The organism is Novosphingobium sp. NPDC080210, from assembly GCF_050281025.1.
Taxonomy (GTDB): Bacteria; Pseudomonadota; Alphaproteobacteria; order Sphingomonadales; family Sphingomonadaceae; genus Novosphingobium.
In genome coordinates, this window is sequence record NZ_JBNNWL010000001.1 from 562,347 (window position 1) to 674,837 (window position 112,491).

111 protein-coding genes, 1 tRNA gene and 1 pseudogene (2 of these 113 running past the window's edge) are annotated in these 112,491 nt (G+C 63.9%); 72 read left to right on the plus strand and 41 right to left on the minus strand.

What is annotated here, in order from left to right; all coding sequences use genetic code 11:
- Positions 1–954, minus strand: the 5' portion of a protein-coding gene (gene dnaK, locus ACQKOE_RS02690) for a molecular chaperone DnaK (protein ID WP_374590751.1). Its footprint begins 966 nt before the window's first position; the window shows 954 of its 1,920 coding nt (coding positions 1–954); the start codon lies at positions 952–954; its stop codon lies beyond the left edge, outside the window.
- A gap of 158 nt (positions 955–1,112) precedes the next feature.
- Here dnaK and ACQKOE_RS02695 point away from each other — a divergent pair, with 158 nt between their 5' ends.
- The 3 genes from ACQKOE_RS02695 to ACQKOE_RS02705 are packed head-to-tail and all read left to right on the plus strand — an operon-like array spanning position 1,113 to position 2,628.
- Positions 1,113–1,667: a copper chaperone PCu(A)C gene (locus ACQKOE_RS02695; protein ID WP_427511442.1), complete on the plus strand. Its 555-nt coding sequence runs from the start codon at positions 1,113–1,115 to the stop codon at positions 1,665–1,667.
- Between the two features lie 56 nt (positions 1,668–1,723).
- A complete protein-coding gene (locus tag ACQKOE_RS02700) occupies positions 1,724–2,158 on the plus strand; it encodes a vgr related protein (RefSeq protein ID WP_427511443.1) in 435 nt (144 codons plus the stop codon).
- A gap of 32 nt (positions 2,159–2,190) precedes the next feature.
- Positions 2,191–2,628 carry a hypothetical protein gene (locus ACQKOE_RS02705; protein ID WP_427511444.1) on the plus strand — a complete coding sequence of 146 codons (438 nt, stop codon included), beginning with the start codon at positions 2,191–2,193 and terminating at the stop codon, positions 2,626–2,628.
- A 3-nt stretch (positions 2,629–2,631) separates the two neighbouring features.
- On the opposite strand, the gene grpE is transcribed toward ACQKOE_RS02705, so the two are convergent.
- Positions 2,632–3,198: a nucleotide exchange factor GrpE gene (gene grpE / locus ACQKOE_RS02710; RefSeq protein WP_427511445.1), complete on the minus strand. Its 567-nt coding sequence runs from the start codon at positions 3,196–3,198 to the stop codon at positions 2,632–2,634.
- A gap of 17 nt (positions 3,199–3,215) precedes the next feature.
- On the minus strand, positions 3,216–4,259 hold the full coding sequence (hrcA, locus tag ACQKOE_RS02715) for a heat-inducible transcriptional repressor HrcA (RefSeq protein ID WP_374590743.1): 1,044 nt from the start codon (positions 4,257–4,259) through the stop codon (positions 3,216–3,218).
- 132 nt (positions 4,260–4,391) lie between these two features.
- Between hrcA and rph the strand changes: the two genes are divergently transcribed.
- The 4 genes from rph to ACQKOE_RS02735 are packed head-to-tail and all read left to right on the plus strand — an operon-like array spanning position 4,392 to position 7,801.
- Positions 4,392–5,105: a ribonuclease PH gene (rph, locus tag ACQKOE_RS02720; protein ID WP_427511446.1), complete on the plus strand. Its 714-nt coding sequence runs from the start codon at positions 4,392–4,394 to the stop codon at positions 5,103–5,105.
- Between the two features lie 2 nt (positions 5,106–5,107).
- On the plus strand, positions 5,108–5,737 hold the full coding sequence (gene rdgB, locus ACQKOE_RS02725; protein ID WP_427511447.1) for an RdgB/HAM1 family non-canonical purine NTP pyrophosphatase: 630 nt from the start codon (positions 5,108–5,110) through the stop codon (positions 5,735–5,737).
- An 8-nt stretch (positions 5,738–5,745) separates the two neighbouring features.
- Positions 5,746–6,897 (plus strand): radical SAM family heme chaperone HemW, encoded by a 1,152-nt coding sequence (gene hemW, locus ACQKOE_RS02730; RefSeq protein WP_427511448.1) that lies wholly within the window; start codon positions 5,746–5,748, stop codon positions 6,895–6,897.
- A gap of 1 nt (position 6,898) precedes the next feature.
- Complete coding sequence (locus ACQKOE_RS02735; RefSeq protein WP_427511449.1) at positions 6,899–7,801, plus strand: tyrosine recombinase XerC; 903 nt, start codon at positions 6,899–6,901, stop codon at positions 7,799–7,801.
- Here the strand turns inward: ACQKOE_RS02735 and ACQKOE_RS02740 are convergent.
- The 4 genes from ACQKOE_RS02740 to rsmI are packed head-to-tail and all read right to left on the minus strand — an operon-like array spanning position 7,798 to position 10,572.
- Entirely contained in the window at positions 7,798–8,397 is a 600-nt protein-coding gene (locus tag ACQKOE_RS02740; protein WP_427511450.1) for a DedA family protein, read from the minus strand. The two genes, ACQKOE_RS02735 and ACQKOE_RS02740, sit on opposite strands and share 4 nt — an antisense overlap.
- Before the next feature lie 18 nt (positions 8,398–8,415).
- The gene (gene gshB, locus ACQKOE_RS02745; RefSeq protein ID WP_427511451.1) at positions 8,416–9,378 is read right to left on the minus strand and encodes a glutathione synthase; all 963 of its coding nucleotides are present in this window, start codon (positions 9,376–9,378) and stop codon (positions 8,416–8,418) included.
- Positions 9,379–9,394: 16 nt separating this feature from the next.
- A complete protein-coding gene (locus ACQKOE_RS02750; protein WP_427511452.1) occupies positions 9,395–9,748 on the minus strand; it encodes a YraN family protein in 354 nt (117 codons plus the stop codon).
- A complete protein-coding gene (gene rsmI / locus ACQKOE_RS02755) occupies positions 9,745–10,572 on the minus strand; it encodes a 16S rRNA (cytidine(1402)-2'-O)-methyltransferase (RefSeq protein WP_427511453.1) in 828 nt (275 codons plus the stop codon). The genes ACQKOE_RS02750 and rsmI overlap by 4 nt, the downstream gene beginning before the upstream one ends.
- A gap of 53 nt (positions 10,573–10,625) precedes the next feature.
- On the opposite strand from rsmI, the gene ACQKOE_RS02760 reads away from it, so the two are divergent.
- A complete protein-coding gene (locus ACQKOE_RS02760) occupies positions 10,626–11,756 on the plus strand; it encodes a penicillin-binding protein activator (RefSeq protein ID WP_427511454.1) in 1,131 nt (376 codons plus the stop codon).
- Between the two features lie 56 nt (positions 11,757–11,812).
- A complete protein-coding gene (parE, locus tag ACQKOE_RS02765) occupies positions 11,813–13,798 on the plus strand; it encodes a DNA topoisomerase IV subunit B (protein ID WP_427511455.1) in 1,986 nt (661 codons plus the stop codon).
- Between the two features lie 9 nt (positions 13,799–13,807).
- On the opposite strand, the gene ACQKOE_RS02770 is transcribed toward parE, so the two are convergent.
- Positions 13,808–14,449, minus strand: a complete 642-nt coding sequence (locus ACQKOE_RS02770) for a Crp/Fnr family transcriptional regulator (protein WP_427511456.1) — start codon at positions 14,447–14,449, stop codon at positions 13,808–13,810.
- Positions 14,450–14,724: 275 nt separating this feature from the next.
- On the opposite strand from ACQKOE_RS02770, the gene ACQKOE_RS02775 reads away from it, so the two are divergent.
- From ACQKOE_RS02775 to ACQKOE_RS02790, 4 genes are all read left to right on the plus strand, one after another.
- Positions 14,725–15,567: an AAA family ATPase gene (locus tag ACQKOE_RS02775; protein ID WP_374590719.1), complete on the plus strand. Its 843-nt coding sequence runs from the start codon at positions 14,725–14,727 to the stop codon at positions 15,565–15,567.
- Between the two features lie 25 nt (positions 15,568–15,592).
- Positions 15,593–16,774: a vWA domain-containing protein gene (locus ACQKOE_RS02780; RefSeq protein WP_427511457.1), complete on the plus strand. Its 1,182-nt coding sequence runs from the start codon at positions 15,593–15,595 to the stop codon at positions 16,772–16,774.
- 169 nt (positions 16,775–16,943) lie between these two features.
- Complete coding sequence (gene ygiD, locus ACQKOE_RS02785; RefSeq protein WP_427511458.1) at positions 16,944–17,744, plus strand: 4,5-DOPA dioxygenase extradiol; 801 nt, start codon at positions 16,944–16,946, stop codon at positions 17,742–17,744.
- 37 nt (positions 17,745–17,781) lie between these two features.
- On the plus strand, positions 17,782–18,585 hold the full coding sequence (locus tag ACQKOE_RS02790) for a lipid II flippase Amj family protein (RefSeq protein WP_427511459.1): 804 nt from the start codon (positions 17,782–17,784) through the stop codon (positions 18,583–18,585).
- Here ACQKOE_RS02790 and ACQKOE_RS02795 read toward each other — a convergent pair.
- Genes ACQKOE_RS02795 through ACQKOE_RS02805 form a run of 3 tightly spaced genes read right to left on the minus strand, consistent with a single transcriptional unit; the run spans position 18,576 to position 21,625 of the window.
- The gene (locus ACQKOE_RS02795) at positions 18,576–19,859 is read right to left on the minus strand and encodes a spinster family MFS transporter (protein WP_427511460.1); all 1,284 of its coding nucleotides are present in this window, start codon (positions 19,857–19,859) and stop codon (positions 18,576–18,578) included. The two genes, ACQKOE_RS02790 and ACQKOE_RS02795, sit on opposite strands and share 10 nt — an antisense overlap.
- 45 nt (positions 19,860–19,904) lie before the next feature.
- Positions 19,905–21,101, minus strand: a complete 1,197-nt coding sequence (locus tag ACQKOE_RS02800; protein ID WP_427511461.1) for an exo-beta-N-acetylmuramidase NamZ family protein — start codon at positions 21,099–21,101, stop codon at positions 19,905–19,907.
- Positions 21,098–21,625 carry a DOMON-like domain-containing protein gene (locus tag ACQKOE_RS02805; RefSeq protein ID WP_427511462.1) on the minus strand — a complete coding sequence of 176 codons (528 nt, stop codon included), beginning with the start codon at positions 21,623–21,625 and terminating at the stop codon, positions 21,098–21,100. The genes ACQKOE_RS02800 and ACQKOE_RS02805 overlap by 4 nt, the downstream gene beginning before the upstream one ends.
- 48 nt (positions 21,626–21,673) lie before the next feature.
- Here ACQKOE_RS02805 and tyrS point away from each other — a divergent pair, with 48 nt between their 5' ends.
- From tyrS to ACQKOE_RS02830, 5 genes are all read left to right on the plus strand, one after another.
- Positions 21,674–22,897, plus strand: coding sequence for a tyrosine--tRNA ligase (tyrS, locus tag ACQKOE_RS02810; protein ID WP_427511463.1), 1,224 nt, complete (start codon positions 21,674–21,676; stop codon positions 22,895–22,897).
- Positions 22,898–22,988: 91 nt separating this feature from the next.
- On the plus strand, positions 22,989–23,327 hold the full coding sequence (locus ACQKOE_RS02815) for a PilZ domain-containing protein (protein WP_374590565.1): 339 nt from the start codon (positions 22,989–22,991) through the stop codon (positions 23,325–23,327).
- A 70-nt stretch (positions 23,328–23,397) separates the two neighbouring features.
- The gene (locus ACQKOE_RS02820) at positions 23,398–24,663 is read left to right on the plus strand and encodes an MFS transporter (protein WP_427511464.1); all 1,266 of its coding nucleotides are present in this window, start codon (positions 23,398–23,400) and stop codon (positions 24,661–24,663) included.
- On the plus strand, positions 24,660–25,577 hold the full coding sequence (cysK, locus tag ACQKOE_RS02825; RefSeq protein ID WP_427511465.1) for a cysteine synthase A: 918 nt from the start codon (positions 24,660–24,662) through the stop codon (positions 25,575–25,577). Before ACQKOE_RS02820 ends, cysK begins: the two co-directional genes overlap by 4 nt.
- A gap of 106 nt (positions 25,578–25,683) precedes the next feature.
- Positions 25,684–26,388 (plus strand): dienelactone hydrolase family protein, encoded by a 705-nt coding sequence (locus tag ACQKOE_RS02830; RefSeq protein WP_427511466.1) that lies wholly within the window; start codon positions 25,684–25,686, stop codon positions 26,386–26,388.
- Here ACQKOE_RS02830 and ACQKOE_RS02835 read toward each other — a convergent pair whose 3' ends face one another.
- The 5 genes and pseudogenes from ACQKOE_RS02835 to ACQKOE_RS02855 all read right to left on the minus strand — a co-directional run.
- Complete coding sequence (locus ACQKOE_RS02835) at positions 26,389–28,191, minus strand: acyl-CoA dehydrogenase C-terminal domain-containing protein (protein ID WP_427511467.1); 1,803 nt, start codon at positions 28,189–28,191, stop codon at positions 26,389–26,391.
- Between the two features lie 24 nt (positions 28,192–28,215).
- Positions 28,216–28,665 carry a MerR family transcriptional regulator gene (locus tag ACQKOE_RS02840; RefSeq protein WP_374590575.1) on the minus strand — a complete coding sequence of 150 codons (450 nt, stop codon included), beginning with the start codon at positions 28,663–28,665 and terminating at the stop codon, positions 28,216–28,218.
- A 32-nt stretch (positions 28,666–28,697) separates the two neighbouring features.
- Entirely contained in the window at positions 28,698–29,075 is a 378-nt protein-coding gene (hisI, locus tag ACQKOE_RS02845) for a phosphoribosyl-AMP cyclohydrolase (protein WP_374590577.1), read from the minus strand.
- Between the two features lie 234 nt (positions 29,076–29,309).
- Positions 29,310–29,828, minus strand: coding sequence for a ComF family protein (locus ACQKOE_RS02850; RefSeq protein WP_427511947.1), 519 nt, complete (start codon positions 29,826–29,828; stop codon positions 29,310–29,312).
- 51 nt (positions 29,829–29,879) lie between these two features.
- Positions 29,880–30,074, minus strand: a pseudogene (locus ACQKOE_RS02855) (double zinc ribbon domain-containing protein); the annotation flags it as partial.
- 53 nt (positions 30,075–30,127) lie between these two features.
- On the opposite strand from ACQKOE_RS02855, the gene ACQKOE_RS02860 reads away from it, so the two are divergent.
- Positions 30,128–30,871 (plus strand): methyltransferase domain-containing protein, encoded by a 744-nt coding sequence (locus ACQKOE_RS02860; RefSeq protein ID WP_427511468.1) that lies wholly within the window; start codon positions 30,128–30,130, stop codon positions 30,869–30,871.
- On the opposite strand, the gene ppdK is transcribed toward ACQKOE_RS02860, so the two are convergent.
- From ppdK to ACQKOE_RS02875, 3 genes are read right to left on the minus strand one after another with little or no spacing between them, the layout of a single operon-like run.
- The gene (gene ppdK, locus ACQKOE_RS02865) at positions 30,868–33,531 is read right to left on the minus strand and encodes a pyruvate, phosphate dikinase (protein ID WP_427511469.1); all 2,664 of its coding nucleotides are present in this window, start codon (positions 33,529–33,531) and stop codon (positions 30,868–30,870) included. The genes ACQKOE_RS02860 and ppdK overlap by 4 nt on opposite strands.
- Before the next feature lie 53 nt (positions 33,532–33,584).
- The gene (gene glyS, locus ACQKOE_RS02870) at positions 33,585–35,675 is read right to left on the minus strand and encodes a glycine--tRNA ligase subunit beta (RefSeq protein WP_427511470.1); all 2,091 of its coding nucleotides are present in this window, start codon (positions 35,673–35,675) and stop codon (positions 33,585–33,587) included.
- Complete coding sequence (locus ACQKOE_RS02875) at positions 35,672–36,589, minus strand: glycine--tRNA ligase subunit alpha (protein WP_427511471.1); 918 nt, start codon at positions 36,587–36,589, stop codon at positions 35,672–35,674. The genes glyS and ACQKOE_RS02875 overlap by 4 nt, the downstream gene beginning before the upstream one ends.
- Positions 36,590–36,885: 296 nt before the next feature.
- Between ACQKOE_RS02875 and ACQKOE_RS02880 the strand changes: the two genes are divergently transcribed.
- The 9 genes from ACQKOE_RS02880 (at position 36,886) to ACQKOE_RS02920 (ending at position 43,857) form a co-directional block, all read left to right on the plus strand.
- Positions 36,886–37,470, plus strand: a complete 585-nt coding sequence (locus ACQKOE_RS02880; RefSeq protein ID WP_427511472.1) for a hypothetical protein — start codon at positions 36,886–36,888, stop codon at positions 37,468–37,470.
- Positions 37,471–37,478: 8 nt separating this feature from the next.
- Positions 37,479–37,664 (plus strand): helix-turn-helix transcriptional regulator, encoded by a 186-nt coding sequence (locus ACQKOE_RS02885; protein WP_427511473.1) that lies wholly within the window; start codon positions 37,479–37,481, stop codon positions 37,662–37,664.
- A 69-nt stretch (positions 37,665–37,733) separates the two neighbouring features.
- A complete protein-coding gene (locus ACQKOE_RS02890; protein WP_427511474.1) occupies positions 37,734–38,660 on the plus strand; it encodes a TraB/GumN family protein in 927 nt (308 codons plus the stop codon).
- Positions 38,650–39,516 carry a TraB/GumN family protein gene (locus ACQKOE_RS02895; protein WP_427511475.1) on the plus strand — a complete coding sequence of 289 codons (867 nt, stop codon included), beginning with the start codon at positions 38,650–38,652 and terminating at the stop codon, positions 39,514–39,516. Before ACQKOE_RS02890 ends, ACQKOE_RS02895 begins: the two co-directional genes overlap by 11 nt.
- A 112-nt stretch (positions 39,517–39,628) precedes the next feature.
- Positions 39,629–40,243 carry a 50S ribosomal protein L25/general stress protein Ctc gene (locus ACQKOE_RS02900; protein ID WP_427511476.1) on the plus strand — a complete coding sequence of 205 codons (615 nt, stop codon included), beginning with the start codon at positions 39,629–39,631 and terminating at the stop codon, positions 40,241–40,243.
- 123 nt (positions 40,244–40,366) lie between these two features.
- Positions 40,367–40,936 carry an aminoacyl-tRNA hydrolase gene (gene pth / locus ACQKOE_RS02905; protein ID WP_427511477.1) on the plus strand — a complete coding sequence of 190 codons (570 nt, stop codon included), beginning with the start codon at positions 40,367–40,369 and terminating at the stop codon, positions 40,934–40,936.
- 73 nt (positions 40,937–41,009) lie between these two features.
- Positions 41,010–42,110 carry a redox-regulated ATPase YchF gene (gene ychF / locus ACQKOE_RS02910; protein WP_427511478.1) on the plus strand — a complete coding sequence of 367 codons (1,101 nt, stop codon included), beginning with the start codon at positions 41,010–41,012 and terminating at the stop codon, positions 42,108–42,110.
- Positions 42,111–42,157: 47 nt separating this feature from the next.
- Complete coding sequence (locus tag ACQKOE_RS02915) at positions 42,158–43,393, plus strand: ectonucleotide pyrophosphatase/phosphodiesterase (protein ID WP_427511479.1); 1,236 nt, start codon at positions 42,158–42,160, stop codon at positions 43,391–43,393.
- Positions 43,394–43,407: 14 nt separating this feature from the next.
- Complete coding sequence (locus ACQKOE_RS02920) at positions 43,408–43,857, plus strand: MaoC family dehydratase (RefSeq protein ID WP_427511948.1); 450 nt, start codon at positions 43,408–43,410, stop codon at positions 43,855–43,857.
- Between the two features lie 3 nt (positions 43,858–43,860).
- Here ACQKOE_RS02920 and ACQKOE_RS02925 read toward each other — a convergent pair whose 3' ends face one another.
- A complete protein-coding gene (locus ACQKOE_RS02925) occupies positions 43,861–44,349 on the minus strand; it encodes a hypothetical protein (RefSeq protein ID WP_427511480.1) in 489 nt (162 codons plus the stop codon).
- A gap of 8 nt (positions 44,350–44,357) precedes the next feature.
- Entirely contained in the window at positions 44,358–46,151 is a 1,794-nt protein-coding gene (mutL, locus tag ACQKOE_RS02930; RefSeq protein ID WP_427511481.1) for a DNA mismatch repair endonuclease MutL, read from the minus strand.
- Positions 46,152–46,337: 186 nt separating this feature from the next.
- Between mutL and ACQKOE_RS02935 the strand changes: the two genes are divergently transcribed.
- The 15 genes from ACQKOE_RS02935 to ACQKOE_RS03005 all read left to right on the plus strand — a co-directional run bounded on the left by ACQKOE_RS02935 (position 46,338) and on the right by ACQKOE_RS03005 (position 66,780).
- Complete coding sequence (locus ACQKOE_RS02935) at positions 46,338–47,387, plus strand: rod shape-determining protein (RefSeq protein ID WP_427511482.1); 1,050 nt, start codon at positions 46,338–46,340, stop codon at positions 47,385–47,387.
- Positions 47,388–47,436: 49 nt separating this feature from the next.
- On the plus strand, positions 47,437–48,327 hold the full coding sequence (mreC, locus tag ACQKOE_RS02940) for a rod shape-determining protein MreC (protein WP_427511483.1): 891 nt from the start codon (positions 47,437–47,439) through the stop codon (positions 48,325–48,327).
- The gene (locus ACQKOE_RS02945; RefSeq protein WP_374590613.1) at positions 48,327–48,890 is read left to right on the plus strand and encodes a rod shape-determining protein MreD; all 564 of its coding nucleotides are present in this window, start codon (positions 48,327–48,329) and stop codon (positions 48,888–48,890) included. Before mreC ends, ACQKOE_RS02945 begins: the two co-directional genes overlap by 1 nt.
- Positions 48,891–48,893: 3 nt before the next feature.
- A complete protein-coding gene (gene mrdA, locus ACQKOE_RS02950) occupies positions 48,894–50,972 on the plus strand; it encodes a penicillin-binding protein 2 (protein ID WP_427511484.1) in 2,079 nt (692 codons plus the stop codon).
- Positions 50,969–52,084, plus strand: a complete 1,116-nt coding sequence (gene rodA / locus ACQKOE_RS02955; protein WP_427511485.1) for a rod shape-determining protein RodA — start codon at positions 50,969–50,971, stop codon at positions 52,082–52,084. The genes mrdA and rodA overlap by 4 nt, the downstream gene beginning before the upstream one ends.
- A gap of 88 nt (positions 52,085–52,172) precedes the next feature.
- A tRNA-Lys gene (locus ACQKOE_RS02960) sits at positions 52,173–52,248 on the plus strand.
- 141 nt (positions 52,249–52,389) lie between these two features.
- Positions 52,390–54,474, plus strand: a complete 2,085-nt coding sequence (locus ACQKOE_RS02965; protein WP_427511486.1) for a DNA methyltransferase — start codon at positions 52,390–52,392, stop codon at positions 54,472–54,474.
- The gene (locus ACQKOE_RS02970) at positions 54,405–55,835 is read left to right on the plus strand and encodes a hypothetical protein (RefSeq protein ID WP_427511487.1); all 1,431 of its coding nucleotides are present in this window, start codon (positions 54,405–54,407) and stop codon (positions 55,833–55,835) included. Before ACQKOE_RS02965 ends, ACQKOE_RS02970 begins: the two co-directional genes overlap by 70 nt.
- A gap of 47 nt (positions 55,836–55,882) precedes the next feature.
- Positions 55,883–56,716: an S-formylglutathione hydrolase gene (gene fghA / locus ACQKOE_RS02975; RefSeq protein ID WP_427511488.1), complete on the plus strand. Its 834-nt coding sequence runs from the start codon at positions 55,883–55,885 to the stop codon at positions 56,714–56,716.
- 407 nt (positions 56,717–57,123) lie between these two features.
- Positions 57,124–57,546, plus strand: coding sequence for an NAD(P)H-dependent oxidoreductase subunit E (locus ACQKOE_RS02980; RefSeq protein ID WP_427511489.1), 423 nt, complete (start codon positions 57,124–57,126; stop codon positions 57,544–57,546).
- Positions 57,543–59,057, plus strand: coding sequence for an NADH-ubiquinone oxidoreductase-F iron-sulfur binding region domain-containing protein (locus ACQKOE_RS02985; RefSeq protein ID WP_427511490.1), 1,515 nt, complete (start codon positions 57,543–57,545; stop codon positions 59,055–59,057). The genes ACQKOE_RS02980 and ACQKOE_RS02985 overlap by 4 nt, the downstream gene beginning before the upstream one ends.
- 115 nt (positions 59,058–59,172) lie before the next feature.
- Positions 59,173–59,703 carry a molybdenum cofactor guanylyltransferase gene (gene mobA, locus ACQKOE_RS02990; RefSeq protein ID WP_427511491.1) on the plus strand — a complete coding sequence of 177 codons (531 nt, stop codon included), beginning with the start codon at positions 59,173–59,175 and terminating at the stop codon, positions 59,701–59,703.
- Entirely contained in the window at positions 59,693–62,533 is a 2,841-nt protein-coding gene (gene fdhF, locus ACQKOE_RS02995; protein WP_427511492.1) for a formate dehydrogenase subunit alpha, read from the plus strand. Before mobA ends, fdhF begins: the two co-directional genes overlap by 11 nt.
- Before the next feature lie 4 nt (positions 62,534–62,537).
- On the plus strand, positions 62,538–62,735 hold the full coding sequence (locus ACQKOE_RS03000) for a formate dehydrogenase subunit delta (RefSeq protein ID WP_427511493.1): 198 nt from the start codon (positions 62,538–62,540) through the stop codon (positions 62,733–62,735).
- Between the two features lie 175 nt (positions 62,736–62,910).
- The gene (locus ACQKOE_RS03005; RefSeq protein ID WP_427511494.1) at positions 62,911–66,780 is read left to right on the plus strand and encodes a beta strand repeat-containing protein; all 3,870 of its coding nucleotides are present in this window, start codon (positions 62,911–62,913) and stop codon (positions 66,778–66,780) included.
- A 43-nt stretch (positions 66,781–66,823) separates the two neighbouring features.
- On the opposite strand, the gene ACQKOE_RS03010 is transcribed toward ACQKOE_RS03005, so the two are convergent.
- Positions 66,824–67,981, minus strand: a complete 1,158-nt coding sequence (locus tag ACQKOE_RS03010) for an acyl-CoA dehydrogenase family protein (protein WP_427511495.1) — start codon at positions 67,979–67,981, stop codon at positions 66,824–66,826.
- 112 nt (positions 67,982–68,093) lie between these two features.
- Between ACQKOE_RS03010 and ACQKOE_RS03015 the strand changes: the two genes are divergently transcribed.
- The 5 genes from ACQKOE_RS03015 (at position 68,094) to ACQKOE_RS03035 (ending at position 73,615) form a co-directional block, all read left to right on the plus strand.
- Complete coding sequence (locus tag ACQKOE_RS03015) at positions 68,094–69,989, plus strand: DUF3604 domain-containing protein (RefSeq protein ID WP_427511496.1); 1,896 nt, start codon at positions 68,094–68,096, stop codon at positions 69,987–69,989.
- A gap of 1 nt (position 69,990) precedes the next feature.
- The gene (locus tag ACQKOE_RS03020; RefSeq protein ID WP_427511497.1) at positions 69,991–70,818 is read left to right on the plus strand and encodes a peptidyl-prolyl cis-trans isomerase; all 828 of its coding nucleotides are present in this window, start codon (positions 69,991–69,993) and stop codon (positions 70,816–70,818) included.
- Entirely contained in the window at positions 70,815–71,798 is a 984-nt protein-coding gene (locus tag ACQKOE_RS03025; RefSeq protein ID WP_427511498.1) for a HupE/UreJ family protein, read from the plus strand. The genes ACQKOE_RS03020 and ACQKOE_RS03025 overlap by 4 nt, the downstream gene beginning before the upstream one ends.
- Positions 71,799–71,868: 70 nt before the next feature.
- Positions 71,869–72,675: a crotonase/enoyl-CoA hydratase family protein gene (locus ACQKOE_RS03030; protein WP_427511949.1), complete on the plus strand. Its 807-nt coding sequence runs from the start codon at positions 71,869–71,871 to the stop codon at positions 72,673–72,675.
- 16 nt (positions 72,676–72,691) lie between these two features.
- Positions 72,692–73,615, plus strand: coding sequence for an aldo/keto reductase (locus ACQKOE_RS03035; protein WP_427511499.1), 924 nt, complete (start codon positions 72,692–72,694; stop codon positions 73,613–73,615).
- A 175-nt stretch (positions 73,616–73,790) separates the two neighbouring features.
- Here the strand turns inward: ACQKOE_RS03035 and ACQKOE_RS03040 are convergent, their stop codons facing one another.
- The 5 genes from ACQKOE_RS03040 to eno form a co-directional block, all read right to left on the minus strand.
- A complete protein-coding gene (locus ACQKOE_RS03040; protein WP_427511500.1) occupies positions 73,791–74,315 on the minus strand; it encodes a DUF1254 domain-containing protein in 525 nt (174 codons plus the stop codon).
- Positions 74,312–74,911, minus strand: a complete 600-nt coding sequence (locus ACQKOE_RS03045; RefSeq protein WP_427511501.1) for a DUF1214 domain-containing protein — start codon at positions 74,909–74,911, stop codon at positions 74,312–74,314. The genes ACQKOE_RS03040 and ACQKOE_RS03045 overlap by 4 nt, the downstream gene beginning before the upstream one ends.
- Positions 74,904–75,989 carry a hypothetical protein gene (locus ACQKOE_RS03050; RefSeq protein WP_427511502.1) on the minus strand — a complete coding sequence of 362 codons (1,086 nt, stop codon included), beginning with the start codon at positions 75,987–75,989 and terminating at the stop codon, positions 74,904–74,906. Before ACQKOE_RS03050 ends, ACQKOE_RS03045 begins: the two co-directional genes overlap by 8 nt.
- Before the next feature lie 5 nt (positions 75,990–75,994).
- Positions 75,995–77,068 (minus strand): phosphotransferase, encoded by a 1,074-nt coding sequence (locus tag ACQKOE_RS03055; protein WP_427511503.1) that lies wholly within the window; start codon positions 77,066–77,068, stop codon positions 75,995–75,997.
- A 64-nt stretch (positions 77,069–77,132) separates the two neighbouring features.
- Positions 77,133–78,416, minus strand: a complete 1,284-nt coding sequence (gene eno / locus ACQKOE_RS03060) for a phosphopyruvate hydratase (protein WP_427511504.1) — start codon at positions 78,414–78,416, stop codon at positions 77,133–77,135.
- Positions 78,417–78,591: 175 nt separating this feature from the next.
- Here eno and ACQKOE_RS03065 point away from each other — a divergent pair, with 175 nt between their 5' ends.
- The 5 genes from ACQKOE_RS03065 (at position 78,592) to ACQKOE_RS03085 (ending at position 80,717) form a co-directional block, all read left to right on the plus strand.
- The gene (locus ACQKOE_RS03065) at positions 78,592–79,203 is read left to right on the plus strand and encodes a hypothetical protein (protein ID WP_427511505.1); all 612 of its coding nucleotides are present in this window, start codon (positions 78,592–78,594) and stop codon (positions 79,201–79,203) included.
- Between the two features lie 19 nt (positions 79,204–79,222).
- Entirely contained in the window at positions 79,223–79,603 is a 381-nt protein-coding gene (locus tag ACQKOE_RS03070) for a phage holin family protein (RefSeq protein WP_427511506.1), read from the plus strand.
- A complete protein-coding gene (locus ACQKOE_RS03075) occupies positions 79,600–79,929 on the plus strand; it encodes a hypothetical protein (protein ID WP_427511507.1) in 330 nt (109 codons plus the stop codon). Before ACQKOE_RS03070 ends, ACQKOE_RS03075 begins: the two co-directional genes overlap by 4 nt.
- Positions 79,926–80,405, plus strand: a complete 480-nt coding sequence (locus ACQKOE_RS03080) for a hypothetical protein (protein WP_427511508.1) — start codon at positions 79,926–79,928, stop codon at positions 80,403–80,405. The genes ACQKOE_RS03075 and ACQKOE_RS03080 overlap by 4 nt, the downstream gene beginning before the upstream one ends.
- A gap of 84 nt (positions 80,406–80,489) precedes the next feature.
- Positions 80,490–80,717 (plus strand): DUF4170 domain-containing protein, encoded by a 228-nt coding sequence (locus tag ACQKOE_RS03085; RefSeq protein ID WP_374587866.1) that lies wholly within the window; start codon positions 80,490–80,492, stop codon positions 80,715–80,717.
- A 172-nt stretch (positions 80,718–80,889) separates the two neighbouring features.
- Here the strand turns inward: ACQKOE_RS03085 and greA are convergent, their stop codons facing one another.
- From greA to carA, 3 genes are all read right to left on the minus strand, one after another.
- Positions 80,890–81,366 carry a transcription elongation factor GreA gene (gene greA / locus ACQKOE_RS03090; RefSeq protein ID WP_374587868.1) on the minus strand — a complete coding sequence of 159 codons (477 nt, stop codon included), beginning with the start codon at positions 81,364–81,366 and terminating at the stop codon, positions 80,890–80,892.
- Positions 81,367–81,471: 105 nt separating this feature from the next.
- On the minus strand, positions 81,472–84,801 hold the full coding sequence (gene carB, locus ACQKOE_RS03095; RefSeq protein WP_427511509.1) for a carbamoyl-phosphate synthase large subunit: 3,330 nt from the start codon (positions 84,799–84,801) through the stop codon (positions 81,472–81,474).
- The gene (carA, locus tag ACQKOE_RS03100) at positions 84,801–85,967 is read right to left on the minus strand and encodes a glutamine-hydrolyzing carbamoyl-phosphate synthase small subunit (RefSeq protein ID WP_427511510.1); all 1,167 of its coding nucleotides are present in this window, start codon (positions 85,965–85,967) and stop codon (positions 84,801–84,803) included. The genes carB and carA overlap by 1 nt, the downstream gene beginning before the upstream one ends.
- A gap of 161 nt (positions 85,968–86,128) precedes the next feature.
- Here carA and ACQKOE_RS03105 point away from each other — a divergent pair, with 161 nt between their 5' ends.
- The 12 genes from ACQKOE_RS03105 (at position 86,129) to ACQKOE_RS03160 (ending at position 96,630) form a co-directional block, all read left to right on the plus strand.
- Positions 86,129–86,581, plus strand: a complete 453-nt coding sequence (locus ACQKOE_RS03105; protein WP_427511511.1) for a GatB/YqeY domain-containing protein — start codon at positions 86,129–86,131, stop codon at positions 86,579–86,581.
- A 65-nt stretch (positions 86,582–86,646) separates the two neighbouring features.
- Positions 86,647–87,033 carry a GIY-YIG nuclease family protein gene (locus tag ACQKOE_RS03110; protein ID WP_427511512.1) on the plus strand — a complete coding sequence of 129 codons (387 nt, stop codon included), beginning with the start codon at positions 86,647–86,649 and terminating at the stop codon, positions 87,031–87,033.
- Between the two features lie 20 nt (positions 87,034–87,053).
- Positions 87,054–88,910: a DNA primase gene (dnaG, locus tag ACQKOE_RS03115; protein WP_427511513.1), complete on the plus strand. Its 1,857-nt coding sequence runs from the start codon at positions 87,054–87,056 to the stop codon at positions 88,908–88,910.
- Positions 88,910–90,931, plus strand: coding sequence for an RNA polymerase sigma factor RpoD (gene rpoD / locus ACQKOE_RS03120; RefSeq protein WP_427511514.1), 2,022 nt, complete (start codon positions 88,910–88,912; stop codon positions 90,929–90,931). The genes dnaG and rpoD overlap by 1 nt, the downstream gene beginning before the upstream one ends.
- A gap of 244 nt (positions 90,932–91,175) precedes the next feature.
- Positions 91,176–91,613 (plus strand): ribose 5-phosphate isomerase B, encoded by a 438-nt coding sequence (gene rpiB, locus ACQKOE_RS03125; protein WP_427511515.1) that lies wholly within the window; start codon positions 91,176–91,178, stop codon positions 91,611–91,613.
- A gap of 11 nt (positions 91,614–91,624) precedes the next feature.
- A complete protein-coding gene (gene glyA / locus ACQKOE_RS03130; RefSeq protein ID WP_427511516.1) occupies positions 91,625–92,938 on the plus strand; it encodes a serine hydroxymethyltransferase in 1,314 nt (437 codons plus the stop codon).
- Between the two features lie 3 nt (positions 92,939–92,941).
- Positions 92,942–93,142, plus strand: a complete 201-nt coding sequence (locus ACQKOE_RS03135; protein ID WP_427511517.1) for a hypothetical protein — start codon at positions 92,942–92,944, stop codon at positions 93,140–93,142.
- Positions 93,143–93,604 (plus strand): transcriptional regulator NrdR, encoded by a 462-nt coding sequence (gene nrdR / locus ACQKOE_RS03140; RefSeq protein ID WP_427511518.1) that lies wholly within the window; start codon positions 93,143–93,145, stop codon positions 93,602–93,604.
- A 6-nt stretch (positions 93,605–93,610) separates the two neighbouring features.
- Positions 93,611–94,765 (plus strand): TrmJ/YjtD family RNA methyltransferase, encoded by a 1,155-nt coding sequence (locus tag ACQKOE_RS03145; RefSeq protein WP_427511519.1) that lies wholly within the window; start codon positions 93,611–93,613, stop codon positions 94,763–94,765.
- A gap of 153 nt (positions 94,766–94,918) precedes the next feature.
- Complete coding sequence (gene rpsD / locus ACQKOE_RS03150; RefSeq protein WP_374587892.1) at positions 94,919–95,533, plus strand: 30S ribosomal protein S4; 615 nt, start codon at positions 94,919–94,921, stop codon at positions 95,531–95,533.
- A gap of 115 nt (positions 95,534–95,648) precedes the next feature.
- A complete protein-coding gene (locus ACQKOE_RS03155) occupies positions 95,649–96,323 on the plus strand; it encodes a nitroreductase (RefSeq protein ID WP_427511520.1) in 675 nt (224 codons plus the stop codon).
- A 139-nt stretch (positions 96,324–96,462) separates the two neighbouring features.
- Positions 96,463–96,630, plus strand: a complete 168-nt coding sequence (locus ACQKOE_RS03160) for a hypothetical protein (protein WP_374587896.1) — start codon at positions 96,463–96,465, stop codon at positions 96,628–96,630.
- On the opposite strand, the gene tgt is transcribed toward ACQKOE_RS03160, so the two are convergent.
- The 3 genes from tgt to ACQKOE_RS03175 are packed head-to-tail and all read right to left on the minus strand — an operon-like array spanning position 96,627 to position 99,673.
- Entirely contained in the window at positions 96,627–97,754 is a 1,128-nt protein-coding gene (gene tgt, locus ACQKOE_RS03165) for a tRNA guanosine(34) transglycosylase Tgt (protein ID WP_427511521.1), read from the minus strand. The two genes, ACQKOE_RS03160 and tgt, sit on opposite strands and share 4 nt — an antisense overlap.
- Before the next feature lie 9 nt (positions 97,755–97,763).
- Positions 97,764–98,183, minus strand: coding sequence for a hypothetical protein (locus ACQKOE_RS03170; protein ID WP_427511522.1), 420 nt, complete (start codon positions 98,181–98,183; stop codon positions 97,764–97,766).
- Positions 98,184–98,239: 56 nt separating this feature from the next.
- On the minus strand, positions 98,240–99,673 hold the full coding sequence (locus tag ACQKOE_RS03175; RefSeq protein WP_427511523.1) for a carotenoid oxygenase family protein: 1,434 nt from the start codon (positions 99,671–99,673) through the stop codon (positions 98,240–98,242).
- 53 nt (positions 99,674–99,726) lie between these two features.
- Between ACQKOE_RS03175 and ACQKOE_RS03180 the strand changes: the two genes are divergently transcribed.
- The gene (locus tag ACQKOE_RS03180; RefSeq protein ID WP_427511524.1) at positions 99,727–100,302 is read left to right on the plus strand and encodes a TetR/AcrR family transcriptional regulator; all 576 of its coding nucleotides are present in this window, start codon (positions 99,727–99,729) and stop codon (positions 100,300–100,302) included.
- Positions 100,303–100,305: 3 nt separating this feature from the next.
- Here the strand turns inward: ACQKOE_RS03180 and ACQKOE_RS03185 are convergent, their stop codons facing one another.
- The 6 genes from ACQKOE_RS03185 to ACQKOE_RS03210 all read right to left on the minus strand — a co-directional run bounded on the left by ACQKOE_RS03185 (position 100,306) and on the right by ACQKOE_RS03210 (position 104,393).
- Positions 100,306–100,815 (minus strand): hypothetical protein, encoded by a 510-nt coding sequence (locus ACQKOE_RS03185; RefSeq protein ID WP_427511525.1) that lies wholly within the window; start codon positions 100,813–100,815, stop codon positions 100,306–100,308.
- A 90-nt stretch (positions 100,816–100,905) separates the two neighbouring features.
- Complete coding sequence (gene queA / locus ACQKOE_RS03190) at positions 100,906–101,940, minus strand: tRNA preQ1(34) S-adenosylmethionine ribosyltransferase-isomerase QueA (protein WP_427511526.1); 1,035 nt, start codon at positions 101,938–101,940, stop codon at positions 100,906–100,908.
- Between the two features lie 37 nt (positions 101,941–101,977).
- The gene (locus ACQKOE_RS03195) at positions 101,978–102,664 is read right to left on the minus strand and encodes a peptidylprolyl isomerase (protein ID WP_427511527.1); all 687 of its coding nucleotides are present in this window, start codon (positions 102,662–102,664) and stop codon (positions 101,978–101,980) included.
- A gap of 97 nt (positions 102,665–102,761) precedes the next feature.
- On the minus strand, positions 102,762–103,256 hold the full coding sequence (coaD, locus tag ACQKOE_RS03200) for a pantetheine-phosphate adenylyltransferase (protein ID WP_427511528.1): 495 nt from the start codon (positions 103,254–103,256) through the stop codon (positions 102,762–102,764).
- A 2-nt stretch (positions 103,257–103,258) separates the two neighbouring features.
- Complete coding sequence (locus ACQKOE_RS03205) at positions 103,259–104,185, minus strand: polyprenyl synthetase family protein (protein ID WP_427511529.1); 927 nt, start codon at positions 104,183–104,185, stop codon at positions 103,259–103,261.
- A complete protein-coding gene (locus ACQKOE_RS03210) occupies positions 104,145–104,393 on the minus strand; it encodes an exodeoxyribonuclease VII small subunit (protein WP_374587918.1) in 249 nt (82 codons plus the stop codon). The genes ACQKOE_RS03205 and ACQKOE_RS03210 overlap by 41 nt, the downstream gene beginning before the upstream one ends.
- Before the next feature lie 81 nt (positions 104,394–104,474).
- Here ACQKOE_RS03210 and ACQKOE_RS03215 point away from each other — a divergent pair, with 81 nt between their 5' ends.
- The 3 genes from ACQKOE_RS03215 to purL are packed head-to-tail and all read left to right on the plus strand — an operon-like array spanning position 104,475 to position 107,764.
- Positions 104,475–104,891, plus strand: coding sequence for a DUF2177 family protein (locus tag ACQKOE_RS03215; protein ID WP_374587920.1), 417 nt, complete (start codon positions 104,475–104,477; stop codon positions 104,889–104,891).
- A 6-nt stretch (positions 104,892–104,897) separates the two neighbouring features.
- Positions 104,898–105,551 (plus strand): hypothetical protein, encoded by a 654-nt coding sequence (locus ACQKOE_RS03220; RefSeq protein ID WP_427511530.1) that lies wholly within the window; start codon positions 104,898–104,900, stop codon positions 105,549–105,551.
- 32 nt (positions 105,552–105,583) lie between these two features.
- A complete protein-coding gene (purL, locus tag ACQKOE_RS03225; protein ID WP_427511531.1) occupies positions 105,584–107,764 on the plus strand; it encodes a phosphoribosylformylglycinamidine synthase subunit PurL in 2,181 nt (726 codons plus the stop codon).
- Positions 107,765–108,014: 250 nt separating this feature from the next.
- Here the strand turns inward: purL and ACQKOE_RS03230 are convergent, their stop codons facing one another.
- Complete coding sequence (locus ACQKOE_RS03230) at positions 108,015–108,842, minus strand: Coq4 family protein (RefSeq protein ID WP_427511532.1); 828 nt, start codon at positions 108,840–108,842, stop codon at positions 108,015–108,017.
- A gap of 108 nt (positions 108,843–108,950) precedes the next feature.
- Here ACQKOE_RS03230 and ACQKOE_RS03235 point away from each other — a divergent pair, with 108 nt between their 5' ends.
- Positions 108,951–109,526 carry a hypothetical protein gene (locus ACQKOE_RS03235; RefSeq protein WP_427511533.1) on the plus strand — a complete coding sequence of 192 codons (576 nt, stop codon included), beginning with the start codon at positions 108,951–108,953 and terminating at the stop codon, positions 109,524–109,526.
- Here ACQKOE_RS03235 and serB read toward each other — a convergent pair.
- Positions 109,523–110,362: a phosphoserine phosphatase SerB gene (serB, locus tag ACQKOE_RS03240; protein WP_427511534.1), complete on the minus strand. Its 840-nt coding sequence runs from the start codon at positions 110,360–110,362 to the stop codon at positions 109,523–109,525. The two genes, ACQKOE_RS03235 and serB, sit on opposite strands and share 4 nt — an antisense overlap.
- A 28-nt stretch (positions 110,363–110,390) precedes the next feature.
- On the opposite strand from serB, the gene miaA reads away from it, so the two are divergent.
- Positions 110,391–111,347 carry a tRNA (adenosine(37)-N6)-dimethylallyltransferase MiaA gene (gene miaA / locus ACQKOE_RS03245; protein ID WP_427511535.1) on the plus strand — a complete coding sequence of 319 codons (957 nt, stop codon included), beginning with the start codon at positions 110,391–110,393 and terminating at the stop codon, positions 111,345–111,347.
- Between the two features lie 161 nt (positions 111,348–111,508).
- A protein-coding gene (gene ilvB, locus ACQKOE_RS03250; RefSeq protein WP_427511536.1) for a biosynthetic-type acetolactate synthase large subunit crosses the window boundary here: on the plus strand, positions 111,509–112,491 show its 5' portion. 760 nt of this gene lie beyond the right edge of the window; only the first 983 of its 1,743 coding nucleotides appear in the window; its start codon is at positions 111,509–111,511; the stop codon falls past the right edge of the window.

The following is a 112,491-nucleotide window of genomic DNA, read 5'->3' on the forward strand; positions in this document are numbered from 1 at the left end:
CGGTTCCTTGGTGCGTTCGATCAGGCCAGCGACCATCTTTTCCAGATCGGCGCGGGTGATCGTTTCGACCAGGTGCAGAGGCGTCGTGGCGCCGCCTTCCATGCGGGCCGTGATGAACGGCAGGTTGATTTCGGTGGTCTGCGCGCTCGACAGTTCGATCTTGGCCTTTTCGGCCGCTTCCTTGAGCCGCTGGAGGGCCAGCTTGTCGGTGCGGAGGTCCATGCCCTCCTTCTTCTTGAACTGTTCGGCCAGCCATTCGACGACCTGGGTGTCAAAGTCTTCACCGCCCAGGAAGGTGTCGCCGTTGGTCGACTTCACTTCGAACACGCCGTCGCCGATTTCGAGGATCGAGACGTCGAAGGTGCCGCCGCCAAGGTCGTACACGGCAATGGTCTTGCCGTCGTTCTTGTCGAGGCCATAGGCCAGCGCGGCCGCAGTCGGCTCGTTGATGATACGCAGCACTTCAAGGCCCGCGATCTGGCCGGCGTCCTTGGTCGCCTGGCGCTGCGCGTCGTTGAAGTAGGCCGGAACGGTGATGACCGCCTGGGTGACGGTTTCACCCAGATAGGCCTCTGCCGTTTCCTTCATCTTCTGCAGGGTGAAGGCGCTGATCTGGCTGGGCGAATACTCTTCACCGCCCGCCTTGACCCAGGCGTCGCCATTCTTGCCCTTGGCAATGGCATAGGGAACCAGCTCCATGTCCTTCTTGGTCATGGGATCGTCAAAGCGGCGGCCGATCAGGCGCTTCACCGCGAAAATCGTGTTGTCGGGGTTGGTCACCGCCTGGCGCTTGGCCGGCTGCCCGATCAGGCGCTCACCATCCTTGGTGAAAGCGACGATCGAGGGCGTGGTGCGCGCACCTTCCGAATTTTCGATAACCTTGGGCTTGCCGCCGTCCATCACGGCAACGCAGCTGTTGGTGGTGCCAAGGTCGATACCGATTACTTTACCCATTTGAACCCCATCCTTGTACGTTCAACGACACCGCGTCTGTTCGCCTCCCGCAAGATCGGCAAGGCGGGCTCGGCGGCTCTTCAAGGCGCGATATAGGTGTGGTTTTGCTTGGCACAAGGGCACCATGTGTTTAGCGAAAGCGCACAAATGCAATCCGCATGGAAAGGACCTTTATCGTGACCCTCGCCCGCCGCTTTGCCCTGCCCGTCGCCGCCTCGTTTGCCTTGCTGGGACTGTCGGCCTGCGGCGGCGCCAAGGACGAGGAAAAGGCCGCGCCCACCGCTGCTCCCGAAGCAAAGCCGGGCCTTGCCATCAGCGAAGGGACGATGACCCTGCCCGCCGTCAGCGGCAATCCCGCAGGCGCCTTTTTCACGGTCGAGAACAACGGCGACGCCAGCGTTTCCATCGCCGCAATTGCAATCGACGGCGTGGGCAAGACCGAAATCCACGAAACCAAGGGCGGCCAGATGAAACCGGTCGACCGCGTGGACGTTGCGGCCAAGTCGGTGGTGAAGTTTGAACGCGGCGGGCTGCACGTCATGGGCTTTGACCTCGACAGCAAGCTGAAGGCAGGCGGAACGACTGAAATGACCGTGACATTCAGCGATGGCGACAAGGTTTCCGCCCCGCTCAAGCTGGAAGCCATGGGCGCTGGCATGGGCGGCATGTCCGGGGATGAAATGGCCGGGATGGACCACGGGAGCGGCCACTGATCGAGAAGGTCCACCTTTGCCCGGCAGGCGGAGAGCGCCCGCTCACGCCGGGCGAAGTGGCCCTGGTCAGGTCCGTTTTCGGCCATGCGATTGATTGTGCGCGGGTGACGATCCGGCGGCGACGCTGGTTTCCCTTGCAGCCCCGCCGCGTAACCATGGCCCCGCGCGGGCATCTGCACTTTCACCCGGCCTCGCACAATTACCGTGACGATTTCAGCCAGGCGGACTTATCGCTCCAGGGGCATTTCATCCACGAGATGACCCACGTCTGGCAGGTCCAGCAGCGCGGCCCCTGGTTCCTGATCCTAAGCCGCCCTTTCTCGCGCCGCTATGACTACAGCCTGAAACCGGGCTGGCCGCTGGAGCGATACGGGATCGAGCAGCAGGCGGAGATCGTGCGCCATGCGTTTCTGCTGCGGCATGGGGTAAAACTGGCGGGAGTAGGCGATGCCGCCGCTTATGATTCGCTGGTGAATTTCGCGGTTTACTGAGAAGTCACACTTCTCCCATTATTCAACTGCGAATGAACGCACCAACAAACCCGCGCCCTGGTATTGACGCATTCCATCGCACCCGCAGCAGATGCATTGATGCCTTCTCGGAAGTCGAGCAGGCGCTGATCTGGATCATAGAACGCTCGGAAGGGAAGGTAGGTTCGGATTCGTTCGGTCAGAAACTGGAAAAGCTGCGCAAGGCGAAACCTTCTCCGACGCTCTCCAAAAGCCAAATCGAAAAGCTTAAGAAACTGATCGACGGCTGCTCCGCAATCAACGAGTTGCGGAACGACATCGTCCATTCGACACTGCAACTCGCTGTGATCGGAAATGATCAACGCGCCTGCTTCATCAACTCGCGGCAGTGCACCAGCGGCAGTCAGACCGCGCGACTCTTCTCCCTGGAAGGATTACGAGGCCTAACTGCCGAGATGACCGAACTGGCTAAAGAACTGCGCGCTCTTTGAAGGTCACTCCGGCTTCTTGGCCACGGCCACCATCGCGGGTCGCAGCAGGCGGTCCTTGATCATGTAACCGGCCTGGAGTTCCTGCAGCACGGTGCCGGGTTCGGCCTCGGCATGGGGGACTTCTAGCATGGCCTGGTGCTGGTTCGGATCGAGCGGCAAGCCGACCGCGGCGATGCGGCTGATGCCGTGGAGGCCGAAAACCTTGTCCAGTTCGCGGGCGGTTGCCTCGATCCCGGCGACGAGGTTCTTCAGCTTGTCATCCTCGCGCAGTTCGGCAGGGATCGAATCCAGCGCGCGCGAAAGATTGTCCGACACGGACAGGATATCGCGGGCAAAGGCGGTAGCGGCATAGGCGCGCGTGTCCGCAATGTCCTTTTCCAGGCGGCGGCGCACGTTCTGGGTTTCCGCCTTGGCATAGAGCACTTCCTGCTTGGCCGCTTCCAGATCGTCGCGCAGGCGGTCCAGCGCGTCGCCCAGCTTGTCGGTTTCCTTCTCCAGCATTTCTTCCGGAACGCCTGCCAATTCGGCTTCAACCGCGGGATCGCTCTGCGGCTTGGTATCTTCGCTCATGTCAGTCAAAAACCTGTCTATCCGATCAATTTGCCCAGCGACTGGGCCGTGAAATCCACCATGGGGACTAGCCGCGCATAATTCAACCGCGTCGGGCCGATAACCCCCACCACGCCGACCACGCGGCCATCGCGGTCACGATAGGGCGAGGCGATCACGGAAGAGCCGGAAAGCGCGAACAGCCGGTTCTCCGTCCCAATGAAAATCCGCGTTGCCTCCGCCTCTCGCGCAGAATCGAGCAGGTCGGCGATGGACTGCTTGCTTTCCAGGTCATCGAGCAGCAGCCGCACCCGCTCCAGATCGGTCAGCGCGGTTTCATCCAGCAGGTTGGCCTGGCCGCGCACGATCAGGACCGGACGGCTGAGCGCATCCTCGCTCCACACCGCCAGCCCGCGCTCCACCAGGTCGCGGCTTGCGGCGTCCAGCGCGGTCTGGCCAGAGGCAATCTCCGCCCGGATCGCACGCACCGCCTCGGGAAGTGTCCGGCCCGCAAGGTGTGCCGAAATATAGTTCGATGCCTGCTCCAGCACCGTGGGCGGCACTCCCGCAGGCAGGTTGACGACCCGGTTCTCGACCGCGCCGTCCACGCCGACCATCACGGCAAGCACACGGTCCGGCGCCAGCGGGACCAGTTGCAATTGCGCCAGTCGCGGCTCGCGCCGTGGTACCATGACCACTCCCGCAGCAGAGGACAGGTTGGAGAGCAGCGCGGATGTCGCCTCAAGCGCCGCTTCGATCGGGCCGGGCCGGGTAACGCTGCGCTCGATCGCGGCGCGCTCTTCCTCGCTCGGCTCGGCAACCTGCATGATCCCGTCCACGAACAAGCGCAGGCCTTGTTCGGTCGGCAGGCGCCCGGCAGAGGTGTGCGGCGCGGCGAGCAGGCCCAGCCCTTCCAGTTCATGCAGGACCGAGCGGATCGAAGCCGGCGAGAGGTTCAGGGCGCCCGCCCCGGCCAGGGTTTTCGATCCCACCGCCTGCCCGGTAGACAGATAGCCTTCCACCACCAGGCGAAAGATTTCGCGGGCGCGGGTGGTCAGTTCGGTGATCGGCGGCGTGGTCATGGTGATTCCCCCGCCTTTTAGCTGCCTGTCCCGGGCTTGTCGAAGGAGTGCCCTTCCCTTCTTGCGACTATTCAGTAAGGACGGCCTCGATATGCGCTGGGGGATCGGCCTTCCGTGCATCTGGAGATTGATATGCGACCTTCCGGCCGCGCGCCCGACGAGATGCGCGCCATCAGCTTTGAACCGCACTTTACCCGCCATGCGGAAGGTTCGGTTCTGGTCAGCTTTGGCCACACCAAGGTGATCTGCACCGCATCGGTGGAAGAGCGCCTGCCGCCATGGCTGCGCGGCAAGGGCGAAGGCTGGGTCACTGCCGAATATTCGATGCTGCCCCGCGCCACCCACACCCGCGGCGCGCGCGAAGCGGCAAAGGGCAAGCAGAGCGGGCGCACCCAGGAAATCCAGCGCTTGATCGGCCGCTCCTTGCGCGCGGTCTGCGATCTCAAGAAGCTGGGCGAGCGTCAGATCACCCTGGACTGCGACGTGATCCAGGCCGACGGCGGCACCCGCACGGCGGCCATTTCGGGCGCCTGGGTGGCGCTGCGCATTGCAGTGGACAAGCTGATGGCGCAGGGCCTCATCAACGACGATCCGCTGACCCGCAAGGTCGCCGCCGTCAGCTGCGGCATCTTCAACGGCAACCCGGTGCTGGATCTCGATTACGACGAAGACTCGTCGGCCGATGCGGACGCTAACTTCGTCTTGATCGAAGGCGGCCAGATTGCCGAGGTTCAGGCTACGGCGGAAGGCGCGACCTATGACGAAGAAGCGCTGCTGCGCCTGCTGCGCCTGGCCCGGATCGGCTGCGACCGGATCTTCGCGGCCCAGGGCGAGGCGGTAAAGTAAGCGTGATGCGCAGGCTCGGCTCGGAAACGCTGGTCATTGCCACGCACAATGCGGGCAAGCTGAAGGAAATCTCCGCACTGCTCGCGCCGTTCGGGATGAACTGCATTTCCGCCGGATCGCTGGGCCTGCCTGAACCTGCCGAGACCGGAACCACCTTCGTCGAGAACGCCCTGATCAAGGCGCGGGCGGCGGCGGAAGGTTCCGGCCTGCCCGCACTCGCCGACGATTCGGGCCTGTGCGTCGATGCCCTGGGTGGTCGTCCCGGCGTCTACACGGCGGACTGGGCCGAGCGGCAGTGGTTCGAGGGTCCGGCCGGGCGGGACTGGTACATGGCCATGGGCAAGGTCGAAGGGCTGCTGTGCGAACAGGGGCCAGAAGTCGACCGTTCCGGGCGCTTCGTCTGCGTCCTGGCCATTGCCTGGCCGGATGGCGAAAGCGCCGTCTATGAAGGCGAAGTGCGCGGCAGCCTGACCTGGCCCCCGCGCGGTACTCTCGGCTTTGGCTATGACCCGGTGTTCGTGCCGCAGGGGGGCAGCCAGACCTTTGCCGAGATCGATCCGGAGCAGAAGCACCGGATCAGTCACCGCGCCGATGCCTTCGCCAAGCTGGTCGCGGAGCAATTTGGCGGCTAGGAAGCGGCATGGCCCGCGCGCTTTACATTCACTGGCCGTTCTGCCTCGCAAAGTGTCCCTATTGCGACTTCAACAGCCACGTCCGCGATAGCGTCGACCATGATGCGTGGCAGGCCGCCCTGCTGGCTGACATGCGCCACGAAAATGAAGTTGCGGGCGGTGAGGCGCTGGATTCGATCTTTTTCGGCGGCGGCACCCCCAGCCTGATGCCGCCCGCCCTGGTCGAGACCCTGCTGCGCGAAGCGGAGCGCCTGTGGGGTTTTGCTCCGGGAATAGAGATCACGCTGGAGGGCAATCCTTCCTCGGTCGAAGCGGCAAACTATGCGGCCCTGGCCAGCGCGGGGATCAACCGCGTTTCGCTGGGCCTGCAATCGCTGGACGATTCCGCGCTGCGCTTTCTGGGACGCCTGCACAATGCCGACGAAGGGCTGCGCGCGCTGGATGTGGCGCAGCAGCGCTTTGCCCGCGTATCGTTCGATCTGATCTATGCCCTGCCCGGTCAGACGGCGGAGGATTGGGAGCGGGAACTGGCCCGCGCACTCTCCTTCGGCACCGGGCACTTGTCGCTTTATCAGCTGACCATCGAACCCGGCACGCGTTTCGCTACAATGGTCCGCCAGAACGATTTCCGGCCACTGGACGATGACGCGGCAGCGGACCTGTTCGACCTGACCCGCCGGATGACTGCCGCAGCGGGACTGCCGGCGTACGAAATCAGCAACCACGCCCGCCCCGGCGAGGAGAGCCGCCATAACCTGACCTATTGGCGCTATCACGATTATTGCGGGATTGGCCCGGGCGCGCATGGACGGCGCGGCGGGATGGCAACGGTGCGCCACAAAAAGCCGGAAAACTGGCTGGGCGCGGTCAGCGACAAGGGCAATGGTCTGGCCGAAGAACGTCCGCTATCTCAGGGCGACCAGGCATCCGAAGCCTTGCTGATGGGCCTGCGCCTGCGCGAAGGGATTGACCCGGTGGCTCTGGCCCGGCGGTTCGGATTTGATGCCGCAGAGCTGATCGACCAGGACAAGGCGGAATTTTACCTGCGCCAGAAACTGCTGTGGCAGGAGGCGGGGCGTCTTGGGGTGACCGAGGCCGGAATGGCATTGCTGGATGGCCTGCTTAGCGAACTGGTCTGTGCCGACCTGGTGGCGACGTAAGATGCGCTTGAGCACCCGTGCCGATCTGCTGTCCGCCTGGCACGGCCACCTGGCGCAGGGGCGCAGGCGGAGCGAGCATACGGTGCGGGCCTATGTCGCAACGGCGGCGCGGTTGCTCGATGCGTCCAGCCTGGACAGTTGGGACGCGATTGCCCGCCTGGACGCCGCCGCCCTGCGCCAGCAGCTCGCCCGCAGGCGCGCGGACGGGCTAACCAATGCCAGCGCCGCGCGCGAGCTTTCGGCGCTCAAGGGCTTCATCGCCTTTGCCCGCGAACAGGCCGGGATGCTTGATCCTGCACCGCCCCGGATGCGCGGGCCACGGGTAAAGAAGGGCATTCCCCGTCCCGTCACTCCAGACGAGGCGGTAAACCTTGCTGTGACGGTCGATGAAGACGCCAGCGAGGAGTGGATCGGCGCGCGCGACCGGGCGGTCCTGCTGCTGCTCTACGGCGCGGGGATGCGTATTGCCGAGGCGCTGTCGCTTACCGGAAGCGCCCTCCCGCTGGGCGAAACGTTGACGGTCACCGGCAAGGGGAACAAGCAGCGCGTGGTGCCCGTCCTGCCAATCCTGCGCGAGGCCGTGGCCGACTATGCGGCCAAATGTCCTTGGCCCTTGTCCAAGGATGGGCCGCTTTTTCGCGGGGCCAAGGGCGGCCCGCTATCCCAGGGTGTTGTGCAAAAGGCCATGGCCCGCGCGCGGGTCAGCCTGGGTCTGCCGCCCAGCGCCACGCCACACGCGCTGCGCCATTCTTTCGCCACGCATCTGCTAGGCGCCGGGGCAGACCTTCGCAGCCTTCAGGAATTGCTCGGCCATGCCAGCCTGGGCTCCACCCAGATCTACACCAAGGTCGATGCCGCAACGCTGCTCGACGTTTACCGCAATGCCCACCCGCGCGGGGATTAGCTGCGCGGTTTCCAGGTCAGGATGCGATAAACGTATCCCACCACGGCCAGGCCCAATCCACCAAAGATGATGATGTCCATGACCAGAGTGGAGCCTTTCAGGAACTCCGCCAGGAACTTGCCGCCCAGGATCAGCGCCACGTTCCAGATCGCCGCGCCGACAAAGGTGAACAGCAGGAACAGCCCTCGGTTCATGTGGGTGAGACCGGCCGGCAGCGAAATGATCGTGCGCAGGAATGGCGAGAAGCGCAGCGCAAAGACGATCCATTGGCCGTGGCGGCGGAAAAAGGCCGTGGCCTTCTCCACGTCCTCCCACTCCAGCGTCAGCCACCGGCCCCACCGGTCCACCAGCGGCTGCAAGCGGCGATAGCCCAGCTTGTCACCGATCATGAACCAGACGTAATTGCCCAGCGTCGAGCCGACCGTCCCGACCAGCAGCAGCGGCCAGAAGCTCATCGTACCGCGCGCCACGGCAACGCCGCCCAGCCCCATGATCACTTCGCTGGGGATCGGCGGAAAGACGTTTTCAATGACCATCAGGAAGAAGATTCCCCAATAGCCACCCTGCTCGATCAGGCGGAGGATGATTTCGTTCATGGAGTGGCGGGCGTTGGCTCAGCGCCCCATGACCGCATGACGGCGCTCGATCGCTTCCCAGATCAGGCCAGGCGTATCCGTGCCGTTGAAGCGATCGATCGCCATGATGCCGGTCGGCGAGGTCACGTTGATCTCGGTCAGCCACTTGCCGCCGATTACGTCGATGCCCACGAAAACCAACCCGCGTTCCTTCAATGCCGGGCCGAGCGCAGCGCAGATTTCCTCTTCGCGCGCGTTCAGCGAGGTTGGTTCGGCATAGCCGCCAGCTGCCAGGTTGGAGCGGAACTCCCCTTCCCCCGGACGGCGGTTGATCGCACCCGCCACTTCGCCATCGACCAGCACGATGCGCTTGTCGCCTTCGCTGATTTCGGGAAGGAAGGGCTGGAACATGTGGGGTTCAACCCAGGCATTGTCGAACAGTTCCAGCAAAGCACCCAGGTTCGATCCATCCGCCGGAATGCGCACCACGGCCTTGCCGCCATTGCCGTGCAGCGGCTTCATCACCAGGTCGCCGGGATAGCGCGCATGGAATTCGCGCACGTCCTCGATCCGCCGCGCGATCAGGGTAGGCGGCATGAAATGCGCAAAGTCCAGGACAAAGACCTTCTCCGGCGCATTGCGCACGCTGGCCGGATCGTTGACCACCAGGGTCTGCCCCTCAAGCCGTTCCAGCAGGTGGGTCGCCGTGATGTAGGACAGGTCGAACGGTGGGTCCTGCCGCATCAGCACGACGTCCACATCGGCAACCAGATCAATCTTGCGATATTCCCCGCGCGTGAAGTGCGCGCCCTCCACCCGCTGCACCGTTACCGGCGCGGCCCAGGCGGTGAGGCGCCCGCAATCATAGGCGAGCGTCTGGACCTGATATTCATAGACCGTGTGGCCGCGCTTCTGCGCTGCTTCGATCAGGGCAAAGCTGGAATCCCCGGCAATCTTGATGCTTTCCAGCGGGTCCATCTGGACCGCGACGCGTAGGGTCATGGCAACTTTGCTCCACTCACAAAATCAGGGCGTTCGCCATGTGGCGCGGGAAACGCCCCGGCGCAAGGAGGAGCACGTCGATCCGCTGCACATCGCCCGCCCTGACATAGCGCGGCGCAATCGCTTCAGCCGCTGCGGCAACGCGGCGCAGGCGATAGTGATCGACCGCCTGGTCCAGGTCCGCGGCGCTGGCCCGCCACTTCACTTCCACGAAGGCGACGACCCGCCCGCGCCGCGCCACCAGGTCCACTTCACCGCGCGGACTGCGCACCCGCTGTCCGACGATCCGCCAGCCTTTCAGGCGCAGGAACCAGGCAGCGAGCCATTCGCCGCGCCGTCCCCGTGCCTCGCGCTCGGCCCGGCTGCTCACTTCAATTCCATCGCCCGCGCGTAAAGCATCTTGCGGTCCAGTCCCGTGGCGCGCGCAACTTCAGCTGCGGCCTGGCTGGGCTTGCGATCCCGCAGCGCTTCCCTGAGCAGCTCGTCGGCATCCGCTGCGCTCACTTCACGCTCACCCGGCGGCCCGACGACCAGCACGATCTCGCCCTTGGGCGGATGCTGCGTGTAGTGACCGATCAGCTCGCTGGCCGAGCCGCTTCGGCATTCCTCGAACAATTTGGTCAGTTCGCGGGCGACGGCCACTTCGCGTCCGGGCAGGACTTCATCCACTGCCCCCAGCGTATCGAGCAGGCGCGGGCCGGTTTCATAAAACACAAGCGTTGCTTTCACCGCGCTCAGTTCAGCAAGAGTATCCCGCCGCGCCTTGTCCTTTGCAGGCAGGAAACCGGCAAAAAGGAAGCGGTCGCTGGGCAATCCGGCAAGAGTAAGGGCCGTGATCGCAGCGCTGGCCCCCGGTATCGAGGTAACCGCAATCCCCGCTTCCCGCGCTGCACGGACCAGCTTGTAACCCGGGTCCGAAATCAAGGGAGTGCCCGCATCGCTGACCAGGGCGATGGCCTGCTCTGCGGCCAGCGCCAGCAAGTGATCCCGCGTCGCATCGCTGGCGTGATCGTCATAGCGGATCAGCTTGGCCTTCTTGCCGATGTGCTGCATCAGCTTGCCGGTTACGCGGGTATCCTCACAGGCCACCGCAGCTACGGCACCGAGTACCGCCGCCGCGCGCGTCGAAAGGTCGCCCAGATTGCCAATCGGAGTGGCGACGATGTACAGCCCGGGTTTTAGCGCTTGATCCATTGGCGCACCATGGACTGCCGACGAGGGAGCGACAAGGGATGTTCAAACCGCGAATGACACGCAGGGCCATGACCCTGCTGATTGGCGTGGCTGTCGTTTCCGGTTGCAGTGTCATTCCCAAGGGACCGCGCGGCGCACCGACCAGCGAAGAGGGCCCGAACGATGGCCTGCCGCCAGACAAGGCACGCCACCGCGTCGCCCTGCTGGTGCCGCTGACCGGACCGGGCGGCGAACTGGGCCAGTCGATTGCGAATGCCACGACCATGGCCATCCTTGACACCAATGCCCAGACGGTGCGGATCACCACCTATGACACCAGCGGCGGTGCCAGCGAGGCTGCCAAGCGCGCCTTGCAGGAAGGCAATCGCCTGATCCTGGGGCCGATGCTGACTGAGGACATCTCGTCCGTGGCGGGTGTTGCGCGCTCTGCCAAGGTGCCGCTGATAACCTTCTCCAGCGATCCCCGCGCCGCGGCGCGCGACGTGTTCATCATGGGCAACACGCAGGAAAGCTCGATCCTGCGGGTCGTGCAATTCGCTCGGGCAAAGGGCGTGAACCGGTTTGCCCTGCTTGCCCCCAAGGGCGAATTCGGGAGCCGCGCCACCTCTGCCTACAACAATGCGGTGCGGATCGCGGGAGGCACCGTGGTTGCCAGCGACAGCTATGACCGGGGCAACAACTCGATCCTCAGCGCCGCCTCGCGCCTGAAAGCCAAGGGCGGTTTCCAGGCGGTGCTGATCGCCGATACGCCCAAGGCCGCCGCCCAGGCCGCGATCCGCCTGCGCGGCACAAAGGGCCTGCGCATCCTGGGTACTGACCTGTGGAGCGGCGATCCCATCGTTAGCAATTCCGCTGCCCTGCGCGGCGCATGGTTCGCGGCCCTGCCCGACACCCGCTACCGTCAATTCGCGACCAGTTATCAGACGCGCTTCAGTTCTGCCCCCTACCGCCAGGCGACCATGGGTTACGATGCGGTGCTGCTGACCGTGCGCATTGCCCGCGAATGGCGCGGCGGAACCCCCTTCCCTGCGGCGCGGCTGGCCGATAGCGGCGGCTTCCTGGGGCTGGACGGCCCGTTCCGGTTCGGCCTGGACGGCACCGTGGAACGCGCGCTGGAAGTGCGCGAAACCCGCGCTGGCGGCGTCACCATCGTCAGCCCCGCGCCCGAGAAATTCGTGGACTGACGAAAACCTTGGCGCTGCGCTTGCGCGCTTGAATCCAAGCGTTCTATAGCCGCGGCATGTCTGATGACCTGTTCGACAAACTTCCCGTCAGCACGGGCGAAAGCTACGATGGCAGCGCGATCGAAGTGCTGGAGGGGCTTGAGCCGGTTCGCCGCCGCCCGGGCATGTATATCGGCGGGACAGACGAACGCGCCTTTCACCACCTCGCTGCCGAAGTGCTCGACAATGCGATGGACGAGGCCGTGGCAGGCCATGCGAACCGGATCGAGGTGACGCTGGAAGAAGGCAACCGGCTCACCATCACCGACAATGGTCGCGGCATTCCGGTGGATGAGCATCCGAAGTATCCTGGCAAGTCCGCGCTGGAAGTGATCCTGACCACGCTCCATTCGGGCGGCAAGTTTTCGGGCAAGGCCTATGCCACGTCGGGCGGCCTGCACGGGGTCGGCGTTTCGGTGGTCAACGCGCTTTCCACGCTCACCCGGATCGAGGTGGCGCGGAACAAGGAGCTGTTCGCGCAGGAATTCTCGCGCGGGGTGCCGCTGGGTCCGCTCCAGCGCCTGGGCGGCACGCCCAATCGGCGCGGAACCTCAGTGACCTTCGTGCCCGATCCGGAAATCTTTGGCGAGGATGCCAAGTTCAAGCCGGGCCGGTTGTTCAAGCTCGTCCGGTCCAAGGCCTATCTCTTTGCCGGGGTCGAGATCCGCTGGAAATGCGCTACCTCGCTGGCCAGCGAGGACGTGCCGGCAGAGGCCGTGTTCCAGTTCCCTGGCGGTCTGGCCGATCACCTGAAGGAGCAGATCGGCGCGCGCGAATGCGTGACGACGCAGTTCTTTTCCGGCACCCAGGACTTCCCCGGCGACCAGCAGGGCCGCGTCGAATGGGCTGTCGCCTGGCCGCTGTGGTCGGATGGGTCCTACAGCTATTACTGCAACACCATCCCCACGCCCGATGGCGGTACGCACGAACAGGGCCTCCGCGCCGCGTTGACCAAGGGCATCCGCGCCTTTGGCGAACTGGTCGGGCAGAAGAAGTCCAAGGACATCTCGCCCGAAGACGTCATCACCGGCAGCGAAGTGATGCTGTCCGTATTCATCCGCGATCCCCAGTTCCAGAGCCAGACCAAAGACCGCCTGACCAGTCCGGAAGCCGCGCGCATGGTCGAGAACGCGATCCGCGATCACTTCGACCATTTCCTGGCTGACAACATGGAGCGCGGCAAGGCGCTGCTCGGCGCGATCATGGAGCGCATGGACGAACGCCTGCGCCGCAAGGCCGAGCGTGAAGTCAAGCGCAAGACCGCGACCAATGCCCGCAAGCTGCGCCTGCCCGGCAAGCTGACCGACTGCACCGGCGAAGGTGATGCCGAAACCGAGCTGTTCATCGTCGAAGGGGACTCGGCAGGCGGCTCGGCCAAGCAGGCGCGCGACCGCAAGACCCAGGCCATCCTGCCGATCCGCGGCAAGATCCTGAACGTCGCCAGCGCCACAGCTGACAAGATCCGCGCCAACAGCGAAATCGCCGATCTGGGCCTGGCCCTTGGCTGCGGCTTCCGCAAGGACTGCAATCCGGACAACCTGCGCTATGACCGCATCGTCATCATGACCGACGCGGACGTGGACGGCGCCCACATCGCCACCTTGCTGATGACCTTCTTCTTCCAGGAAATGCCGGAAGTGGTCCGGCGCGGGCACCTCTACCTCGCGCAGCCGCCGCTCTACCGCCTGACTTGCGGCAAGGAGAGCGCCTACGCCCGCGACGACGCGCACCGCGCCGAACTGGAAGCCACGCGCTTCAAGGGCAAGAAGGTGGAAGTCGGCCGGTTCAAGGGTCTGGGCGAAATGAACCCGCAGCAATTGCGCGAAACCACGATGGACCCCGCCAAGCGCAGCCTGCTGCGCATTACCCTGCCGCCCGAGTATGAAGGCCGCGCGGCGGTGAAGGATCTGGTCGACCGGCTGATGGGCCGCGATCCAGCGCAGCGCTTCATGTTCATCCAGAACCGCGCTGCAGAGATCGATCCGGAAATGATCGACGCCTAGTACGCCGTTCTATCGGTTCAATTGGCCGTTCAGCCATCCGCGCAGCCCGTGTGGATCAATCACGCGTACCCGCCGATAACCTGTCTCTACAAAACCCAGTTGCTTCAGGTTGGCGAGGCACTTCGAGACGGTCATCGTCGTTACCCCCAGCACGCCGGCCAGGTCTTCCTGCAAGCAGAACAGCGACGATGGGTCCTTCGCCCGCCTGTGCATCGCCATCAGCGTCTTGGCCAGATGGACTTCGCGCGGCAGGCTCCGCAGATCGTCGTTCATCTCCATGGTGCCCATCAATCGCAGCGCCACCGTGCGATAGAGAGCGATCATGACCTCGGGAATTTCCAGAACCCGTTGAAACGCCCTCTCGTCATATATGTCGAGGACCGTATCGCCGACCGCGAAAGCATCGTGCGTCTTGACCTTGCGCCGGCTGAACAGCTGAAGGTCGCCGATGTTCTGCCCCTTGAGCACCATGGTGACCATGGTTTGGGTGCCGTTGGCGCGGAGCCGGCAGAGCCGCACCGCGCCCTCGATGACGATGGCCATATAGGCGGGATCGCCCGCGCTGTGGATCAGTTCCTGATCCCGGAACTGCCGCCTTTGCCCGATCTCAGCCAGCCGCGCGCGCACAGCCGGGGAGAGGTCGTCCAGCAAATTCGGGCCCGCCAGTGAAATCATTGAATCCCACGTTAAGATATTAAACTATTTTATATTCTAGTGTCTGCACCGCGCCTAGACCGCCAGTCAAGTTTCGCCCCTTTGGGTCGCACAACCCGCACAGGGTTGCCGGGGGCAACGGGCGTCGCGCCAGCGGGTGCGGCGCCCGTCTTTGCGTTCGCCCCAGAGGATTGCCGCTGCCCTCTTGCCAGCGTTGCGGAAGCGACCTATCCCACCACTTAACCGCACGATTAAAAGGACAGGGAGTTCCCATGCGCTTCGAAGGTACCAGCAACTATGTTGCGACGGACGATCTCAAGGTTGCTGTAAACGCCGCAGTGCTGCTTCGCCGCCCCCTTCTCGTCAAGGGTGAGCCTGGCACCGGCAAGACCGTTCTGGCCCATGAAATCGCCAAGGCCGTCAATGCCCCGCTGATCGAATGGAACGTGAAGTCGACCACCAAGGCGCAGCAGGGCCTCTACGAGTATGACGCCGTGGCCCGCCTGCGCGATGGCCAGCTGGGCGATGAGCGCGTCCACGACATTCGCAACTACATCAAGAAGGGCAAGCTGTGGGAAGCCTTCACTTCCGAAAAGCTGCCGGTCCTGCTGATCGACGAAATCGACAAGGCGGACATCGAATTCCCGAACGACCTGCTTCAGGAACTCGATCGCATGTCGTTCGACGTCTACGAAACCCACGAGACGATTGCGGCCAAGGAGCGCCCGATCGTGGTGATCACGTCGAACAACGAAAAGGAACTGCCTGACGCTTTCCTGCGCCGCTGCTTCTTCCACTACATCAAGTTCCCTGACCGTGAGACGATGCAGTCGATCATCGACGTGCACTTCCCCGGCATCCAGAAGACCCTCGTTTCGAAGGCGATGGACATCTTCTACGAAGTTCGTGAAGTCCCCGGCCTGAAGAAGAAGCCTTCGACCAGCGAACTGCTCGACTGGCTCAAGCTGCTGCTCAACGAAGACATGCCGCTCGACGTGCTGCAGCAGAAGGACCCGACCAAGGCGATCCCGCCGCTCCATGGCGCCCTGCTGAAGAACGAGCAGGACGTGATGCTGTTCGAACGCCTGGCCTTCATGGCCCGCCGCCAGAACTGATCCGAGCCGGAAAGGGACTGCTCCCGTGTTTTTCAATTTCGTCGACGAACTGCGCGCCGCAGGCATCAAGGCCAGCTTCAAGGAGCACCTGATGCTGCTGGAGGCGCTCGACAAGGACGTGATCGAGCAGACGCCGGAGCAGTTCTATTACCTCTCCCGCGCGGTTTTCGTGAAGGACGAGGGCCTGCTCGACAAGTTCGACCAGGTCTTCAACAAGGTGTTCAAGGGTATCCTGACCAATTACGGCCAGAACCCCGTAGACATTCCCGAGGACTGGCTGAAGGCCGTCGCCGAGAAATTCCTCACGCCCGAGGAAATGGCCGCGATCGAAAAGCTCGGTTCCTGGGAGGAGATCATGGAGACGCTGAAAAAGCGTCTTGAGGAACAGCAGAAGCGCCACGAAGGCGGCAACAAGTGGGTTGGCACCGGTGGGACCAGTCCGTTCGGCAACAGCGGCTACAACCCTGAAGGCGTGCGCGTCGGCGGAGAAAGTAGGCACAAGCGCGCGCTGAAGGTGTGGGAAAAGCGCGAGTTCCAGAACCTCGACAACACGCGCGAGCTGGGTACCCGCAACATCAAGGTGGCGCTGCGCCGCCTGCGCCGTTTTGCGCGTGAAGGTGCAGCGGATGAGCTGGACCTGGAAGGCACGATCGAAGGCACGGCGCGGCAGGGCTGGCTCGACATCCGCATGCGTCCCGAAAAACGCAATGCGGTGAAGGTCCTGCTGTTCCTGGACGTTGGCGGATCGATGGACCCGTTCATCAAGCTGGTCGAGGAACTGTTCAGCGCGGCCACGGCGGAATTCAAGAATCTGGAGTTCTTCTACTTCCACAACTGCCTCTACGAAGGGGTATGGAAGGACAACAAGCGCCGCTGGAGCGAGCGGACCAATACCTGGGACATCCTCCACAAGTACGGTCACGACTACAAGATCATCTTCGTCGGCGATGCGGCGATGAGCCCCTACGAAATCACCCATCCGGGCGGTTCGGTGGAGCATTTTAACGAGGAATCCGGCGCGGAATGGCTGAAGCGCGTCGCGCACGTCTATCCCGCCACGGTGTGGATCAACCCGGTCCCGGAAAAGCAGTGGTCCTATTCGCAGTCGACCAAGATGATCCGGGAACTCATCGGCGGGGCGATGTATCCGCTGACGCTGGAAGGGCTGGACAACGCCATGCGGGAACTGACGCGGAAGAAGCATTAAGGGTCTAGCCAAGGGTTCCCCATCCCCGCTCAGGCTGAGCTTGTCGAAGCCGGGTTGCGCCCAACAGGGGCAGCCCTCCGACACCCTCAGGACGCGCGGGAATTCCGGACTTGCATCGACTAAATAAACCTTTGCTTGATCCGGCCATGCCGCTCCCCACATTGGGGCCATGACCGACCGCCTCCCCGCCCTGTTCCTTGGCCATGGCTCGCCCATGACCGTGATTTCCGATGTTCCCGAACGCGCTGCCTGGCAGGCGCTGGGCAAGGCCCTGCCCCGGCCCAAGGCAATCCTGTGCGTCTCGGCCCACTGGGAAACGCAGGGAAAAAGCCACGTAACCACCGGCGATACCCCGCGCACCATTCATGACTTTCGTGGCTTCCCGAACGAACTCTACGCCATGCAGTACCCGGCTCCTGGCTCGGCGGCCCTGGTCGAACGCGTGGTCGAACTGCTCGGCGAAGAGCGCGTCCATCGCGATGACAGCTGGGGTTTCGACCACGGCTCCTGGGGCGTGGTGCAGCCGATGTTCCCGGCAGCCGACATTCCGATGATCCAGTTCAGCCTGGACCGGATGGCATCTCCGCAAGAGCATCTGGCGCGTGCGGCGGCGCTCGCTCCCCTGCGCGATGAAGGCGTGCTGATCGTGGCCAGCGGCAACGTGGTCCATAACCTTGCGCTGTGGCGGCAGTACGCGGGAAGTCGGCCAGACTGGGCCGTATCGTTCCAGTCGCGCATTACCGAAGCTGTGCGGTCCGCAGACACCTCTGCATTGACGCAATTCGCTTCGGACGATCAGGCCGCAGCCGCCGCGATCAACAGCGCCGAACACTACCTGCCCCTGCTCTACGCGGTCGGCTCGCGCCTTCCGGGAGACGAGGTTGGCGTGTTCAACGATACCATTGACGGGGCGCTATCCATGACCAGCTACCTGATCGGCGACCCTGTGCTGTTGAAGACAGTGCACTGACACTGGCGCGCCGCGCGGCGCGGGATTAGGTCGCGGTATGGACGGCCAATTGCTTATCATCTGCCTGCTGACTGCCGCGATCAACCTGATCGGCACGCTGGCCTATTCCGCGCGCATTGCCGGGGTTCGCACCCGGCGGATAGCGCTTAGCTTTGCGCTGTTTAACATGCTGGTCCTCGTCAGCAGGACGTCCAATTCATTCCTCGGGCCGTTCCTGGCCAAACGGATCGAAACGCGCATTGCCGAAGGGGGCGGAGATTCCCTGTTTGCCGATTTCCAGTTGGTGCTCGGTTCGGCCAGCCTGGCGGTCGCCGTGGGCATCTTCCTGGTTCCGACCGGCCAGCGCCTGTTTTCCCGCGCCATCGGCTATTTCCAGGAGCACCGCTCGACCGCCCGTCTTTTGCTCAAAACCGCAACGCCGACCGGGTTAAAGGCCGTGCGTGATGCGCTGCACCCGCCCTCGCTCGGCCAATTGCGCAGCCTGGTCAAGGAACGGGGCGTCAGCTGGAACGTGCTGCTGGCCAATTGCCTGGCCCAGGCGCTGCTGACCGTCGGGGTGATTGCCTCGCTCTATGCGGGCTATCTCAATCCCGATTTCCGCGTCACGGCGAGCCAGCTTTCCGCTGTGATCAACGGCTTTGCCACGATCCTGCTGTTCGCCCTGATCGACCCGCAGCTTTCGGTCATGACCGACGACGCGGTGGAAGGCCGGGTCAGCGAGGCGCTGTTTCGCCGAACCATCGTGTGGATCAGCTTCAGCCGCCTCGCCGGGACATTGCTGGCGCAGTTGCTATTCCTGCCCTCGGCAATGCTGATTGCCTGGATCGCCAATTACGTGTGACGATCCAGCTCCGCATGGAGACGCGGACGCAGCATCCAGAACAGGATCGCCGGGATCAGCCCCAGCACAGCCGCGCCGTATAGCACGTAGCGGACCGAGTTCTCGCCAAATTCAGGCCGCAGCCAGTCGGACAGGATGCCGAAGAACAGCGGGCCAAGGCCCAGGCCGATCAGGTTCTGTCCGAACAATAGCAGGGCGCTGGCCGTAGCGCGGTGGCGCAGCGGCACCAGCCCCTGAGCCGAGGAATAGACCGGGCCATAGTAAAGCGAATTCAGCACGGTCGGGATCATCAGCAGCAACAGCGACATGCGCCAGTCGGTGGCGAAATAGGCCGAAATCGCGACGGGGATGGCCAACGCCATGCCGATGGCAGGCGCGGTGACGACGTGGCGGCGGTCGATCTTGCCGAAGCGGTCGGCCAGCCAGCCGCCTAGCCAGGTCCCGAAGATACCGGCAACGCCGCCCCACAGGCCGAACCAGAAGCCGACTTCGCCCGGCGAAAGTCCATGGCTGCGCTGGAAGAAGATCGTGGTCCAGGTGCTCTTGCCATAGGACAGGAACGCGCTGGCCGATGCTGCCATCAGCAGCATGACATAGGCGGGGGAGCGCAGCAGTTCAGCAACGGCGGCGAAGATGCTTTCGCCCTGGGTTACGGCATGATCGGCGCGGGTAATGCGGCCCTTGTCCTTCACCACCGCCAAGACGACCAGCGCGAGGAAAACCCCCGGCAGGCCGACGATCATGAACGCCTTGCGCCAACCGAGCGTGTCAGCCAGGACGCCGCCAATCATCATGCCCAGCAGCGAACCGATGGGAATGCCCAGCGCATAGAATGCCATGGCGCCAGGACGACGCTCAGCCGGAACGCGGTCCGCAATCAGCGAGTGCGCCGCCGGGGTGCAGCCCGCCTCGCCCACGCCGACCCCGATCCGGGCCAGCAGCAACTGGAAGAAATTCTGCGCCAGCCCGCACAGCGCGGTCATGGCCGACCAGATGGCCAGCGCCACGGCGATCAGGCGCCCGCGATCCGTGCTCGGCTTGTCCGCATAGCGCGCGATGGGCAGCCCCAGCACCGTGTAGAATAGCGCAAAGGCCAGACCCGTCATCAATCCGACCTGGGTATCCGTCAGGCCCAGATCCTTGCGGATCGGTTCGGCAAGGATGTTGACGATCTGGCGGTCCAGGAAATTGAAAATGTAAACGACCAGCAGGGTCCACAGCATCAGCCGGGTTGGTCCATCCAGTTTGGCGATTGCGCCTGCTTTTCCAGTCATTACCTCTCCATGTTCTGTTTCATCGTTCAATATCGGGCCGCAGCCTTAATAGAGCAGGAACGGTTTTACCGCCTCGCGCCATGTCGCTTCATTGGCCGCTGTCAAATCGTCCAGATCGGCCGGCCGGGCGTCAGGATTGTCGACCCATTCGCGCAGGGCCGGACCGCCATTGATCACGTCAATCGCCAGGCGCTCAAACTCGTACTCATAGGGAAAGTCGCGCCAGAGTGGGTAGTCCGGGTGCAGGTTGCGGATCGCCTTGAACGCCAGCGCCTGCAAGCGCCACGGACGGAACGCGTGATGGTCATAGAACTTGCCCTCGGCATGGATCATCAAGCCGCTGCACAGCTCTCCGGCATGCTTGTGGAACGTCGGCGTGAACCAGCATTCGCGCAAGGCGCATCCCGTCAGCCACTCCGGCGCAATGCGCTCCATTTCGGCCAGGACCTCCCTGGCATTGAGGTCCGGCGCGCCGAACAGCACTTCCAGCGGCCGCGTGGTGCCGCGCCCTTCGGACAGGGTCGCCCCTTCCAGCATGACGGTTCCGGCATAGGCCCGCGCCATGTTCAGGCTAGCCGCGTTTGGGCTTGGGTTGATCCAGATCCGGCTTTCCGGCCAGCCAAAGCCGGGGCCTTCCGGCTGCCAGCCGTCCATCGCGATCACGCGGTAGGGCACGTCCAAGCCAAAGTGAGCGATGAACCAGTGACCCATTTCGCCCATGGTCAGCCCGTGGCGCATCGGCATGGGCCCTGCCCCGACGAAGCTTTCCTGGCCCGGAACCAGCAGGGTTCCCTCAACCGGGCGTCCGGCGGGATTGGGCCGGTCCAGCACCCAGACCTCCTTGCCCGAACCGGCTGCGGCCTCCAGCAGATAGAGCAGCGTCGTGACGAAGGTGTAGATCCGGCAACCGAGGTCTTGCAGGTCGAACAGGAACACGTCCGCCGTGTCCATCATGGCCGCAGTCGGGCGGCGCACTTCGCCATAGAGGCTGAAAACCGGGATGTTGTAGGTGGGATCGATCTCGTCCGCCGTTTCGACCATGTTGTCCTGCTTGTCGCCCTTCAGCCCGTGCTGCGGGCCAAAGGCCGAAGTCACGTTGACCCCGGCAGCGATCATCGCGTCGAGCGAATGGACCAGGTCTTCGGTGACGCTGGCCGGATGGGCCACCAGGGCAACCCGCTTGCCTTCAAGCGGTTGGCGGAGAGACGGGTCTGCCAGCAGGCGATCAATGCCGAACTTCATGCTTCTCCCGGTGCCGGAAGCATAGCGGCAAAGCAAGCGGCGTGATGAAAATCCGGCTGCCCATTTGCATGGGCAAGCGCCCAATAGCTTTTGGCGCCGTCCGCTTCTTCCACGACTGCCGTAAGGGAAAGCTTGCCAGACAAACCGGTGACATCAATTGTTGCGGCAACTTCGAAAAAATCTTCGCCTTTATCGCACAAGATTAGCGGAGGCGAAGTATCCCGGTCCCGCATTCCAGCGCGATAACTGTCGAAAGCATATGCCGCCCAGGCACCGGATGGGGAGAAGTTGAACTCGCAATAGGAACCATCCGCGCGGGCAATGAAGGCTTCCATGCAGGTGTGTTGCCACAGCCCGTCCATCCGCACCGGATCGGCGCTTTTCGGCAAACGCAGTTGATCCGGCGGACAGGCGATCCGGTAGCGTAGCGACAGCGCATCGCCTTTGCGCGCCACCGCTACCGCGATGCCCCGGACATGGACTGCCGGGGTGTCCGGATGGCAAAGCAGGTCGAACGTTTCCAAACCGGTTTCCCCGTGCTAGGCGCGCGCCCGGAATCCCGGAAGGCTGCCATGACTTACAACTCGTCCCTGCTCCGCCTGCTCGAAGAGCGCGGCTACATCCACCAGATGACCGATGCGGAAGGGCTTGATGCCCTCGCCTCGAAGCAGATCGTGCCGGGCTATATCGGCTTCGATGCCACCGCGCCATCGCTCCATATCGGCTCGCTGGTCCAGATCATGCTGCTGCGCCGCCTGCAACAGACCGGGCACAAGCCAGTCGTGCTGATGGGCGGCGGGACCACGCGCATCGGCGACCCCACCGGGCGTGACGAGAGCCGCAAGATGCTGTCGAACGAGACGATCGACGCCAACATTGCCTCGATCAAGACGATCTTCGATCGCCTGCTGACCTTTGGCGACGGGCCGACCGATGCAGTCATGGTCAACAACCACGACTGGCTGGGCAAGCTGGGTTACATCGAACTGCTGCAGGAAGTGGGCACGCACTTCACCGTCAATCGGATGCTGACCTTCGATTCGGTCAAGCTGCGGCTTGAGCGCGAACAGCCGATGACCTTCCTGGAATTCAACTACATGATCCTCCAGGGCTATGATTTCCGCCACATGGAAAAGCACATGGGCGTCCGCTTGCAGATGGGCGGCAGCGACCAGTGGGGCAATATCGTCAACGGGATCGAACTGGCCCGCCGGATGGACGGCGTGGAAGTTTTCGGCGTAACCACTCCGCTGCTCACCACGGCTGACGGCGCCAAGATGGGCAAGACGGCGGCCGGCGCGGTCTGGCTGAACGAGGATGCCCTGCCCGCCTGGGATTTCTGGCAATACTGGCGCAATGTCGATGACCGCGACGTCGGCAAGTTCCTGCGTCTCTTCACCGACCTGCCGCTTGACGAGATTGCGCGGCTGGAAGCTCTGCAAGGCAGCGAGATCAATGCCGCCAAGGTGGTGCTGGCCAACGAAGTGACCCGGCTGTGCCGCGGCGACGATGCAGCCAAGGCGGCCGAAGCAACGGCATCGGCAACCTTTGCCGGCGGCGGCCTTGGCGCGGACTTGCCGGTGCTGGACGTTCCGGCAGGAGGAATCGGCATTATCGACGCCTTGGTCGGCATTGGCTTTGCCGCAAGCCGCGGCGAAGCCAAGCGCCTGGTTGCAGGCGGCGGTGCCCGCGTCGATGGCGAGGCGGTGAGCGACGAAGCCCTTCATATTACAGTGGAAGGCGAGGTTCGCATTTCCTCCGGAAAGAAAAAGCACGGCATCCTGCGACAGGTCTGAACCGGCAAAATCTTGCCGGAGTTTACCCAATCTTTGCCATTTCCCGGCAAAAGTGCCTCCACTGAAAACAATCCCGGAGGCGTGCGCCATCATGAGCGCGGGAGCACAACTGACTGTCACCGACCTGCGCCGTGCGGCGCGGCACCCGGTTGACCACAAGGTTATTGGTGAGCATCGCCGCCTGGGCGACGTGCCGCTGCATATCGTGAACCTGTCCGCCCATGGCTTCATGGTCGAAGGCAGCACTGAATTGCAGCGGGGCGAGCGCGTCAATATCCGCCTCCCCGAAATCGGCCGGATCGAAGCGCACCTGATCTGGTCGGCCGAAGGACGGTCCGGATTCCAGTTCGAGCGGATCATCCGCCTCGACGACTTCATGCGCATGATCGACATGTTGCAACCCAATCCGCGCCTGCGCCGCCGCCGCTGAAAGCACGGGTATCAACACCCAAAGCATCTGATTGCTTGGCAATTGCCCGGGGCGCTGCCATTGCAAACCGGTGACTGCCAAGACCCACCCGCTGCAATTCCGCGACTATCGCCTGATCTGGCTGGCGCGGTTCATTTCGACCAGCGCAACCACCGCGATGGTCGTCGTGATGGGAGCGCAAGTCTACCAGCTCGCGCGCCGGTCCTATGGCATGAGCGAGAGCGAAGCCGCTCTGATGCTCGGCCTGCTTGGGCTGGTTCAATTCCTTCCTTTCCTGCTGCTTACCCCACTCGCAGGCGTCCTGGCCGACCGCATGGACCGTCGCCACCTGGGGGCCATGGCAACCGCCGTCGACCTGTGCATCGGCCTGGTCCTCGCAGCGGCGAACACCTGGAATTTCATCAGCCTGCCGCTGCTGTTCATCCTCGCCACCTGCTACGGCTGCGCCCGCGTCTTCATCGGGCCGGCGATCAGCGCGATCACGCCCAATGTGGTCCCGGCAGAGCTGCTGCCCAAGGCCGTGGCAACCAGCTCGCTGGCATGGCAATCGGCCGCCGTGTTCGGTCCGGCAGCGGGCGGGTTCCTCCTCGCCGCCGCCCCGTCCTATCCTTACTGGTGCGCGTCGGGCTTGCTGGCCTTTGGCATCGTCTCGCTGCTGGCCATCCGCCACCGCGCCCCGCCCGCTGCCGCGCCCGACCATCCGGTCAAGCTGATGGCGGAAGGGGCGAAGTTCGTCTGGCATGAGCGGTTTCTGCTCGGCTGCGTGACGCTTGACCTCTTTGCCGTCCTGCTGGGCGGAGCGACGGCCATGCTGCCCGCCTTTGCCTATGACGTCCTGCACGTCGGCGACGAAGGCCTGGGCATGCTGCGCGCGGCCCCGGCGGCGGGTTCGATGCTGGTCGGAATCTGGCTGGGCATGCGCCCGCTGGCGCGCAATGTCGGCTCAAAGATGCTCTGGGCCGTGGCGGTTTACGGCCTTGCGACGCTGATTTTCGGCTTGTCGAAAAGCTTTCCCTTGTCGCTGGCCATGCTGGGGCTGCTTGGCGCGGCAGACGCGATCTCGGTGTTCATCCGCAACACGCTGGTGCAACTCAATACGCCTGATGACAAGCGTGGCCGCGTCTCCTCGATCTCTGGCCTCGCGATTTCCGCCTCGAACGAGCTGGGTGAAATGCAGTCCGGTCTGGCCGCCGCTTTCCTCGGCCCGGTCGGCGCGGTTGCGCTTGGCGGCGCGGGAGCTATCCTTATCACCGCAATCTGGGCAGTGATTTTCCCGGAACTCAAACGGGCGAAAACCTTCGCCCCGCAATATCGACAGAAGGAGCCGGTTCCATGAAGGCAGACAGCATCCTTGCCACTATCGGCAACACCCCGCACATCCGCCTCTCGCGCCTGTTTCCCGACCATGAGGTGTGGGTAAAGGCAGAGCGCGCCAATCCCGGCGGCTCGATCAAGGACCGCATCGGCCTGGCCATGATCGAGGCGGCAGAGCGGGACGGTTCGCTGAAGCCGGGCGGCACGATTGTCGAACCGACCAGCGGCAACACCGGCATCGGCCTGGCCATGGCCGCTGCGGTCAAGGGTTACAAGCTGGTCCTGGTCATGCCCGAATCGATGTCGGTGGAGCGCCGCCGCCTGATGCTGGCCTATGGCGCCACCTTTGACCTCACCCCGCGTGAAAAGGGGATGAAGGGCGCGATTGAGCGGGCGCATGAACTGGTTGCCTCCACCCCCGGCGCGTGGATGCCCCAGCAGTTCGAGAACCCGGCCAATATCGAAGTCCACGTCCGCACCACGGCGCAGGAAATCTATGCCGACTTTGCCGACACCCCGATTGACGCGCTGATCACCGGCGTCGGCACCGGCGGCCACCTGACTGGCTGCGCGGAAATGCTGAAGACCAAGTGGCCCGCGATGAAGGCCTATGCGGTTGAGCCGACCCTGTCTCCGGTCATTTCCGGCGGGCAGCCCTCGCCCCACCCCATCCAGGGAATTGGCGCAGGTTTCATCCCGGCCAACCTGCACACCCAGGCCATCGACGGCGCAATCCAGGTCGATCCGGCAGATGCGAAGGAAATGGCACGCCTCTGCGCGACCAAGGAAGGGATGCTGGTCGGTATCAGTTCGGGCGCGACGCTGGCCGCGATCAAGCAGAAGCTGGCCGACCTGCCCGCTGGCAGCCGCGTGCTGGGCTTCAACTACGATACGGGCGAGCGGTACCTTTCGGTTCCGGACTTCCTGCCGGAGTAACGGCACCTGTCACCCTTCGACAGGCTCAGGGTGAGCGGTCATGGACTCGCCGGTCCAAAACCCCGCTCAGGCTGAGCTTGTCGAAGCCGGTCTGAAAGGGTCAACAATGAACCGCCTGGAACAATTCGACTTCACTGATCGCGGCACCGCCCTGACCGGTTGGCTGGCCAAGCCGGAGGGCGCTCCCCGCGCGGCGGTGTTGGTGTTTCCGACAATTGCCAATGTCACCCCCGCCATCGAACGGCGCGCGCAGATGCTTGCGGATCGGGGATACCTTGCCCTCATTGCCGACTTCTACGGCGAGCCCGTTGCGGATTTTGCCGCATCGCTTCCTCTGGCAGAGGCCCTGCGCGCTGATGTTGACCATTACCGTGCGCGGCTGAAGGCAAACCTGGAGGCACTGCGCCAGCATCCCGCTGCTGCCGGTCTGCCAATCGCCGCCATCGGTTTTTGCATGGGCGGACAGGCGGTGCTGGAGCTCGCCCGCGCTGGCGAAGATCTGGCTGCCGTTGTTTCGTTCCACGGCCTGCTCGACACAAAGCGACCTGCCACTGCGCCGGTTCACTCGCGCATCCTCGTCTGCCATGGCGACCGGGATCCCATGGTCGCGCGCGAGCAGGTGCTGGCCTTCTGGCAGGAAATGGACGCGGCGGAGGCGCACTGGCACTTTCACGCCTACAGCGGCGTCAAGCATGGCTTCACCGACCCCGCCAGCGATACGCGCGGCCTGCCTGCGGTCGGCTATGATGCCAGTGCCGACCGCCAGAGCTGGGCCGCGATGCTCAGCCTGTTTGACGAGGTCTTTGGCTGATCAGGCGCGCAGGAACGCCTCGACCGGCAGTTCCATCATCGCTTCGCTGCCCGCTTCGATCTTGCGGCGCAGCGCCCCTGCATCGGGAGTATAGCGCTGACCGAAGTAGCGCGCTGTGACCAGCTTCGCCTCATAAAAAGCCTTGTCCGCGCTTCCGCCGGCAATCGCCTCAACTGCCACGGCACCCATCTTCAGCCACATCAGGCCCAGGGCCACGATCCCCATGATGTGCATGTAGTGATGCGCCCCGGCGCCGACGTTGTTCGGCTGGGTCATGCCATTCTGCATGAACCACATGGTCGCGGCCTTGAGCTCGCCATTGGCGCGCTCCACCTGGGCGGCAAGCTGCTCCAGTTCCGGCTGGGACTTGGCCGCCGCGCAGGCCGCATCGACTTCGGCAAAGAAGGCCTGGACCGCGCGCCCGCCGTTCTGGGCCAGCTTGCGGCCAACCAGGTCCATCGCCTGGATGCCGTTGGTGCCTTCATAGATCTGGGCAATGCGGGCATCGCGGACGAACTGGCTCATGCCCCATTCCTCGATGTAGCCATGCCCGCCAAAGACCTGCTGCATCTGGACGCAGGTGTCGAAGCCCTTGTCCGTCCCATAGCCCTTCAGCACCGGGGTGAGCAGGCTGATCATGTCGTCCGCCGTCTGGCGCTCTTCCTCGCTCGCCGCCTTGTGGCTCAGATCGACCAGCAGGCCGCCCCACAGGTAGAACGCACGCATCCCTTCGGTGAAGGCCTTGGCGTCCATCAGCATCCGGCGAACGTCGGGGTGGACGAACAGTGGATCGGCCTTTTCCTGCGGCTCGGCCGGACCGGTCAGGGCGCGTCCCTGGCGGCGATCCTGCGCATATTGCACGGCGTTCTGATAGGCGGCTTCGGCCTGGGCCAAGCCCTGGATGCCAACGCCCAGACGCGCGGCGTTCATCATGATGAACATGGCGGCCAGGCCCTTGTTTTCCTCACCGACCATCCATCCGGTTGCGCCGTCATAGTTCATCACGCAGGTCGCGTTGCCGTGAATGCCCATCTTGTGTTCGATGCTGCCGCACGACACCGCATTGCGCTCACCCAGCGAGCCATCGTCGTTGACCAGCACCTTGGGAACGATGAACAGCGAAATGCCCTTGCTGCTCTCTGGCGCGCCCGGCGTCTTGGCCAGGACCAGGTGAATGATGTTCTCGGACATGTCATGCTCACCGGCCGAGATGAAGATCTTGGTCCCGGTGATCGCATAGCTGCCATCGGCATTGGGCACCGCGCGGGTGCGGATCAGACCCAGGTCCGTGCCGCAATGCGGCTCGGTCAGGTTCATGGTGCCGGTCCATTCGCCCGCGATCATCCTGGGCAGGTACTTTGCCTGCTGCTCGGGGCTGCCCTTGGCGAGGATGGCGCTGATCGCCCCTGCGGTCAGGCCCGGATACATGCCCCAGGCCTGGTTCGCGGTGGCAACGAATTCCTCAACCACAAAGCCCAGCACGTGCGGCATGCCCTGCCCGCCGAATTCCTGCGGCGCGGCCAGAGTGCCCCAACCAGCCTCACGGTAGAGCTGGAAAGCTTCCTTGAAGCCCGCAGGCGTGGTGACGGAACCATCGGGATGGCGCGTACAGCCTTCCTGATCGCCCGAGAGGTTGATCGGCGCGAGCACTTCCGCGGCGAACTTGCCGCACTCCTCAACCACCGTGTCCACCATGTCGGCACCGGTGTTTTCGAAGCCAGGCAGATTGCCGTACTGTTCAAGCCTGAGCACTTCGTTGAGAACGAAACGGGTGTCGCGCGTCGGCGCCTTGTAGATCGGCATGGGCCTGTCCTTGGCTAAAAGAGTTCAACCCTTGCGGGAAGACGTGTCGATATTCTCGACCAGCGAGATAAACGTGTTGAGCTCGGTGATGGCGGCATCCAGATCGGCGCGCTGCTGGCTGAGCCGTTCGACCTTTTCCTTGCAGCGCTGCACCGTGACGCGGCGCTGCTCGATCCGGCCATCGCCGAGATCGTAGAGGTCGATCATTTCCTTGATCTCGGTCAGGCTGAACCCGACGTTCTTGGCCCGGATGATCCAGGCAAGCCGCGCGCGGTCCCGCTTGGAATAGACGCGGCTCAAGCCGACTCGGGCCGGAGCGATCAGCCCTTCGTCCTCATAGAACCGCAGCGCCCGCGCCGTAACGCCGAATTCCTCGGTCAGGTCTGAGATGGTGAACTGTTCGCGCTGCAACGCATCGGGCGTATCAAGGTGCGCGCCGTCGTGCGCGGTGGGCCGGTCAACGAGCTGTTCCATGCCCCCGACATTAGCTTACCTTTACGTAAGCGTCAATCTGCGATGCGGCGCAGACCCTCTCCGTCCAGGCGCCGGTAGAAGCAGCTGACGGCGTTGGTGTGACAAGCCGGACCATGCGGCTCGCAGATCAGGACTAGCGCGTCCTGATCGCAATCGACCCGAATCTCCAGAACCTTGAGCACGTGGCCGGACGTTTCACCCTTCATCCACAGCCGCCCGCGCGAACGCGAATGAAAGTGGGCAAGGCCGGTCTCGCGCGTCTTGTCCAGCGCCTCTGCATCCATATGCGCCAGCATCAGCACCTCACGGCTGTCTGCTGCAACCACCACGGCCGTCAGCAACCCCTGCCCATCGAACTTGGGCATGAAAGTGGTTCCGGCTTCGCGCTCGATCTGATCCTGTCCGCTCATGGTTTTCCCTTGTTGCAAGAACACCACATGTGTCGAGCAAAAACATGCCGCCGCGCGGTTGCCGCTTTTCATCGCAGACCAGATCGTCGATCAGAGGCCTTGCGGAAAGGCCGTCGGCCCAGGTTCAGGGACCACCCGCCGCATGAGGGATTGGGCGAGGCAGATCGAAGGGGGGTCTGCCGAACCGCAAAAGCGGAAGCCCTAAAAAGTTTCGTCACGAGGGCGCCCGGAGCTTCATGTTCCGGGCGTTTTCGTTTGCGCGGCCTCCAGCACCTCGTCCAGCACGCGGGCGAAGCAAGTGACAACGACCTTCTCCGCACCGGCCCGCTTGAGTGCCGCAACGCAGGCGCCCGTCGTCGCGCCACTGGTCAGGACGTCATCGACCAGCAGAACTTTCGCGCCTTTCCAGCGGCTCGCATGTTTGGTGTTCACCGCGATCGCGCCCGACAGGGTCTTGGCACGCGCCTTCTTACCCAGCCCGCCCAGCGTCCGCGTCGCTTTCAAGCGATGCAGGCCGTCAACCACCAGCCCTGCGCCGCGAGCCCATGCAATCTCTCCGGCCAGCAGCGCCGCCTGGTTGAACCCGCGCCGCCACAGCCGCCAGCGATGCAAGGGGACGGGAACGACCAGCCAGCCCTCGCCCACCTCTTCCGGAACCTGATTGAGCATCAGCCGCGCCAGCAGCGGAGCCAGGGCGATTCGCCTGCCATGCTTGAATGCGAGGATCAGCTTGCGCGAGGCATCGTTGTACAAGGTGCCTGCTGCGATACCGTCATGCCGGGGCGGCCCGGCCAGGCAAGGCGCACAGATCGCGCCCTGTTCGGCAGAATCGCCAAGCGGTCTCTGGCAAGCGGAGCAGCACGGCGGACCGGGAATCGCCAGGTCGCCCCAGCACGAGGCGCACAGACCCGTTTGCGCAGCAAGCCCTTCGCCGCAAAGCGGGCAGCGGGGCGGAAAAAGCAAGTCAGCGACCGGGACGAGGAGCGGGTGAAGCTGCATCGTTGCCCCTTCTATCGCTTGCGCCGCCGCGCCGCGCAAGGCAGTGCGGGCGGGTGAACCAGCCTGCTCCGCATATAATCTTCGCCCGCAACCGCCGCCTTGCTGCCCGCCGCCGCGCGCTGGGCCTGCAACAGCGCACCGATTCGGCCCGCTACCTGATCGACGACATGGTCGAGGACGTGCTGGAACGGCTGGATTTCCTGCGCCATGAACCGGCCCGCGGCCTGGTTATCGGCGATTGGACCGGGGATTTAGCGAAGGCCCTGCGCGCGCGCGACGTCGATGTCGCCGAAGCCGATCCGGCCAGCGGCTTTGACGATGAAGCGCCGTTCCCCGACACCGGATTTGACCTGATCGTCAGCCTCTCCGCGCTGGATACGGTCAACGACCTGCCCGGCGCGCTGATCCATATGCGCAATGCGCTGAACCCGGGCGGGTTGGCCTTGTCCAGCTTCGTTGCGGCAGGAAGCCTCCCTGCCTTGCGCGCCGCCATGCTGGAAGCGGATGGAGAGCGCCCCGCCCCGCGCCTTCACCCTGCGGTGGACGTGCGCGCTGGGGGGCAATTGTTGCAGCGGGCCGGATGGGCACGCCCGGTGGTCGACAGCCGTCATCTCGACGTGCGATTTTCCAGCTTGCACAGCTTGATTGCCGACCTTCGCGCGCAGGGCCTGTCCAATTGCCTCGCCAATCCCGGCCCCGCGCTGGGCAAGGAAGCCCTTGCCCGCGCGGTCCGTTCATTCGGGTCGGCAACCGTCGAGCGCTTTGAAATCCTGACGCTCAGCGGCTGGAAGGCCTAGCGCAGCGCGGATTGCGCGGCGGCAAGCCGGGCAATCGGCACGCGGTAGGGGCTGGCCGATACGTAATCGAGCCCGACCTGTTCGCAGAACGCGATGCTGGCCGGATCGCCGCCATGCTCACCGCAGATGCCCAGCTTGATGTTCGGACGGGTGGCGCGGCCACGCTCTGCCGCGAGCGAGACCAGCTGGCCTACGCCGTCGATATCCAGGCTGACGAACGGATCGCGGGCGAAGATACCTTGCTCGACATAGGCGCCCAGGAACTTGCCCGCATCGTCGCGCGAAACGCCCAGGGTGGTCTGCGTCAGGTCGTTGGTGCCGAACGAGAAGAATTCGCCCTCCTCGGCAATCTCCCCGGCCATCAGGGCCGCGCGCGGCAGTTCGATCATGGTGCCGACGTGATAGGCAATGGTCCGGCCCTTTTCGGCAAAGACCGCGGTCGCCGTGCGGTCGACCAGAGCGCGCAGGATGGCCAGTTCCTTCTTGGTCGCGACCAGCGGGATCATGACTTCCGGAAAGACTTCAGCGCCGTGTGCAGCAGCTACATCGCAGGCAGCTTCAAAGATTGCGCGGGCCTGCATCTCGTAGATTTCCGGGAAAGTGATGCCCAGACGGCAACCGCGATGGCCCAGCATCGGGTTGAATTCGTGCAGCTCGTCCGCACGGCGCTTCAGCGTATCGACGCCAATGCCGATCACTTCGGACAGTTCGGCGAATTCCGCATCGGCGTGCGGCAGGAATTCGTGCAGCGGCGGATCGAGCAGGCGGATCGTCACCGGCAGGCCGGCCATGACTTCGAAAATCGCATGGAAGTCCGCGCGCTGTTCCGGCAGCAGCTTGGCCAAGGCGGCGCGGCGGCCGCTTTCGTCCTCGGCCAGGATCATCTGGCGGACAGCGGCAATGCGGCTGTTGTCAAAGAACATGTGCTCGGTCCGGCACAGGCCCACGCCTTCCGCACCGAACTGACGCGCGGTGCGGCAATCGTCCGGCGTTTCGGCATTGGTGCGCACCTTCATGCGGCGGTGCTGGTCGGCCCAGCCCATCAGCACGCCGAAGTCACCCACCAGTTCCGGCTCGATGGTCGGAACATGGCCCGCCATGACTTCGCCGGTGGTGCCATCCAGAGTGATCTGGTCGCCTTCCTTCAGCTCGCGGTTGCCGATGCGCAGGGTCCGGCTAGCCATATCGATAGACACGCCCGAGGCACCCGAGACGCAGGGGCGGCCCATGCCGCGCGCGACCACGGCGGCGTGTGACGTCATGCCGCCACGCGCGGTGAGGATGCCCTTGGCCGCATGCATCCCGTGAATGTCCTCCGGGCTGGTTTCAACGCGGACCAGGATCACGGCATCGCCGCGCTCGGCCCGCTTTTCCGCCGTATCGGCATCCAGCACGATAGCGCCCGAAGCCGCGCCCGGGCTGGCCGGAAGGCCAGAGGTCAGCACGTCGCGCGCTGCATCGGGATCAAGCGTGGGGTGCAGCAACTGGTCCAGCGCCATCGGATCGACGCGCAGGATCGCGGTCTTTTCGTCGATCAGGCCTTCTTCGACCATGTCGACCGCCATCTTGAGCGCCGCCTTGGCAGTGCGCTTGCCCGAACGGGTCTGGAGCATCCACAGCTTGCCGCGTTCCACCGTGAATTCGATGTCCTGCATGTCGCGGTAGTGCTTTTCCAGCAGTTCGAACACGGCAGCCAGTTCGGTGTAAGCCTCGGGCATGGCCTCTTCCATGCTGAGCGGCTTGGCCCCGGCGCGTTCGCGCGATGCCTTGGTCAGGTACTGCGGCGTGCGGATGCCGGCGACGACGTCCTCGCCCTGGGCATTGACCAGCCATTCGCCGTAATAGGCCTTCTCGCCAGTCGCCGGATCGCGGGTAAAGGCAACGCCGGTGGCCGAGGTATCGCCCATGTTGCCGAAAACCATGGCCTGCACGTTGACGGCAGTGCCCCAGTCCCCGGGAATGTCGTTCAGGCGGCGATAGACCTTGGCGCGGTCGGAATCCCAGCTGTCAAACACGGCGCGGATTGCGCCCCACAGCTGTTCGGTGGGGTCTTGCGGGAACGGACGGCCCAGTTCAGCCTGAACAATCCCTTCATATTCCTTGACCAGTTTCTGCCAGTCTTCAGCCTGCATCTCGACATCGGCGTAGTAGCCGTTGTCTTCCTTGGCGATTTCCAGCGCGTCCTCGAACAGGTGATGGTCAATCCCCAGCACCACGTCGGAATACATCTGGATAAAGCGGCGATAGCTGTCCCAGGCGAAGCGCGCATCGCCCGAACTTTCGGCCAGGCCCTTCACCGTCTGGTCGTTCAGGCCCAGGTTGAGCACGGTATCCATCATGCCGGGCATCGAAACCCGCGCGCCAGAGCGCACCGACACGAGCAGCGGGTTGGCCGTATCGCCGAACTTCTTGCCCACAGCCCGCTCGATGTGGCCCAGAGCGGTCGCGACTTCGGCCTTTACGCTTTCCGAGAAGTCTCCTCCTTCGGCCAGGTAGCGAACGCATTCCTCGGTCGTGATCGTGAAGCCCGGAGGAACCGGCAGTCCAATCCCGGCCATTTCCGCAAGGTTCGCGCCCTTGCCGCCCACCACCGTTTTGTCCTTCGCGCGCGGGTCCTGGTGAGACACGCCGCCGCCAAAGGTGAATACGTATGTAGTCATGGAAAACCGCCGTTGATTGGAACCGGCGATTCGCCTGCCGGTGTGCGGTCCCCCTAACCTTCGATTCTGGAGAAGTCAGCCACTTTGTGCACTGCGGCACGGAAGGCGGACAAGAGATCAAGCCGCGCGGCGCGCTTGGCAGGATCTGCGTCGTTGACCGTGACGTCGTTGAAGAAGGCGTCAATCGGTGCTCGCAGAGTTGCCAGAGCCGCCATGGCACCGGCAAAGTCCTCTTCCGCTACCGCCGCGGCTGCACGAGGTGCCGCCGCATTGAGCGCCTCGATCAATGCCGCTTCCGCCGGCTCCGGCTGATAGGACAAGGCCCCCTGCACCGCTGCCCGTTCCCGCGCGGCATAGGCCACGTCGGGATCGTCCACCATGGCAAAGGGGTCTTCCTCGCCATCGCGGGGAATGCGGCCATCCTGTCCGGTCCAGTTTTCCTTCTTCAGGATATTGGCCGCACGCTTGTACCCGGCGAGCAGGTTCGCCCCGTCCTCCGTGCCGACAAAGGCCTGAAGCGCATGAACCCGGGCAAGCAGGCGGACAAGGTCGTCCTCGCCGCCCAGGGCAAAGACCGCATCGATCAGGTCGTGGCGCACCCCAGCCTCGCGCTGCTGGACCTTCAGACGGTCCGCGAAGAACGCGAGGACATCGCCCTCACCGATGCCGAGACGCAGGCCGTTCGCGGTGACGATCTGGATGATGCCCAGTGCCGCGCGGCGCAGGGCGAAGGGATCCTTCGAGCCGGTCGGCTTTTCATCGATCGCAAAGAAGCTGCGGATCGTGTCCAGCTTGTCAGCCAGAGCGACGGCAACCGTGACCGGGGCCGTCGGCACTTCGTCGCCCTGCCCGACCGGCTTGTAATGATCGCGGATTGCATCGGCGACAGCATGCGGCAGGCCTTCGGCGCGGGCGTAATAGCCGCCCATCAGGCCTTGCAGTTCCGGAAACTCGCCGACCATTTCGGTGACGAGGTCCGCCTTGCACAGCTCCGCGGCCTGACGGGCCAGCGCCGGATCGCAATTCGGCACGATCCCCTCTGCCGCCAGCCATTCGGCGAGCTTGGCCACACGCTGCACCTTGTCCGCGACTGTGCCCAGCTTTTCGTGGAAGGTGATCCGCGCCAGCTTTTCAGCGTGTTCGGACAGGCGCTTTTTCTGGTCCTGTTCCCAGAAGAACCGCGCGTCGGAGAGGCGCGCGGCGAGGACCTTGCGGTTGCCGGCAATGATCTCCGTACCGCCGTCCAGCGCCACGATGTTGGCGGTGCAGACGAAGGCATTGGCCAGCTTGCCGTCCTTCTCGCAGACGAAATATTTCTGGTTGGTCCGGGCGGTTAGCTGGATGACTTCAGGCGGAACATCAAGATAGCTTTCGTCGAACCGACCGAGCAGTGGCACCGGCCATTCGGTCAGGCCCGCATTCTCCACCACCAGCCCTTCGTCGGCGACCAGCAGCAACCCTTCGGCATGAGCCACGGCAGCGGCCTGTTCGCGGATCAGATCCTGGCGCTCCTCGTGATTCACGATCACGTGTGCGGCGCGCAGCTTGGCCGCATAGTCATCGGCCCCGGCAATCTCGATCTCGCCTTCCGAGTGGAAGCGATGACCGCGCGTCAAGCGGCCAGAGGCAATGCCGTCGATTTCAAACGGTACCACTTCCCCGCCGAGCAGGGCGACGATGGCGGAAAGCGGACGCACCCAGCGCAAGCTTTCCGTGCTGATCGAAGCGGCGCCCCAGCGCTGGCTCTTGGGCCAGGGAAACGCGCGGACCAGGGCCGGAATGGCTTCGGCCAGAACTTCGGCAGTGGCGCGGCCCGGCTTGTCGATCACGGCAAACAGCACCCCGTCCCGCTCGACCAGATCGCTTTCGGCAAGGCCGGTCTTGCGCAGGAAGCCTTCCAGCGCTTGCGGCGGCGCACCGACGCGCGGGCCCTTGATCTCTTCGCTGACCGCAGCAGTTGCCAGCGGCAGATCGCGGGCGATCAGGGCCAGACGGCGCGGCGTCGACCAGACGGTCACTTCGCCCATGCTCACCCCGGCATCGTCCATGGCCTTGCGGAACAGGCGTTCCAGATCGGTGCGGGCACCGGCCTGCATCCGGGCGGGAATTTCTTCCGAGCGCAGTTCGAGAAGGAAATCGCTCACAGGCTCCACTCCGGATAGTCCTTGGCCCACTGGTCCTTGTTCTTTTCAATCCAGGCCTGGCACGCGCCCTTGGCCAGGTCGCGCACGCGGCCGATGTAGCTGGCGCGTTCCTGCACCGAAATCACGCCGCGTGCCTGAAGCAGGTTGAACAGGTGGCTCGCCTCGATAGCCTGGTCGTAAGCGGCCAGAGGGATATTGGCTTCGATGCAGCGCTGGCTTTCCATCTCGGCATGCTGGAACCCTTTGAACAGCTGTTCGGTGTCGGCCACTTCGAAGTTGTACTTCGACATTTCCTGCTCGTTCTTCAGGAAGACCTGGCCATAAGAAACCCCGGCGTCGTTGAAGCGCAGGTCGTAGACGTTGTCGACGCCCTGGATATACATGGCCAGGCGCTCAAGACCGTAGGTGATCTCGCCCGCGACCGGCTTGCAATCGAACCCGCCGACCTGCTGGAAATAGGTGAACTGGGTGACTTCCATCCCGTCGCACCACACTTCCCAGCCCAGGCCCCAGGCGCCCAGCGTGGGGCTTTCCCAGTCGTCCTCAACAAAGCGGATGTCGTGCGCCAGCGGATCGATCCCGATCTCGGCCAGGCTTTGCAGGTACAGTTCCTGCAAGTTGGACGGGTTCGGCTTCAGGATCACCTGGTACTGGTAATAATGCTGAAGCCGGTTGGGATTCTCGCCGTAGCGGCCATCGGTGGGGCGGCGGCTGGGCTGGACATAGGCGGCGCTCCACGCCTCGGGCCCCAGCGCGCGAAGCGTCGTGGCGGGGTGGAACGTTCCGGCGCCCATGCGCATGTCATAGGGTTGCAGGATCGCGCAGCCCTGCTTGCTCCAGAAAGCATGGAGCCGCAGGATGATTTCCTGGAAAGAAAGGGCCGCAGCGGCCGCGGGGCGTGAAGTCTCGCTCATGTCCCGGCCTTTGGCGGATTGAGGTGCCCAAATCAACCTGCCGATTGAACGGAAAAATAATCGAAACGGCCTTGACGGTGTAAGGCAAACCTGACATCTACCGGTTCGTCGACAGCGACCTTCTCCACCGAAGGGTACGCTGACGGCAACTCCAGCGACGCGATCATGGCAGTTGGGTCGCAATTGATTGCCGGATTGCATCCCCTGGGGCGGCTGAGCGGTTGCATCGTTCAGTCGCCTCTTTTCTTCTGTTTTGCAATGCGATCCTTGCGCGCGATGTTGGAATATAGAGACATTTGCCCAAGGATGCTGCTAACCCCGCCGATCGCCGCACTGCCGCGGCTGGGGGTACGCTCATGTTCAAATGGAAGGCTGGATACCGGCATTACAACCTGCTGGTAGATATCTCGTTCTGGGTTTTGCTGTTCTCGCAAGTGCGCGGCCTGCTGAAATTCGCGGGCGTGCCGTCTACATGGCTGCTCTATGAATGGCCGGTAACCAACATCGCCCTGGGCGTCGTGATCATGGCCGTTCAGCTGGGCATGATCGTGCTGATCCTGATGCGTCGGCTGCGCGACGAATATGCCGAACAGCTGTGGCAGAAATCGGCTGCATCCTTCGTTAAGCTGCTACCGGTTTTTCCGATTATCTGGTTCGGCGCCATTTATATCCTGAGCAAGCAAGGCGGAACGCTGGACTTTTACCGGGCGAATCCGAACGAATACTTCCTTCCCGATCATGCAGTTATGCCCAATCCCAATCGCGCCGCCGGAATTTATCAATTCGAAGGCGCCTCCTATGTCATTCTAAAGCTTTCCGCGCATTTCCCACTGGTCTTTGCGGCGCTATACAAGTGGCATCGTTGGTGGGATGAACGGTGAGAAACAAGTTGAGAGCCTTGCGCGCGGAACGCGGCTGGAGCCAGGCAGAACTGGGCGACCGGCTTGAGGTTTCGCGTCAGGCGATCAACGCTATTGAAACCGAAAAGCACGATCCTTCGCTTCCGCTCGCATTCAGAATTGCCCGCCTATTCGATCTGTCGATCGAGGATATTTTTGACCCGGATGGCGAATAGAGCGGATTGACTTTGCTTGAATTCCAATAACATATCCTGATCTTGTTGATTTTAACGACAGGAGTTCCCGTGAAGACCATCCGCGCCGCATTGCTGGTTACTCTCTCTGCCACGGCGGCGCTGCTTGGCCCCGCCCTCCACGCCCAGCAATCCCATCCCACTCCGCAGCCGGTCGAAGCGGTCGCCGCCCGGGCCATGGCGCGTCCGGCACTGTGGAAAGTCAGTGACGCGGACACGACGGTCTACCTGTTCGGCACGATCCACCTGCTGCCCAAGGGGATCGAATGGTACGATGGCAAGCTGGCCCAGGCGTTCGAACAATCGCAGGAACTGGTGACGGAACTTCCCGAAATCCCGCAGGACCAGACCATGGCCGTGACCATGCGGTTTGCCGCCTTGCCCAAAGGGCAGACCCTGCGCGGCCTGATGGATGACAAGGAAAAGGCGAAGTATGAAGCGGCCTTGCAGGGCCTGAGCATTCCGGCAGAAGCGCTCGATCCGCTCAAGCCGTGGTTCACGACCGTTGCCTTGGCGACTGTGCCCCTGGTGCGGGCAGGCTACAGCCTCAACGATGGGGTCGAGGCTCAGCTTGAAAAGCGCAACAAGGCCCTTTCTCGCCCCCGGATCGGGCTGGAGACGCTGGAATACCAGCTGGGCATTTTCGATGGCTTGCCGGTCGCGGCGCAAAAGGCCTACCTGTTCGAAACCATTGATGCCTTCCCGAAGATCGCCGAGGAAGTTAACAAGATGGTCGACAGCTGGAGCAAGGGCGACGCAGCAACCCTTGCCGAGATCCTCAACAGCGAAATGGACGACCCGGTTCTCTACAAGGCGCTGCTGACCGACCGGAACCGCAACTGGTCGGTCTGGATCGATGACCGGATGGATCGCCCCGGAACGGTCTTTCTGGCCGTAGGCGCAGGCCATCTGGGCGGCAAGGACAGCGTCCAGGAATTCCTGGAGAAGGCAGGGTTCAAGGTTGAGCGTGTTCAATAGGCTTTTTTCTTTACTGCTGCTCTTCCTCGCGCTGGCGGGATGCGCGCGCCAGGAGGATGTCCATCCTGGGCTGTGGCTGGTCGAAGGGCCCAAGGGGGAAAAGGCGTGGCTGTTCGGCACGATCCACGCCCTGCCCAAGCCGGTCGACTGGCGGTCGAACAAGGTGGACGCAGCGCTTCATGCCGCAGACCTGCTGGTGCTTGAGGTGGCGGACATCCGCGACGATGCGAAGACCGCAAAGGCCTTTGCCGAGCTTGCGCAATCTCCCGGGCTGCCGCCGATCGCGCAGCGCGTCCCCGCCGACCTGCGCGACGAATTGCAGGACGGCATGACGCAGGGCGGCCTGAAAGCGGGTGCGCTTGATCCGTTCGAGACCTGGGCGGCCGCCTTGATGCTGCAAAACACCAGTGCCGCTGCCCGGACAAGCGATAGCGGAAACGGCATCGACCGCGCCGTGGCCGAGGCATGGAGTGGTCCGGTCGACGAATTTGAAGGAGCCGCGGCACAGCTCGCGATCTTCGACCGGCTGCCAGAACCGGAGCAGCGCGCGCTGCTGAAGGCCGTGCTCACGGAAGAACCGAACCGGGAAGCGCAGCTGCGCGACCTGCAGAAAGCCTGGGCGCGGGGCGACATGGACCTGATCGCGCGGGTTACGGATCAGGACCTCGGTCAGGAACCGGCCCTGCGCGAAGCCCTGTTGCTGGCGCGCAATCGCGCTTGGACCGGCAAGCTTGAGGGGTTGCTGGCACGCGGGGCCATGCCCTTCGTCGCGGTCGGCGCGGCCCATCTGGCGGGCAAGGACGGGCTGCCGGCCATGCTCGCGGCGCGCGGGTGGAAGGTGACGCGGCTACAGTAGCCTTGCTTTTCCCGCCCATTGCCGCTAACGGCCCGCCCTTCTCCGTCATGGTCATCCCTGGAGGCGTGGCGGTGAAAAGACCTATCAACAAGTTTTTCGAAAGGCTTGAGTTATGAGCGATACGCTGACCCTGCCGGCCGAGACGCGCGAACGGGCAGGCAAGGGAGCCTCCCGTGCACTGCGTCGCGAAGGCCGCACTCCCGCTGTGATCTATGGCGGCAATGAAGAACCCCTGGCGATCCACGTCGAAGAAAAGCTGCTGATCAAGCAGCTGGGCACCGGCCACTTCTTCAACTCGATCGTCGAGCTGGAAGTTGGCGGCAAGACCGTCCGCACCCTGCCCAAGGATGTTGCCTTCCACCCGGTCAACGATCGCCCGCTCCATGCCGACTTCCTGCGCCTGTCGGCCAACGCCACCGTCCACGTCAACGTGCCGGTGATCTTCGCCAACGAAGAAGCCAGCCCGGGCCTGAAGCGCGGCGGCGTGCTCAACATCGTCCGTCACGAACTGGAACTGATCTGCCAGGCAGACAAGATTCCTGACGACATCGCGATCGACGTGACCGGTCTGGATGTTGGCGCCTCGATCCACATCAGCCACGTGAAGCTGCCGGAAGGCTCCAAGAGCGCGATCACCGACCGCGACTTCACCATCGCCACCATCGTTGCTCCTTCGGGCCTGCGCAGCGAAGAAGGCGACAACAGCAAGACCGAAGCCAGCGCGTAATCGCACTGCGGTTGACCGCAGCGGCTTTTGTCAGCCAAGGATTCAGCCGGGCCGTGGAAACGCGGTCCGGCTTTTTCTTTTACAGGAAAGTGGCCCCGCTGCGGGCCAGCTGGAGGATAGACGGTGCAAGTCTGGGTCGGTCTTGGCAACCCTGGTCCGCAATATGCGCTCCACCGCCACAATGTCGGTTTCATGGTCATGGACACCCTGGCCGAAGTGCACGGCTTTGGCCCGGTCCAGAAGAAGTTCCAGGGCTGGGTCCAGGAAGGCCGCATCGGCGGGCAAAAGGTCCTGCTGCTCAAGCCCGCCACTTTCATGAACGAAAGCGGCCGCGCCGTGGGCGAAGCGCTGCGCTTTTACAAACTGGGTACCGACGCGCTGACCGTGTTCCATGACGAGCTGGACCTGGCCCCCTTCAAGGTAAAGGTCCGGGTCGGCGGTGGCCTCGCCGGGCACAACGGCCTGCGCTCGATTGACCAGCACCTTGGCCCCGATTTTCGCCGGGTGCGCATCGGCATCGGCCACCCCGGACACAAGGACCGGGTAACAGGCCATGTGCTGGGCAACTATGCCAAGGCCGAGATGGACGACCTGGCCGATATGCTGGGCGGCATCGCGGCGGAAGCGGAATGGCTGGCCAAAGGGGACGATGCCCGCTTCATGAGCGACCTGGCTCTGCGCCTGGCCGACTGAATCGACGAAGCTGACTGGCCAAACCGCCCTCCCCCCGCTATGGGCGCGCGCTTGGCGCCATGCGGAGTAAGTGATGGGTTTTCGTTGCGGTATCGTCGGCCTGCCCAATGTGGGCAAGTCCACCCTGTTCAATGCGCTGACTGAAACCCAGGCGGCGCAAGCGGCGAACTATCCGTTCTGCACGATCGAACCGAACGTCGGCAATGTCGGCGTGCCCGATCCGCGCCTGGACAAGCTGGCCGAAATCGCCGGCAGCCAGAAGATCATTCCGACCCAGCTCGGCTTTGTCGACATCGCCGGCCTGGTGCGCGGCGCCAGCAAGGGCGAAGGCCTGGGCAACCAGTTCCTTGGCAACATCCGCGAAGTCGATGCAATCATCCACGTCCTGCGCTGCTTTGAAAACGACGACATCCAGCACGTCGACAACAAGGTCGATCCGATCTCCGACGCCGAGACGGTGGAAACCGAACTGATGCTGTCGGATCTGGAAAGCCTGGAAAAGCGGGTTCCGGCGGCTCAGAAGAAGGCGACCGGCGGCGACAAGGAAGCCAAGCTGCTCGTTTCGGTCCTGGCCCCGGCGCTCGAACTGCTGCGCGAAGGCAAGCCCGCCCGCCTAGCCATGCCCGATGGGGAAGAGGAACGCCGCCTGTTCAATCAGGCGCAATTGCTCACCGCCAAGCCGGTCCTCTATGTCTGCAATGTCGAGGAAGAAAGCGCGGCCAATGGCAATGCCCATTCCGCCCGCGTGTTTGAAAAGGCCAAGGCAGAGGGCGCCAACGCAGTGATCGTTTCGGCCGCGATCGAAAGCGAGCTGATCGGCATGGACGCCGAGGATCGCCTGGTCTTCCTCGAGGAAATGGGCCTGCACGAAACCGGCCTCGCCCGCGTCATCCGCTCGGGCTATGACCTCTTGCACCTGATCACCTTCTTCACGGTCGGACCCAAGGAAGCCCGCGCCTGGACGGTGCACAAGGGTGCCAAGGCCCCCGATGCGGCGGGCGAAATCCACTCCGACATGCAGCGCGGCTTCATCCGGGCCGAGACCATCGCTTATGATGATTTCATCGGACTCGGCGGGGAAACGGCTGCCAAGGAAGCTGGCAAGCTGCGCCAGGAAGGCAAGGAATACGTGGTGCAGGACGGCGACGTGATGCACTTCAAGTTCAACGTCTGACCGCGCAGGCGGGTTGTATCGAACAGTTGCCCCGCTAGGGTGCGGCAATGCTTCGTCACATCCTGCTGATCCTGTCGCTCCTGATTCTGCCTTCCGCCGTTCAGGCCAGGGCAGCCAAGGAGGATGCGCCCGTCATTCTCGTCTCGTTCGATGGTTTTCATCCGAGCTATCTGAAGCGCGGCGTCACTCCCAACCTGTCGCGTCTCGCGCAGCAAGGGGTGACCGGACCGATGCGGCCATCCTTCCCGTCCAAGACGTTTCCCAATCATTGGACCCTGGTTACCGGGCTGGTTCCGGACCACAGCGGCCTTGTCGGCAACCGCTTTGAAGACCCGCGCCGCCCCGGCGTGATCTTCACCATGGCGGACGACGATCCGTTCTGGTGGAACGAGAGCGAACCGATCTGGGCCGCAGCGGAGAAGGCCGGTATTCGCACGGCCACGATGTTCTGGCCCGGCTCCAACGTGGCCTGGGGCGGCACCTTGCCCGCACCGCGCGCCATGGCCGAAGGCGGCGTCCGGCCGCAGGACTGGCTGCAGTTCAACCAGGCCATCAGCAACCGGCAGCGGGTCAATACGGTCCTCGACTGGCTACGCCGTCCGGCCCAAATCCGGCCGCGCCTGATCACGCTCTATTTCGACCTGATCGATACCGCCGGTCATGATTTCGGGCCGGACGATGCGCGCATGGCGGGCGTCATTGCCGATGCCGACCTTCTCGTTGGCGAACTGGTCACCGGGTTTCGGGAACTGGGCATCACGCCCAACCTGATCGTGGTGTCCGACCACGGCATGGCCGCCACCAGCAGCGAGCGGGTGATCCGGCTCGACCAGCTGGCCGATCCCGCCCTTTACCGGGTGGTCGAAGCCGGACCCTATGCCGCGCTGGAGCCGACCCCCGGCAATGCCGAACGCCTGTGGAGCGCGCTGGCCGTGGCGGGTGCGCACCACCGCTGCTGGCGGCGGGGCGAAGTGCCGGAGCGGCTGCGCTATGGCACCAACCCGCGCACGCCGTCGATCCTGTGCCTGGCAGATCCGGGCTGGCTGCTGGAGGCTGGTCCGCCCAAAGCGGCCTACTCTGGCGGCGCCCACGGCTATGATCCGGCGGCGCCGGAAATGGCAGCGCTGTTCATCGCCAGCGGCCCCGCCTTTGCCAAGGGCAAGCAGCTTCCCGCCTTCGACAATGTGGACATCGCACCGCTGCTGCGTAGTCTGCTGAAATTGCCCGCCGCCACGCGCAGCGATGGCACTGCCGCAACGTTCAACGGAGTGATCCGCCAGTGAGTTCAGACGACGGACTGGTCTATTTCGAAGACCTGGAAATCGGCGCGAAAGCTTCATTCGGACGCTATGAAGTAACGCGCGAGGAAGTGATCGACTTTGCCTCGAAATACGACCCGCAGCCGTTTCACCTATCCGACGAGGCAGCGGCGCAAACCCATTTCGGCCGGCTTTCGGCCAGCGGGTGGCATACCTGCGCCATGGTCATGCGGATGCTGGTGGACAACATTACGGAGAAGCGGCAGGCGGGCCTGGGTTCGCCCGGACTGGACGAACTGCGCTGGTTGAAGCCGGTCTATCCGGGCGACGTGCTGCGGGTCGAAACGGAACTGGTGAGCAAGAAGCAAAGCCAGTCGCGCCCGGAAATGGGCAGCTTTCAATCGCTGGTGAGCGTGTTCAATCAGGACGGTGTCAAGGTCTGCTCCATGAAGTCCATTGGCCTGATCCGGGTGCGCGATTCAGCCTGACCCTCAGCTTGAGCAGGACTGCATCCCCTGCCCGCGATAGATCACCCGGTCATAAGGATCGCGCATGGTCAGCGTCACGGGATGGGAGCGCCCTTCCTCTCCTGACGACACCGCCGCTCCAGAGGGGTATTCGAGGCGCAAGGTGACCTGCTTGCCGGTAAATCGCGTCCAGGTATCCACCGGTCCCCGTTCGCTGCCGGAATCGCCCGCCACCTTGATGATCGCCCCGTCCAGCTTGACCCAGCCAAAGCTGCCCACGGTGACAAGGACCGGCGGCGCCAGGCCCTCACCCAGACGGACCATGCAGCCGGGACCACTGGCGTCGATCCGCGCCACGTCTTCCTGCATCAAAGGTTCCGGCTTCATCGGTTGAAGCGGGGGCAAGCGGTTTTGCGCAGCCTTGACCGCTTCCACATCCGCTTCATCCGCTGCGCGGCGCTGCTCCGCACTCTGGCCGCAAGCGGCCAGCGCCAGCAGCAGAAACGAAGTCATCCAACGCATCACCGTCTCCCGAACAACTTCTCAATGTCGCCATGCGCAAGCTTGACCCAGGTTGGACGGCCGTGATTGCACTGTCCAGACCGCGGGGTCACTTCCATCTCGCGCAGCAGAGCGTTCATCTCAGCGACGGATAACGCACGGCCCGCCCGAACGCTCCCATGACAAGCCATTGTGGCAAGGACATGATCGAGGCGTTCTTCCAGCAGCAACGCCGCCCCGTTCTGGGCCAGGTCATCGGCAATGTCGCGAACCAGCGCCTGGACATTGCCCTTGCCCAGAACCGAAGGTACCGCGCGGACCAGCAAGGCGGTCGGCCCGAACCGCTCTATCGCCAGGCCAAACCCGGCGAGGGTCTGCGCCGCCCCCTCGACCCGGTCGCAGTCCGGTTCGTCCAGTTCGACCACTTCCGGGATCAGCAGGGCCTGGCTGGCTGCCACTGCCCCTTGTGCGCCGGCGGACTTGAGCCGTTCAAGCACAAGCCGCTCATGCGCAGCGTGCTGATCGACGATGACCAGGCCGTCCTCCGCCTCGGCCACGATATAGGTGTTGGCGACCTGACCGCGCGCCACGCCCAGCGGGTGATCGGCCCGCGGAGCATCCACGGCCTGCTCTGCCCGGCCCGATGGAGGCGCCAGGGGCGCGGGCTGAGCGCCGCGCCACGCAACGGGGGCATCGCGGACCACCGGCGCTGCATATTCCCGCGCAAAGAGTGACGACAGGCTGGGTGCCGGTGCGCTCCCCTGGCTAATCGGCTCTGCCTGCCAGTTCGCCATGGCCGGAGCCGCCGGAGCCTGGGCCGTGCGCCGCCCCTCGCCTTCCAGCGCATGGCGCAGGCCAGACACGATGAAGCCGCGCACAAAGGCCGGGTCGCGGAAGCGGACTTCGGTCTTCGCCGGATGGACGTTCACGTCCACTTCCTCGGGCGGAATGTCCAGGAACAGGGCGAGCACGGCATGGCGGTCCCGCGCCAGCATGTCGGCATAGGCCCCGCGCACCGCGCCGACCAGCAGGCGGTCCTTCACCGGACGGCCATTGACGAACAGGTACTGGTGATCGGCTACGCCCCGGTTGAACGTCGGCAGGCCGGCCACGCCCGTCAACCGCGCCGCGCCGCGTTCCAGATCGATGATGACGCCGTCCTGCGCCAGCTCGCGCGCCACCAGTTGCGCCACGCGTGCCGCCAGTTCCTCTCGCGGCTGGACGGCCAGCGCGCGGCGTCCGTCATGTTCCAGCACGAAGCCGATGTCGGGCCTGGCCATGGCGAGGCGGCGCACCACGTCCAGGCAGGCGGCATATTCGCTGCGGGCGCTGCGCAGGAACTTGCGCCGCGCTGGGATCTTGCCGAACAGGTCTTCCACGCGGATGCGGGTTCCGGGGGGCAGCGCGGCAGGCCCTTCCTCCACCACGACGCCGTGATCGACTACGCGCCGCCAGCCTTCACTGGCGGTGCGCGGTCTGCTTTCCAGCGTCAGCCGGGCAACGCTGGCGATGGAAGGCAGCGCCTCACCGCGAAAGCCCAGGGTCGCGACCATCTCGATATGTTCGTCTGGCAGCTTGGAGGTAGCATGGCGTTCCAGCGCCAGGGCCATCTCAGCCGGGTCCATCCCGCAGCCGTCGTCCGTCACTTCGATCCCGGCCAGCCCACCCTCGGCCAGCTTGACGGCGATGCTGGTCGCCCCCGCGTCGATGGCGTTTTCGACCAGTTCCTTCAGAGCCGAAGCAGGGCGTTCGACCACTTCGCCCGCAGCAATGCGGTTGATCAGGGTATCGGGCAGGCGGCGAATTGCGGGCATGTGCTTATGCCTAGCGTTCAGCCGTCGGAATTTCGAGACGGAACGCCTGCGCAAGCCCCGGCAATCGACACAATTTTTTGGCGTTTCGTTAAGCCTTGCGCTAGGGGGAGCGCTTCCACGCCAACGCAACGGCTTATCGCTGCCGCACGAATCGCGGCAGGTGGCTGAAAAAACACGGACCAATCAATGAGCTCGTTCATGTCTCGATTCTTGAAATTCGGTTCCCCGAACATTGCGATCGACCTGGGGACTGCGAATACGCTGGTCTATGTCCAGGATCGCGGCATCGTGCTCAATGAACCCTCCGTCGTGGCGATCGAAACGATCAATGGCGTAAAGAAGGTCAAGGCCGTGGGCGATGACGCGAAGATGATGATGGGCAAGACGCCTGACAGCATCGAAGCCATCCGCCCGCTGCGGGACGGCGTGATCGCCGACATCGAAATCGCGGAAGAAATGATCAAGCACTTCATCCGCAAGGTCCATGGCGGCAAGCGCTCGATGCTCCGCTATCCGGAAATCGTGATCTGCGTTCCGTCAGGCTCGACCTCGGTGGAAAAGCGCGCGATCCGCGATGCCGCCAGCAATGCCGGCGCCAGCGCAGTCTACCTGATCCTGGAACCGATGGCGGCGGCCATTGGCGCGGACATGCCGGTGACGGAACCGGTCGGCTCGATGGTGGTCGATATCGGCGGCGGCACGACCGAAGTCGCGGTGCTGTCGCTGCGCGGCCTGGCCTATACCACCTCGGTCCGCGTCGGCGGGGACAAGATGGACGAAGCCATCGTCTCCTACGTCCGCCGCCACCACAACCTGCTGATCGGCGAAGCGACGGCAGAGCGGATCAAGAAGGACCACGGCTGCGCCACCGTACCGGCCGATGGCATTGGCGAGACGATCCATATCAAGGGCCGCGACCTGGTGAACGGGGTTCCCAAGGAAATCACCATCACCCAGGCGAACATTGCGGAGGCACTGTCCGAACCGATCGGCGCCATCGTCGAAGGCGTGCGCATCGCGCTGGAAAACACCGCGCCCGAACTGGCAGCCGACATTGTCGACCAGGGCATCGTGCTGACCGGCGGCGGCGCGCTGATCCACGGTCTGGACGAATACCTGCGCGAAGAGACCGGCCTGCCGGTGACCATTGCCGAAGATCCGCTGTCCTGCGTGGCGCTGGGCACTGGCCGCGCCATGGAAGAGCCGATCTACCGCGGCGTGCTGATGACGGCCTGAGTGGGAACAGGCGTCGTGAAACACGCACCCGGCATAGGGGAATAGACCCGTGGTTTCGACGCCTGGGAACCGGCGCCCGGGCCATTCGCGCCGGGCGCAGTACAACACCTTCTACAACTACCTGCTCGCGGTCGGCGGGCTGGGTATCGGAGTGGTCTTGCTACTCGTCTCGCTGAATGACAGCGGCGCCTTTGCCAGCACCCGCGCCGCAGCCAATGGCGTGGTCGCGCCGGTCGCCGTGGCTGGGGCCGAAGCTCGCCACGAAAGCACCAGCTGGTTTGCCACGCTGGCCGGCTATTTCACCCGGGGCAGCCGCGTTGCGGCGCTGGAACGCGAAGTGTCCGAAGCCCGCGTGAAGCTGGCAGAGCAAGCCGCGCTAAAGGATGAGAACGCGCGGCTGAAGGCCCTGCTCGCACTGAGTGAGAGCGACGACAAGCCCGTCGCCTTCGCCCGCCTGATTGGCTCCACCTCGTCCTCGACCCGCCGCTTCGCCACCTTGAGCGCTGGCAGCAACCAAGGCGTGCGCGTCGGCATGGGCGTTCGTTCTCCGCTGGGTCTGGTGGGCCGCGTGCTTGAAGTGGGCACCTCAACCTCGCGCGTGCTGCTGATCACCGATACGGAAAGCACCATTCCGGTCCGCCGCGCGGTCGACGGGGTCCAGGCCTATGCCACCGGACAAGGCGACGGCACCCTGCGGATCAGGCTGGCCGCGACGGGGATCAACCCGCTGCGCAAGGGCGATGCAATCGTGACTTCGGGATCGGGCGGGCTTTACCGTCCCAACGAGGCCGTAGCCGTGGTCGTTTCCTTGATCCAGGATGGAGCCATCGCCCGCCCGCTCAGCGACCCCGGCATGACCGAATATGTCGCCGTCGAACGCGCGTTTGACGAAGCAGCGGCAGGCGCGGCAGCCATGCCGGAAGCGCCGGTAGCGCCCTGATGCCCTCACCACTGGCCTCCCCGCTTTCGGACAGGCTGCACAAGGTCGGTCGGCCCCGGATCAATCGGGAGCCGTCCAAGACGCTTGCCATTGCCACGCCATGGCTGCTCGTCATGCTCGGATCGCTCAGCCCGACCTGGCCAGTCATTCTGTCCGCGCCCCTGATGCCGCCGCTCGGTTTTCTGCTGCTGGTGGCATGGCAGCAGTTGCGGCCCGGCCTGTTCCCGGTCTGGGTCGGCCTGCCGCTGGGCCTGTTCGACGATCTTTATTCCGGGCAGCCGTTCGGCTCGGCAGTGCTGCTGTGGTCTGCGGCAATGATCGCGCTCGACGTGTTTGAAGCCCGCTTCCCCTGGCGCGGCGTGGTGTTCAACTGGCTCGTCGCGAGCGGACTGGTCCTGCTCTACCTGGTCAGTGCGGCCTGGATTGCCGATGCCAGCGGTGGCAATTCCAACCTGCTCCACCTGCTGCCGCAGTACTTTTTCTCGGTCCTGGCCTATCCCTTCCTGGCCATTCTGGTTGGCGTGGCGGACCGGTTCCGCCTGCTTCCCTTGCGGAGACGCTAAGCGATGCTCGGCGGACAGTCGCACGTCAGCTCCGGAACGCTGAAGAACAGTTTTGAGCGGCGCTCGTTCCTCATCGGCGGGCTGCAAACCGGCGTTGGCGTGCTGCTGGCCGCGCGGCTCGGCTGGCTCGCCCTGGTCCAGAACGAAAAGTACAAGACCGCGTCGGAAAGCAACCGCGTCAACCTGACGCTGATCCCGCCGCGCCGTGGGATCATCCTCGACCGGCGCGGCGCGCAGCTCGCCTCCAACCGGGTCGAGTTCCGGATCGACATCATTCCCGAACGCCTGGTCGACAAGGACGCCACGGTCATGCAGCTTACCCAGCTGCTCGGTTTTGACCCGGTGCAGACCCAGGACTTGCAGGACAAGCTGGAAAAGGCCCACGGCTATCAGCCGGTCGAAGTCGTCTCGGGCCTGGAGCCAAAGGATTTTGACAAGGTACTGGTCCGCCTGCCCGAAATGGTCGGCGTTGTTGCGCACCAAGGCTTTACCCGGTGGTACCCGACCGGGCCTTCGGTCGCGCACCTGATCGGTTATGTCGGCCCGGCAGCGGCGAAGGACTACGAGAAAGAGCGCAATCCGCTGCTCGTCACACCCGGGTTCAAGCTGGGCAAGGACGGGCTGGAAAAGCACTACGAGACGATCCTGCGTGGTACGCCTGGTGCACAGCGGGTCGAAGTGACCGCCTCTGGCAAGTTCGTGCGCGATCTGGAGTTCCGCGAAGACGTTCCCGGAAAGCCGATCAAGCTGACCATCGACGCACAGCTTCAAGACTATGCCTCGCGCCGGATCGGGCTGGAATCGGCGGCGGTTGTCGTCGTCGATTGCAACGATGGCGGTATCCTGGCCCTGTCCTCCATGCCAGCCTTTGATCCGAACGCCTTTGCTGGCGGCATCGGACGGTTGCAGTGGAAGATGCTGAACGAGGATGACCACATCCCCTTGCTCAACAAGGCGATGCGCGGACTTTATCCTCCCGGCTCGACGATGAAGCCGATGGTCACGCTGGCCCTGCAATTGCAGGGGATCGACCCGAACGAACGGGTGCCCTGCCCCGGCGGTTACCGGCTCGGTAGCCGTTTCTTTCGCTGCGATGCGGTTCATGGCTCGGTCGATATGCGTCAGGCGATCGAGCATAGCTGCAACACCTATTTCTGGGCCATGTCGCACCGGGTCGGCTATGACGCGATTGCGCCCGTCGCCAAGATGCTGGGCCTGGGGCAGGAATTCGACCTGCCCGGAACCTCGCAGCGCTATGGCACGGTGCCGGATGCAGCGTGGAAACTGCGCCGGTTCAAGCAGGAATGGACTGCGGCAGACTCGCTCAATGCCTCGATCGGTCAGGGCTACGTCTCCGTATCCCCGCTGCAACTGGCGGTGATGACGGCGCGCGTTGCATCAGGCAAGAATCTTGAGCCCTATCTGATCCACGGACATCCCAAGCCGCTTGGTCCGGCCCTGCCCTTCACGGCGGAGCAATTGGCCGTCACGCATGAAGGGATGTTCAACGTCGTCAACGGCAGCGGTACGGCCGTCGGCAGCAAGATCGACATCGGCGGCGTAAAGATGGCGGGCAAGACTGGCACGGCCCAGGTCCGCGCCCTGGTCGCGCGCGGTCACGTCGGTGATTGGAAGTCGCGCGACCACGCGCTGTTCGTCTGCTACGCCCCGGCTGACAACCCGCGCTATGCCATGGCCGTCGTGGTCGAACACGGCACCTTCGGTGCCCGTGCCGCCGCCCCGATTGCCAAGGACGTGATGACGTTCCTGTTCGACCCTGCGACCGCGATCACCCGGCTGCACGAACTGGAGAAGGCCTGGGGCGGCAAACCGGACGAGCGGCTTAACGCCAAGTACCAGGCCTATGTCTCCAGGGTCGGTACCTCCGCGCCCAAGGTGGGGGATGACGAGGCGGTCAAGGACGCCATCGAAAAGGCCGAGGCCCCGCAGCCAGATCCTGCGAACGCCACGAACCCGCCCGCCACGGTTCGCCCGGAAGAGCCGGCCTCCACCGTTGTCGAGCCTCTTCCCGCTCCTGAGCAAGCAGTGCCAGCCCCCAATTCCGGGGTGACCACGCCATGAACCGCCGCATCATTCCCGAAAGCGTGGCGAAAGAGCCATGGCAGGTGATCCTGCCGCTGTTCGCGCTGAACACCTTCGGCTCGGTCGTGCTCCATTCGGCGGCGGGCGGGCACCTCCAGCCCTGGGCGCTGCTGCATACGATCCACTTCCTGGTCTTCATGGCCATGGCTTTCGTGATCTCGCGCCTGCCGCGCGAGTTCTTCAAGGCCATTGCCTACCCCGCCTATGGGGTACTGGTGATGCTGCTGGTCATGGTCGACCTGTTCGGCGCAGTGCGCGGCGGCAGCCAGCGCTGGATCAACCTGGGCTTCATGCAATTGCAGCCGTCGGAGCTGATGAAACCGGGGATCGTGCTGATCCTGGCATACTTCTTCGACAGCCTCCCCCCGGCCATGACGCGAAACTGGCGAGCCCTACTCCCCGCTGCGGGCCTGATTGGGGTTCCCGCCCTGCTCGTCATCATCCAGCCAGACCTCGGCACCGGGCTATCCATCGCTGCCGGTGCGGCGGTCGTGGTGTTCCTGGCGGGCCTTCCGGCACGCTGGTTCATCGGCGCTGGCCTGGCAGGCTCGGCCATCGCCCCGATCGCCTTTTTCACCCTGCTGCACGATTACCAGCGCAAGCGCGTGCTGACCTTCCTCAACCCCGAGGAAGACCTGCTCGGTTCCGGTTACCACATCACCCAGTCCAAGATCGCAATCGGCTCTGGCGGCTTCTGGGGCAAAGGGTTTGGCAACGGCAGCCAAAGCCACCTGGAATACCTGCCCGAAGCGCACACCGACTTTGCCTTTGCCACCATGGCAGAGGAATGGGGCGTGATCGGCGGGATCTTCGTGATCGCCGTGTTCCTTTGGGTGTTCCGCTGGGGCCTGAACGTAGCGCGCAACGCGCCGGACCGGTTCTCCAGCCTCCTCGCCGCAGGCATGACCTTTACGGTGTTCTTCTACATGGCGATCAACATGCTGATGGTCATGGGCCTGGCCCCGGTGGTCGGAATTCCGCTCCCCTGGATCAGCCACGGCGGCTCCGCGCTGATGACCAACATGGCCTGTATCGGCACGATCATGGCCGTCGAACGCTGGAGCCGCCGCGGCGGATCGCTTTCCGGATAAAAAAAGCAAACAAACCTCTTCCATCCGGAAAAACAGCCGCTATAGGGAGCGCTCCCGAGAGAATCGGGGCCAGCGGAAACGCCGGAATGGACGCATAGCTCAGTTGGTAGAGCAGCTGACTCTTAATCAGCGGGTCCTAGGTTCGAGCCCTAGTGCGTCCACCATCCCTTCCCCCAAATCCTTGCTTGACTGGGCCGACAGGTCGGCTTGTCGTGTCTGCGCCCGTCCACTATTTCGCAAGCATTACAGTGCCTTGCGGCAGCTACTGCTTGTCAGGCTGACTTTGCCTGCTCTATCCCGACGGGATGGATGCCGCTGATTCTATTGCAGAATTTATCGAACACTGGCGCAAGACCGGGGGTTCGGAACTGGCCAATACGCAAAGTTTCGTGAACGGGCTGTGCCATCTGCTTGGCGTGGACCCGCCCCGGGGCAGCCTGGCCGACGATGCGCATAACGATTACGTGTTCGAACGCCGGGTATTTCAGGACAATGGCGATGGAACGACCAGCTTTGGCCGGATAGATTGCTATAAACGCGGGTGCTTCATCCTTGAGGCAAAGCAGGGCAGCGATGCTGACCGTGCAGCGGTGGCGCGGGGCGAGGACGATCTGCTGCTGTCCGGCCTGACCCCCTCTGCCAAGCTGAAGCGCGGGACGGCGCGGCGCGGCACGCCCGGCTGGCTCAAGGCGATGCACCAGGCCAAGGGACAGGCAGAATTCTATGCCAAGGCGCTGCCGGTCGATCACGGCTCGCCGCCGATCCTGCTGGTCACCGACGTGGGCCATTGCATCGAAGTCTTCGCCGATTTCAGCGGCACGGGCAAAACCTATGCCCCCTTCCCCGATCCGGCGCGGTTCCGCATCATGCTGGACGACCTGCACGATGCCGAAGTGCGCGACCGGCTGCGCGCGATCTGGACCGATCCGAAAAGCCTGGACCCGGCCGCCCGCGCCGCCCGCGTCACGCGCGAAATTGCCGACCTGCTGGCGACCGTAGCGCGGCGGATCGAAAAGCGCGGGTACAATGCCGAAGCCACCAGCGGCTTCCTGATGCGGGTGCTGTTCACCATGTTCGCAGAGGATTGCGCGCTGATCCCGCCGGGGGCCTTTACCGGCCTGCTCAAGAACCAGCGCGGCAATCCCGAACATCTGGAACATCAGCTGGCCGCGCTGTGGGCGGCAATGGACAAGGGCGAGTTTTCACCCGCGCTGGGCGTGCCGCTGCGCAAGTTCAACGGCTACCTGTTCAAGGAACGCACCGCGATCCCGCTGGATGGCGAGGAACTGGAAGTTCTGATCCGCGCGGCAGAGCATGAATGGACCGAGGTGGAACCCGCGATCTTCGGCACCCTGCTGGAACGCGCACTCAGTTCGAAGGACCGGGCCAAGCTGGGCGCGCATTACACGCCGCGCGCCTATGTCGAACGGCTGATCGCCCCCACCATCATGGAGCCGCTGCGCGCCGACTGGAACGGGGTGCGCGGCGCGGCGGGCAGCCTGATCGAAGAGGGCAAGCCCGAGGAAGCCCTGCGCAAGGTTGAGGAATTCCACGCCCGGCTGGCCCAGACCAGAGTGCTGGACCCGGCCTGCGGGACCGGCAATTTCCTCTATGTCGCCATGGCCCGGATGAAGGAGCTGGAAGGCGAGGTCGTCAGCTTCCTGACCGAACTGGGCCACACGCAATATGTCGCGGAAATGACCGGCCACACCATCACCCCGGAAAACTTCCTGGGGCTGGAAATCAACCCGCGCGCAAAAGAGATTGCGCAGCTGGTGCTGTGGATCGGCTATCTGCAATGGCACTTCCGCGTCAACGGCCGGGACCGCGTGCCGCCCGAACCGATCCTGCGCGACGTGCGCACGATCCAGAACCGCGATGCCCTGATCGACTATGACGACCGCGTGCTTGAGCGGGACGAACACGGCCAGCCCGTCAGCCGGTGGGATGGCGAAACGATGAAGGACCATCCCGTCACCGGCAAGAAAGTGCCTGACGAGACGGCCCGGGTGGAAGTCTACCGCTATATCAACCCCCGCCCCGCACAGTGGCCCCGGGCGGACTTCATTGTCGGCAACCCGCCCTTCATCGGCGGAAAGGACGTGCGCAGCCGCCTGGGCGACGGTTATTTCCAGGCCCTGTTCAAGACCACCAAGGTGCCCGAAAGCGCGGACTTCGTGATGCACTGGTGGGACAAGGCGGCCATGGCCGTGCGGAAAGACGGAACCCGCCGCTTTGGCTTTATCACGACCAATTCGATCACGCAGGTATTCAGCCGCCGCGTCATGGCAGCGCACCTCGATGCAAGGACGGACTCAATTTGCTGTTCGCCATCCCCGATCACCCTTGGGTCGATGAAAAGGACGGCGCGGCAGTCCGCATTGCCATGACCGTGGCGGCAAAATCAAAAGAGATAGGGGTGCATCTGATCGTCACTGACGAGAGCGGCGCCCCGGATGAGATTGATTTTGCGATGAACCACGCCCGGATCGGAAGCAATCTTGGCACCGGGGCTGATGTCACTTCGGCGATCACTCTAAAGGCTAACTCCAAACTCGCATCGCGTGGAATCCCCCTACATGGTCAGGGCTTCTTGCTCGACTCCGATGACGTGGCATTTATCGGTTTCCGTGCATCACCCGAACTGCCTGAAATCGTAGTGCCTTATCGGAACGGCCGGGATCTTGCTGCCCGCCCGAGAGGTAAATGGGTGATTGATACGTACGGCCTGAGTGAAAGTGATTTGCGAGAACGGTATCCGAATGCTTATCAGCGCTTGCTCACTCACGTGAAACCGGAACGCGATCAAAACAAGCGTGGTCATCGTGCAGAAAAATGGTGGCTACACGGCGAGCCGGTAGAAATGCTGCGTCAAGGGCGACGGGGACTCAATCGCTACATTGCCACAGTCGAAACCGCGAAGCATCGCGTCTTCCAGTTCCTGCCGACCACTATTTTGCCGGACAACATGCTCGTCTGCATCGCGATGGAAGATGCCTACGCATTGGGTGTATTATCCAGCAGGGCTAGCGTGGTTTGGGCATTGGCAGCAGGCGGCGATCTGGGCCCTACTCCGCGCTACAACAAATCCGCCTGCTTCGACCCCTTCCCCTTCCCTGCCGACGGGCCGGAACCGCTCAAGGAGCGCATCCGGGCCGAGGCCGAGGCGCTGGATGCCTTGCGCAAGCGGGTGCTGGCCGAGCATGACGACCTGACCCTGACCGGGATCTACAACGTGCTGGAAGCGCTGCGCGAGGGGCGCGCGCTCTCGGCGGCGGAGCGCGAGGTGCACGATCGCGGGCTGGTCACGCTGATACGCCAGCACCACGATGCGATCGACGCGCTGGTGGCCCAGGCCTATGGCTGGCCGGCGGACCTGCCGGACGAGGAAGTGCTGCTCCGCCTGGTCGCGCTCAACAAGGCGCGCGCGGCAGAAGAGGCCAAGGGGCTGGTCCGCTGGCTCCGTCCTGAATTCCAGGCCCCCGGCTATGCCGCGCCCATCGCGCAGACGCTCGACCTGGGGGAAGTCGCCGCGCCGCTGCCGGACAATGTCATCCCCTGGCCCGCCAAGCTGGAGGAACAGGTCTGCGCGGTCCAGGCGATCCTCACCACGGCGCCCGCCCCGCTCGCCCCGCAGGACATCGCCCGCGCCTTTCGCGGCAAGCGCGCCGCCACGGTCCGTCCGGTGCTGGATGCGCTGGCCGGGATCGGCATGGCCCGCCGGCTGCATGACGGGCGCTACGCCGCATGACGGCAAAGCAGTTGCCAAGTCACCCCGCTTGCGGGCAAAGCCGCGCCATGGAACAGATCAGCGCAAATCGCAGCCATGGCGGCACCCAGGGCGTCTATACCCACCACAGCGCGGTGACGGGGACGGACATGACCTTCTCGGTCTTTGTCCCGGACCATGAACCGGGCACGCGGCTTCCGGTCTTGTGGTATCTCTCCGGCCTGACCTGCACCCACGCCAACGTGACCGAAAAGGGCGAATTCCGCGCGGCCTGTGCGAAGCACGGCATTGCCTTCATCGCCCCGGACACCAGCCCGCGCGGCGACGATGTGCCAGACGATGCAGGCTATGACTTTGGCAAGGGCGCGGGCTTCTATGTCGATGCCACGCAGGAGCCGTGGTCGCGCAATTTCAGGATGCGCAGCTATATCGAGCAGGAACTGCCCGCCCTGGTGGCAGAGCATTTCCCGCTGGACATGGCGCGGCAGGGGATCACCGGCCATTCGATGGGCGGCCACGGCGCCCTGACCATCGCCCTGCGCAATCCTGAGCGGTTCCGCTCGGTCAGTGCCTTTTCTCCGATTGTCAGCCCGCTTAACTGCCCTTGGGGCGAAAAGGCGCTGGGCGGCTATCTGGGGCCGGACAAGACCACCTGGCGCGAATACGATGCCTGCGCGCTGATCGAGGACGGCGCGCGCCTGCCTGCTCTGCTGGTCGACCAGGGCGATGCGGACAATTTCCTGCACGAACAGCTCAAGACCGGCCTGCTGGTCATGGCCGCGCGGAAGGCCGGTATTCCCGCGACGATCCGGATGCAGCCGGGCTATGACCATTCCTATTACTTCATCTCCACCTTCATGGCCGATCACGTCGCCTGGCACGCGGAGCGGCTGCGGGCTTGAGGGCGGCCAACCCGGCTTCGACAGGCTCAGCCTGAGCGGGGTTTTGTGAGCACCACATCTCCGGCCCGCTCGCCCTGAGCTTGTCGAAGGGCTGGCTTGCGGTTTGGGCCGACCCGGCTTCGACAGGCTCAGCCTGAGCGGGGTTTTGTGCGCACCCCCTCCGGCCCGCTCGCCCTGAGCTTGTCGAAGGGCTGGCTTGCGGTTTGCGCCAACCCGGCTTCGACAGGCTCAGCCTGAGCGGGGTTGTGAGCACCACATCTCCGGCCCGCTCGCCCTGAGCTTGTCGAAGGGCTGGCTTGCGGTTTGCGCCAACCCGGCTTCGACAGGCTCAGCCTGAGCGGGGTTGTGAGCCTCTTGCTCACGCAATCGAATTGACCGCCGCGCCGGACAGGCGCAAGCTGCGGGGCATGGATCGCGCTGAACTGGAACGGATCATTGCCGCCCATGCCGGGCGCAAGGGGCCGCTATTGCCGATCCTCCATGCGGTCCAGCACAGCTTTGGCTGCATCCCGCCCGAAGCCGAAGCGGTGATCGCCAAGGCGCTGAACCTCAGCCGCGCGGAAGTGCACGGCGTGGTCAGCTTTTATCACGATTTCACCTCGGCCCCCGATCCGCGCCCGGTGATCGAGCTGTGCCGCGCGGAGGCGTGTCAGGCGCGGGGGGTGGAGCAGCTCGTCGAGGCGGCTCAGGACGCGGCGGGAGAGCGGGTGCGGATCAAGACGGTCTATTGCCTGGGCCTGTGCAGTTCCGGTCCGGCAGCGCGCCATGGGGACAGCCTCCACGCCCGCCTAGATGAGGCCGCACTGGTCGACCTGGTGAAGTCGGCATGACCACCGTGCGCATCCCGGACGATGCCCTTGCGCTCGCCTGCGGGGCTGACCGCGTGGCGGCGGCGTTCGAAGCGGCGGGCTGCACGGTGGAGCGCGTCTCGTCATGGGGAATGCACTGGCTGGAACCGCTGGCGGAGATCGGCGGCCAGGGGTTCGGGCCATTGACGCCTGCCGACGTGCCCGCCGTGCTGGCCGGAACCTCGCCCAAGGCGATTGGCCCGATTGCCAGCCACCCGTGGATCGCCAGCCAGCAGCGCCTCACCTTCGCGCGGGCGGGCAGGACTCGCCCGCTCAGCCTTTCGGACTATCAGCAAAGCGGCGGCTGGCAGGCGCTAACCCGGGCGCGCGGTATGGCTGCGGCGGAGGTCGTGGCGGAAGTCCTCGCCTCTGGCCTGCGCGGTCGCGGCGGCGCAGGCTTTCCGGCGGGGATCAAATGGCAAACGGTCGCCAATGCGCGGGGCGCGGAAAAGTATGTCGTCTGCAACGCCGACGAAGGCGACAGCGGTACTTTCGCCGACCGGATGCTGATGGAAGGCGACCCGTTCCAGCTGCTGGAGGGCATGGCGATTGCCGCCCATGCGGTGGGCGCGCAGGTGGGCTATATCTACGTGCGCAGCGAATATCCGCACGCCATCGCCAAGCTGGAAGCCGCCATTGCCCTGGCCGAGGACCGGCTGGCCCCGCTCCACATCGAAGTGCGGGTCGGCGCGGGTGCCTATGTCTGCGGGGAGGAAACCTCACTGCTCAATTCGATCGAGGGCAAGCGCGGCGAAGTGCGCGCGAAGCCGCCGCTGCCCGCGCTGGAGGGGCTGTTCGGCTGCCCCACGGTGGTGAACAATGTCCTGACCCTGGCGGCCGTGCCGCACATTCTCTCCCCCGGCGGGGCAGAGCTTTACGCGCGCTTGGGGATCGATCGCTCCAAGGGAACCATGCCGATCCAGCTTGCGGGGAATGTCCGGCACGGCGGGCTGTACGAAACCGCCTTCGGCATCACGCTGGGCGAACTGGTGAACGAGATTGGCGGCGGCACTGCCTCGGGCCGCCCGGTCAAGGCGGTGCAGGTGGGCGGGCCGCTGGGGGCCTATATCAACCCGTCGCAGTTCCATCTGCCGTTCGATTACGAGGCCTTTGCCGCCGCCGATGCGCTGATCGGCCATGGCGGCGTGACCGTGTTCGACGACACGGCAGACATGGGCCGGATGGCACGCTTTGCCTTTCAATTCTGCGCAGCGGAAAGCTGCGGCAAGTGCACCCCCTGCCGAATCGGCGCGGTGCGCGGGGCGGAGTTGCTCGACCGGATCATGGCGGGCGGCGCGGCGATGGCCGATCCGGTGGAAGCCCTGCCCCAGATGCACAACGCACCCAAGCAGAGCCGCAGTCGCGATCAGGACCTGCAATTGCTGCATGACCTGTGCGAAACGATGCAGTTCGGATCCCTCTGCGCGCTGGGCGGTTTCACTCCGTATCCGGTGCGTTCTGCACTGAAGCATTGGCCGGAGGACTTTGGATGATCCTTCAAACCGGCTTCGACGGGCTCAGCCTGAGCGGTGTTTTGGACGTCCGCCGCTCCACGCAGACGCTCAGCCCGAGCCTGTCGAAGGCGGGTTGCGAGAGACGAGGTGCGCGATGATCCTGGGTGCGGTCCTGGCAGGCGGGCAGTCCCGCCGTTTCGGCTCTGACAAGGCGCTGGCCATGCTGGGCGGGGAAACGCTGCTGATGCGCGCGGTGGATACCCTGTCCGGCTGGTGCGAAAAGGTGGTGGTGGTTGGCCGGGAAGAGGCCCCTGCCCCCACCCTGCCGGACTGGTTCGGCCCGGGCCTGGGTCCGCTGGCCGGCATCGCCGCAGCGCTGCACGACGCGCTGGATGAAGGCTATGACCTGGTCCTCACCTGCGGGGTCGATTCCATCGACTTGCCGGACGATCTGCCGCGCCTGCTCATGCCCGCGCCCGCCTTCCTGGCCGATCAGCCGGTGGTGGGCCTGTGGCCGGCCAGTGCAGCCAAGGTGGTGGAGAATATCCTGCGCGGCGATGGCAAGCATTCGATGCGCGCCTTTGCCGAGGCCATCGGCGCCCGCGCAGTTGTAAGTGGGCAAGGCACCAGCAATATCAACACGCCAGAGGATCTGGCAGCAGCGGAGCAGCGCCGTGGGCTATGAACCGCAGCCCGATTTCGGCACGCCAGCCGCCTGCTCAGAGCAGAGCGTCACGCTGACCATCGACGGGCGCAGCGTAACGGTTCCCGCTGGCACCAGCGTAATGCGCGCTGCGGCGGAATGCGGCGGCTCGATCCCCAGCCTTTGCGCGACGGATAGCCTGAAGGCTTTCGGATCCTGCCGGATGTGCCTGGTCGAGGTAGAGGGAATGCGCGGCACGCCCGCCAGCTGCACCACGCCGGTTGCACCGGGCATGGTCGTGCGCACCCAGAGCGAGCGGCTGGCGCGGCTGCGGCGCGGGGTGATGGAGCTCTATATCTCCGATCATCCGCTCGACTGCCTGACCTGCAGCGCCAACAACGATTGCGAATTGCAGGAAACCGCAGCGGAAGTGGGACTGCGCGACGTGCGCTATGGCTATTCCGGCGCGAACCACCTGGGCCTGCCGGTCGATGGATCGAACCCTTATTTCGAATTCGACCCTAGCAAATGCATCGCCTGTTCCCGCTGCGTGCGCGCCTGCGACGAGGTTCAGGGGACTTTCGCCCTGACCGTCGCCGGGCGCGGCTTCGGTTCAAAGGTCAGTGCGGGACAGGCGGCGGACAGCTTCCTCTCCTCCGAATGCGTCAGCTGCGGCGCCTGCGTCCAGGCCTGTCCCACCGCGACCTTGCAGGAAAAGGCAGTGAAGGAGTTTGGCCTGCCCGAACGCGCAGTGGTCACCACCTGCGCCTATTGCGGGGTCGGCTGCACGTTCCGCGCCGAGATGAAGGGCCAGCAACTGGTCTGCATGGTGCCGTGGAAGGACGGCAAGGCCAATCGCGGCCACTCCTGCGTGAAAGGCCGCTTCGCCTGGGGCTATGCCCAGCACCGCGACCGCATCGTCAAGCCGATGATCCGCGATAGCATTGAAGATCCGTGGCGCGAAGTAAGCTGGGACGAGGCACTGTCCTTCACCGCAAGCCGCCTTGCCGCGATCAAGGCGGAAAGCGGCCCCGGTGCGCTGGGCGGGATTACATCTAGCCGCTGCACCAATGAGGAAACCTACCTGGTGCAAAAGCTGGTGCGCAGCGGTTTCGGCAGCAACAACGTCGATACCTGCGCGCGGGTCTGCCACTCCCCCACCGGTTATGGCCTGTCGCGCACCTTTGGCACCAGCGCGGGCACGCAGGACTTTGACAGCGTGATGCAGGCCGATGTCATCATGGTGATCGGCGCCAACCCCACCGACGGGCATCCAGTCTTCGCCAGCCGGCTCAAGCGGCGCTTGCGGCAGGGGGCACGGCTGATCGTCATCGACCCGCGCCGGATCGACCTGGTGCGCTCACCCCATGTCCAGGCGGAACATCACCTTGCCCTGCAACCCGGAACCAATGTCGCGGTCCTGACCGCCATGGCGCACGTGATCGTGACCGAGGGGCAGGCCGACGAGCAATTTATCCGGCAGCGCTGCGAATGGGATGCCTATGAGGAATGGGCGCACTTCGTGGCCGAGGAGCGCCACAGTCCGGAACGGCTCGAAGCCGTCACCCGCGTTCCGGCGCACGATCTGCGCGCCGCGGCGCGGCTCTATGCCACCGGCGGCAATGGCGCGATCTACTATGGCCTGGGCGTGACCGAGCATAGCCAGGGCAGTTCCACCGTCATGGCCATTGCCAACCTCGCCATGGTGACCGGCAATGTTGGTCGGCCCGGCGTCGGCGTGAACCCCTTGCGCGGGCAGAACAATGTCCAGGGTTCGTGCGACATGGGCAGCTTCCCGCATGAACTGCCCGGCTATCGCCACATTTCCCGCGCGGAGGTTCGCAGCAGCTTTGAGGCGGAATGGGGCGTCCCGCTCGATCCCGAACCGGGCCTGCGGATCAACAATATGCTGGACGCCGCGCTGGATGGCAGTTTCCGCGCGATTTACATCCAGGGTGAGGACATTCTCCAGTCCGATCCCAATACCGCCCACGTGGCCGCAGGGCTGAAAGCGATGGACTGCGTGATCGTCCACGACCTGTTCTTGAACGAGACGGCCAATTATGCCCATGTCTTCCTGCCCGGCAGCACTTTCCTGGAAAAGGACGGCACCTTCACCAATGCCGAGCGGCGTATTCAGCTGGTGCGCAAGGTGATGGAGCCAGCGGGAGGCCTGGCCGACTGGCAGGTGACGCAAGCTCTGGCCCGCGCGCTGGGACTTGACTGGAATTACCACCACCCCAGCCAGATCATGGACGAAATCGCTCGCCTCACCCCGACCTTCACGGGCGTCAGCCACGCGCGGCTGGAAGAAGAGGGATCGCTGCAATGGCCAGTGAACGATGCCGCGCCCCATGGCACGCCGGTGATGCACATCGACGGTTTCGTGCGCGGCAAAGGGCGGTTCATCATCGCCGACTATGTCCCGACGGATGAAAAGACCGGGCCGCGCTATCCGCTGCTACTGACCACCGGGCGGATCCTCAGCCAGTACAACGTCGGCGCGCAAACCCGCCGCACGGCGAATGTCGTCTGGCACGATGAGGACTTGCTGGAAATCCACCCCGCCGATGCAGAGAACCGCGGGATCAAGAGCGGCGACTGGGTGCGCCTGGCCAGCCGCACCGGGGAAACCACCTTGCGCGCCGAAGTAACCGACCGCGTTGCGCCGGGCGTCGTCTATACCACCTTCCACCACCCCGCGACCCAGGCCAATGTGGTGACGACCGAATTCTCCGACTGGGCCACCAATTGCCCGGAATACAAGGTCACCGCCGTCCAGGTCTTGCCCAGCAACGGCCCGAGCGAATGGCAGGAGAGCTATGCCAGTTGGTCCGGCAAGAGCCGCCGCGTGGCGCGCGCGGAGAAATAGCGCAATGGATCACGCCCGCCTGATCACCATGGCCAACCAGATCGCCCGCAACCTCGCCCCCCAGGGTGAAGCCCAGGCGATCGAACTGACCGCACAGCACCTGCGTGACTATTGGGACCCTCGGATGAAGGCTGCAATCCTGCAATGCGATCCAGCCGGGCTGGATCCGATTGCCCGCGCCGCAGTCACCATGCTGCGCTAGCCAGCCGGATTTCGCGTAAACATCTGTTTTAAAGGCCAAGTTTGACAGATTAACTGCATTTACCTACCCCATGGCTCCCAACAGCGATGCGCCATGCACATGGCAAGGATCACCGTTGGGGAGAATTTTTATGGGCCGAGCCCTTCGTGCCATCCGGTCGCCAGCCCGTTTCTCGATGCTGGCCCAAGCCAGCACTGTAAGAACGATACTCGGAACCAGCGGAGCTTTGCTGGGCTCCACTTTGCTCGCATCTCCAGCAATGGCCGATTGCGCAACTGTGCCAAATACCGCACACATCGTGTGCGACGGGGGCACCGGGCCAACGAGAATAGCCAGGATCACCGGGCTTGAATCCGTTACGTTCCTGAATGGTCAAACCTCGGTGGTCAGTACCGGTCTGGACCTGCAATCCCTTGTCTATCCCGGCGTCAATTTCGCCATGGATGCGACCTCTACACCCACGCCCAACGGCACCGGGTCGCTGACCATCACCGCACAAGGCAATGTCACGACAACAACGCCATACCACACAGGAATTAACGGCAATCTGATCACCAATGCGGCAATTGCCTTGAGCGCCGTTTCTACCGCGGGCGGCACAATCAACATGTTGCAAGGCGCAACTTCCACCATTACCGGCGACACCGGCATCAGCTTGGGGACAACCGGGGGACCGAACGGGAACGTGGTCCTTATAACCAATGGAACGATTGATAGCCGCGTCACAGGGATCAATGTCAATGCTACCGGCACAAGCTCCATTTCCGCAAACGGGGAGGTGACCGGCACCGCCGGTTCTGGAATCTCCACGACTAGCACCGGACTGAATACCGTAACCATCGGAAACTGGACCCGCGGCGGCACCGGTGTCGAGGCCACCAGCACCCAATCCAATGTCCTGATCACCAATTCCGGCGCCATAACCGCTTACTCTGGACTGGGCATCTCTGCCAAAGCGGATGGCTATGTCCGGGTCGCCGGCAACGGCAGCGTTGCGGGAATGAGAGGCGGCATAGAGATCGCATCAGGTGTGAATGCCTCCGATTTCACCGCCGTCACGGGTGCGGGCAGGATCACTGCCATTAGCGGCGATGCAATCAATGTCTCGAACGCCGGGGCCTTTGACACGGTAATCAGCCGCCTTGGTGCGATGACCGCGAGGTTTGGCAATGGCGTCACGGTAAACAATACCGGCACTGGCGCGATCCGCATCCAAGTGGAGGAGATCTCCGCCTACAACGCGGCGGTCAACGCCACGATCGCGAAAAGCAGTTCCACCGCACTGCTTTCCATCGATGCACGCGGCGACCTGCTAGGCACAAGTTCCGGTATCATCGCCACCAATTACGGGTCAGGAAGCACCGTCATCACGACCGCGGGGAGGATTGATAGCAGGCTGGCCGGCATTACCGTCATGGCAAATGGGTCCAGCACGGTTACCGCAAAGAGCGATATTCTGGCAGTCGGCAGTTCCGCAATCCAGGCACTCAGCGAGGGCTTTAACAGCGTCAAATTCCTCGGCAGCGAAGCGCGGGGTGTCAGAGGGGTCCAGGCAACCAGCTTAGGCTCCAACACCGACATCACGGTGGAGGGTACTGTCACCGGCTTCGACGGCGCAGGCATTTTCACCCAGGCGGCAGGATATTTCCGGATAACCAACAATGGCGCGGTTTCCGGAACCGTAAACGGAATCACCGCGCAAGCGGGCATTGCAGCTACCGCCTATAGCGCTGTCCTGGGCAGCGGACCGGTCACCGCCTCTGCTGGAAATGCGATCCACCTGTCGAACGCCAGCTCCCACGGAACTGTTGTCTCCCAACCAGGACCACTGACTGCGGCTGAGGGTAGTGGCGTTTTCATCGACAACACCGGATCGGGTGCGTCGGACATTTGGGTCCTGACCGGCGAAGTTGCTGCGAAGGAGACAGGCATCGATGCTTCGATCAACAACGTCGACTCAACCGGGCTGATATTCATCGACGCGACCGGCAACCTGACTGCCGATACCGGGATTGTCGCGCGCAGCAGCGGGTCCGGCAACATCTATGTCGATACGGCGGGAGCAATTGACGCGCAAACGGTCGGCATCTGGACCAGACTGACCCCGATTGCCGGACGAAGCAACGGCACGGTCATCGATGTCAAAACAGGTTCATCGGTAACAGCTGCTGCCCCCGGCTCGGTCGGGATTCTGACGAACAGTGGCCTCTCCACGGGTACCAGTACGGTTTTTGTCCGCGGCACCGTACAAGGCTCGGAAGCGGTCAGGCAGATCGCACCGGCGGGCACGAACGATACCACCAACGTCGCAAGCGGGCGGATCGATGGCGCAACCGGCATCTTGCAGAGCAATGCAAACGGCCTGAACAGCGTGACCAATGATGGTACGATCCTCGGCACTGCCGTGGCCATTGACCAAACCACCTCGGCCAGCGGCAATGCGCAGGTTCTGAACAAGGGAACCATCACCGGACCCATCGCGATCAAGGCTGCACTGGCAGGAGGGGCCTACCGGTTGCGGAACGAACTGGGCGGGGTGCTGAACGGAACGGTTCAGGTCGCTGGCAGCAATGCATCGGAATCAAACTTCACCAACACCGGAATCTGGAATGCGGTTGGCGTTTCAAGTTTTTCGGGATCGGCCAGCAATTCCGGGCTGCTCAATCTGGCGGCTGGCGGCTCCATCGGGGCGACTGCCGGCATAGTAAACTCTGCCGCTGGCACTCTGGCATTCGCCGGCAGCGGAAGAATCGCCGCAGACCTGACCAACGCCGGATTGATCACTCTATTCGACCAGCAAGCGGGGCAGATTGCCACGGTGGCCGGAAACTTCACCGGAAGCACGGGGAACATCATCCAGCTGGATGCCTCGCTGGCCAATCAGTCCGCTGACCGCCTGGCCATTACCGGCAGCGCCAGCGGCTCATCCACAGTTCTGGTCAATGTCTTGGATCGCGGGATTCTTGCAAACGGGTTCCTGCCATTGATCACTGCGGGATCCGGTACGATCGACCTGGCGGTTCCGGCTTCCGCCAATCTTTCCAGCGGCGGATTCCTGATCCAGGCCTTTGGCTGGAACCCGGCCAATGCGCGAGAGTTCGGCATCATCCAGGCCGTAAACCCGGCGTCGATCCAGTTCGCGCAGCTTTCCGGCTTAGGCGCATCAATTTCGAGCCTGATCGACGAGCCGCTGGGCGAGGTTATTGCAGGTCGCAGTTCGCGCTTCGGAATTTGGGGCCGAGCCTCGGCGGGGGACATGAACCAGTCCTTCCGGACCAATGGCATCGGGGCTGGCGTCAATGACGGGCAGACCCGCACCAGCTATTCAATCCTGCAAGCTGGTCTGGATTACACCCTGATTGCGGCCGAGGAATTCGCCGTGAACCTTGGCATCACCAGCGGTCGTTACGACGCTTCGTCAAAAGTTGGCGGGGGGCTTACGGACACCGAGGGGAAGTTCCTGGGTGGCTATGTGGCCATCAGCGGCCATGGCTTGCTGATCGACGGCACCTATCGCGGCGAGTGGCGTGAACATTCGCTGTCCAACGCAGCGCTTGTCCAAGGCCGGGCGATCAAGGTCAAGGGCACGGCAAAGGCGGGGGCGATCAACGCGTCCTATCGCCTTGCACTTGGCCCCGTCTTCGTGAAACCTGCGGTGGGCTATTCATTCGGCTCCAGTGCCCTCTCCCCATTTGCGCCGGATGCAAACACGCTCATCCTGCCGGGCGACGACAAGACCGGACAGCTGCGTTACGGTGGAACCCTCGGCTGGTCGGGACAAGTCGGCAAGGGCTTAATCCTCTCACCCTGTGTGGGGCTGTTCGAAGTCAGGAACACCGCTCGCGTGGAAAATACCCAGCTGCGCATCGGGAACACCCCGTTCGCCTTGCAGACCGAAAGCTTCACGAACACCCTGCAAGTGGTTGGCGGGATCGACCTGCGCGATCCGTCAGGCAAGCTGTCGGTCTTTACCCGCGCCAGCCTTCTCACCTCCAACGGCGTGGACGGCGCGAGCTTCCGCGTCGGAGCGCGAATCAACTTCTGAGCGTGGTGCAGCCGGGATCCTGCGGGAGCCCGGCTATCGACCTTCAATAACTGCGCGGCAGGCCCAGCACGTGCTCGGCCAGGTAGGACAGGATCAGGTTCGTGCTGATCGGCGCCACGGTATAGAGGCGTGCTTCGCGGAATTTGCGCTCCACGTCGTATTCCTCGGCGAAACCGAACCCGCCGTGGGTTTGCACGCACATGTCCGCTGCGGCCCAGCTGGCTTCGCTGGCGAGTAACTTGGCCATGTTCGCTTCCTCGCCGGGATTGCCACCCGCGTCATAGACCTGGGCCGCGTGGTGGACCATCAGCTCCGCCGCGCGCATTTGCGCATAGCAGCGCGCGATGGGGAACTGCACGCCCTGGTTCTGCCCGATCGGACGCCCGAACACGCCGCGTTCCTTGGCATAGTCGGTCGCCTTCTGGATGAACCACTTGGCATCGCCGACGCATTCGGCGGCGATCAGGATGCGTTCCGCGTTCATGCCGGACAGGATGTAGCGGAAGCCCTTCCCTTCCTCGCCAATCAGGCTGGAGGCGGGAATGCGCATGTCGTCGAAGAACACTTCGGTCGTCGAGTGGTTCATCATCGTGCGGATCGGCTTGATCGTCATGCCCTTGCCGACGACTTCGCGCATATCGACCAGGAAAATCGACAGGCCTTCGGTCTTGCTGGCCACCTGTTCGCGCGGGGTGGTGCGGGCGAGCAGCAGCATCAGGTCGGAATATTCGGCGCGGCTGGTCCAGATCTTCTGGCCGTTGACGACATAGTGGTCGCCATCCTTCACCGCCACGGTGCGCAGAGACAGGGTGTCGGTGCCGCTGGTCGGTTCGGACACGCCAAAGGCCTGCAAGCGCAGCGAGCCATCGGCAATGCCGGGCAGATACTTCGCCTTCTGCTCCTCGCTGCCGTATTTCAGCAGCGTGTTCATGATGTACATCTGCGCATGGGCGCTGGCGCCGTTACACCCGGCGGCCTGGATTTCCTCCATGATGACCGCAGCCGCATCCAGCTTGAGACCCGATCCGCCATAGCTTTCCGGGATCAGCGCAGCGAGAAAACCGGCCTGGGTCAAGGCATCGACGAATTCACCCGGATAGGCCCGATCCCGGTCCTTTTCCCGCCAGTATTCGCCCGGAAACTCCGCACACAGTGCCTGCACCGCACGGCGGATCTCGATGATGTCTTCGCTTTCGGTCATGCCACCGCCTTTAACCGATCGATTAAGCTGTGCAAGCCCCTGACCGCCAAGCTTGACCTGCGCCGCTACTATGGCACTATTAGTGCCAATATAATCAAGGGAAGGATGGGCAATGGGAAGGAAGATCGCACTGATCGCCGCGCTGCTGGGTTCGTGCACGATCATCAGCGGCTGCGACCAGATCAGCCGCATCGGCTCCGGGCAGGCAGAGGTCAAGAATACAGCCTATCCCGAGCAGGTGTTCTGGGGGGATACCCACCTTCACACCGCCAATTCGGTCGATGCGTTCGGAATGGGCAACCGGCTCGATCCGGAAACCGCCCTGCGCTTTGCCCGGGGTGAGGAAGTGGAATCGACCACGGGGACCAAGGCCAAGCTGGCCCGTCCGCTGGACTTCCTGGTCATCGCCGATCACGCCGAGGGCCTGGGATCGACCAAGGCGCTGTACGATGCGCCGAGCTTCCTCGTCACCGACCCTACCCTGCGCCGCTGGCGCGACCTGATGCACCAGGGCCCGCGCCAGTCGCTCCAGGCCACTACTGAAATTCTGGCTGCACGCGGGCGGAACGATCTCCCCCCCGGCCTGAACGATCCGGTCAAGGGAGCCGAACGCACGCACAAGATCTGGAATGACAGCCTGAAAGCGGTCGAACGCTATAACGAACCAGGCAAGTTCACTGCCTTTTTCGGGTTCGAATATACCTTGATGCAGGGCGGCAACAATCTGCACCGCAACGTGATCTTCCGCGACGGGATCGACCGCGTCTCGCAAGTCGATCCGCTGGATCCCACGACCGAGCTCTGGCCTGACCGGCTGTGGGACTACATGGACAGTTACGAGAAGAAGACGGGCGGCAAGGTCCTGGCCATCCCGCACAATGGCAACCTCTCGAACGGCCTGATGTGGATGCTGACCGATCCGCAGGGCGCGCCGCTCACCGCCGCCTATGCCCGCCGCCGCGCGCTGCGTGAGCCGGTGGCGGAAATCACCCAGATCAAGGGCGATAGCGAAAGCCATCCGTTCCTTTCGCCCAATGACGAATATGCGGGCTATGGCACCCTGGGGTGGGACAAGAACAACCTGCTGAACAATCAACCAACCAAGAGCAGCGATTATGCCGGTTCCTATGTCCGCGAAGCGCTGAAGCGCGGTCTGCTGATCGAAAGGCAGACGGGCGTGAACCCATACCGCTTCGGGGTAATCGGATCGACGGATAGCCATACCTCGCTGGCAACGGCGGACGACAACAACTACTTCGGCAAGCATTCGGGCGTCGAACCGGGGCGGAGCCGCACCACCGATACCTTTGCTCCGGGCGTGCCCCTGGAACGTGTGGGACGGATGAACTGGCAGACGCTGGCCAGCGGCTATGCGGCGGTCTGGGCCACTTCAAACACCCGCGAAGCGATCTGGGACGCGCTGATGCGCCGCGAAGTCTATGGCACCACCGGTCCGCGCATGACGGTGCGGGTCTTTGGCGGCTGGGACTTTACCGAGAAGGACCTCAGCGGCGACTGGGTCAAGGCCGGCTATAGCCGCGGCGTGCCGATGGGCGGAGAGCTGAAGCCGGGCGGCAAAGGCCGGCCCAGCTTCATCATTTCGGCCTTGAAGGACCCGCTCGACGGCAACCTGGACCGGGTTCAGGTGATCAAGGGCTGGGTCGACGCGGCGGGCAAGGCGCATGAGAAGGTCATCGACGTGGTCTGGTCAGACATGGCCAGGCGCAAGCTGGTGAACGGCAAGGTTCCCGCCGTTGGCGATACGGTGGACGTGCAGAGGGCGACTTTCCGCAACACCATCGGTGCGCCCAGTCTGGCCACGGTCTGGACCGACCCGGAATTCGATCCCAAGCAGCGCGCGTTCTATTACGTCCGCGTCTTGCAGATCCCGACGCCCACCTGGATGGCCTATGACCGGGCAAAATACGGCCTGCGCCTGCCGCCGGAAATCCCGATGAAGCATCAGGAGCGGGCCTATACCTCGGCAATCTGGTACAGCCCCGCCTGACATGAGATGGAACGATAGCGCGCGGCGGCTCTTGCGCGAGCCGCTGGTGCATTTCCTGATTGCGGGCGCGGCTGTCTATGCGCTTCTGTCCGGCAGGCCGCCGGACCTGGGCGAGCGCCGGATCGTGGTGAATGACCGGGTAGTCAGCGCCCTCGTCAGCCGCTTCGAGGAAAGCTTCCGCCGCTTGCCCACCAAGGACGAGACCGACGACTTGATCCGGGACTGGGTGCAGGACCAGGTCTATTACCGGGAAGCGCTGAGCCTGGGCCTTGATGAAGGCGACGAGGTCGTCGTGCGGCGAATGCGGCGCAAGATGGAAGCCATGGCAGTCGCTGATGCGGAAAGCCGGACGCCCAGCGATGCCGAACTGCAGGCCATGCTTGACCGCGACCCCGCGCGCTATGCCGAAGACCCGCAGACCAGCTTAGATCAGGTCTATCTGGGAGCCGACACGCCCGAAAATCGCGCGCGCGCGCAGAATGCCCTGGCGCGGCTGCGGCGCGGCGAAGCGGTCAGCCCTACCCCTGCCCCGATCCCCGCAACATTCAACGCAGCGCGCAGCGAGGCGATCTCCACGCAATTTGGCGACGACTTCGCGATTGCCTTGCGCAACCTTGCACCCGGGCAATGGAACGGCCCGCTTGCCTCAGGGCTGGGCCTGCACCTGGTGCGCGTAACTGCCCGCACAGCGGCAACCCCGCCCTCGCTGGAAAAGGTCCGGCAGCGCGTGGAGAATGACTGGCGCGCAGCAGCCAACCTGCGCGCGCGTGAGGAAGCCTATGCCCGCATCGCCAAAGGCTATGATGTGGTGATCGAGCTTCCAAAGTGACCCGCGCCTTGCGTCTTGCCCTCGCCATGCTGGCGGCGCTGTGGGCGCTGCCCGCGCAGGCCGACGAGATGCGCCCCGGCTATCTCGAATTCACCCAGCTTGGCCAAGGTGAATGGAAGCTGGTGTGGAAGGCGCCCGTGATCGGCGGACTCGCCACGCGGACCAAGCCTGCCTTTCCGGCCTTCTGCACCCAGTCCCCGCCGCAAGCGCGCGTGGACGGGCTGGTGCTGATTGCAGAAAGCCGGCTGACCTGTAGCAAGGACCTGGCCGGAGCGCAGGTCGGCCTGACCGGGATGGACCAGGCCTTCACCGACGCGCTCCTGCGCATCGCACCCATGAGGCGCCCCGTCCAGGCAGCACGGCTCACGCCGGACCGGGCGATGGTGACGGTCAGCACAGTGCCTGATGGCCGGGAAGTTGCGCGCAGCTATTTCGTGCTGGGCATCATCCACATCCTGGAAGGTTACGACCACCTGCTCTTCGTCGTCGCGCTGGTCCTGCTGATCGGAGCGCCGGGACGCGTGGTGAAGGCGGCAACGGCCTTTACCCTGGCCCATTCGATCACGCTGGTCGGCTCCACGCAGGGACTGGTCGGCCTGGCCCAGGCTCCGGTCGAGGCCCTGATCGCGTTGTCGATCGTCTTCCTTGCCGTCGAAATCGTGAAGCGCGATCCCGAGCGACCGAACCTGGCCGAGCGTGCACCCTGGGTAGTGGCGTTCCTGTTCGGGCTGATCCACGGCTTCGGTTTCGCCGGAGCACTGCGCGAAATCGGCCTGCCGGAAAGCGACGTTCCGACTGCCCTGCTGACGTTCAACCTTGGGGTCGAAGCGGGACAGCTGGTCATCATCGGCGCCGTTCTTGCGGCAATTGCCCTGCTCCGCCGTTTTGCGCCATCCGCGCTGCGTCCCGCCGTGCTGAGCACCACCTACGCCATCGGGATAATCTCCAGCTTCTGGTTCATCGAGCGGATTGCCGGATAGTTGGGTGTTGTCGCACCGCCAGCGGCGTGCCAAAGCCATGGCAAATACCTGAACTGGAGAGAGCATGACCATGGACAGCCCCGTCCTCTATTCGCTTGACGCTGACGGCATTGCCACGATCACCCTGAATCGTCCGGAACTGCGCAATCCGATTTCCGACCTCGACCTGATCGACGCCCTGCTCGACACTTTGACGAAGATGGAGGACGATCCCAAGGTCCGCGTCGCCATCCTAACCGGTGCGGGCGCGGCCTTTTCGGCGGGCGGCAATCTGAAGATGATGCAGCCGGATTCGGGCGGCCTGAATGCCAGCCTCCCGGCGCGCACCCGCCGCAATTACAAGAGCGGCATCCAGCGCCTCCCCCTCGCCTTCGCCGCGCTGGAAGTGCCGGTCATCGCCGCAGTCAACGGCCCTGCCATCGGCGCCGGGCTTGACCTGGCCTGCATGTGCGACCTGCGCGTCGCCGGGGAAAGCGCGAAATTTGCGGAAAGCTTCGTCAAGCTGGGGATCATTCCCGGTGATGGCGGCGCCTGGCTGATCCAGCGCATCATCGGCTTTTCCAAGGCCGCCGAACTGACCCTGACCGGCGAAACCATCGACGCGGCAGAGGCGCTGAAGATTGGCCTGGTCAACCAGGTCGTGCCCGATGCCGATCTGATGGACGCCGCGCGCAAGATGGCCGCGCGCATCGCCTGCAACCCTTCCTTCGCAGTCCGCATGGCCAAGCGCCTGATCTGGGACGCCCAGTCGATGAGCATTGGCCAGGTCCTGGAAATGTCCGCCGCGATGCAGGCCGTGGCCCACGCCACCAAGGACAATGCCGAGGCGGTCAACGCCTTCCTGGAAAAGCGCAAGCCCGTGTTCAAGGGCGACTGACATCAAAGGAGGCCTCATGATCGATCATCCTGCTATCGTCGGCATTCCCCTGGTTCTGGGCGGCAACGTCTTCGGCTTTACCGCGGACGAGGACGCCAGCTTTGCCGTCCTTGACGCATTCCACGCCGCAGGCGGGCGGATGATCGATACGGCCGATGTCTATTCGGCCTGGGTGCCCGGCCACAAGGGCGGCGAGAGCGAGACGGTGCTGGGCAAATGGTTCGCGGCCAGCGGCAAGCGCGCCGACATGAAGCTGCACACCAAGACCGGAATGCTGGGTGGGAGCGAGCTCTATCAGCCGGAACGCGTGCTCGCCTCGCTCGACGCATCGCTGGAGCGGCTCCAGACCGATTACGTCGATCTCTACTATGCCCACCGTGATTATGAGGAACTTGCGATCGGCGACATCGTGGCCGCTTTTGACGGAGCGGTGCGGTCTGGAAAGGTCCGCTCGCTCGGGGCGTCGAATTTTACGGCGGCGCGGCTGTCCGCCGCTCTGGATGCTGCCGAAGAGCAAGGGGCCACGCCCTTCACCGTGCTGCAAAACGAATACAACCTGATCGCCCGAGATGCCTATGGCGCGGACTTGCAGAGCCTGTGCGTCACGCGCGGCATTCCGATGCTGCCGTTCTTTGGCCTCGCATCGGGCTTCCTAACCGGCAAGTATCGGACCGAAGCGGACCTGGGCAAATCGGTGCGCGGACAGCGCATGGGCAAGCTGCTCGAAAGCGGCAAGCCGATGCTGGCCGCGATGGACGATGTCGTGCGCGAAACGGGGGCTAGCCACGCCCAGGTCGCGCTTGCCTGGCTGCGCGTGCAACCGGGCATCGGTGCGCCGATTGCCAGTGCAACCACGGTGCAGCAGGTGCAGGAACTCTGCGCCTCAACCCAGCTGGAACTGAACGAAGAGCAACTGGCGCGGCTAAGCAGCGCGGCGTAAGGTCGCCCGCTGTTCCAAAACCTCCGTGCGGGCTTGCCGAAGGCGGTCAGTTTAAACCGACCATCCTTCGACAGGCTCAGGATGAGCGTTGCTTGTGGTCCAACTCAAACCCCGCTCAGGCTGAGCTTGTCGAAGCCGGACACAGTGCAGCGACAGGCTCTTGGTAAGCGGAAAATCAGCCAATCCGCCCACACTTGTCCCCACGCCGCGCTTGATCGGCAGCGGCAAACAGTTCCGCGCTGGGGGCAAGTCGCCGGTCGATGATGATCCCCTTGTCCGACGGCGAGTAAACCACGCGTTCACCCTGCGGCACTGCCTGCCCTTCGCGCGCCAGCACGAAACGCACGCCTTGCGGCGACTGCGTCGTATCGAACACAGCGATGTTGTCCGTATTTGCGGCAAATACCGAGATCGAGACATAGCCCTGGTTCGGGCTGGGCGCGGCTTCGATCATTAGCGGGCCGCCCGACAGGTCGAAGGCGCAACTGGAATAGGCCAGGTCCGGCGAAGGCCGCACGATACCACGCGATTCCTGGGTCGTGCGAGGGCCGAAATAGAACTGGTTGACCAGCTTGCCGTCCTGCGAAATCCGCTTCATCGCCACGCTCATCAGCAGGTGCGGCGTGGCCATGACCAGCCCGACATGACCCACCACCGCAGCCGCTGCGAACAGGAGGCCCAATTTCACCGCGCGCTTCATGCCTTGCCTCCGCAATCGAGCTTCGTGACCTTGGGCATCGGGATCGAGGCATAGTCGGCCACCGCGCCTTGATCGGGTTGATAGATGCGCAGCGTAATGTCGAACTCCCCGGCCTTGCGGGTCGAGGCCCAGGCCTCGCCGCCATCGGGACGGACTGGAGCGAGGACCGCAGCCCATGCACCCGCCGCATCCGGCCTTACTTCGGTTGCATCGAACGAAAGCGCGTCATCGTCGTTGAGCGGCAGGTAATTGTCTGCGGCATAGACCGTGACCGACCACCACTTGCCCGGCAGCGGACCGCCCGTGACGCGGTAGCGGCACTCCTCACGCAAGGGATCGCCGGCATCGTCGGTCTTGCGGGTAAAATAGATCGCCTGGCTCTTGTTGAGTGCCAGCAGGCCGCTCACCGCCACGCGGGCGCGCAGCCAAGGGTCCGCATCGGTCGAGCCGGTGACGGAGCTGCCGTACCAGCCCGAATAGTTCTGACCGCCCATACCCCCGGTTATTGCCGCCCATCCGCTGAGCAGGCCAACCATCAGGCCCAGGGAGACGGTCGCCCCCTTGGCCCAAAGCGATGTCTTTTGAGAATCAGCCAAGATCGAGAAACTCCTTCAGCCCATAGGGCTTGTACGGCCCGATGATCAGCTGTTCAAACACGCCGATCCCTTCGCCGTGCTTGTCGCTGGTTACCTTGCAGGGCAGCTGGACGTGGTAGTTGTCCATGGCGCCCGGATCGCACTGCATCAGGCCGAAATCCTCTCGCTCTACCGCAAGTTCACCGTGCCACAGGCCGTGCCCCCACTTGGGCGAGGTATAGCCGATCCCGCGCATCTGGAACCGGCCGAGCGGCTCCAGCGTAAGGGTTTCCGGCCCATCAGGCCCTTCGATCACCAGCGTGCCCTTTTCGGGCCAGCGCGTACCCTTGGTCAGCGGCGATTCCATTACGCCCTCGGTATCGAACAGCGCCTCCGCCGTGGCTCCATCGGGAGCGACGACAGCGCGGGTGTTCCACTTGTTGCCCTTGGCGTCCGCATTGACGTGGAAGAACACCGAGCGGTCCGCAAAGTTGATCGGCGTCCACTGCCAGAAGAAGCCGGGAACCACGCCTGTCCCGTGCGGCTGCTCATCACGCGATCCGACCGGGCGCACGCCCCAGGACCGGTCGCGGGTTCCAGCGGTGCCGGGGGCGCATTCCTGCCGGTTGCCGTCCACTTCGATCCAGCCCGTATAATGCCCGTTCTGGGTCAGGCGGGTGTAGTCCATGAAAGTCCGCGGCCCGATCCGGTGGATGAAGCGCGGCTCCTCAATGGGAAAGGCCCGTCCGGTGAAGGTAAGGTCGGCCTTCAATCCCTCGCCATCCACCACGACGCGCAGCTTTTGCAGCGGTTCCAGAATCTCTACCCGGATCGGGCCGACTTGCAGGTCAAGCCGCTCCATCCCCAGTTCCTTGCTGGCGTGCAGGTTGTACTGCACCCCATCGCGGATGGTCGAAAAATGGGCGTCCATGATGTTGAGATGCGGATAGACCCCCAGAGCCACGGCGAAAAAGCCAGAGCCGTCGGGCGCATAGCCGTTGAAGAAGTACCGGTCATAGAAGTTCCGGTCCGTGCCCGCATAGGCAACCGGTTCAGGCGTCTGATGCAGCGGATAGTCGTCGCCTTTGGTGAGTACCATTTCAATCAGCCTTTCAGTTTCGCCAAGCTGCCATGCTGCAACGCCAGCGCGCAGCCACCGCGGGCCATGGAGAGGAAGTTTGCATCGCCGCGCTCGGTCCGCTCGACATAGGCCGCGCTGAACACCGCGGTGGAGATGCCGTGGAGCGCACCCAGCACGTAGTCGTCCCAGATCGCATCGCGGCTGAGCGGCACGCCCCGCGCGGTCATTTCCGCGCAGTAGAGGTCCAGCAGTTCGCCCTCGTGCGCGCGGCGTAGATCGTCGCCGATGCCGGTGCCCATGAAATAGCCGATGTCCATCATCGGATTGCCCACCGCTACCGTCTGCCAGTCGAGCACGGCAATCGGCTCTGCCCCGCCCTTGATGTTGAACAACATGTTGTCGAGGCGGAAGTCGCCGTGGACGATGGCCTTATCCGCGCTCTCGCGCCCGAACCACTCCTCCTTGGCCTCGTTCAACTGCTCACAGATCGCCATCAGTTCGGGCTCAAGGCTATCGGCATAGCGTTCGCGGAAGATCGCTTGGGCATTGCCATAGAGCGCCTTCACCTGCTCGGCATGGCCTTCACGCGGTTGAAGCAGGTCGATCCCCGTCAGCGCCGGGTTGTTCCAGCTCGGTCCATGCATGGCCGCTGCCTGGCGCAGGCCAGCCTGGGCATCGACGAAAGAGCATGAGGCAAGCTGGTTTCCGCCGCGCGCCGGGCCGAGGTCCTCGAAGATCAGGACAAAGTCGACCCCGTCCTCGGCAATCTCGGCCACCAAGGCCTGCGGCACGCGCACGTCCAGGTGCGGCGCGATCTCGCGGTAGAAACCGACTTCCTTGGAATAGAGCCCGAAGGCCGCCGCCGTGCCTCGGCTGTTCTGGTCCTCCGCCGGAAACTTGCCCGCGACTGTCGCGGGACCGGCACCGGGGCGGTCATAACTTAGATGAAAGCGGGCGGAATCGCCGACCTGACCGGTGCCAATCGGCTCCCAGCGGATGGCAGTAACGGCACCTTCGTGCAGCACGCCAGCGGCGTGCAGCCGCTCGGTCAGCCAGTCAGGCTGAATCGCAGCCGGGTGCGAAGGGATCTGGCCCATTCGGCTCCTCTCTCTTATCGTTTAAGCGCACGGTTAAACGACAAGAGAGAGGCTGGCAATGGCCTTAGGCGAGGCGGCCGAAAGCCCCTGCACCGGCGTAGTGCGCGGCGTCACCCAGCTCTTCTTCGATGCGGATCAGCTGGTTGTACTTGGCAAGCCGGTCGGAACGCGCGAGCGAGCCGGTCTTGATCTGGCCGCAGTTCGTCGCAACCGCCAGGTCGGCAATGGTCGCGTCCTCGGTTTCGCCAGAACGGTGCGACATGACGGCGGTATAGCCGTTGCGGTTGGCAATGCTCACCGCGTCCAGCGTTTCCGACAGCGAGCCGATCTGGTTGACCTTCACCAGCAGCGAGTTGGCCAGACCCTTCTCGATGCCCATGGTCAGGCGCTTGGGGTTGGTCACAAACAGGTCGTCACCGACAAGCTGGACCTTGTTGCCGATCTTGTCGGTCAGCGCCTTCCAGCCTTCGAAATCGTCCTCGCCCATGCCGTCTTCGATCGAGATGATCGGATAGTCGGCGCAGAGTGCGGCCAGGTAATCCGCCATTTCAACCGGGCTGAGCGACAGACCTTCGCCGCTGATTTCGTACTTGCCGTTCTTGAAGAACTCGGTCGCTGCGCAGTCCAGCGCCAGCTTGATGTCGGTTCCGGCGTTGAACCCGGCCTTGGTGATTGATTCCATCACGAAATCCAGCGCGGCGCGGGTGCTGGACAGGTTCGGCGCAAAGCCGCCTTCATCGCCCACTGCCGTGGCCAGGCCCTTTTCGTGCAGGCCCTTCTTCAGGGTGTGGAACACTTCCGCGCCCCAGCGGACCGCTTCGGCCAGGCTGGACGCGCCCACCGGCATGATCATGAATTCCTGGAAGTCGATCGGATTGTCAGCATGTTCGCCGCCGTTGATGATGTTCATCATCGGCACCGGCAGGACGTGGGCAGAAACCCCGCCGATGTAGGAATAGAGCGGCAGGCCGCGCGCGTTGGCAGCCGCCTTGGCAATCGCCAGCGAAGTGCCCAGGATCGCATTGGCGCCCAAGCGCGACTTGTTTTCCGTGCCGTCCAGTTCGATCATCCGTGCGTCCAGATCGCGCTGATCTTCGGCGTCGAAGCCCAGCAGGGCATCGGTGATTTCGGTGTTCACGGCTTCAACCGCCTTGAGCACGCCCTTGCCGAGGTAGCGCGACTTGTCGCCGTCGCGCAATTCCACCGCTTCATGGGCACCGGTCGACGCACCCGAGGGCACCGCCGCACGGCCAAACGAGCCATCGTCCAGCAACACGTCGACTTCCACGGTCGGGTTGCCGCGGCTGTCCAGGATTTCACGGGCATGGATATCGATGATCGCGGTCATGGGGTCTGCTCCTTTTGCGCTGTTCCCGGCTCCTTAGCAGCGAAGCCTTGGCAGGCAAGTTGCATTGCATTGCATTGCAGCAATTAGAGCCGCATAGAAGGAACTTGCACGCGGCAGCGCGCGTTACCAAATATCAGCGAGGGGCCTCACCGGGGGCAACGAAAGGGAATATTCGATGGCCAAGACCACCAAGGACACCGTCAAGACGACCGCCGCGAAGAAGCCTGCCGCGGCCAAGAAAACCGCCACGCCCAAGGCTGCGCCGATGGCCGCGACCGGGGAAGCCAAGGCCAAGTTCGCCAAGGCGATCGAGGAAGCCAAGGCCGGCGTCCAGGTGCTTGCCAGCGAAGCCCAGACCCGTGCGCAGAAGCTTTCCCAGGATGCCCAGGCCAAGGCCGGTGCCTACAAGGAACAGATCACGGCCCGCAGCGGCGACTGGGTTGAGGAAGCGCGCGACCTGGCCACCCAGGCCCGCGACCGTGCTGGCACCCTGGCCAACGAAGGCAAGACCAAGACCAGCGACGCGCTGACCAGCCTGGGCCGCATCGTCGCTGACAATGCCGGGACCATCGATGAAAAGCTGGGCGTGAAGTACGGCGACTATGCCCGCACCGCCGCCCGCTCGATGCAGGAAACCGCCGCAAAGATCGAAGCCAAGGAACTGGCCGAACTGGGCGAAGACGCCAAGGAATTCGTGCGCAAGAGCCCGGGTCTTGCGCTGGGCATCGCGGCCGTTGCCGGTTTCCTCGTCTCGCGCCTGTTCAAGGGCGGATCGAACGAAGCCTGAAGCGCGGCCCTGCACGATCATGGCCGATGAAGCACCTCCCTTGGTGGAAGAGCGCGCAGCTGAACGCTCGCTGGTAGACGATGTGCGCCAGCTGGTGGACGACGGGCGCACTCTGGTGGAGGCGGAACTCGCCTACCACAAGAGCCGCGCCGTCGTTGCCGGACAGGCCGCGAAAAGCGTCGCCGGCTGGCTCTCGCTCGCCCTCGCCCTGCTGTTCTTTGCGATAATGGCGCTGGTGCTGGGCCTGATCCTGATCCTGACCCCGGTTCTCGGCGCGGTGGGCGCCACGGTGGTGATGGTGGCCGGGCTGCTCGTCATGGGGGCCCTGTCCGGCATGGTCGCGGTGCGACGCTGGCAGCGCGCCGCTGCGCAGCTTTCTGACAAGGCAGAACAGCCATGAGCGAAGCGGAACAGCGCCTCGCCACCGATCGCCGGAACCGCAATGCCGCGCGCGGGTTGTTCGATCAACGGCTCGCACGGGTAAAGGCGGACCTTTCCGCGCGCAGCATTCCCGCCCGGGCCAAGGACCGGGTGCAGGAACAGGTCTTTACGGCGCTCGACCAGGGGATCGACGTGGCCAAGGAAAGCAAAGGGATCATCGCAGGCGTGGCTGCGGCGCTGACTCTGTGGTTTTTCCGCAATCCGCTGATCGAACTGGCAAGCGGATTGTTCGACAAGGATAGCGGGGGCAACGACCAACCTAGCCAAGAGGAGCAGGAAGCGTGAGCAAAGCCGACGAACAGCGCCAGCAGATCAAGTCCAGGATTGACGCGTCACAGGACCAGCTTGATGCTGAAAACCGCCAGCTTGCCGCGATCCCGCCGCGCCCCGATACTTTTGAGGACGCCCCGGACGATTGGCGCGGCAAAGCCGGGCAGCATCCGTGGCTGCTGCTTGCCGCCGGCGCCGGCGCCGGCCTGCTGATCGGTGCGCTGCTGCCGCGCCGGGCGGGTTCCAAAACCGCTTCCCGCGCCCTGGGACTTGCCGCCGCCGGCGCGGAACTGGCCATCGCCTTCAGCAAGAACGCGCGCGATGCCGCCAGCGATGCGGCCAGCGAAGGTCTTCACCGGCTGGACGAAGGCACAGCCCCGCTGCGCCGCCGCGCGGGCGAAGTGGCCGGAACCGCATCACGCAGCGCGCGCACGACGGGTGCCCGCCTGGCCAGCGAGGCCGTAAAGATTGCGGCCCGTATCCGGAAGTAGTTGACGCTACGACCTTCGTGGGACTTGCCTTAGGAAAGGCGCGATATTATGCGCGCCTCTCCTCTCCTCCCAGGTGGTTCCACAATGAGCGAACAGAAACTGCACCTCGTCATCGGCGGGCGCGTGAAAGACCCGCAGACCCTTGAATTCGTCGACCTGCAAGACATGGACTATGTCGGCGTGTTTCCGGACTACACCAGCGCTGAAGAAGCCTGGCGCAGCGCGGCGCGTCGCACCATCGACGATGCTGAAATGAAATATGTCGTGGTGCACCTGCACCGCCTGCTCCAGCCCGACATGCTGAAGCGCTGACACAAAAAAGGCCCCGGAACTCCCGGGGCCTTTTTTTTGAGCCGAGGACGCCGTCCTTCGAGACACTCGGACTGCGTCCTCGCCCTCAGGACAAACGGTTAAAAGTGAAAAACCGCTCGTCCTGAGGAGCTTTGAAGCCGAAGGCTGAAAAGCGTCTCGAAGGACCGCAACCTCAAACGAATTCGATCTTGTCGACCACGTAGAAGCGGTCGCCCGCCGGAACCGACACTTCGATTTCGTCCTCGACCCGGCGCCCGATCAGCGCGCGGCCCAGCGGCGAGTTATAGCTGATGCGGCCAACCTTGGCGTCGGCTTCGTAAGGGCCAACGATCTGGTACTTCACCGGCTTGTCGTCATCGTCCAGCAGGGTCACGGTCGCGCCAAAGATGATCTTGTCACCCGAAAGCGTCGTCGGATCGACGATCTGGGCGCGGCTGACCTTGTCTTCCAGATCGGCAATCGATGCTTCGACCTGGCCCTGGCGCTCCTTCGCCGCGTGGTATTCGGCGTTTTCGGACAAGTCACCATGAGCGCGGGCTTCCTCGATCGCGTCAACGATCCGGGGGCGCTCTTCGCGCAGCGCCTTCAGCTCGGCAATCAGGCGTTCATAGCCTTCCGCCAGCATCGGCAGCTTTTCGACACTCGCCATCGTACCCTATCCTCCTGCAGCCCCTTCCGCAGCGACTAGATCCCTGTCCCGCGCCGAAAACAGCTACGGACCCATCCAGTCGCGATGTGGGGAGAGCGCGATTGATCAGCGACTATAATAGTCCTGCAATGAACACACTTCAAGCTTGGTCTGCCGCAGTGCAGCAATGGCCTGGGCCGCAGCCACCGAAGCGGCAGCCGTGGTGTAGTAAGGCACCTTGCCCGTCAGCGCCGAAGCGCGGATGGATTGCGAGTCCTTGAGGCTCTGCCAACCTTCGGTGGTGTTGAAGATCAGCGTGACATCACCATCGATGATCCGGTCGACGATGTGCGGGCGCCCTTCGGCCACCTTGTTGACCCGTTCAACCGGCAGGCCGGCATCGGCCAGGAAGCGCTGGGTTCCGCCCGTGGCGATCACCTTGAAGCCCTGTTCGATCAGTTGCTTGACTGCGGGAAGGATCACCGGCTTGTCCGTATCCTTGACCGAGACGAAGACCACGCCGCTTTCCGGCAGGCGGGTGCCAGCACCCAGTTGGCTCTTGGCAAAGGCCACGGCGAAGCTGTCGTCGATGCCCATCACTTCGCCGGTCGACTTCATTTCCGGCGAGAGTACCGGATCGACGCCGGGGAAACGGGCGAACGGGAAAACCGCTTCCTTGACCGCCATATAGTCGAGTTCGCGCTTGAACGGCGGGAAGGTGGAGAGCTTTTCGCCCGCCATGACCCGCGCCGCGATCTTGGCGACCGGCTGGCCGATTGCCTTGGCGACGAAGGGCACGGTGCGGCTGGCGCGCGGGTTCACCTCGATCAGGTAAACCTCGCCGTCCTTGACCGCGAACTGGATGTTCATCAGCCCCTTCACGCCCAGCGCCAGAGCCAGAGCTTCGGCCTGACGCTCCATCTCTGCGATGATTTCGGCAGGCAGGCTGTAAGGCGGCAGGGTGCAGGCGCTGTCGCCCGAGTGGATGCCCGCCTCTTCGATGTGCTGCATGACGCCGGCGACCACGACCTGCTCGCCATCGCACAGCGCGTCGACGTCGCATTCGATGGCATCGCGCAGATATTGGTCGATCAGCACCGGGCTATCGCCCGAAACCGAGACGGCCGTGTTGATATAGTCGTCCAGCTGCGCCTCGGAATCGACGATTTCCATGGCGCGGCCGCCCAGGACATAGCTAGGACGCATCAGCACCGGATAGCCGATGCGGTTGGCGACAGCGACAGCCTCGTCGCGGCTGCGGGCAATGCCGTTGGCCGGCTGCTTGAGGCCCAGCTTGTTGACCAGCGCGGCAAAGCGCTCACGGTCTTCAGCCAGGTCGATCGCATCGGGCGAAGTGCCCAGGATCGGAATCCCGGCATCTTCCAGCGTCTGGGCCAGCTTCAGAGGGGTCTGCCCGCCGAACTGCACGATCACGCCCACCAAAGTACCGTTCTTCTGCTCGGTCCGCAGGATTTCCAGCACGTCCTCGCCGGTCAGCGGCTCAAAGTACAGGCGGTCCGAAGTGTCATAGTCGGTGCTGACCGTTTCCGGGTTGCAGTTGACCATGATCGTTTCATAGCCTGCCTCGTCCAGCGCAAAGCAGGCGTGGCAGCAGCAATAGTCAAACTCGATCCCCTGCCCGATCCGGTTCGGACCGCCGCCCAGGATGACGATCTTCTTGCGGTCGCTCGGCGCGGCTTCGCACTCCGGCTCGCCGAACAGCGGGCCTTCGTAGGTCGAGTACATGTAAGGCGTGACCGCTTCGAATTCCGCCGCGCAGCTGTCGATCCGCTTGAACACCGGATGGACGCCCAGCTTTTCGCGCAGGGCACGGACCTCTTCCTCAGTCGTCGCCCCGGCCATGGCCTTCAGCGCATCGTGGAGCAGGCCCGAACGGCGCGCGGCAAGCGTTTCGCCCAGCCCGCCCGCGACATGGATGCCGCGCACGGCCAGGATGGAGAGACGCTTGTCGGAAAACCCCATGGCTTTCAGGCGGCGCAGACCGGCAGCATCGGTCGGCAGGCCGTTTTCCATGATCGCCTCTTCCTCGGCGATGATTTCGGCGATGTGGCGCAGGAACCAGGGATCGAAGTGCGTGATCGCCTGAACTTCCTCAACCGTGAAGCCTTCGCGGAAAGCCTGCGCCACGATCAGCAGGCGGTCCGGGGTCTGCTGCGACAAGGCAGCGGTCACGGCATCGCGCCCTGCCCCTTCCAGGTGCAGCACGCGGTTAAAGCCATCCAGGCCGGTTTCCAGACCACGCAGGGCCTTCTGGACCGATTCCTTGAAGTTGCGGCCAATCGCCATGACTTCGCCGACCGACTTCATCGCGGTGGAAAGCAGCGGCTCCGAACCCTTGAACTTTTCGAAGGCAAAGCGCGGGATCTTGGTTACGACATAGTCGATGCTCGGCTCAAAGCTGGCCGGAGTCGCGCCGGTGATCTCGTTGGTCAGCTCGTCCAGGGTATAGCCGACCGCCAGCTTGGCCGCGACGCGGGCAATCGGGAAGCCGGTGGCCTTGGAAGCGAGCGCAGAGGACCGCGACACGCGCGGATTCATCTCGATCACGATCAGGCGGCCATCCTTGGGATTGACCGCGAACTGGACGTTCGAACCGCCGGTTTCCACCCCGATCTCGCGCAGCACGGCAATGCTGGCCGAGCGCATGATCTGGTATTCCTTATCCGTCAGCGTCAGGGCCGGAGCAACGGTGATCGAATCCCCGGTGTGGACACCCATCGGATCGACGTTTTCGATCGAGCAGATGATGATGGCATTGTCGTTCCGGTCACGGACGACTTCCATCTCGTATTCTTTCCAGCCCAGCAGGCTTTCCTCGATCAACACTTCCGTGGTGGGAGAGGCATCAAGGCCGGAGCGGACAATCTGCTCGAACTCGGCCTTGTTATAGGCCACGCCGCCGCCGGTGCCGCCCAGGGTAAAGCTGGGACGGATGATCGAAGGCAGCCCAGTGCGTTCCAGCACGGCAAAGGCTTCCTCAACCGTATGAGCGACGCCGGAACGGGCCGATTCCAGCCCGATCTTGTCCATCGCCTCGCGGAAGCGCTGACGGTCTTCGGCCTTGTCGATGGCATCGGCATCGGCGCCGATCATCTTCACGCCGTACTTTTCCAGCGTGCCGTCGTTGAACAGGGCCAGCGCCGTGTTCAGCGCGGTTTGCCCACCCATGGTCGGCAGGACCGCGTCGGGGCGCTCCTTCTCGATGATCCGGGCAACGACGTCGGGCGTGATCGGCTCGACATAGGTCGCATCGGCCATATCCGGGTCGGTCATGATCGTGGCCGGGTTGGAGTTGACGAGGACCACGCGGTAGCCCTCCTCCTTCAGCGCCTTGATCGCCTGGGTGCCGGAATAGTCGAACTCGCAAGCCTGGCCGATAACGATCGGACCGGCGCCAATGACGAGGATCGAGGAGATGTCTGTGCGTTTGGGCATTACGAGAGGTTCTCGACGAATTTCTGGAAGAGGTAGAAGCTGTCCTGCGGGCCGGGGCTGGCTTCGGGGTGGTATTGCACGCCGAAGGCCTTCTTGCCCTTGATCGCGATGCCGCAATTGCTGCCGTCGAACAGGGAAACGTGGGTTTCCTCGACATTGTCCGGCAGGGCGGTGTTATCGATGGCAAAGCCGTGGTTCATGCTGGTGATTTCGACCACGCCGTCCTCCAACCGCTTGACCGGATGGTTCGCGCCGCGGTGGCCCTGGTGCATCTTGGTGGTCTTGGCCCCGGCAGCAAGGCCGAGCATCTGGTGGCCAAGGCAAATGCCGAAGACCGGCACGTCCCGCTCCAGCAGGCCCTGGATCACCGGCACGGCATATTCGCCCGTAGCGGCCGGGTCGCCCGGACCGTTGGACAGGAACACGCCTGCCGGGCTAAGCGCCATGACCTCGTCCAAGCTGGTATTGCCCGGAACAACAGTGACATGGGCCCCGGCCTTCACCAGGTTTCTGAAGATGTTGTCCTTCGCGCCAAAGTCCAGCGCGACGACGTGCGGCTTCTTCGCGCCATCGGCCTGGGCATAGCCCTGCCCCAGCGTCCACGGGCCGCCGTTCCATTCTTCCCGCGCGGTCCGGCTGACGACCTTGGCCAGGTCCATCCCTTCCAAGCCGGGCCATTCGCGCGCCTGCTTGAGCAGGGCCGGAATGTCGAACTTGCCGTCCTTGCTGTGGGCGATCACCGCATTGGGCGCGCCGGACAAGCGGATGCGGCGGGTCAGGGCGCGGGTATCGACGCCCGACAGACCGATCTTGCCCTTGGCCGCCATCCACTCACCGAAGGTGCCGGTCGAGCGGAAGTTGCTGGGCGCGGTCAGGTCTTCGCGGACCACGCAGCCCACGGCGCCATCGACGTGGCTTTCCACGTCTTCCTCGTTCACACCGACATTGCCGATGTGCGGGAAAGTGAAAGTGACGATCTGTCCGGCATAGCTGGGATCGGTCATCACTTCTTCATAGCCGGTCATGGCCGTGTTGAAGCAGACTTCACCAACTGCCGAACCTTCGGCTCCGAATCCTTTGCCCCAGGCCACATGGCCATCGGCGAGCACAAGGACTCCTGTCGCACCCGCCGGTGGGGGTGCGTGCAAAGAGGCGGCGTCAGCCATGAGGGGGCGCTCCGTATCGAGGGGTTCCAGCAATGTCGCTAAGGCTCGGCGGCTAGACCCCGATGACCGCAGCGTCAACCTATGAAAATGAGAATCTTTCGGTTAGGTTGCGCCTTTCCCCAGCTTCGCAAAGCTATTCACGACCAACAACAAGGAAAATCATGCTCCGCGACACCATCAAGGCCGCGCAGGTTGAAGCCATGAAGGCTGGCGACAAGCCGCGCCTCGCCGCCGTTCGCCTCATTCTGGCCAAGCTGAAGGACAAGGACATCGAACTGCGCACCGCATCCAGCACGCCGGATGACGATGTGGTCGTCGTCGACGTCCTGCAAAAGATGGCCAAGCAGCGCCGCGAATCGATCACCATGTACGAACAGGGCGGGCGCCAGGAACTGGCGGATGTCGAAAAGTCCGAACTGGCCGTGATCGAAAGCTTCCTTCCCGCGCAAATGAGCGAGGACGAAGTCAAGGCCGCCATCGCCGCGATCATCGCCGAAACCGGCGCGGAAGGAATGAAGGACATGGGCAAGGTCGTCGGCGCGCTCAAGGCAAAGCACGGCAGCCAGCTCGACATGGGCAAGGCCAGCGGCCTGGTAAAAGCCGCACTGGGTTGATGCCACCCAGTCCTTCCACCACAGTCCCGTTCGTGTCGAGCGAAGTCGAGACACGCTGACGCGCCATGGCCTTCTGGTGCTACATCCTGCGCTGCGCCGACGGAAAGTACTACACCGGCCACACCGACGATCTGGAACGCCGGATCGCCCAGCATCACCACGGTGGTTATTGCGATTTCACCAGCAAGCGCCGACCGGTTGAGCTGGTCTGGTGCAATGATTTTCCAACCCGGATCGAAGCCATCGAAGCCGAGGTCCGGGTTGGAAAATGGTCGCGCGCCAAGAAAGAAGCGCTGATCGCCCGCGATTGGAAGAAATTGTCCTACTTTGCCCGCCCACCCGCTGAACGTGTCTCGACTTCGCTCGACACGAACGGAGGCGGGGTTTATGCGGGAATAGGTGGGGCCAGTTCAGATCCAGATGCGTTTGGTGAACAAGACAGGATGCCCTGAACAGATCTAACTGGCGAACCATGACCCTAACCCCGCAATGGCTTGATGAACTGCGTGCACGGGTGACGCTTTCCAGCGTCATTTCCCGCACGACGCGGCTCACCAAGGCGGGGCATGAGTTCAAGGCCTGCTGCCCGTTCCATAACGAGAAAAGCCCCAGCTTCACGGTCAACGACCAGAAGGGGTTCTACCACTGCTTTGGCTGCGGCGCGCATGGCGATGTCATCCGCTGGATGACCGACCAGCGCGGCCTGTCGTTCATGGATGCGGTGAAGGAGCTGGCGGCAGAGGCCGGGCTGGACGTTCCCGCCCCCGATCCACGCGCGGCCAGGAAGGCGGAGCAGCAGGCTGGCCTGCACGAGGTGCTGGAAGCCGCGCAGAACTGGTACCGGGCGCAGCTGGGAACTCCGGATGGAGCGAAGGCGCGCGCCTATCTTGCCTCGCGCCGGTTCGATGCGCTGACCATGGAACGGTTCGGCTTTGGCTATGCCCCGGCAGGTCGGCAGGCCTTGAAGGCCGCGCTCAGCCAGTTCGACGATGTCATGCTGATCGAAGCGGGAATGCGCATCGCGGTGGACGACAAGGAGCCATACGACCGCTTCCGCGACCGGCTGACCATGCCGATCCACGATGCGCGCGGGCGGGTGATCGGCTTTGCCGCGCGCATTCTGGATGCGGACAAGAAGGACGCGCCGAAGTATCTCAACTCGCCCGATACACCGCTGTTCGACAAGGGCCGCACCCTGTTCAACTTGCACCGCGCCGGCCCCGCCTCGCACCAGAGCGGCCGGATCGTGGTGGTCGAAGGGCAGATGGACGTGATTGCCCTGGCCGCAGCGGGCATTGCCGAGGCCGTGGCGCCGATGGGCACCGCCCTGACCGAGCGGCAGCTGGAAATGCTCTGGCGGCTGGTCGAAACGCCGATCCTGTGCTTTGACGGCGATGCAGCAGGCCAGCGCGCCGCGATGCGCGCAGTGACCCGCGCCCTGCCCCTCCTCCGCCCCGCGCATAGCCTGCAAATCGTGCGGATGCCGGCGGGCATGGACCCGGACGACCTGATCAAGCGCGACGGTGTTGCCGCGCTGGAGGCCTTGCTGGCCGCGCCGAAGTCGCTGCTCGACCAGCTTTGGGAACACGAACGCGATGCCGCGCCGCTGAACTCGCCAGAGGACAAGGCGGGGCTGAAGGCGCGCCTGATGGCTCATGTCGAAACCATTGCCGATCCCGATATCAAAGCGCTTTACCGCAGGGAACTGAACGACCGCTTTTCCGCTTTTGCCTTCCCGCCCCGGCAAGAGCGGGAATGGCGGCCGATGGGCCGTGCCGCCCCGCCCCCGCGCAGCGATCCGCTAGTCACGCAAAGGCTGCGCAAAAATGCGGGATCGCGCGATGCCCTGTCGGCTGCCGTCCTGGCAGGTTTGCTCCGCCACCCGCAGGAATTGGCGCGTCACGGCGATGCCTTGGCCCATGCCGACCTGGCCGATCCGCGCTTTGCCGTGCTGGTCGATGCACTGGATGCAGGCGAACCGCTTGAAACCCGGCATTTGTCCACCATATTGGCCGCTCGGGGTCTGGTTGCTCCGAACCCCGTGGAATATGCCTCGCTGCGTTTCGGCTTCCTGATAGAGGATTCGCCGCCCGAATTGGCCAGCGAAAGCCTGGCGCAGGCGATCGGCTTGCTGGTGGAAAGACCGGCGCTAGAAGCCGCCCTGGCAGAGGCAACCGCGCGGTTTGAGCGTGACCTGTCCGAGGGGGCCTATGCAGAGCAGCAACGGCTGTTGAAGAGAAAACTGGAATTTGATGCGCGCTTGCGGCAAATGGCCAGCGCGCGGACCGCCGCTCTTGATGGGGCGGCCACACAGAAAACGGCGGAATAATGGACGAAGACGATATCCAGGGCGGCGAACAGGACGGCGGCGATGCTCCGCTGATTGATCTCAACGAAGCCTCGATCAAGAAACTTATCGCCCGGGCCAAGCGCCGCGGGGTGATCACGGTGGACGAGCTGAACGAGGCTCTTCCGGCCGACATGTCCTCTGACCAGATCGAGGATATCACCGCTGCGCTGAACGAAATGGGCGTCAATATCGTCGAGAGCGACGAGGACGCCGTCGACCCCGAGGAAAAGGAAGTCGACGAGGTCGACGATTCCGATTCGATGGGCGCGGAACGCCCCGCCGTCGAGAAGAAGAAGGAAACGGTCGACCGCACCGATGACCCGGTGCGCATGTACCTGCGCGAAATGGGCGCGGTCGAACTGCTCAGCCGCGAAGGCGAAATCGCCATCGCCAAGCGCATCGAAGCTGGCCGCGACACCATGATCCTGGGCCTGTGCGAAAGCCCGATCACCTTCCACGCCATCATCCAATGGTCCGAAGCGCTGAACGCGGGCGAAATGCAGCTGCGCGAAATCCTTGACCTGGATGCGATGCTTTCGAAGGAGCCGGCGCCGGAGAACCTCTCCGAAGACGGCGAAGTCGAAGGCGACGGCGAAATTTCCGAAGCTACCGCGGGTCCCTCGTTCAAGGATGAGGACGACATCGAGGAAGAGGAATCCGCCGATGGTGACGAGGACGAGGACGGCGTCGAACGCCGCGCCCGCCGTCCCGCCGAGGAAGAGGAAGAGGACAACACCCTCAGCCTCGCCCAGATGGAAGCCCAGCTTAAGCCCCATGCGCTTGAGAAGTTCGCCGAAATCACCTCGCTGTTCCGCAAGTTCGAGAAGATCCAGGCCGAACGTCTTGAGGTGATGGGCGCAGGCAATGCCTTCCCTGCTGCCAAGGAAAAGACCTACCAGCAGCTGCGCGAAGACCTGACCGCGCAGGTGGAAAGCGTGCAGTTTCACGCGACCAAGATCGAATACCTGGTCGACAACCTCTATGCCTTCAATCGCCGCCTGACCGCGCTGGGCGGGCAGATGCTGCGTCTGGCCGAACGTCACAAGGTCAGCCGCAAGGACTTCCTGGAAAGCTATGTCGGGCGCGAGCTTGACGATGGCTGGCTGCAGGCACAGGCGGGCAAGGACAAGAAGTGGGCCGCCTTTGCCGCCAACGAGATCGACGCGGTTGAGCGCATTCGCGCTGAAATCTCCGACATCGCTTCGGCTACGGGGATGAGCCTCAGCGAATTCCGCCGCATCGTCAACATGGTGCAAAAGGGTGAGCGCGAGGCGCGCATCGCCAAGAAGGAAATGGTCGAGGCGAACCTGCGCCTCGTTATCTCCATCGCCAAGAAGTACACCAATCGCGGCCTGCAATTCCTGGACCTCATCCAGGAAGGCAACATCGGCCTGATGAAGGCGGTCGACAAGTTCGAATACCGCCGCGGCTACAAGTTCAGCACCTATGCGACCTGGTGGATTCGGCAGGCGATCACGCGCTCGATTGCCGACCAGGCCCGCACGATCCGTATTCCGGTCCACATGATCGAGACGATCAACAAGCTGGTCCGCACCAGCCGCCAGTTCCTGCACGAACAGGGCCGCGAACCGACTCCGGAGGAAATGGCGGAACGCCTGTCCATGCCGCTGGAAAAGGTCCGCAAGGTGATGAAGATCGCCAAGGAGCCGATCTCCCTCGAAACCCCGATCGGGGACGAGGAAGACAGCCACCTGGGCGATTTCATCGAGGACAAGAACGCTGTCATTCCGGTCGATGCCGCGATCCAGGCCAACCTGAAGGAAACGGTCACCCGCGTCCTCGCCAGCCTGACCCCGCGCGAAGAACGCGTGCTGCGCATGCGTTTCGGCATCGGCATGAACACCGATCACACTCTGGAAGAAGTCGGCCAGCAGTTCTCGGTCACGCGCGAACGTATTCGCCAGATCGAGGCCAAGGCCCTGCGCAAGCTGAAGCACCCCAGCCGCAGCCGCAAGATGCGCAGCTTCCTGGATCAATAGGGAAAAATTTTTCGTACCTTGCGGGAACGGACTTTCCGTTTCGGGGTTTTACCCTTGCAACGAGCGACAAAAGACATCGAATTGGTCCGTCTTTCTTCGGAAAGGCGAAACCAGGAAGCCCCGCCACGAAAGTGACGGGGCTTACCTGTTTTTATGCCCCAAGGTGCCGCCAGACTGGCATTGCGAAGGAGTCGCGACTAAAGGGGCGGCGAACGATTCTCCCCCAGCAGAGCCGGGCCAGACCATGCGCATTGCCATTGCCTCCGATCACGCCGCAGTCGACCTCAAGGCAGAGCTGCGCGAATACCTGATCGAGCTCGGGCATGAGGTAGCCGATCTTGGCCCCGAAACGGCGGACCGGGTGGACTATCCGGACTTTGGCTACAAGCTCGCTTCGGTCGTGGCCGACGGCACCGTGCAATACGGCGTCGCCTTGTGCGGTTCCGGCATTGGCATTTCCATCGCCGTGAACCGCGATCCGGCCTGCCGCTGCGCGCTGGTCTCCGAACCCCTTTCCGCCGCCCTGGCGCGTGAGCACAACGATGCCAACGTGATCGCCTTGGGCGCGCGCCTGACCGGCGTTGACATGGCCAAGGCCTGCCTTGACGCGTTTCTCTCCACCGAATTCGGCGGCGGCCGCCATGCGGGCCGCGTCGAGAAGCTTTCAAACCCCACTTGCTGAGGAGCCACACCATGACCGCGACTGCCGACACCCTGCCGGAAATCCGGTCCAAAGGTTTCTTCACCGCCCCGCTGCGCGAAACCGATCCGGAAGTCTTTGCCGCCATCGAAGGCGAACTGAAGCGCCAGCAGAACAAGATCGAACTGATCGCCAGCGAGAACATCGCCAGCCGCGCCGTGCTGGACGCCACCGGCTCGGTCTTCACCAACAAGTACGCCGAAGGCTATCCGGGCAAGCGCTATTACGGCGGCTGCGAATATGCCGACATCGTTGAAAACCTGGCGATTGAGCGCGCGAAGAAACTGTTCGGCTGCCAGTTCGCCAACGTGCAGCCCAATTCGGGCAGCCAGATGAACCAGGCCGTGTTCCTGGCCCTGCTCAATCCGGGTGACACCTTCATGGGCCTGGACCTCAATTCCGGCGGGCACCTCACTCACGGTTCGCCCGTGAACATGAGCGGCAAGTGGTTCAAGCCGGTCGCCTATGGCGTGCGCAAGGAAGACGAGCAGATCGACATGGACGAGGTTGCCCGCCTTGCCCGTGAACACAAGCCCAAGCTGATCATCTGCGGCGGCACGGCCTATTCCCGCGTCTGGGACTTCAAGCGTTTCCGCGAGATCGCGGATGAAGTGGGCGCATGGCTGCTGGCCGACATGTCGCACTTCTCCGGTCTGGTCGCGGGCGGCGCTCACCCCTCGCCCGTTCCGCACGCCCATGTCGTGACCACCACCACGCACAAGAGCCTGCGCGGCCCCCGTTCGGGCGTAATCCTGACCAATGACGAAGACCTGGCCAAGAAGTTCAACACGGCGGTATTCCCCGGCCTCCAGGGCGGTCCGCTGGTCCACGTGATCGCTGCCAAGGCGGTTGCCTTTGGCGAGGCGCTTCAGCCTGAGTTCAAGGCCTATGCCGCACAGATCGTAGCCAATGCCCGCGCCTTGGCTGCCAGCCTCGCGGAAAACGGCCTGCGCATCGTTTCGGGCGGCACGGACAACCACCTGATGCTGGTCGATCTCACCGCCAAGAACGTCACCGGCAAGGCGGCAGAAAAGGGCCTCGATCGCGCCTGGCTGACCTGCAACAAGAACGGCATCCCCTATGACACCCGTTCGCCCTTCGTCACTTCGGGCGTGCGTCTCGGCACCCCGGCCGGCACCACCCGCGGCTTCCGTGAGGAAGAATTCCGTCAGGTTGGTGCTTTGATCGCCGAAGTGGTAGAAGGCCTCTCGCGCAATGGCGAGGAAGGCGACGGCCAGGTCGAAGCCCGCGTCCGCGCGCGGGTGGAAGAGCTGTGCGGGCGCTTCCCGATCTATCCGGGAGTATAAGCGATGAGCGGAGATTTCGTCGGAGACGCCAAGGCTGAACTAAGCGGCATGGCGAAGGAAGGCATGCGTCACCCCTCGACCAAGCCGGTCATTGCGGGCGCGGCCATTGGCGCAGCGGCAGGTCTGCTGCTGCCCGTGCTGTCCATTCCGACGGGTCTTGCAATCGGCGCAGGCATTGCCTTCTACAAGAGGCTGCGCCCCTAAGTGCGTTGTCCGTTCTGTGCCTTCGATAACAGCCAGGTAAAGGATTCGCGGCCGACCGAGGACAACACCGCGATCCGGCGGCGGCGCCAATGCGACAGCTGCGGCGCGCGCTTCACCACGTTCGAACGCGTGCAACTGCGTGAAATCACCGTGGTTAAAAGCGGCGGCGCGCGGGAGAATTTCGACCGGACCAAGATCGAACAATCGGTCGCCTTGGCCAGCCGCAAGCGCGGGATTGCGCAGGAACGGCTGGACCAGCTCGTGTCCGGCATCCAGCGCCAGATTGAAACGATGGGCGAAAGCGAGGTTCCGGCCAAGGCCATCGGCGAAATGGTGATGGAAGGACTGCGCGGACTGGACACGGTCGCCTACATCCGCTTCGCCTCGGTCTACCGCGACTTCACCGAAGCCAAGGACTTCGAAGACTTCGCCAGCACGGTGCGCGATGCCGGAAAAGGCTGACGGGTAATGGCATTCTGGGCGTACATCATCAAATGCGCTGATGGATCCTATTACACCGGGCATACGGACGATCTGGAGCTTCGCGTCGCGCAGCATCACAGCGGCCATTTTGCGGACTGTTACACATTCACCAGACGCCCGCTCGAGCTTGTCTGGGCCAACAATTTTCCAAGCCGCATCGAAGCACTGGAATCGGAGCGACGGATCAAAGGCTGGTCACGCGTTAAGAAGGAGGCTTTGATCCGGGAGGACTGGGCCGCACTTCAACGCCTGGCCGTGCGGAGGCAGTCCTTCGAGACAAACCCTCAGCCTGCGGCTTCGGCTTTTCCTCAGGACGAACGGATCAAGGCAATGTCAGATCACTCTACCCCCGTTCGTGCTGAGGAGGCCGTGAAGCCGCAGGCTGAACGGCCGTCTCGAAGCACCGCAGCGCCCGTCATCGTCCTGGTCCGCCCCCAATTGGGCGAGAACATTGGCAAGGCCGCGCGGGCAATGCTCAATTTCGGGCTGGTCGAGATGCGTCTGGTTTCGCCGCGCGACGGGTGGCCGAACCCCAGCGCCGGTCCCGCCGCTGCGGGGGCCGACATCGTGCTGGAAAAGGCGCAGGTGTTTGACACGCTTGCCGAAGCCGTGGCGGATTGCGCCCACGTCTATGCCACCACGGTGCGCAAGCGCGGCGTAACCAAGCCAGTCCTGACGCCGGAACAGGCCGCCCGGGCCGTCCACCGCGACGCTGGCCGCTCCGCCTATGTCTTCGGCCCGGAACGCTCAGGCCTCGAGACCGAGGACGTTGCATTGGCGCGGGCAATCGTGACCGTGCCGATCAATCCCGAATTCGGCTCGCTCAATCTGGCCCAGGCGGTGATCCTGCTCGCCTATGAATGGTCCAAGAACGCCGATCTTGCCCAGCCCCCGGCAGAGGACTTGCTGCCCCCTGCCCCGCAGCAGGAGCTTGAGGGGCTGATCGAGCAGATGGAAACCCTGCTGGAGCCGACCAACTATTTCTTCCCGGAAATCCGCGCCGCAGCCACCCGGCTGACCTTGCGCAACATGCTGACCAAGCCGGGCTGGAACCACCTCGAGGTGCGGACCATGCGCGGCGTGCTGTCGGCATTGGCCAAAGGGCCGCGAAAGGCCAGGGAAGAACGCGACAAGGGTTGACTTTTCGCCGCGCCGCAGCAATAGGCGCGCCTTCGCAATTGAGCGGGCACTCCGGTGAAGCCCTGCTCACGTCCGGTTCAACCGGGCGGTGCGGTTCCGGACCAGAAGCGGGGCGCAGTGCCCAGCATAGCAAATTGAAGGACATATAGCGCCATGTCGAAGCGCCATTCGTCGAAGTACAAAATTGACCGCCGCATGGGCGAGAACATCTGGGGTCGTCCGAAGAGCTCGGTCAACCGTCGTTCCTATGGCCCGGGCCAGCATGGCCAGCGCCGCAAGGGCAAGCTGTCCGACTTCGGTATCCAGCTGCGCGCCAAGCAGAAGCTCAAGGGCTACTACGGCGACGTCACCGAAAAGCAGTTCAAGCGCACCTACCAGGAAGCTTCGCGCATGAAGGGCGATACCGGTCAGAACCTGATCGGCCTGCTCGAACAGCGCCTGGACATGGTCGTGTACCGCTGCAAGTTCGCGCCGACCATCTTCTCGGCCCGCCAGGTCGTTTCGCACGGTCACATCTATGTGAACGGGGTGAAGTGCAACATCGCCAGCCGCCGCGTGCGTCCGGGCGACGTGATCTCGCTGGGCAAGAAGGCCAAGGAAATGGCCCTGATCGCCGAAGCGCAGAGCCTGCCTGAGCGTGAAGTTCCCGACTATGTCGCGCCGGACGGCACCGATAAGGCCACTTTCGTCCGCGTTCCGACCCTGGATGAAGTGCCCTATCCGGTGAAGATGGAACCGAATCTGGTCGTCGAATTCTACTCGCGTTAATCCGCGCAGAAACGACATTGAAAGGGCGGTCCGCTGGGCCGCCCTTTTCGTTTGCGCGTTTTAATCGAGCGGTTAACATGGCGGCAAAAGCAGCAATCTTAGCTTGGGGGAATCCATGACCTTCGATGAAGTCGTACTCGGCCGCCGCTCGATCCGCGGATATCTGGACAAGCCGGTCCCGCGCGAACTGATCGAGGAAGTCCTCACCCTGGCGATGCGCGCACCCAGTTCGATGAACAGCCAGCCCTGGCACTTCCACGTCATCACCGGCGCACCACTGGACCGCATCCGCGCCGGCAATACCGAACGCAATCTGGCAGGCGTGCCGCACAGCCGCGAATTCCGCACCGGACAAGCCTTTGCCGGGGTGCACCGCGACCGGCAGGTCCATGTTGCGAAGCAGCTGTTCTCCGCCATGGGCATCGCGCGTGAGGACAAGGACGCGCGGCTCGACTGGGTCATGCGCGGCTTTCGCCAGTTTGACGCCCCGGTCTGCGTGATCGTGACCTATGACCGCGAACTGGCCGACAGCGACGATACCGCCTTCGACTGCGGTGCGGTGACGACCTCCTTGGTCAATGCCGCCTGGTCCCGTGGCCTGGGCTGCGTGATCAACAGCCAGGGGATCATGCAAAGCCCGGTGGTGCGCGAACACGCGGGAATTCCGGACGATCAGGTCATCATGAAGGCCGTCGCCCTGGGCTGGCCGGATGAAAGCTTTCCCGCCAATGCCGTTGTGTCTGAACGCAAGAGCGTTGCAGAGGCAGCGCGCTTCGTCGGATTTGAATGAGGCGCACAAATCGGGGCATCCGGCCATTTTCCAACGGACTGTAGTACTATCGTCACGTTCCGGCGCGAGAGGCGCTGCGGGAGCGGAAAAATCGTTCCCGCGGCGAAACTTCAAGGCGCATTTGGCGTTAAAGACGGCGATGAAACTCTTCCGCTTTGTCACCCCCCACCGTGCGGGGAAATGGTACCCCGACCTGAGCCTGGCCCGTAAGCAGGCAGCCGCGATTGGCGCCGGGTTCCTGGACACCCGAACCGGGATGTTCGTGGCCTATCGCGACACGCGCCTGGAAACGCGGCGCCAGGGCTAAGGCTTCAGGTAATCCTGCCTGAACCGGGCGGCGAACTGGGCGAACTGCCCTGCGGAAATCGCATCGCGCATCCCGGCCATGAGCTGCTGGTAAAAGGTCAGGTTGTGCTCGGTCAGCAGCATGGCCCCCAGAATCTCCCCGCTCTTGTGCAAGTGGTGGAGATAGGCGCGGCTGTACTTGGTGCAGGCATCGCAGGGGCAGCGTTCGTCCAGCGGGGCCGTGTCCTCGGCATGCTTGGCGTTGCGCAGGTTGACCGGACCGTTCCAGGTGAAACCCTGCCCGTTGCGGCCGGACCGGCTGGGCAGGACGCAATCGAACATGTCGACGCCGCGCTCCACCGCGCCGACCAGATCGTCGGGCTTGCCCACGCCCATCAGATAGCGGGGCCGGTCCACTGGGAGCATATCGGGCGCGAAGTCCAGGGTGGCGAACATCGCCTCCTGCCCCTCGCCCACGGCAAGCCCGCCAATGGCGTAGCCATCGAAGCCGATTTCCTGGAGCGCCTCGGCGCTTTCGCGGCGCAGCGCCTCGTTCAAGGCGCCCTGCTGGATGCCGAACAGGGCCGAGCGCGCGGCATGTTCCTCGCCCGAATCGAACCCGGCGCGGCTGCGCGCAGCCCAGCGCATGCTCATCCGCATTGACGCAGCGATGACGTCCAGGGGCGCATCGGCGCGCGGGCATTCGTCAAAGGCCATGACGATGTCACTGCCGAGCAGGCGCTGGATTTCCATCGAGCGTTCCGGAGTCAGCTCGTGCCGGCTGCCGTCGATGTGGCTTTTGAAAGTGACGCCTTCTTCCGTGATCTTGCGCAGGGCTGACAGGCTCATCACCTGATAGCCGCCGCTGTCGGTCAGGATCGGACGGTCCCAGTTCATGAACTTGTGCAGTCCGCCAAGCCGCGCCACGCGCTCTGCGCCCGGACGGAGCATCAGGTGATAGGTGTTGCCAAGCAGGATGTCCGCGCCGGTCTGCCGCACGCTTTCCGGCTTCATCGCCTTGACTGTTGCGGCCGTACCCACCGGCATGAAAGCGGGCGTGCGGATTTCTCCGCGCTTCATGCGGATCAGACCGGTACGGGCCTTGCCATCGGTGGCATGGACGGAAAATTCAAAGCGCGGCTGCATCGCGCCCCGCTAGAGGAAACGGTTGCGTTCGACCAGCCCCACCAGGTTTTCGCGCAAATCGCGCCACACTGCCTTTTCGCTGTCGCTGACGGCGGCAACCGGTTCGACCACGTCCAGGAACGCCTCGATAAAGCCGCGATACCAATCGGGCGGCACGCCCAGCGCGACGCGGTGATGCGGGACCGAGCTGTCAAAGGCGATCCGCGCTTCGGCAGGATGTTCGAACCAGGTCATCACGTAATAGAGCGCATTGCCGACCATCTCCGCTTCCAGGCTGCCCGGATTGGCGGGCGAATGGTGCAAGAAGCTGGCCCGTGCATCGGGATAGCGGGAATAGAATTCCGCCATGACGGGTGCGGTCACGTCGCCCAGAATTTCGGCCGCGCGTTCCAGCCCCGCCTCGACCACTTGTTGGCGTTCCAGATCCATGTCCTCTCCTGCCCGCGACCCGGGCGCAGGCAAGAGGGAGCAGGACTTGCCTTTTGTCAAGCAGCAGGCAGCCAATTGCCATGGAATCCGGGCGGAATGCGGTGCGGAATATGCACTGTCGCAATCGGATCGGCGGCCATGTCGCTGGCATCCAGGATCATCAGGTCGGTGGTGTCGGTGCGGGTGTCGATGACATAGCCCATCACCCAGCCTTCGCCTTCGGGCGCATCGGCAGAGCGAGGCACGAAGACGAACTCACCCGCAACCTTGCCGGGGCCGAAATTGTGCGCCTGCCGCTCGCCGGTTTGCAGGTCATAGCGATAGATCGGCGCCTCGCCGACGAAAGCGCTATCCTCCGAAGGCAGGCCCAGCGACCAGGCATAGCGATAGGGCTGGCCGAAGTAGCGTTCGTCCGGGCGGTGGAATTCCTGCGGCGCGCTGTCCAGCGTGGTGCGTTCGACCTTGCGGCTGCGCGGATCGATCAGCCAGCGCTCCATGCCCAGCGCCCGGCCATTGGGGCCATCGGGTCCGCCGGCAAACATCGTTTCATGGACCGACATGTCGCACACCACCACGCCGTCCTCGCGCTCGTAGGAATTGGCGACGTGAAAGACATAGCAGGGATCGACGTCGCACCAGACGATCTGGTCCGCCGAACCGTTGCGCGGCAGCAGCCCGACCCGCGCCTGATGCTGCGGGTTCCAGGCATAGGGAAATTGCTGGCCGGCGATCAGACCCTTCATCGAAAAAGTGACGGGCAGGTCGAAGACCAGCACGTAATTGCGGGTGATCGAGCACTCATGGATCGAAGGACCATGCTGGACCGGGATCGGTTCCTGCCGAATGACCCGGCCATCCTGGGTTACAACGACGTGCCAGACGGTGTCCTGGACCATCCCGTCATAGACCACCGCGTGCAGTTCCCCGGTCAGCGGGTCCTCATGCGGGTGAGCGCTGAACGGGACCTTCAGCGTGCCGCCGAAATCGGTGTAGGCCACGGTTTCCAGGTTCTCATCGAGTTCGGCGGGAAACGAACCTGCCTCGACAATGGCCAGGGTCTTGCCATTGTGCTGGATCACGTTGGTATTGACCAGGTCGCGCCGCCCCCGGCGCGGTCCGGGTGCCGCCTTGGGCCCGCCCTTCTCTTCCAGGTCCAATGAGCGGATATAGCGGTTGCGATACCACAGCGCCTTGCCGTCCTTCAGCCGCACGCCGTGGACCATGCCATCGCCCAGAAACCAGTGGTGGCCGCGCGGATCGGGCTTGAACGGGTTTGGACCGATGCGGACATAGCGCCCGTCCAGCTCCGCCGGGATCGCGCCGGTCACGCGCAGGTCGGTCAGGGTCCGTTCTTCCGATAGGGGCGCATGGATCCCGGTCAGGAACGGATGGACGCGGTCCTTGTCCTGCATGGAGCGGTTCAGCTTGGCGATGGTCGTCACGCCCTTGGTAACGACGGAGCGGATTGCGGCTTCAACAGCACTTGCCATGATTCGGGTACTCCCCTAATGTTTATGGCGTAAACATATCCGGAATGGTAACAGTGTCAACATTGCAATCCGAAAAAGCCCAGTACCACCATGGCGACCTGCGCGCGGCCCTGGTCGAGGCGGGCCTGCGGGCACTGGAAACCAGCGATTTTGCGGATATCTCCCTGCGCCAGCTGGCGCGCGAAGTGGGCGTGTCGGCCACGGCAGTCTATCGCCATTTCCCGGACAAGCAGGCCCTGCTCCAAGCCCTTGGCCAGGAGGGCATGGAAATGCTCGGCCGCGCCCAGCAAGCGGCGGCGGAGGCGGCTGGGCCGGAAAGCAGCGGCTTTGCCGCAACGGGCCGGGCCTATGTCCGTTTCGCCCTGGCCCACCCTGCCCTGTTCCGGCTGGTGTTCAGCCAGTGCGAAGAAGTGGGCGACGCGATCTTTGGCGACACCCTGGCCGCGCGGTTGCTCCAAGAGAAAGCGGAAGCGCTGACGGGCGGCGATCCGCAGGAAACCCAGCGGCTGATGGTTCAGGCCTGGGCCGTGGTCCACGGCCTGGCCATGTTGATGATGGACAAGCAATTGCCTGCGGAGGATGACCTGATCGATCGCGTGATCGATCCGGCCACCCTCTTCAAGCGTTAAGGATCAGGCCATGAAGCGGGCCGCGATCCGCTTCAGCCCTTCCACGAAAATGCCGAAGAACAGTCCGCCTACCACGGTGGCCATGGCCAGTTCGGCAAAATCGACCTTCAACTGGATCAGCGGCGCAGCGGCCACGGTCAGGAACAGCATGGCTGCCGGGTTGAACAGCAAGGGCAGGACGTTGATCACTTGCAGGTAGATCCCGGCAATCATGATCAGCAGGCCCAGGATCAGACCGGTGTTGCCCATCGTGCTGGTAAGGTAGACCACTTGCCAGGCGAGCCCGATCCCCACCAGGGCGCCCAGAATGGTCGCAGGCATGCGCCTGATTTCCAGCTGCTCAAGATTGGCCCAATGCCACAGCAGCAGAAAGCCGCCGAACAGCGTCAGGTCGGTGAACAGCGCCGTACCGATCACCACCCAGGCAACGATCGCCACGACCACTACGGCAACGATGCCCAGTCCGGCCAGTGCGCCTGGCGCCGCCGCGGGCGCCGAAGTCGAATCCGTCATTGTCATCCCCTCCACCCGCGCATTTAATTGCGCGGTTAAGGGATCAGACTGGATTTCCGGACCCGGCGCAAGCCCGCATTTTTGCGAATGTCACTCTGCCGGCAACAGCAGAGATCCATCGCCATAGGAATAGAACCGGTATTCATGCGCGATTGCATGGGCATAGGCGGCCTGCATCCGCTCCAGGCCCATCAGCGCGCTGACCAGCATGAACAGAGTCGATTTCGGCAAGTGGAAATTGGTGACCAGCCCATCGATCCCTTTGAAGCGATAGCCGGGCGTGATGAAGATTGCGGTATCGCCGGAGAAGGGATGGATCACGCGGGCATCGTCCGCAGCGCTTTCCAGCAGACGCAGCGAGGTCGTGCCCACGGCGATGATCCGCCCGCCCGCGCGGCGCACGGCGTTCAGGCGGTCGGCCACTTCGGGCGAGATCGTGCCCCACTCGGCGTGCATCTGGTGATCGTCGGTATCATCCGCCTTGACCGGCAGGAAGGTCCCCGCGCCCACATGCAGCGTCAGGGTTTCATGGCCGATGCCTGCCTCGGTCAAAGCCCCGATCAGTTCCGGCGTGAAGTGCAGCGCCGCAGTGGGTGCGGCAACTGCCCCATCCTTGGCTGCGAACATCGTCTGGTAGTCCTGCCGGTCCTGCTCATCAATCGCGCGCCTTCCGGCGATGTAGGGCGGCAGGGGAACCTGCCCCGCGCGGTGGAGCAGGACTTCGACCGGCTCGTCACCGTGGAAGGCCAGGGTCCAGCTGCCATCGGCATGACGCTCTTCGGCGGTGGCGGTTACGCCTGCGGCAAATTCGATCAGGTCGCCGGGATGGAGCCGCTTGGCATTGCGGACGAAGGCCTGCCAGCGCCGCAGGTCGATCCGCTTGTGCAGGGTCGCGCCGATCCGCGCTTCGCCGCGATAGCCTTCCAGCTGGGCCGGGATCACGCGGGTATCGTTGAACACCAGCACGTCGCCGCGGCGCAATTGCTGCGGAAGATCGCGCATGGTCAGGTCGCGCAAGGGCTGGTCGCCCGCCACCACCAGCATCCGCGCGGAATCGCGGGGGCGCACCGGGCGCAGGGCTATCCGTTCGGGGGGAAGTTCAAAATCGAAGAGGTCGACACGCATGGCGCGCCGCTAGCCGCAGATGCCGCCGCCGACAAGCTTAGTTGGAGCGTGAATTGCTCAGCATGTCGGCGGTGATATTGGCCGGAACGACGACCGGCGCGGCCGGGCGCGGCAGATTGTCCGTCAGCATCGAAGCCTGGAGAATCTTGGTCGGGCTGACCGGCGGTTCGCCGCGCACGATTTCATCCACCACGTCCATGCCCGAAATAACCCGGCCGAAGTTGGTGTAGCGATGGTCCAGCGCAAAGCGCGGATAGAAGACGATAAAGAACTGGCTGTTGGCCGTGTCGGGCTGATCGGTCCGCGCCATCGAGATGGTCCCGCGGACGTGCGGCATCGAATTGAATTCCGCCTTGAGGTCAGGCAGGGGCGATCCGCCCTGGCCTGTTCCCGTGGGGTCACCGGTCTGCGCCATGAAGCCATCGATCACGCGGTGAAAGATGATCCCGTTATAAAAGCCCTGCTTGGCCAGAGTCTTGATCCGCTCGACATGGTTCGGGGCCCATTGCGGCATCAGGCGGATCAGCACGCGCCCGCCATTGGACAGGTCCAGAACCAGAATATTTTCCGGATCGACCGTCACGTCAGGATTGACGAACGGGTTCAGCGCCGGAGCGGCAGGCGTGGCAGCCGCGTCCTTCTGGGCATCCTCCTTCTTGGCAAGAGCCGGACTGGCAATGAGCGACAGGCCAAGGGCAAAGGAAGCGATCAGGCGACGGTTCATGGGTGTCTTGTCTCGTGACTAAGCAGTTTCAGGGGCGCGGGATAGCGCCCCCAGGCTGTCATGGCAATGAACGGAACGGCCTTCGCCCCCCGATTGCTTAACGCTTGCCGATCCGCGCCACTACGTCGTTGCGCACGGCGGGGCTGACGAACTTCGAAATCTCGCCGCCATAGACCGCGATTTCCTTGACTAGGCGCGAGGCAATCGGCTGCAGCGCGACGTCGGCCATCAGGAACACCGTCTCAACCTCATGGTTGAGCTGGCGGTTCATGCCGGTCAGCTGATATTCGTATTCAAAGTCGGTCACGCCGCGAATGCCGCGGATCACCACCGATGCGCCCATCGCGTCGGCAAAGTCCATCAACAGCGAGTTGAACCCGACCACGCGGATCTTGCCGTTGCCGATGCTGGCCACTTCGCGTTCCACCATGGCGATGCGTTCATCGTCATTGAACATCGGCGATTTCGCGATGTTGGTGGTCACCCCGATAATCAGTTCATCGACCAGCTTTGCGCCGCGTTCGATGATGTCCATGTGCCCCAGGGTAATCGGGTCGAAAGTGCCGGGATAGACCCCGATCCGCTTCGCCATTTTCAGTGGTCCCTCTCAACGATGTAGCGCGCCAGTGCCCGCAACAGGTCTGCCTCTTGCCCGTAAGATCCCAGATGCGCAATCGCTTGCTGAGTCAGCATCCGGGCCTGTTCCCGCGCGCGCTCCTCGCCCAGCAGGCCAACGAAGGTCTGCTTGCCGGCATCGGCATCCTTGCGCAGCGCCTTGCCCGCCTTGGCCTCGTCCCCGGCGTGATCCAGCAAGTCGTCGGCGATCTGGAAAGCCAGCCCGATGTCCCGCGCATAGCCCTTCAAATGCGTGCGCCCCTCGGCCGGAACCTTGCCCAGCACCGCGCCCATTTCCACGGCAGCGGACAGCAGTGCGCCAGTCTTCAGCTGCTGCATCCGAGTAATCGCGGCCAGATCGAACGCCTGCCCCTCCCCTTCGATGTCCAGCATCTGCCCGCCGACCATGCCGCTGGCACCCGAGGCGCAGGCCAGGACCTGGACCAGTTCGGCCCGTACGAAGGGGTCGCCGCTGGTGGCCGGGTCGGACAGGACTTCAAAGGCAAAGCATTGCAGGGCATCCCCGGCCAGCACCGCCACGGCCTCGCCAAAGGCCTTGTGCGTGCTCGGCTTGCCGTGGCGCATGGCATCGTCGTCCATGCAGGGCAGATCGTCATGGACCAGCGAATAAGCGTGAACAGCCTCGATCGCGATGGCCGCGCGCAGGGCGTTGGAGCGGTCTACCCCATGCATGGCGGCCGTTGCCGTCAGCAACAGCGGACGCAGCCGCTTGCCCCCGCCGATGGTCGCATAGCGCATTGCCTCGGCCAGCTTGCCCTCGCTTGGCAGCATGGCATCGAACATCGTGTCGACATCGCGGGCAATGGCGGCAAGCGCCCCGGCCAGCAAGGGATCAGGCGTCATGTCAGCCAGCGTCGAACGGCTGGGTGCCAGCGACCTGGCCATCCCCGCCCGCAACGATCTTGTCGATCCGCAGCTGCGCCGCATCAAGCCGCGCCTGGCAGTGCTTGCGCAGCTTTTCGCCGCGTTCGTACAGGTCCATGGTGGCGTCCAGCGGCACTTCGCCGCTTTCCAGCTTGCGGACAATGTCTTCCAGCGCCCGCAGCGCATCTTCGAAAGTCAGCGCGGCAATATCGGGATCGGTCTCGCTCATGGCACGGACCATTGACCGCGCGCGTCCCAGCGGTCAAGTTGCCTTGCACGGAAGCGATGCGTTTCCGGGGAGAATTTTGCGATGTTCAAGTGGTACATTGCCTATCCGCTGGTAGGCGCGTTTTTCCTGGTGCTGGACATGGCCTGGCTGCGCTTTGCCGGACCCGCGCTTTACCGACCGGCGCTGGGCGACCTCTTGACCGAGAAGTTCCGCATCGGCCCGGCCATCGCCTTCTACGTGATCTACTTCGCGGCGCTCACCCTGTTCGCCGTCGCCCCCGGTACGCTGCTGGCGCAAAGCAATTACGGCGTCGCCATCTCCACTGGAATGGGCGCGGCCCTAGGCCTGACTGCTTATGCCACCTACAACCTCACCAACATGGCCACCCTGCGCCAGTGGCCGCTGCAAATGACCCTGGTCGACATGGCCTGGGGCACCGTGGCGAGCGGGCTGGCCGCCGGTGCGGCGACCTTTGCCATGATCAAGCTGCAAGGCTAAGTTAAGGTGTTCATCGGTCACTGGGCGCCAGCGCTGGCAGTAGCGGCACGGCGCCCAGTCCCGTCACTGGGCCTGCTGTTCGTGGCGGCCCAGCTGGTCGATTGGGCCTTCTTCGCCTTCCTACTGATCGGTGTGGAGCACATGCGCTTTGCGCCCGGGATCAGCGCGATGAACCCGATGGACCTCTACCACATGCCCTACACGCATTCGTTGCTGGGGTCGGCGGTGTTTGCCGCAGGATTCGGGGGGCTGATCTGGCTGGTGACGCGGGACCGGATGGGTGCCCTGCTGGCCGGAGCAGTGGTGCTGTCCCACTGGTTTCTTGATCTGCTGGTCCACGTGCCGGACCTGACTCTGGCCGGAAGTCCGCCCAAGCTGGGCTTTGGCCTGTGGAATCATCCGGCGGTGGAAATGCCGTTGGAACTGGCCCTAACCTTCGGTGCGCTCTGGCTTTACGCCCGGTCGCGCAAGCCGAAAGCGGGGCGCGTTGCCGTGCTGGCGGTTGCCTTGCTCGCCTTTCAGGCGGTCAACTGGTTCGGACCGGTGGAGCCGGAAGTGACTGCGGGAACAAGCCTGCTGGCCTTCTTCGCCTATGGCTTGGTGACAATGATTGCCTGGTGGGTGGGGAAAAGCGCGGCAGATTCCGCCCAAACAGGCTAGCGGGACTCGGCTTCCCCCGCTAAGGCGCGGCCATGTCCGAGATCACTCCCGAAGTCGTCGCCGCCCACGGGCTGTCCGAGGAAGAATACCAGCGCGTGCTGCACGCCCTGGGGCGCGAGCCGAACATGGTCGAGCTCGGCATCTTTTCCGTCATGTGGTCCGAGCATTGCTCGTACAAGAGCAGCCGCATCCACCTGAAGAAGCTGCCGACCGAAGCCCCCTGGGTTATCTGCGGCCCCGGTGAGAATGCCGGCGTGATCGACATTGGCGATGGCCAGGCCGCCATCTTCAAGATGGAGAGCCACAACCACCCTAGCTATATCGAGCCCTATCAGGGCGCGGCGACCGGGGTTGGCGGCATCCTGCGCGACGTGTTCACCATGGGCGCGCGCCCCGTGGCCAACATGAACGCCCTGCGCTTTGGCCGGCCCGACCATCCCAAGATGAAGTCGCTGGTCAAGGGCGTGGTCGCAGGCATCGGCGGCTATGGCAACTGCGTCGGCGTGCCGACTGTTGGCGGCGAAACCAATTTCCACCCTGCTTATGACGGCAATATCCTGGTCAATGCGATGACCGTGGGCGTGGCCGATGCGGACAAGATCTTCTATTCCGCCGCCACCGGCATCGGCAATCCGATCGTCTATGTCGGGTCCAAGACCGGGCGCGACGGGATCCACGGCGCGACCATGGCCAGCGCCGACTTTGGCGAGGATTCGGAAGAAAAGCGCCCGACCGTGCAGGTCGGCGACCCCTTCACCGAAAAGCTGCTGATCGAAGCCTGCCTGGAACTGATGGCAACCGACGCCATCGTCGCGATCCAGGACATGGGCGCGGCCGGTCTGACTTCCAGCTCGGTCGAAATGGCGACCAACGGCAAGGCCGGGATCATTCTCGACATGGACAAGGTGCCGTGCCGCGAAGAAGGCATGACCCCTTACGAAATGATGCTGAGCGAAAGCCAGGAGCGGATGCTCATGGTGCTCAAGCCCGGCAAGGAAGCCATGGCCGAAGCCATCTTCCACAAGTGGGAACTGGACTTTGCCGTGATCGGCGAAGTGACCGACACCGGCCACATGGTCCTGACCTGGAAGGGCGAAACGGTCTGCGACATTCCGCTGGGTCCGCTGGCCGAAGACGCGCCGCTCTATGACCGCCCGGCCCTCAGCCTCAGCGAATACAAGGCCTGGGCCAAGGTGAAGCCGCTGGACGAAGTGCCCGAAAGCGCAGACCTGGGCGCAGACCTGCTCAAGCTGATGGCCTGCCCGGACCTGGCCAATCGCCGCTGGATCTTTGAACAATATGACAGTCAGGTCGGCGCGGACACCCTGCAAAAGAGCGGCGGCGATGCAGCGGTCGTGCGCCTGCACGGCACGCGCAAGGCCCTGGCGATCAGCACCGATTGCACCCCGCGCTATTGCTATGCCGATCCCTACGAAGGCGGCAAGCAGGCCGTGGCTGAAACCTATCGCAACATTTCGGCGGTCGGCGCCAAGCCCTTGGCAATCACCAACTGCCTGAACTTCGCCAATCCGCAGCGCCCGGAAATCATGGCCCAGATCGTCGAGGCCCTGCGCGGCATGGGCGATGCCTGCCGCGCGCTGGACTATCCGATCGTGTCGGGCAACGTCTCGCTGTACAACGAAAGCAAGGCGACCGGCGGCGGCTCGGCCATTCTGCCCACTCCGGCCATCGGCGGCGTTGGCCTGATGGCGGACTATGGCGTGATGGCGACCATCGGGATCAAGGCCGAGGGCGAATGCCTGGCCGTGATCGGTCCGTGCTATCCGGAACTGGGCCAGTCGCTCTGGCTGCGCGAAATCCATGGCCGCGAAGATGGTGAACCGCCGCGGGTCGATCTGGTCGACGAGCGCATGAACGCCGAAATCGTCCGCCAGCTCATCGCCGATGGCCTGGTGACTGCCGTACACGACATCAGCAACGGCGGCCTGCTGGTCGCGGCGGCGGAAATGGCGCTGGCGGGCAATATCGGCATCACGCTGGACGCGATGGACACGGCATTCGCCTTCAACGAAAGCCAGTCGCGCTATCTCGTCACCTACCGCGCGGACCGTCCGCTGGACCGCAGTAAGGTGCCGTTCGAAAAGATCGGCACGACCGGCGGCGACGCGCTGGTGGTCAATGGCAAGCCGATCAAGCTCAGCGCCCTGCGCGAAGCGAACGACAGCTTCTTCAAGGACTGGATGGAAGGGTAAGGCCTGAGGGCCTTGCTCTTGACCAATGACCGCCGCCGGACCTGACCGGCACCCTGAAGCGTCCACCCGTCACCCTGAACTTGTTTCAGGGTCCATCGGGCCGGTTACCTGACCTGTCCGAAGGGGTGCTGCGCTGCGTTGTTACCCGTCAATCCGGCCTTCGGACTGAAACGCGAAATGGACCCTGAAACAAGTTCAGGGTGACGGACTTGAGCTTAGGCTTGAGCGTTGCGCTGGCCGCCGAAGTTCGTCAGGCCGCATTGTTCACCGGGGCCATCAAATCATACGGATCGACCCCAACCGCGCGCCACATGGCGTGGGCCTGGTGGTAGTACTTCGGCTCGCCGATGTTCAGCTTCCTGCGCAGTTCGTCCAGCGGCTGGCCGAGCAGTTCGCGGATCGGTTGTTCCACCAGACGCGGGCAGGCCTTGCCCATGTTCTGCGCCTCGCGCACCGCGCGGAAGACCGGCACCTTGGCCGCCTTGTGCTTGCGGATTTGCAGCGCCCCGGCATAGCCCAGGAACAGGTGCGCCAGCGCGGGCTGCTGGCTGTAGGTAAAGGCCAGTACGCATTGCTCGCCCAGGGCATCGCGGCCAAAGCCGGTCAGCACGTGCAGCAAGTCATGCGTATCGCGCATTCGGTTGAAATACCAGGTAACCTGATCGGCAAAGAAGAATTCCGCCGGGCGATAGCGGTCCAGCTCGTCCACCAGCCCCTGGGCCGACAGGCCTTCGCGCTCCATGAAGTCGCAATAGGCATGGGCCAGACTGCCGGCCGGCAGTTTGCGCAGGGAGTCGTGATCATCCAGGATCGCCACCAGCGAAGGCTCGCTCTTGCGGATCGCCTTGCCGCGCTCGCTGCCAAGGAACGCCTGCGCCGCATCATAGGCCCCGCGCCAGGGCAGCGCCTCGAAAATCTTGGCGACTTCCGCCGTGTTTTCCTTGTCCTTCACCAGTTCCTTGAAGTGGTGCCAGGCCTTGGGCAGGTCATAGCGCATGGGCGGACGACCCGGCAGCATCATCGGCAGGTCATCGGACGTGAAATCCGGGGCGAGCGGCTTTGCAGTCATCATGTTCATGGCGGACATGATGATGCGAATTACTTACAGAACTGTCAATAGGTCTTTGAGGAAGGTGGCGCCCCGCTTTGCCTGACGCTAACCTGCATCAAAATAGGGGAGAATGCCATGGCGCGCCGCTGGCCGTTGCTGCTGGGATTGATAGCCGGACTGAGCACGATCATGCTGGGTCTATGGACCGGAAGCGATCTGGCCGATCAATGGTCGCGCGCCGCACGTTGGACCGCGCGCATCGGTTTGCCGATCTTCCTGCTGGCCTATGCGGCATCGTCGCTTGCCCGGCTCTGGCCGAACACGGCGACCCGCTCAATCTGGCAGAACCGCCGCTGGTGGGGCCTCGGCTTTGCCGCGTGCCACACCGCGCATCTTTATGCGCTGGTGCGTTTTCTCCAGATCAGCGGCGAGGACCGCCCCCTTCCCGCACTAGCCGCCGGTGGGCTGGCCTATGTGATGATGTTCGTCATGGCTGCAACGTCCAACGATACAGCCATGCGGGCGCTGGGGCGCAACTGGAAGCGACTGCACACCTTTGGCATTCACACCCTGTGGCTGATCTTCACACTGTCCTATTCGCTGCGTCTGCTCAATCCCGATACCCGGCCCGAAGCGATCTATGGGGTGACTTTGTGCCTTGCCGCGCTGGCCCTGCGAATCGCGGCCCGGCGCAGGACCAAACGGGTCTAGGCCCACTCGCCTTCCGGGATTCCCAGCAGCCGCAGCACGTCGGTCAGGTCGCCCCGATCAATCGCGCCGTTTGCTGCGGCCCGCGCCTTGGGCTTGGCGTGATAGGCCACGCCATAGCTGGCCGCGACCAGCATCGGAATGTCGTTCGCCCCATCGCCGGTCGCCAGACTTGCCGCGCCACCGCTGGCCTCAACCGCCGCGCGCAGCACCGCTTCCTTGACCGAACTGTCGACAATGTCGCCGACCAGTCCCCCGGTCAGCTTGCCGTGGCCGACCGCCAGGCGATTGCCGACGACCTTCTCAAAACCGAGCCGCTCCGCCACGGGATCGGCAAACTGGTGGAAGCCGCCCGTCACCAGCACCGTCTTGCAGCCATGCGCCTTCAAGGTCGCGACCAAGGTGCCCGCACCGGGCATGTCGACAATCCGCTCGACCAGACACTGCTGGATCGCGTCTTCACCCAGGCCGCCCAGCAGCCGCACCCGCTCGGTCAGCGCTTCGGCGAAATCCAGTTCGCCCTGCATGGCGCGCTCGGTAATCTCGGCGATCTGGTCCTTGATCCCGGCAAAGTCGGCCAGTTCGTCGATGCATTCCTGCCCGATCATGGTAGAATCCATGTCAGACACGAAAACCCCCGGAACCTGGGGCAAGTGGTCGGTAATCAGCATGTCGGACGGAGCGAAGTGCCGGTCCAGCACGCCGCGCACCGCCGCCGGATCGCCTTCATGGGCCATGAATTGCAGGACGTTTTCGGCCTGCGGCAACAGGTCCGCGCCCAGCACTTTCGCCCCTTGCGCTTCCAGCGCGTGGACCGCCGCATCAACATGTGCGGACAAGGCCGCCGGTTCTGCTATCACGCGCGCAATGAGCACTCTTCATTCCCCTGAATCGGCAGAGCATCCGCCGCTGGCGCTCATTGCAGGGCCAACCGCCAGCGGCAAGAGCGATTGCGCAGTGCGCCTGGCACTTATGCTCAAGGCGCAGGGCGGCGAGGGCGTGATCATCAATGCCGACAGCGCGCAAGTCTATGCCGACTTGGCAGTCCTGTCTGCCCGCCCATCGGCAGAGGAAATGCAAGGGATCGAGCACCGTCTGTTCGGCGAATGGGACGGCGCAGAGGCTTGCTCCGCCGCCGACTGGGCGGTCCGCGCACGGGAAGTGATTGCCGAGGTGCACCGGCGCGGCGCGGTGCCGATCCTCGTCGGCGGTACCGGCCTCTATCTGCGCACCCTGCTCGACGGGATCGCGCCCGTCCCGCCCATTGATCCCGCAGTGCGTGATGCCGTCCGCGCCATGCCGGTGGAACAGGCCTATGCCGCGCTTCAGGCCGAGGACCCTGCCCGGGCGGCCTTGCTTTCCCCCGGCGACACCACGCGGATTGCCCGCGCGCTGGAAGTCGTCCGCTCGACCGGGCGTTCCCTGGCGGAATGGCAGGCGGACCGGGTGGGCGGCATTGCGGGGAGCGTTGAATTGCATCCCCTGATCCTCCTGCCGCCGCGCGACTGGCTTTATGAGCGCTGCGACCGCCGCTTTGCCTTGATGCTCGACCACGGCGCCTTGGCTGAGGTTGAGGCACTGCTCGCGCGCCAGCTCGATCCTGCCCTGCCCGTCATGCGCGCCATCGGCGTGCCGGAAATAGCCGCTTTGCTCAGCGGCGAAATCGACCGGGCCGAGGCAGAATCCCGTGGCGCGCAGGCCACGCGCAACTATGCCAAGCGGCAATATACCTGGTTCCGCAACCAGCCACCGCAAGACTGGCCCAGAACCGAGTCATTTGATTACGATATGGAAGCTGAATTCGCATCATTATTGCGCGTTTAAGGGTTGACGCGTTATTTCCTATCCCCTAGGGCATGCAGCAAGATATGCGCTTGCGCATTCGCCCCGAGTTGGAGAGGAGACCCGGTACAGCCCCCTGTGCCGGGTCGGTCCTTTAAGAGCCGGGGCGATGCGAAAGCGCAGAAATTGAAAGGTAAGCGAAGGTGAGCGAGGAGCGCAGCGGCGCCAGCATTCTGGTTGAAAGCCTGGTTCGTCAGGGAGTCGAATTCGTGTTCGGCTATCCGGGCGGAGCCGTGCTGCCGATTTACGACGCCCTGTTTGGCGATGCCCGCATCCGGCACATCCTGGTCCGGCACGAAGCAGGCGCGGCCCATGCGGCAGAAGGCTATGCCCGTTCGACCGGGAAGCCCGGCGTGGTCCTGGTCACGTCCGGTCCGGGTGCGACGAATGCGGTCACCGGCATTGCCGATGCCTTCATGGATTCGATCCCGCTGGTCGTCATCACCGGGCAGGTCCCGACCGGCCTGATCGGTTCGGACGCGTTCCAGGAAGCCGATACCATCGGGATCACTCGCCACTGCACCAAGCACAACTATCTGGTGAAGGATCCGTCGGAACTGGCCGCCATCGTGGACGAGGCGTTCCAGATCGCCACGACTGGCCGCCCTGGCCCGGTCGTGATCGACATTCCCAAGGACGTGCAGATCGCCTCGGCAACGTGGAGCGAAGGCGCGCCGCAGCGTCCGATCCGCTACAACCCGCCCCACCAGGGCAGCGAACGCGACATTGCCAAGGCAATCGAGCTGATCGCCAATGCCAAGGCACCGATCTTCTACACCGGCGGCGGCGTGATCAATTCGGGTCCGCGCGCTTCGGAACTGCTGCGCCAGTTGCAGGAACTGACGGGCGCTCCGGTCACTTCGACCCTGATGGGCCTGGGCGCTTTCCCGGCGGGCCATCCCGACTGGCTCGGCATGCTGGGCATGCACGGCACCTATGAAGCCAACATGGCGATGAACCGGGCCGACCTGATCATTGCCGTTGGCGCGCGCTTTGATGACCGCGTGACCGGTCGGCTCGACGCGTTCAGCCCGCACTCGACCAAGATCCACATCGACATCGACCGCGCTTCGATCAACAAGACCGTGCCGGTCGACTTGCCGATCCTGGGTGACAGCGCCGCCGT

Coding starts and splice junctions, on each gene's coding strand:
- ACQKOE_RS02695 (WP_427511442.1), top strand. CDS start 1,113: ATGGAAAGGACCTTTATCGTGACCCTCGCCCGCCGCTTTGCCCTGCCC.
- ACQKOE_RS02705 (WP_427511444.1), top strand. CDS start 2,191: ATGAACGCACCAACAAACCCGCGCCCTGGTATTGACGCATTCCATCGC.
- grpE (WP_427511445.1), bottom strand. CDS start 3,198: ATGAGCGAAGATACCAAGCCGCAGAGCGATCCCGCGGTTGAAGCCGAA.
- hrcA (WP_374590743.1), bottom strand. CDS start 4,259: ATGACCACGCCGCCGATCACCGAACTGACCACCCGCGCCCGCGAAATC.
- rph (WP_427511446.1), top strand. CDS start 4,392: ATGCGACCTTCCGGCCGCGCGCCCGACGAGATGCGCGCCATCAGCTTT.
- hemW (WP_427511448.1), top strand. CDS start 5,746: ATGGCCCGCGCGCTTTACATTCACTGGCCGTTCTGCCTCGCAAAGTGT.
- ACQKOE_RS02735 (WP_427511449.1), top strand. CDS start 6,899: ATGCGCTTGAGCACCCGTGCCGATCTGCTGTCCGCCTGGCACGGCCAC.
- ACQKOE_RS02740 (WP_427511450.1), bottom strand. CDS start 8,397: ATGAACGAAATCATCCTCCGCCTGATCGAGCAGGGTGGCTATTGGGGA.
- gshB (WP_427511451.1), bottom strand. CDS start 9,378: ATGACCCTACGCGTCGCGGTCCAGATGGACCCGCTGGAAAGCATCAAG.
- rsmI (WP_427511453.1), bottom strand. CDS start 10,572: ATGGATCAAGCGCTAAAACCCGGGCTGTACATCGTCGCCACTCCGATT.
- ACQKOE_RS02760 (WP_427511454.1), top strand. CDS start 10,626: ATGACACGCAGGGCCATGACCCTGCTGATTGGCGTGGCTGTCGTTTCC.
- parE (WP_427511455.1), top strand. CDS start 11,813: ATGTCTGATGACCTGTTCGACAAACTTCCCGTCAGCACGGGCGAAAGC.
- ACQKOE_RS02775 (WP_374590719.1), top strand. CDS start 14,725: ATGCGCTTCGAAGGTACCAGCAACTATGTTGCGACGGACGATCTCAAG.
- ygiD (WP_427511458.1), top strand. CDS start 16,944: ATGACCGACCGCCTCCCCGCCCTGTTCCTTGGCCATGGCTCGCCCATG.
- ACQKOE_RS02790 (WP_427511459.1), top strand. CDS start 17,782: ATGGACGGCCAATTGCTTATCATCTGCCTGCTGACTGCCGCGATCAAC.
- ACQKOE_RS02795 (WP_427511460.1), bottom strand. CDS start 19,859: ATGACTGGAAAAGCAGGCGCAATCGCCAAACTGGATGGACCAACCCGG.
- ACQKOE_RS02800 (WP_427511461.1), bottom strand. CDS start 21,101: ATGAAGTTCGGCATTGATCGCCTGCTGGCAGACCCGTCTCTCCGCCAA.
- tyrS (WP_427511463.1), top strand. CDS start 21,674: ATGACTTACAACTCGTCCCTGCTCCGCCTGCTCGAAGAGCGCGGCTAC.
- ACQKOE_RS02815 (WP_374590565.1), top strand. CDS start 22,989: ATGAGCGCGGGAGCACAACTGACTGTCACCGACCTGCGCCGTGCGGCG.
- cysK (WP_427511465.1), top strand. CDS start 24,660: ATGAAGGCAGACAGCATCCTTGCCACTATCGGCAACACCCCGCACATC.
- ACQKOE_RS02830 (WP_427511466.1), top strand. CDS start 25,684: ATGAACCGCCTGGAACAATTCGACTTCACTGATCGCGGCACCGCCCTG.
- ACQKOE_RS02835 (WP_427511467.1), bottom strand. CDS start 28,191: ATGCCGATCTACAAGGCGCCGACGCGCGACACCCGTTTCGTTCTCAAC.
- ACQKOE_RS02840 (WP_374590575.1), bottom strand. CDS start 28,665: ATGGAACAGCTCGTTGACCGGCCCACCGCGCACGACGGCGCGCACCTT.
- hisI (WP_374590577.1), bottom strand. CDS start 29,075: ATGAGCGGACAGGATCAGATCGAGCGCGAAGCCGGAACCACTTTCATG.
- ppdK (WP_427511469.1), bottom strand. CDS start 33,531: ATGACTACATACGTATTCACCTTTGGCGGCGGCGTGTCTCACCAGGAC.
- ACQKOE_RS02875 (WP_427511471.1), bottom strand. CDS start 36,589: ATGAGCGAGACTTCACGCCCCGCGGCCGCTGCGGCCCTTTCTTTCCAG.
- ACQKOE_RS02900 (WP_427511476.1), top strand. CDS start 39,629: ATGAGCGATACGCTGACCCTGCCGGCCGAGACGCGCGAACGGGCAGGC.
- ychF (WP_427511478.1), top strand. CDS start 41,010: ATGGGTTTTCGTTGCGGTATCGTCGGCCTGCCCAATGTGGGCAAGTCC.
- ACQKOE_RS02915 (WP_427511479.1), top strand. CDS start 42,158: ATGCTTCGTCACATCCTGCTGATCCTGTCGCTCCTGATTCTGCCTTCC.
- ACQKOE_RS02925 (WP_427511480.1), bottom strand. CDS start 44,349: ATGACTTCGTTTCTGCTGCTGGCGCTGGCCGCTTGCGGCCAGAGTGCG.
- mutL (WP_427511481.1), bottom strand. CDS start 46,151: ATGCCCGCAATTCGCCGCCTGCCCGATACCCTGATCAACCGCATTGCT.
- ACQKOE_RS02935 (WP_427511482.1), top strand. CDS start 46,338: ATGAGCTCGTTCATGTCTCGATTCTTGAAATTCGGTTCCCCGAACATT.
- ACQKOE_RS02945 (WP_374590613.1), top strand. CDS start 48,327: ATGCCCTCACCACTGGCCTCCCCGCTTTCGGACAGGCTGCACAAGGTC.
- mrdA (WP_427511484.1), top strand. CDS start 48,894: ATGCTCGGCGGACAGTCGCACGTCAGCTCCGGAACGCTGAAGAACAGT.
- rodA (WP_427511485.1), top strand. CDS start 50,969: ATGAACCGCCGCATCATTCCCGAAAGCGTGGCGAAAGAGCCATGGCAG.
- ACQKOE_RS02965 (WP_427511486.1), top strand. CDS start 52,390: ATGGATGCCGCTGATTCTATTGCAGAATTTATCGAACACTGGCGCAAG.
- fghA (WP_427511488.1), top strand. CDS start 55,883: ATGGAACAGATCAGCGCAAATCGCAGCCATGGCGGCACCCAGGGCGTC.
- ACQKOE_RS02980 (WP_427511489.1), top strand. CDS start 57,124: ATGGATCGCGCTGAACTGGAACGGATCATTGCCGCCCATGCCGGGCGC.
- ACQKOE_RS02985 (WP_427511490.1), top strand. CDS start 57,543: ATGACCACCGTGCGCATCCCGGACGATGCCCTTGCGCTCGCCTGCGGG.
- mobA (WP_427511491.1), top strand. CDS start 59,173: ATGATCCTGGGTGCGGTCCTGGCAGGCGGGCAGTCCCGCCGTTTCGGC.
- ACQKOE_RS03000 (WP_427511493.1), top strand. CDS start 62,538: ATGGATCACGCCCGCCTGATCACCATGGCCAACCAGATCGCCCGCAAC.
- ACQKOE_RS03005 (WP_427511494.1), top strand. CDS start 62,911: ATGCTGGCCCAAGCCAGCACTGTAAGAACGATACTCGGAACCAGCGGA.
- ACQKOE_RS03010 (WP_427511495.1), bottom strand. CDS start 67,981: ATGACCGAAAGCGAAGACATCATCGAGATCCGCCGTGCGGTGCAGGCA.
- ACQKOE_RS03015 (WP_427511496.1), top strand. CDS start 68,094: ATGGGAAGGAAGATCGCACTGATCGCCGCGCTGCTGGGTTCGTGCACG.
- ACQKOE_RS03020 (WP_427511497.1), top strand. CDS start 69,991: ATGAGATGGAACGATAGCGCGCGGCGGCTCTTGCGCGAGCCGCTGGTG.
- ACQKOE_RS03030 (WP_427511949.1), top strand. CDS start 71,869: ATGGACAGCCCCGTCCTCTATTCGCTTGACGCTGACGGCATTGCCACG.
- ACQKOE_RS03035 (WP_427511499.1), top strand. CDS start 72,692: ATGATCGATCATCCTGCTATCGTCGGCATTCCCCTGGTTCTGGGCGGC.
- ACQKOE_RS03040 (WP_427511500.1), bottom strand. CDS start 74,315: ATGAAGCGCGCGGTGAAATTGGGCCTCCTGTTCGCAGCGGCTGCGGTG.
- ACQKOE_RS03050 (WP_427511502.1), bottom strand. CDS start 75,989: ATGGTACTCACCAAAGGCGACGACTATCCGCTGCATCAGACGCCTGAA.
- ACQKOE_RS03055 (WP_427511503.1), bottom strand. CDS start 77,068: ATGGGCCAGATCCCTTCGCACCCGGCTGCGATTCAGCCTGACTGGCTG.
- eno (WP_427511504.1), bottom strand. CDS start 78,416: ATGACCGCGATCATCGATATCCATGCCCGTGAAATCCTGGACAGCCGC.
- ACQKOE_RS03065 (WP_427511505.1), top strand. CDS start 78,592: ATGGCCAAGACCACCAAGGACACCGTCAAGACGACCGCCGCGAAGAAG.
- ACQKOE_RS03070 (WP_427511506.1), top strand. CDS start 79,223: ATGGCCGATGAAGCACCTCCCTTGGTGGAAGAGCGCGCAGCTGAACGC.
- ACQKOE_RS03075 (WP_427511507.1), top strand. CDS start 79,600: ATGAGCGAAGCGGAACAGCGCCTCGCCACCGATCGCCGGAACCGCAAT.
- ACQKOE_RS03085 (WP_374587866.1), top strand. CDS start 80,490: ATGAGCGAACAGAAACTGCACCTCGTCATCGGCGGGCGCGTGAAAGAC.
- greA (WP_374587868.1), bottom strand. CDS start 81,366: ATGGCGAGTGTCGAAAAGCTGCCGATGCTGGCGGAAGGCTATGAACGC.
- carB (WP_427511509.1), bottom strand. CDS start 84,801: ATGCCCAAACGCACAGACATCTCCTCGATCCTCGTCATTGGCGCCGGT.
- carA (WP_427511510.1), bottom strand. CDS start 85,967: ATGGCTGACGCCGCCTCTTTGCACGCACCCCCACCGGCGGGTGCGACA.
- ACQKOE_RS03105 (WP_427511511.1), top strand. CDS start 86,129: ATGCTCCGCGACACCATCAAGGCCGCGCAGGTTGAAGCCATGAAGGCT.
- ACQKOE_RS03110 (WP_427511512.1), top strand. CDS start 86,647: ATGGCCTTCTGGTGCTACATCCTGCGCTGCGCCGACGGAAAGTACTAC.
- dnaG (WP_427511513.1), top strand. CDS start 87,054: ATGACCCTAACCCCGCAATGGCTTGATGAACTGCGTGCACGGGTGACG.
- rpoD (WP_427511514.1), top strand. CDS start 88,910: ATGGACGAAGACGATATCCAGGGCGGCGAACAGGACGGCGGCGATGCT.
- rpiB (WP_427511515.1), top strand. CDS start 91,176: ATGCGCATTGCCATTGCCTCCGATCACGCCGCAGTCGACCTCAAGGCA.
- glyA (WP_427511516.1), top strand. CDS start 91,625: ATGACCGCGACTGCCGACACCCTGCCGGAAATCCGGTCCAAAGGTTTC.
- ACQKOE_RS03135 (WP_427511517.1), top strand. CDS start 92,942: ATGAGCGGAGATTTCGTCGGAGACGCCAAGGCTGAACTAAGCGGCATG.
- ACQKOE_RS03145 (WP_427511519.1), top strand. CDS start 93,611: ATGGCATTCTGGGCGTACATCATCAAATGCGCTGATGGATCCTATTAC.
- rpsD (WP_374587892.1), top strand. CDS start 94,919: ATGTCGAAGCGCCATTCGTCGAAGTACAAAATTGACCGCCGCATGGGC.
- ACQKOE_RS03155 (WP_427511520.1), top strand. CDS start 95,649: ATGACCTTCGATGAAGTCGTACTCGGCCGCCGCTCGATCCGCGGATAT.
- ACQKOE_RS03160 (WP_374587896.1), top strand. CDS start 96,463: ATGAAACTCTTCCGCTTTGTCACCCCCCACCGTGCGGGGAAATGGTAC.
- tgt (WP_427511521.1), bottom strand. CDS start 97,754: ATGCAGCCGCGCTTTGAATTTTCCGTCCATGCCACCGATGGCAAGGCC.
- ACQKOE_RS03170 (WP_427511522.1), bottom strand. CDS start 98,183: ATGGATCTGGAACGCCAACAAGTGGTCGAGGCGGGGCTGGAACGCGCG.
- ACQKOE_RS03175 (WP_427511523.1), bottom strand. CDS start 99,673: ATGGCAAGTGCTGTTGAAGCCGCAATCCGCTCCGTCGTTACCAAGGGC.
- ACQKOE_RS03185 (WP_427511525.1), bottom strand. CDS start 100,815: ATGACGGATTCGACTTCGGCGCCCGCGGCGGCGCCAGGCGCACTGGCC.
- queA (WP_427511526.1), bottom strand. CDS start 101,940: ATGCGTGTCGACCTCTTCGATTTTGAACTTCCCCCCGAACGGATAGCC.
- ACQKOE_RS03195 (WP_427511527.1), bottom strand. CDS start 102,664: ATGAACCGTCGCCTGATCGCTTCCTTTGCCCTTGGCCTGTCGCTCATT.
- coaD (WP_427511528.1), bottom strand. CDS start 103,256: ATGGCGAAGCGGATCGGGGTCTATCCCGGCACTTTCGACCCGATTACC.
- ACQKOE_RS03205 (WP_427511529.1), bottom strand. CDS start 104,185: ATGGCCAGGTCGCTGGCACCCAGCCGTTCGACGCTGGCTGACATGACG.
- ACQKOE_RS03210 (WP_374587918.1), bottom strand. CDS start 104,393: ATGAGCGAGACCGATCCCGATATTGCCGCGCTGACTTTCGAAGATGCG.
- ACQKOE_RS03215 (WP_374587920.1), top strand. CDS start 104,475: ATGTTCAAGTGGTACATTGCCTATCCGCTGGTAGGCGCGTTTTTCCTG.
- purL (WP_427511531.1), top strand. CDS start 105,584: ATGTCCGAGATCACTCCCGAAGTCGTCGCCGCCCACGGGCTGTCCGAG.
- ACQKOE_RS03230 (WP_427511532.1), bottom strand. CDS start 108,842: ATGAACATGATGACTGCAAAGCCGCTCGCCCCGGATTTCACGTCCGAT.
- ACQKOE_RS03235 (WP_427511533.1), top strand. CDS start 108,951: ATGGCGCGCCGCTGGCCGTTGCTGCTGGGATTGATAGCCGGACTGAGC.
- miaA (WP_427511535.1), top strand. CDS start 110,391: ATGAGCACTCTTCATTCCCCTGAATCGGCAGAGCATCCGCCGCTGGCG.